The sequence below is a fragment of the Chitinophaga tropicalis genome (assembly GCF_009758205.1).
GTDB lineage: Bacteria > Bacteroidota > Bacteroidia > Chitinophagales > Chitinophagaceae > Chitinophaga > Chitinophaga tropicalis.
The window spans coordinates 173015-288357 of sequence record NZ_WRXN01000002.1 but is presented as its reverse complement, the minus strand read 5'-3'; the positions used below and the strand labels follow the sequence as shown (position 1 = coordinate 288357).

Genomic DNA, 115343 nt, shown 5'->3' with positions numbered 1-115343 from the left:
TGGAAGGCGAAAGCGGTACTTCCGGCTGTATTAAATATCCGCCTGACTATCTGCAGAAAGTGAGGGCGTTGTGTGACAAATACGGTATCCTGCTCATAGCTGATGAAGTGATGAGCGGGTTTGGCCGCACGGGCAAATGGTTTGCCTGCGATCTTCATGGTGTTGTACCTGACATGATAGCCACCGCAAAAGGAATTACTGCCGGCTATATCCCTTTGGGGGCATTGATAGTGAGCGATACTATCGCCCGTTATTTTGATGATAAAGTATTATGGCTGGGGCTTACCTATTCTGCTCATCCTGTTGCATGTGCCGCCGCTGTGGAAGTACTGAAGATCTATGAAGATGAGCACCTGATAGAGAATGCTGCCGCTATGGGTGTTTATATAGAGGAAAGAATAGAGGCCATGAAAGCGCATCATCCCTGTATAGGCGATTTCCGGAACACAGGCCTGCTGGGATGTATAGAGCTGGTGAAGAACAGGGATACCAAAGAGCCGATGGCGCCTTACAATGCTACGGCAGATGAGATGAGCGTAATGAATAAAGTGGCAGGTAAGCTGAGGCAGCTGGGCATGTATGCCTTTATACGCTGGAACTATGTTTTCATTGCGCCGCCGCTGAGCATTACCAGGGAAGAAGCTGACGAGGGGCTGGCCATGATAGATGAGGCGCTGAGTATAGCTGACCAATATGTAATCTGAACATAAACTATGGACACATCAACCAAAACGAGCGCTTTATACAGTGAAGATCTGGCTCCTGTTCCCCCGTCAAAACGGACCTGGAACACCTGGAACTACGCTGCGCTGTGGATCAGCATGAGCCTCTGTATCCCTACCTACATGCTGGCCAGTTCACTGATAGAAGGTGGTATGAACTGGTGGCAGGCTATCCTCACTATTTTTGCCGGCAATACCGTAGTCCTGATCCCCATGCTGCTGAACAGTCACGCGGGCACTAAATACGGCATCCCCTTCCCTGTTTTTGCACGCGCCAGCTTTGGCATTAAAGGCGCTAATATACCGGCTATGCTCAGGGCTATTGTAGCCTGCGGATGGTTTGGCATACAAACATGGATAGGCGGGTTTGCTTTATACCAGATGCTTCACCTGTGGATACCTGCACTCGAAACGCTGCCACCGGTATTCCCCGCGTCTTTCGGGCTGGCCACCGGGCCTGCTATCTGCTTCTTCCTGTTCTGGCTCCTGAATATGTATGTAGTATATCTTGGCATTGAAAGTATCCGTAAACTCCTTGTATTCAAAGCTATCTTCCTTCCCCTGGCAGCGCTGGCATTGCTCTACTGGGCCATCAATGCCGTAAGCGGGGGATTAGGCCCTATCCTGACACAGCCTTCACGTTTTACTTCCAATGCTGAGTTCTGGGCGTTCTTCATTCCCGGGCTGACAGGTATGGTGGGTTTCTGGGCCACACTTTCACTCAATATCCCTGACTTTACAAGATATGCAAAGAGCCAGCGCGCCCAGGCACAGGGACAGGCATTGGGCCTGCCCACTTCTATGACGCTGTTCTCATTTATAGGTGTGGTGGTAACATCTGCTACGACTATCGTATACGGTACTACGATATGGGACCCGGTAGTGCTGGCCGGCAGGTTTGATAACAAGATACTGGTCAGCATAGCCATGATAGCTGTAGCTATCTCGACATTGGCCACTAATATTGCGGCCAACATAGTAAGCCCGGCCAATGATTTTGCCAACCTCTCTCCTTCCCGTATCAACTTCCGCACGGGTGGATATATTACAGGAGTCATCGGCATCCTTATTTTCCCCTGGAAGCTGGTAGCAGATCCTAGTGGCTACATCTTTACCTGGCTGGTGGGTTATTCCAGCCTGCTGGGCCCTGTGGGCGGTATCATGATAGCTGACTATTATCTTGTACGCAAACAGCAGCTGGACGTAGATGAGCTGTATAAGCCGCAAGGCATCTACAGTTTTACCAACGGGTTTAACCGCCATGCCCTCATTGCCTTGCTGCTGGGCATAATACCCAATATTCCCGGCTTTCTCACCACTACAAAGCTGATAGCTGCCGATGCGGTTCCTCAATGGATATCTCACCTGTACAGCTATGCATGGTTTGTGGGATTCTTCATATCTGGCGCCAGTTATTTCATCATTTCCCCCGGAAATTATAAACAACAGGTTAATTATGTCACTACTGATTAAAAACGGCAGGATCATTACGGCTAATGACGATTATATAGCCGATATCTTCATAGAGGGAGAAACAGTGAAGGCTATCGGAAAAGATCTTCCTTTCAATGCGGAGAAGGAAATAGACGCATCCGGCAAGCTGGTATTTCCCGGAGGTATTGATCCGCATGTACACCTGGATATGCCTTTTATGGGCACTTTCTCCAGCGATACCCATGAAACCGGCACCCGTGCCGCATTGCATGGAGGTACCACTACTGTGATAGACTTCGTTTTACAGCAACAGGGGCATTCCCTGCATGAAGCACTGGACGCCTGGAACGGCCGTGCCCGGGGAACAGCGGTGGGCGACTATAGCTTTCACATGGCAGTGACAGACTTCAATGAGCATACCAAAGCAGAGATAAAACAAATGGTGGAAGAAGAAGGTATCACCTCTTTTAAAACCTTTATGGCCTATAAGGGCGCATTGATGATAGATGACCGGCAGATGACGGCCCTTATGCAGGAAGTGAAGAAACAGGGCGGTATGGTGACTGTTCATGCCACCAATGGAGATATGATAGATTATCTCATAGCCCAGAATAAAGCTGCGGGCAATCTTGCTCCTTTATATCATTATCTCTCCCAGCCGGAAGTAACGGAAGCAGAGGCCTCCGGCCGTTTTGCCGATATTGCCAATTATACCGGCTGTCCGGCATATATCGTACATCTTACCTGCGAAGGGGCATTGAACGCAGTGCGTAATGCTACCCGCAGGAACCAGAAGGTGTTTGTGGAGACCTGTATTCAATACCTGTTACTGGACGCTTCCCTGTACGAGCGCAACTTTGAAGGCGCTAAATGGGTGATGAGCCCTCCGTTGCGGCAAAAGAAAGACCAGGACACATTATGGGCAGGCATTAACCAGGGACTTGTCAATATAGTGGCTACAGATCATTGTCCCTTTATGTGGCAGCAGAAGCTGATGGGAAAGGATGATTTCTCGAAGATACCTAACGGCCACCCTGCTATTGAGAACAGGATGGAATTGCTGTATAGTGAGGGCGTGCATAAAGGGCGTATCACGCTGAACAGGTACGTGGAGGTAGCCTGCACTAATCCTGCCAGGATCTTTGGCATGTTTCCCCGCAAGGGCACCATTGCTGTGGGCAGTGACGCTGATATTGTGATCTTCGATCCGCAGGAAAAGCATGTCATCTCTGCCGCTACTCATCATATGAACGTTGACTATTCTGCTTACGAGGGATGGGAGTTAACAGGTAAAGTAAAGACTGTCTTATTAAGAGGACAGATAGCGATAGATGAAGGCGAATGCCTGGTGCCCAGGGGTTATGGGCAATTCATTAAACGTAAAAAGGTAAATGCCTTTATTTAAATCCATTATTATGCCGCGTATTATCAAATCAGGACTAATCCAGATGAGCCTTCCGAAAACTGAAGGCGAAGGCACTATTGAGGAGATCAAAGAGGCCATGATACAGAAACATATTCCTCTTATTGAGGAAGCGGGTCAGAAAGGTGTGCAGATCCTCTGTTTGCAGGAGATATTCAGTACTCCGTACTTCTGTCCCGGCCAGGATACGAAGTGGTACCAGTCGGCCGAGACGGTTCCCGGTCCTACGACCGACCGTATGGCTGCTTACGCGGCAAAGTACAACATGGTGATCATAGTACCTGTGTATGAGAAAGAGCAGGCCGGCGTGTTATATAACACCGCCGCTGTGATTGATGCAGATGGTACTTACCTGGGGAAATACCGCAAGAATCATATACCGCATACTTCAGGGTTCTGGGAGAAATTCTTCTTTAAGCCCGGCAATCTTGGTTACCCGGTGTTCCAGACAAGATATGCGAAGGTGGGCGTTTACATCTGTTATGACCGTCATTTCCCGGATGGTGCGCGGATATTGGGATTGAACGGCGCTGAGATAGTGTATAATCCGTCTGCAACAGTGGCAGGCTTATCTCAATATCTCTGGAAGCTGGAGCAACCAGCACATGCCGCAGCCAACGGATACTTTATGGGATGTATTAACCGTGTTGGTGTTGAAAAGCCCTGGAACCTGGGGAAGTTCTATGGCTCATCGTATTTCACAGATCCCCGCGGACAGATCTTTGCCAGCGCTTCTGAGGATAAGGATGAGTTGCTCATCGCAGAGTTTGATCTTGATATGATAGAGGAAGTGAGAAGTGTGTGGCAGTTTTTCAGGGACAGAAGGCCGGAGACTTACGGCAAGCTGACCGAACTATAAATTACGCTTATGGCAGTACGTAATAACAGATTATCAGCAGAAGAATATGAACGGCAGTTCAGTGATATACACCCTCCGTTCGAAACGCATGATGCCGCACTGGTAGAAGCCAACCGCTGCCTGTATTGCTATGATGCGCCCTGTACTAAAAGTTGTCCCACCAGTATTAATGTACCTAAGTTCATTAAGCAGATCACTACAGAGAACCTGAAAGGTGCGGCACATACTATCCTGACGGCTAACATCATGGGTGGCGGCTGTTCAAAGGTATGCCCGGTAGAAAAGCTCTGCGAAGGCGCCTGTGTATATAACCTGATGGAGGAAGAGCCTATACATATTGCCCGTTTGCAACGCTATGCTACAGAAAGGGCCATAGCAGAGAAATGGCCGCTCTTCACCCGTAAACCCTCTACAGGAAAGAGAGTAGCAGTTGTGGGCGCTGGGCCTTCAGGACTGAGTTGTGCCCATGTATTAGCTGCCGAAGGCATTGATGTGACTGTGTATGAAAAAGAAAGCAAAGGTGGCGGGCTAATGACCTACGGTATTGCTGCGTATAAGGTCACGCCTGAATTCTGTGAGGCGGAAGTTAATTTCATCACTTCTATTGGCGGCATTGATATCCAGTACAATAAAGAGCTGGGAAAGGATATCACCATTGATCAGTTATTGAGCGCTTATGATGCCGTGTACCTGGCGTTTGGTGTAGGTCTTACCCGTCAGCTGGCTATCCCCGGAGAAGAGCTGCATGGCGTTACCGATGCCATCAGTTTCATTTATGACATCCGTAATAGTGGCTATCCCTCTGTTCCTGTGGGTGATAAAGTGGCCGTTATAGGCATGGGGATGACGGCGATAGATGCCGCTACACAGGCCCGGCGGCTCGGAGCCAGCGAAGTTACCCTGGTGTATCGCAGAACGCAGCAGGAGATGCCTTGTACAGAAGCAGAGCTGGATATTGCCAAACTGGATGGGTGTAAGATCATCTGGCTGGCTGCCCCCAAAGAGATAAAGGGGGAGAATGGGCAGGTAACAGCGCTTGTATGTGAGGTGATGAAGCTGGAAGACCCGGGGTATGGCAGGCCGGCGCCAGTGCCTACCGGAGAGACCTTTAGTTTGTATGTTGATATGGTGATCAAAGCTACCGGGCAGATGCCTTATGAGCGGATGGTGAACTGCTATGCGCTGGATAATACTCAGGGGAAACTATCCATCAACAACAGTCACACCAGCAAACCTGGTGTTTTTGCCGGCGGCGATTGTGTGAATGGAGGCAAAGAAGTGGTAGATGCTGTGCAGGCTGGAAAAGATGGCGCTAAAGCAATATTACAGTACCTGTTTAAAGACTAATCTTATGGCAGATATATCAGCCGATTTTCTTGGTATTAAATCCCCCAATCCTTTCTGGCTGGCCAGTGCACCGCCAACAGATAAGAAAGTGAATGTGCTGCGTGCTTTTGAAGCCGGCTGGGGCGGTGTTGTATGGAAGACCCTGGGCAGCCAGATCAAGAACGTTTCTTCCCGTTATTCTTCTGTAGATTATCATGGCAGCAGGATGATGGGGTTTAACAATATTGAGTTGATCAGTGACAGACCTCTGGACCTTAATTTAAAAGAGATCAGGGAGTGTGTACGGCTTTTCCCTGACAGGGCTATGATCGTTTCCCTGATGGCAGATAACAATCGTGAGAGCTGGCATGAGCTGATCAAACAGGTGGAAGACACAGGCGCTCATGGCCTGGAACTGAATTTTGGTTGTCCGCATGGAATGACAGAACGTGGCATGGGCGCTGCCGTTGGACAGGACCCGGAGATAGCGCGAATGGTGGTGGAATGGGTGATGGAGGCAGCTACTATTCCTGTTATTACCAAGCTTACGCCTAATGTTCATTCGGTTGTACCTACAGGCCGTGCGGCCGTGCAGGCGGGCTCTGATGCTTTGTCGCTTATCAATACCATTCAATCTGTTACAGGAGTCAACCTGGATACTTTCGTTCCCAATCCTAATGTGGGCGGGCAATCTACTTTTGGCGGCTATTGCGGGCCTGCGGTAAAGCCTATTGCATTGAAGATGCTGACTACCATCAGCCAGGACCCTGTTACTTCCCGTGTACCCGTTTCAGGTATAGGGGGTATTACAACCTGGAAGGATGCGGTAGAGTTTATGCTGCTGGGCGCTACAACATTACAGGTGTGTACTGCAGCTATGAAATACGGCTTCCGTATTATAGAAGATATGTGCGAAGGGCTGAATAACTGGATGGATGAGAAGGGATTTAAGACCATTAATGACTTTATTGGTAAGTCTGTACCTACACTTACGCATTGGGAGGAACTGGATATCAACTACCATATTGTAGCTAATATTAACCAGGAAAAGTGTATCCACTGCGGGCTTTGCTATATCAGCTGTGAAGACGGCTCTCACCAGGCTATTAACCTCTCCTACGGCAACCCTTATAATACCTATGCCATCAAAGAAGATGAATGCGTAGGGTGTAACCTATGCAAGCTTGTTTGCCCGGTGGACAATTGTATTACCATGGTAGAACAGCGGAAAGGGCCGGAATATCTCAACTGGAAAGAATTTCAGCGGAGAGGCCTGCCGTTGAACGATCATTGACCTACCATACTATATTCTGCTCAATAAAGCTGATCAGGTCTTTAGCCATGGATGCCTGCTCTGCCAGTCGCGGGTGACCGGGAGTATTCTTATATGGGAAGAAATGCGTCAGTATCTTCTTATCGTTTAATCCGCTTACAGCTGTTTGTATATATCCCGGCCAGGGAGCTCCCCCGCGGGTAGCGTCCATGCTGCCGAGTGCGCAGATGATATAAGCGTTAGGGTATTTGTTCCTGACGTTCGCAACAAATTTCGCGTAAGCATTTACGATGAAACTGCTGTCCGGCTTTTGAGTGCCGAAGCGGGATTTAAACTGTTCGTGTTCCGGTTTGTTTACCAGCCAGGAGTCGTTCTGGAAGAGATTAATTACCACCACATCGGGCGTATACTTACTGAAATCCCAGTGTGAGCTGGAATCTGTAGGATTTGTCCTGTCATACATTTCCGGCATGATCAATGGAAACCAGCTTAGCATTATGCCTATGCCACTTTTGGAAGTGCAATGATACTGCGCATCGAAATGCCTGGCGGTTATTGCCGCATAAGTCAGGTAGTTATTCTCGAAATAGCCGTGGCCGGAGTCATTACCTGTGCTGTCTTCTATTCCGTAGCCGCAGGTAATGGAGTTGCCGAAGAACTCTATCTTCCTTTTCTTAGGTGCTGCGGGAGGTAATAACTGAGTACCTGGATTGAGCTTAAAACCGTAACAGTAAGTGTTTCCTTTATCCCATTCTGTTATTTTAAAGAGCTGTACAGTATGTTCTCCTTTGGAGAGGCGGGATGCCAGGGTATATGTTTTCTTTGCGGTATCTGTATGTATTCTCTTTTTGACCTTACCATCTATGATCACATTGTAATAGTTGGCTGTATCTGTATCCTGCAATATAGCACTGATACCGGTTCCTTTAAACCGGATAGTAACGTTGGTTCCCGGCCAGGATAATACCAATGCGCTGTCATTATGGAACCAGGTGCGCCCTTCTACAGCTAATAACGGGTTTCCCGGAGAAATGGTCTTCTGTGCGCTGGTAGCAATGAATATCGTGCAACAAATAATGGCAAGGATCAGTCTTTTCATACCTGGCTAAGTTCTTAAGTTTTGCAATGTACAATGTTTTATTGTTATATCACAATGGCTGGCAGTCGCCGGTATATAACATTTTTGTATATTTACATGTGTTTGAATACTTACGTAGTTATATTAACAGATATTCAGCAGCTCCGCTGACCGACCAGGAGTTTGAGATATTATCTTCAGCCTTTCAGCCCAGGTCTTTAAGGAAAAAGCAGTATTTTCTCCAGGAGGGCGAGGTCTGTAAATATATGGGGTTCATCGTGAAAGGTGCTGTGCGGCAATACAGTGTGGATGATAAAGGGGTTGAACACATTGTTAACCTTTCCATAGAAAACTGGTGGGTAGGCGACCGGGAGAGCTGGGTGATGCTTACTCCTTCCGTATACAACATTGACGCCTGGGAAGACACTGACCTATTGGTTATTACAAGAGCAGATTTCCTGGGATTGTTAGATAGTGTTCCTGCCATGCACGGGATAATAAAATCCCTGGATGAGAAACATGCCATCGCTACGCAAAAAAGGCTTACAGCGTCTATCAGCTTTTCTGCAGAAAAGCGTTATGCTGACCTGGCCAGCCGGTATCCTGAGCTTTTGCAGCGCTTTCCGCAACACCTTATTGCCTCTTATCTTGGTATTACCAAAGAAACACTGAGCCGTGTGCGACAACGCTCAGTGAAAAAATAGTCCTTCTCCCCTCTTTTCCGTTGACATTTGTCAACGTTTTTTTTTATCAAAGGTCATCGTTCCGGGCTTGCTGCCGGATGTAACTTTGGGCTTGTAAATGAATGTTATCATCAACATCAAATAGTTCAGAGCTTTTTAAATAGAAAGACAACTGTTGGCTTCTGTTTAATAAATACAATGCCATGAAAAAAGAAATCAGTTTTTCATCACAAGGTTACAGGGCAGATATTGGAAGAATTCCGATCCACCGTATATTGCCGAACCGCTATGCGGATGCTGTTGGTCCCTTTGTTTTCCTGGACCACCTGGGGCCTTTCAGCAGAATGCCTGGGGAAACCTTGATGCAGAAGGGAACAGGAGCGCATCCTCATCGGGGTATTGCTACACTTACTTATGTTCTCAATGGTGAAGGAGAACATTTTGACAGTCGCGGTAATCATGCAAAAGTCTTTTCCGGTGGTGTTCAGTGGATGAAAGCGGGCAACGGGATCATCCATGATGAAACGATAAATCCGGATTCCCGGACTGATAATCCTTCTATGCACGGTTTTCAGTTCTGGATCAATCTTCCGGCAAAGGTTAAGATAGAAGCTCCGGAATATCTTTCCGTTCATGCTGATGAAGTTCTGAAAATGATGCTGAGTGAAGACAGGGGCTGGTTGAAAGTGATTGCCGGAGCGTATGAGAACCTGGTTTCAAAAATACCTGCGTACAGTAAACAGTATTTGTACCATATTCATCTGAATGAAGGGAAGCAGTTTTCTATGCCAACAGAAAAAGGATTGGAATATGCCGCGTTCCTCCCGTTACATGAGGTAATAATTAATGACACTACATTTGATGCGGGAGAATTTATTGAATTTGACAGGCAGGATGGAACAATAGAGATCGCTAATACTTCCGGCCTTGCAGCAGATATTATCCTGTTTGGCGGAGAACCTTATGCAGAACCGATCACCGCACAGGGGCCGTTCGTCATGAATACAATGCAGGAGATTGCGGAGGCATACAAAGATTTTCACTCGGGAAAATATGGGAAGATCACTTATGTTAAATGATCTTTCGGAAACTGATAAAAGGAGTTAACTAAAATGGAAATTGGAATTGACAGTTTTGCAATGATACAGCCCTTTCAGGCTAATGGTGCTGAATCATTGAATCAATTAATTGATAAGATCGAACATGCAGACCAGGTAGGCCTGGACGTGTTTGGCGTGGGAGAACATCACCGGAAGGAATTCCTGGACTCGGCGCCGCAGATTATCCTGGGGGCAGCTGCAGCAAGGACGAAAAACATCCGGCTAACAAGCGCTGTTACAGTATTAAGCTCAGCCGATCCTGTAAGGGTATTTCAAAGTGCGGCTACAATTGATCTGCTATCTAACGGGCGCTCTGAAATGGTTGTGGGCAGAGGGTCGTTTGTGGACTCTTACCCTCTTTTCGGTTTTGACCTTGATGATTATAATGCACTTTTCACAGAAAAGCTGGAGCTCCTGCTAAAGATCCGTGACAATGAGTTTATAACCTGGCAGGGGAAGTTCCGTCCGGCGTTAACAGGGCAGGGAATTTATCCGCGCCCGGTGCAGAAACAATTGCCGGTCTGGCTGGGCGTGGGTGGTACTCCAGAGTCGTTCATCCGCGCCGGTCTCCTTGGTCTGCCGTTAATGGTAGCTATAATAGGAGGAGAAACACATCGCTTCCGTCCGTTGGTTGATCTTTACAGAGAAGCGGGAATAAAAGCCGGGCATGATCCGTCTTCACTAAAAGTGGGTGTGCATTCCCTTGGTTATGTAGCGGCTACCCGGTATGAAGCTGAGGAAGGATTTTATCCTGGTTATGCTAAAACGTTCACTGAAATTGGTAAAGAGCGTGGCTGGCCGCCAGTGAGCCGCGCTCATTTTGATGCGCAGAATGGCCCAAGAGGAGCTTTATTGGTTGGTGGTCCGGAAGAAGTGGCGGAAAAGATACTGCGGCATAGTGAAGCGCTTGGAGGGATCAGCAGGTTTACATTTCAAATGGATAGTGCACATCTTCCGCATGATAAACTGATGAAATCAATTGAGTTAATTGGGACGAAGGTGGCGCCGATTTTGAGAAAGGAATAGATTATCCTTTAAAGTCCAGTTCAAATATGGGATCTTTTTAGCGAAGAGACTGTCTCTGGTTGGGAGACAGTCTCTTCACAGTTATTTACGTGATGCTCGCCAATTTGAAGTGTAGTGTATAATTTCATTCTATAGGAAGTGCAAGTAACGAAATTTAGTGTAATATTGTCATTGGCAATGCCTTTGACAAAGCCCATTTTTGTCTTTTCATATAGCCACTTTATTAATGCCGGTTACTCCCTTTCTGCTTCCAGGGCTTTTACTTTTTCCTTTAAAACTTGCAGGGATTTATCCATTTCAATAAGCCGGAGGGTCATTTGTTCTACCAGTTCTGTTAATGCCTTGTTGGTACTCAGGACGTCCATTCCATCTCTCTCAATTTCTTTTGCGGATGCAAGACCGGGAAGATGTTTCTCTCTCTTTACATAGCTTTCTATCTCCGATAAAGGGGGAAGCTTATAGTTTTCTTCGAATACATAATCCGGCCAGCTGCCATAGTTTCTGACCACTGCTTTTCCAAATATGGCCGCACCGTTTACGCCTAATTTATATCCCTTTGTGTCAACGGTTCCAACGCCTATATTACCCCCAAAAAAGCCGTTACCACTGATCCGGACATTTCCTATCTGATCGGCACTCGCCTGGTTTCGAATGAGGTCATCGCCGGTACTTGTAACATCAAATACGGATGAAGAAGCCACATGCCATACCAGAGGATTATCTACTGTTGGAGTGGGGCCGCTGAGGTATACATGCCCTCCTGTTCCAGGTGTTCCGGAATTGCCGGTTGAAACGACATAAGCATACTCTTCCCATTTGCCTGTGCCAGCAGTACTGGTGATCCAATAGCGGGAGCCGCCAGTTCCAAATGAATTGCTGTTATTTGTTACCGTATAGCCTATCGGGACCTTTGCCCGAAAGACATGCACATAGGTTTTATTCAGTTTCATATTGAACCCCTGATAATACCCTCCCTGTTGCGGACTAGCAGGACCTGTTCCTTTTATCTCCAAGCAGAAACCTGAAGTGTTGGGTAAATTTGCTAACTGTTTCCTGTTGATAGTCACATTGCCATTGTTTACATTGTTATAGACAATGATACCGTTCAAAGATGTGTCAAACTGTTCATCCCAATGTAAACGTCTGCCAGTTCTTAAGCCGGGAAAGAGCGGATTGAAAAATCCTTTCTCCGGATTGTCGTTTGTGGGCATGGCAAAAACCAGCTGCCGGTTGATAAGCAGATTACTAGTGTTCGTTGTGCCATTCACATCAAGATTGTACTGCGGGGATATGGTATTGATCCCTACATTACCTGTGCCGGGCAATGTGTTTGTCTGAGCGTAAGAAGCCAGGTTAAAGTAAATACACAGGCATAATAATAAATAGTTCCTCATATTAATGGTGATTTTTATGGTTACTATGCTAACAATGGTTACAATATTTGTTTTTAGGGTAATGTTGAAAAAAGCAGCTACAAATAATATTTAAAATAGACATTTAACCGGATAAAAAGCACCGACGTCGGTACTTTTTTCAATCATTAATATTAAATCTGCGCATTATGCAACGTCAATAGTATTTTGTCTTTCCAGATCAGATATGCTTTACTTGTCAGGTGAATACCATCTTTCTGGGCGTAAGGAGCTTCTAATACTTCGTTTGGAGCAATAATTCCATTCAAATCGATAATTGTGTTATTGGGGAATTCAAGTTTCATTCTCTTATTAAGCTCCTTCACTTTATTGTTTACCTCCTCACTATTGGGATAGCTAGCGGCAACATGGATCGTTGAATTAAGGACGACCTTAATATTGTGACACTCCAAAGTATCAGTTAACCGCCGCATATTATACACGATAGTATCAATTGCTATATCTTTAGCAAGATCATTAATACCACCTTCAACAAAGCAGATCTTTGGGTTTACATTAAACACGTACTGTAACCTGGTAAGATAGCCTGCCATAATATCTGATCCTATTCCACGGTTAATAACATCCGACCTTCCAAGCAATTCGTTCCAGTGTACCCGGTATACAAGAGAATTCCCAAGCATCACGATATTACCCTTTATCTCATAAGCAGACTGGAGATCTGTTTGCTCATTATACTGTGGGTTTAATAAATACGTATAGTGCTTATTGACTGTAATGAATTTGTAAGTATAGTAGGAAATACCGGTTATGAAGACAAAGAGAGACAGGCCCAGAAAAGCCTTCTTCAGTTTAAAGGATAAATGGTGCATAGCAAGGACTCTTATTAAGAAATTTCCGGCAACGTTACTTTAACTTATCGACAAATCTGTTAATCAATTGTTAATCCGGAAAAATCTCCCCAGATATAAATTTTTGATATTCATCACGATATGAGCAAAATCAAAATGACTGGTTCTTTGTGTGTGAGCAACGTTTTGTCGTAGATAATCTGATCTGAGGGAAGTCAGGTAAATAAGTATTGTTCAGGTCTAGTTCCTTTGAGCTAGTTTATAAATTGTTACTTTGCAAGTGTTTCTTTGTTATCATATGCATTAGGTTCTATTTTCCTAAAATAGAAAGAGGATGACAATTCAGCTGTATCATTACCGAAGATTTCACTTATAGTAGTCTTAGCCCCTTTATAGCCTAACTCCCTTGATTTTAAAAGATAATATAAAGCCATATTCTTTGTCCTCTCATCGTTACTATATAATTCAACTCCGTTAATAGATGCCTGGTCCGTCATAATAAGAAATAGATGATAAAATGCTTCCGGGCACTTATGCTTGTTTGCCATGAGCAAAGCATAATAATAAAGCTCATCAACCTTGTAAGCTAGCAAATACGCATTTGAGACTTTTTTATAAGATTCGAAATCGCCATTATTAATTGCTTTCGCAAGCAGACGTGAACTCTCCTTTGAATCATTTAGTAGCCTTTCATGGTAGCCTATCTCAATGCTATTGCTATTTTTCTTATTTCTACAAGACAACAATGACTGCTGAAGAAGAAACAGCGATACAACGATGATTATAACTTTCATTTTTAACGTCTACATTAGTCAATAGGTTCCCATAATTCAATCTTGTTTCCTTCAATGTCAAGAATGTGAACGAACTTTCCATAATCATAGGTTTCTATGTTATCTAATACCGTCACTCCTTCCTTTTTTAATTCTTCTACAAGCGCTTCCAGGTTTTCTACCCGGTAATTAATCATAAAGTCCTTTGATGAGGGCTCAAAGTATTTGGTCTTGTCAGAAAAAGGGCTCCATAAAGTATAGCCTTTATTTATTGAGTCCTCCCCTTGCTGCCACTCAAACTTTGCTCCGTACTGGTCCATGTCGAATCCGAGATGGGTTTTATACCATTGTTTAATTTTTTCCGGGTCCTGGCATTTGAAGAAAATGCCACCGATTCCTGTTACTCGTTTCATTTTTGTTTGTTTTAGTTAAATGCGGACTAAAAGTGAATAAGTTATCAATCTATCAGTCATTTTTTATCAGGTATCGAACTCCAAAATATCTCCAGTAGTTATACTCCCTTGCTCAAAAGAAAGGATGCAGGAATAACTGGTATTACCAAACCCTTTAAGTGGATCAGGTTGATTGAATGAGACACCTTTAATACAATATTGGTACAATCCCTTCTTTAATTCCATATTAATGCTGGGAGAAACCCCTATCGGGAAATCCAGAATAGCTATCACACCAATCTCTGTCTGATAAACATTGAGAACTTTTATTTGCATTGGACTTCATTAAGGTTGTTGTCTGGTGATTTTATCTGTTATACTTTGATTCCGGATCGAACCAGTATCCTTTATCAATTACTTTCATTAAGTGATTAATTGTGAATGTCCTTGATGGCAATTTATCTCTTTTAAACAACGAATAAAATAGAGATCGAAAAACATTTGAGAGTTCACTTTCAGAAAGGAAATATTCACTATAATTAAATGATTCCAATGAAAACTCAAATTCAATAGCCAATTCCTCCATCAATGTGGCGGCATCAATACCATTGATTCCCAAATCATCAAAAATAATGCTGTTTTCAGTTAAAGGAATCCCTCCACACTTTGAACTGATATATTGAATTAAGTCATTTATTGATACTTTGCTTCTCATATTTGTCGATTTAGCACATAAAATTTGGATCATGAGGAGAAAAATGAATACTAACTGATTGATAAAATATAAGTCCCAAATGCTCCTCCCCTACTGTGTTCAACACCCTAAACTCATAACCTGGGACAAAAAACTTCGCGTAAATTACCCCAGTCGTGATCGCCATTTTGTTTATGATGCCGCAATTATTTCTTCATAATCTAGACCCATATTCCTAATCCTGTCCTCTAATATCCATCTATTTTTACCTACCCTACAGTTCCCTGCTATAATAAAATGACACAGTCCCTCAGACTGAATCTCAAAAATTTTCAATCCACTAATCTTAGAATACTTATTGAACTTCTCTGGAACGTTTTCAATAATCTCGTGCACCTGTATTGATTTAAATGTGTCCGGAACGTCTAAGTAAGCAACTGCTGAAAATTCAATATCAATATTATAGTTCATTGATTCTGTATAGCCATCTACATCTTCATATAACATCGAGCTTCTGAGTATTAAAAGACTATGGCTCGCTGTATAGCCCCAAATCTTAAAGTGTCTATTTGATTTATATTCCATCATGCTAGAATGGTTTAGGTACAGTTTGATACACTTTTTGTAAACTTATGAATAGTAGTCCGCACCAAAGCGTCTAACGTCTTATAGATTGTATGTTTTATGAACTCAAGTAGTCCTACATAACTCATTAAATGCAAACGGATTACTGTAATCATATTAGCAAATGACTTTTTAGTAGCTGCTTTTTTGCGGATCATCACCATCAACAGCTGAGCAATCAGCACACAGTAAACCTGTATTTTGATAGCGTTGTCACTCTCTCCCCAAAAGTATTGTAGAGGGAAGTTCTGCTTAATCTGCTTGAAGAGTAATTCAATCATCCAACGATCTTTATAAATGGTGGCAATTTTTGACGCTGGCAAGCTAAAATCATTCGTTACATAGACATATCTTTTCCCTTCTCTTGTCTTATAAATAATTCTTCGCAGCATTAGCCGTTCGGTTACAATTCCATTTGTTTTAACGGCGACAGTAATAAATTGCTCCTTTATTACACCGATAGCCTGTTTTTTCTTCGTCTTATCTACCAACACCTTAGTTACATGGAATACTGCGTTATCTTTCATCCGGCTTACAAACCAGATTTTTTGATTAGTCCATTTTGCAAAATGCTGATACGTATTATATGCCTTATCAAATACCAGCCAGCTTCCTGCCGGTAGTTTTAAATGATACAGGAACTTACAGTCATGCTCTTTGGCTGCTGTGATCCGCAAGAACTCGGTAACACCGCTAAATGCATCCATCAGTGCATGTACCTTGATACCGCCTTTCTTTCGGGAACCATCCAAACGATTTCGTCCTACCCCTTGTAATATCTCACTGAATAAAGAGATCGTTGTACTATTAATGATCTTCAGGTTCCGGATACTTAACCTTTTCAGTCGGCTGTCCGAGATAAATGAGTAATACTTTTTTAGTAATCCATAATAAATCGTCTCAAAGACCAGGTAGCTACGGTTGCTATTGGCATCCGATATTGTACTGCGGGCTGGTGCTTTATCAAGCCCTAAATGAGACAATTTGCCTTCGCATGCCAGCATCCCTTCACAGAGTTCCCGAAGCCCATTGCAATAACTGAATACACCATATAACAACGTCACCAGGTGAACACGCAGAGGGAGCCGTTTATAATAACGGTTTGAATTATGCTTCCGATTTGCCAACTGTATTACCGAATTCGGTATTACACCTAATATTTGAGACAAGACCGGCTGTCCGGGAAATTTTCTATCTTTATCCAAGTTTATATTTTAAGGTGTGGTAACCCAAAATTATAAACTACTGGGGCGTAATTGCCCCTTTTTTATTCTTGACTTGACATTTTTCCCGAACAACAGTGAATTTTATTCTTTATGTCAAATCTAAATATTTAGGTAATAATGAATAATATCCTTCCTGGTCTTGATAACATTTTTATCAAGACATATGGACTGTGAAGAGACTCATCCCTATTAATTAATAATAGCACGGTGAATGACTCTGATTCTAGACCAAGCATAACTTTACAAACTAGAACTGAACCTGAAATTACTCTCCTAAATGCTTTACTTTTTCTATATAGTCGTTAATATATTTTTGATGTGGATATGCTGTACCTGTAACATGTACACTACCATCACGTTTATCAACTATATAAGGGGCATTTCCTCCTAAGCCGACTTTAACTCCGTTGATTTCAATGTAATCTGTTGTTTGATAAAAAAAAACCCAACCGTATTCAAATTCTACCGTTTTATCCTCCATGATAAAAAACGAGGCATCCTGATCTATATTAAGATATTTCTTTATTATTCCTAATGCTTCTTGATATGTTACCATTTTGCTTGAATTGGTGTTATTCCCGTTGTATTTTTAAACAATAAATAATCAAAATTATAATTCTGCATCAAGTTAGATGGATTAATTGCTCGTTCTCCTATTCCTAACTGAAAATCAACAAATTGTATTATTCCATTTTGCTTAGTCACATTAAAATAGTGCCCAACTCCTTCAGTTCTTAACCCCATTATAACTCCAGTAGCACCCTCGCTCATCCCTTCCATAGCTTTTATAATTGATTCTGGCGAGGAATGCAATGAAACGTCTCTCATACCACCCCATGCCTCAAAAAAGCGTTTATAATTTACTCCTTTATCTGGTCGTAAAAGAATGTTTGTCGCGGTCGCTGGCGTTCCTTTTAATGTTAAATCTCCCGCAAAAGTACAATTGGCACAATTCATAGTACCTCTTGTAGGATTCAAATCCCGGCTTCCGCCAGTTACCCCACTTTTAGCCGCCTGTAACTCAGACTTGAGAAGTGAACCCGCAATACCCAAATTCGCGACAGCTCCGGCAATTCTAAGTAGTTTTCCGGCCTGCTGTTGCTCTTTTTCAAAATGCTCATACATGAAGTCAACATACTCGGCACTAAAATACCTCACTTGCTGCTTGCCTCCAATATCGGTATACTCATACCTTGCATAATTGGATTGCTTTAACTCTGGGGCGAACACGAAGAAAGAAAATGTCCCACCAGCTGGTAACTTATTTGCTGAAATAAACCCTTGTGCAACTGTCTCTTCCGTTGTCGTTGGTCGTCCTCCCAACATCGCGTAAATATTGGAAGTCCCAGCAGGTTGCTTGTAGTCGTTTGAAATAACTTTGGTAACAGTTTGACCATTAGAAACTCCATAAGCAAGAGTCCGCACATGCTTTTCGGCTCCATCTACATCAATACTTCTAACTATGTCATTCTCAGCAAAAGCATAGGTACTATTCCATGGATATTCAGCATTCAGCGGATCTACACTCAGGAACTTCCCTAATCTTGGATCATACACCCTCATCCCATAATCCTGCTGGTTTCCGGGGCCTTTGACCTCATTATCATTCTCTTTTCCGTTGAACCCGTACTTGAAGATTCCTAATCCCCACTGCCTATCCGGTTGCAACATCCCAAATGGATAATAATCCTGAGCAAGGAACATCTCTGGTTCATAATGATCTACTACACCGCCTATTATAGAATCTTTCGCTTTATCTGTAATAACCGCCAGCACATTCCCCAGGTGGTTGCTCAGCTCAAACTGCTTATTACCTTTCTGTAACCAGCGGCTGCTGATAGTGGCTGCTGAAGATGTGCTTAACAGGTCTGCATTCCAGATACCCAAACGACTGGAACCGTAGAGGTGTTGTTCTTTCCAATAGAGTTGGCTGCCACCGCTCTTGTTTCCGTATACAGTCAGCACGTTACCTTGTGCATCTCTGACATACCAGGTGCGGTCATTGATACCATCATGGTTATGTTGCTTGTAAACACGGTTACCGGAAGGGTCATAACGGTATTCAATGCTACTTCCATTGGAGAACTGGATCAGTTTGATCTTACCATATACAGTCCACTGGATCCGGGTGATATTGGCCTGCTTATCTTCTACAAGATTACCAATCTTATCGTAAATATAATTGTTATCTGCCTGATTATGAAGATCTGATATATATTCCTCTGAAGAAATATTGTCTTTTACCTGTAACAGCTTGTTATTTAGCAGATTTCCGGAAGCATCCTTCTGATAGCCATAGGTCAGCTGGTCCATAGCCGTTTGCTTGCCGTTGATACCACTGCCGTTACGGAGGTAGGTCAGGATATTACCGTTACCATCGTAGGTGACGTCTTCTTTATAAGCAGTACCTGCTGTAGTAGCATTCCAGCCAGTGGCTCCTACCGTCAACGGATGCTGGCGCATGCCCTTCAGGCGGTTTAATTGGTCATAGCGATATGTGTAGCCAACAGGGGTGTCTTCTTTAAGGCGTTTGACAGCCAGGGTACTACGGCTGATGTTACCATTGTACAGATCACGTCCGGGTTCTGTACTCTGTCCCGGTGTCCAGGATAAGGAGAACGCATTTGTGCCGGTGGCTATAGGCTTATAGTCTCCCTTGTAATAGTCCAGCGTATAGCCGTAAGCATCCCGGGCGATAGCGGCACGGAAAGAACCCGTCAGACCGTCTTTACCAATGTCATTGCCCGCAAGCAGGTAGTTGCCGTTAACACCTTTCAGCCAGCCTTGCAGTGTGTAAGCATAGTCCAGACCCTGTACTAATTGAGCATTACCCAATTCTGTTCTTGCCAGCGGACCATGGAGATAGTACTGATACGCCGCATCCGTTTGAGGGTTTTCTATCTCCCAACCATCGGAGGACAGGGCATTGACACCACTGACAGCTTTTATAAGACGGTTCTCTGCATCATACTGATAACCATAGAAGAACTTATCTGTCTGGTTGGGTTGATAACGTACCTTATTCACCTTACCACTCACCAGGTCGTATTGATAATCTACCTGCTTTATGTCCAGCGACTGTATCTGCTGCCATAATGTTTTCACATTGCCTAACTGGTCATAACTATAGTAGGTTGCCTGCTGAAGGCTATCTGTAGCCGCTTCACGATATATTACTGCAGATACACGCTTACGGAGATTCTCCTGCACCAGCGGGATCTTAGACGAAGTTCCTGTAAACGGTGCATCATAGTAAGTATGGGTGATCTGTGTATTTGTACCCCCTGCCAGGAAGCTGTTCACCTCTGTAGAAGACAGGAACGGTACTGTAGCCGGAGATGTTGCCCCGGTCTTCTCTCCCACCTCTGTAATACGTCCCTGCTCATCGTATCTGGTATAACTATACCTGTTAGACGCAAATCCTGCATAATAAGGCGCCAGTTGCTCCGCATTCTGCGAAGTGACCATCCTGCCTGACCTGTCATACCAGAAACGGCTCTTACCTGCATCCGGCGTATTCTGAACAGTTATGCCATTCAGCGACTGGTAAGCATAAGATGTAGCCAGGCCATGTTCTGGATAAATCGGTACTACAGTGGTTTCAGCGGTTGAACCGCTGCCATCCGGAACAGGTGTATTGAAACGGCCCCAATGCTCTAAGGAGCTTTGCAGACCAGTTGCATACACAGGACTGAGCGACATACAGATCTCATCAGCATTTGCAGCGATCTCATCTCCCGTCAGCAGCCTGTTGTAAATACGTAACTGCTTCAGGTAGCTAAGGTTCTCAGGATATACCGGGCTGCCGGACATTGCAGAAATATCCCATCCGCAACCACCGGATACAAAGACTGATGACAATGGCAGTAAAACGCCATTTACATAAACAGCCATATTATCCCTGCTCACACCATTCTTTAATATAGCTACATGCGTCCATTGCTTTAACGGCAACACAGACTGCATATCAGCTGTTGTATGCCAGCTGGTATCTGCCTCTACACCTTTACCATCGGCTGTTGGCACCAGGGAATAGATATCAATATTTACATAATGGCGGGACAGGCATACATTCAGCAGGTATTTCCGGTTAACAGTAGTAGCCAGTACCTGGCTGGCAGTCTTATTAGGATCAGCATTATTGATCCACATCTCCAGCGTACTCTTACCCGGTGGATTCAAGGCAGCTGTAATGTATTTAAAGGCGGTATCTTTTGATGTATTATTTGCAGGACCTGTATATGTACAGGAAGCATTCGCCTCATCACGCGCCAGGCCTACCTGCGGCAGCCAGCTGGTATCCAGCAGATGTACGCCCTCAGGAGGGACTGTCCTTGTCAGATTACCCGCCTGATCATAATAATACAGCGTATAATGATATTTCTGATAAGGTGCCGTGAGTGTAGCTGAAGGCTTATTCGTAGCGCAATAAGCTATGTAATCCTTCCGGAAATTCTTCCTCACCTCTTCTATATACTCGTTATACAGTACATGGCCGGAAGCAACAGCATCATCTACTACTTCCAGCATACAACCATATGGGTCCTGCTTTACAGCAGAGAAGGCAGGACGGTTACATAACATCAGCGATGCCGACGGGTTCTTTGTAATGGTGTCATTGAACGTTGCGTAATCGTCATAAGCAAGTGTAAAGCCCCAGCGATGGTTCAGGTAAGTTTTGAACACTGTTTCATAATTGGCATCTGTAGTATTAAGATTGCCACCCATCTCCTGCTGCAAAGCAGTTACGCCCTGCTGGAACATAGCGGGAGTAACACATCCGTCACCGCCCTGTTGCAGGAAAGATGGTAACTGTATCTCTTTCGCCAACAAATAACGGCAATTTCCACAACCACTTTCCAGCATAGTTAGTTCTGCTTCGGATAGCGTCATAGCATCCTTATACCTGCCTTTCAGGTAATTATAGAATGTAACTCCCTGTGGCATTGCATTACGCTCACGTGTCAGGATATCGCATATTGCTGCGTTAGTAGAAGAGATGAACACGGATGCTGAAAGCGCCGGTTTCCTGTACTCATAGGGTGCATCCAGCAACCAGGGATTGCAGGTCATGGTGAACTGGCTGATACCTAATACCCGTTTGATGACCTGACGGAATGAAGTGTCGCCATCAGCGGTCATTTTCCCGGGAGCGGTGGTACTGGAACCGTTAGGATGAGTCAAATCTCCGCCCAGCTTACAGAGTTCTATCAGTTTAGTTCTTAGTTGGTTCCTGATGGTTGCATTACCATTGATGCAAGGTTCCAGTTGTAATATCCAATTATCTGCCTGTGCTTCACAATTGGAAGCTATTTCTGCAGTTATCTGTGCAGAAGCATAGCTTTTTAATTCCGTAGTATCTGTTGTAACTACCGGTACTGTGTAAGAAATTGTACCGATACGGGACTCCTTGTATCTATATGCCTGATCACAAGTACCTGCAACCATGGCAGTTGTTGTAAAGGTGGGAGTAACCGGACAGTTCAGATCGATAGTCAGTGTTACTTTACTTACATCCGGCACCTCACCCTCGAAAGGAAACTCCTGTGAAAGACTGGACGGATTTATTGCGTCAAAATAAAACTCAAATGGGTCAATCAAACCAGTTGGTTGTGATAAATAAGCTGTACCTGGCCAGCCATTCGCAGGCAATGGCAAAGCTGTATTATTTATATATGTGAGGATGAATTTATAATGTCCCGGTTGACCAGTTGAAGTAATAGTAAAAGAATAATTCTCTCTCCTCTCATAATCCTGGCATGTATAAACAGGTGGCGTTGTAGGTGGTACTTCCTTACAGATCACAGATGATATTCCTAATGCTGCGGTTTGTATAGAAGCGTCCATGCAGATCAGTGTCCTGGTCTGACCTCCAATCAAAGTAACCTGGGTGGTTTTGTTAGCAATAGCATTGTACTCAGCCGGATAATAAATGTTTATTATAACGGTATCTTTTGTTGGTATACCTTCGTATTTCAGAATTACTTGCTTACTGGTGGAAGAACAGGCTACAGTATCTTCAAAGAAAAACTGAGTACGATCAGGACAACCAGACAACTTATAAGATAATGTATCTCCTACCACGCAAGCATTATTGCAGTAGTTGGCAGTCCTCAACTGCTGGTAATACTTTTGCTTCAGCGTCAGGTAGTTATCCCTATACAATTGCCATTCCCGGTCGGGAATACGGCATGCTGCCACCGGGTTACAACTATTCCAGTTACTTGCATTTGCAGCCGTTCTGTTTGTACTATTTGTCGTAGCAGTTTTATCATTGCAATACAATATATAATCCACGTAGCCGGAAAGGCTTTTGGCAGGAAGACTGTCGCCGGTAATACCCAGGAACTGACGGGTATAATTACCCAGGTCTGACAGGAATGCTGATTTATAAGCTGCACCGGAATTACTAAAGAACGGGTCCTTATCCGCCAGCCAGGCTAAAGTAGTCCTGGAATAAACTGCGCCTCCACTAGCTGCCGGTATTTCACTGACAGTTTGTGCCACCTGGCTAAGCCGCTGGTCCCAGCCAAGATAGGCGCTGTTGCCTTGACAGAACTGCAATGCACAATACTCCGGATGATATTTTACAAAACTATCCGCCCATTCCTTCTGCCAGTATTTTACGAGATCGGTAATAGTAAAATCTGCATCATATGGAGATCTTTTAATGCCTTCATGATCTATAAACTGCGCAGCAATATACTCCGGATCAGAAACCTGTTTTACCGGAAATACATTCCGCCAGTTCAGGTACAATACGTTTATGCTCTTCTCAAGGGCAGAGTCCCCGTCGAATAAAGCATACTGTCCTCCCGGACTAACATCCGCCTTTAAAGCATTTTCGAGATCTGCACAGGGAGATCCCAGGCAGGAAGCCCTGAGCTGGGTACAGTTAGCCGCAGCATGATCATAGAGGGAATCAGCAAAAGCAGTGATCGACGTATTATTGGTAACTACATCCACTCCTCTTGTTGCCAGCCGTTCCTTAAAACGGGCGGTGAAATTTGCTTTGGTACCCAAGGCATCCTGGCAGGTAGTACATTCATCAAAACAGGCGGTAAAGTCTTTACCATATAATTCATCCAGCACAAAACGCCATTCTGTTTTCAGATTGGTATTGCGCTGAACGAAATCGTTGGTATAATTCCTGATCGCTTCCTCCGTCAGTCCAAGCTCAACATAAATGTGATACTCCCCTACCTGGGAAAACGTAACGTTTGCCGTAACAGGTGTATACCCGTTATCTCCGCAATTACTGGTGGCACTACCTATAGAAACAGGTGCATCATCTTTAAGCCGGTTGTTACAGTTGTCTGTAATGGTATACTTCAGCTGATAAACACAATTGCTGCAGATAGTAACGTTATTTTCTGTGTATGTCTTTATCAGCTTGCTTACGTTAAATGATAATATGGCAGGGCCGGTTGTTTCCGCCAGGTAAGTGGCTGTTGCCGTGAGCTTCAGCTTTGCAGCATCGAAGGTATAATCTCTTGCCGTAAGTAAATCTAACGCCTGGATTTGAGCTGCCGGTTTGGAAGATAAGCTATCTACGTTAGCCGGCGATGCACCTGCCAGCGCTGTAGCAATGGTTTTGCCGGAGGCATTCTGGTAACTGATACTGATCTGCCCATTACCATCTGCCACCATATTCTTAAGATAATGGTTGGCATATCCTACATCATTTCCAAACATCCGGTCCAGCTCTCTCTGGGTAGGTTTACCATAGAAATAACGGGTAGCTTTGCTGGAATCAGTGCCGGGCTGAAACAAGGAACCAACACCGCCCTGTACCAGGACACGACCGGTATTATCCGGTGTATACCGTGTTACGCTGAAGGGGTAACCTTCTGCATCTGGTATATATTTGTTGTGAGGTTTTGTCTCATCAGTTAAAAATGTATTTGCCGGGGAGTAGTATTTTGATGCACCTGCCGTAGTAGCTAATAGTGAAGGTTTATTAATGCAGTCAGTACCTGTGCCATAAGCATCTGCATATGTGTACAGCTGGCCATTGGCTTTCAAATGCAACCCGCCATAATAAGTAAGTGAAGAAGCCTCCAAAGGCGCCGGTAGTATACTGATTGCAGGCCGGCCAAATTCATCATATAGACTTTCCTGTGTAATGGCTTTATTGTCTGAGTTATTGACAGTCACCATCTGCCTGTTACGCAAGGTTCCATCAAAGTAAGTCACTACCTCTTTCTTCTTGCCATCTTCTGCATATGTAGCACTGTATTGCCAGTTCATTCCCGGCTGATGCCATGTATTGGTCAGTGTGATAACACCGGGGCCCGTTGTTCCGCCCTGGTCTAACTGGTAATCCCATGGTTGTTCTGTACGGAAACCATTACTATCATAATAGACAACGCGCATACGTACCAACAGGTACTTCGATAAATGCACCAGCGAAATGTCATAATATTCCTGTTGCACCGTTACCCGGGTGGAGTTATTACGGAACATTTTCTTCAGCTGCGCTTCCGTAACTGAAGAACCCTGCTGAGCAAGAAGGCGGCCATTATCTGATTCTTCGTCAATGAAAGTCCACTCAAGGTCATACTCTTCCGCACCAGTGATCTTATCCCATGACAGAGATACCTTATTAGCTGTTTGTCCCACAGCGGAAGTACGCATCGTGCTGGCATCATCATCCCCGGTTAAAAACACTTTAGGCGCAAGGTGTTTTTCTGTATCAAATTCATATGAACGTTCCACAACAACCTGCCCTGTGAGACGAAATGCGGCTGGCAAAGATGTTCCCAGCTCTGCACTGGCAATGTCATTTACGGTGATCTTTATCTTATAGCCATTCATAAAACTATAAGAAGCCGCATCCTGGTATGAAACTCCGGCTGCAGGATCATAGGTGATCTTTAGCTTAACATTATCTACAATAACAGGATCTGCCTGGTCAGGTTGAGACCAGTATTCTATCTTAAGCGTCACTTCACAGTTGAATGCCTGTGTAATAACCGCTCCTGAGTCCCTGTAGAGGCCAAACGTGACAATATTGTTCACCGTCTTATTGTGGATCTTTGTCCAGTCAAACGCGTTGTTCAGGAACTTCTCATCCTTTACGATCAGGGTATCTCCTTTTTTTATCTTTCCCTGCAACTGGTTCTGGTAAGATTCGATAGTATTAAAGGCCATTGTGTATGGTATGCCATACAATAATGCCGCGATAACCAATAGTATCTTTAACATTCTGTGCATAGTCCATCAATCTTTTGAGATTAACAATTCATAGCCTTTAAGTGCAGCCGCCGGCTGAGGCGCACCATTTTCCAGGTTTATATACCGCTCAATTTTCAACAGGTCTTCACGCACCTTTCCTTTTTCCCAGCTATGGATGGTTACATCCAGTATCCTGTCACGCTCCTTTATTTCCGGGTTTGAGGGGTCAGTAAGACGTGCGTGAGAATACCGGATCATGCCTGTACTATCAAAGCTGAGTCGATATTCACGACAGGTAGCATGGGTAGGGCTTAAGAGTGATATTTCGGTAAGGGGGCCTTTGGAAGTACGCTGCACCTGGTACCCTTCTTTCCGAATCACCTCAGCTTCTATATCCAATGGCATTTTCATGGGGTTGACCACCTCACGGGGAGCAGAAAGAAAGATCTTCTTTACATCATGGGCGATAGTGATATACGCCTCTTTCAGCGATATCATTTCATTGTCTCCAAACCGGTAGTACCCGATATCATTGCTACGTGTATAACAGAAGTCAGCCTGTAAGGTATTGCTGCTATCGGCAAGATCGCGGGCGCTGATAGTACCGGTAACAGTGCCTGCATACATGCTGTCCATAGCATGTAAAACGGTGGTCAGCTCTTTGAGAATGGCCTGTTGTTTTATATCTGTTGCCGATCCTGTCAGGTTTGGCGCTGTTACAGGTGGTTTACCTGTAAATGCTTCACGTAATGCAGGGATACCTGCAAATGCAGCTACTGTTCCTGCAATAGCCAGTACCGGCAAGATCAACCATATATATTTAGTATTAGCTTTCATCTTTCTTGCTTTTATTGTCTGCGGTAAGCGGAACGGTTTTCTTTAATAGTCATAATACCTCTTTCTGTTTCTTTCTTCACACGTACCAGGGTGCCTTCATCATCATATTCATAGAATGTAGCATAGTTGTTCTCATCCAGCTCTGCCATTAACCTTAACGTCTTATCATCGTATGAATATGTTTTAATCTGTCCGTCGTACGGGAAGATCCTGATATCGTCCAGCTTAGCCGTACCACTGATTTCCAGTTGTAATGAAGCCATATTGACTATACCGGAGAGGTCCAGTGTTCCTTCTACCAGCTTCCAGCCTTCTACCGCTGCTTTTTTCTTCAGTTCTACTGTTGCGCCGTTAGCTTTCAGGGTAATACCGGCAGATGTACCTGCGGGATTATTATCGTTCACCCAGGCAGAGAAAACATATTTCCTGTCCTGTACGGGAGAGAAACCACGTAAGCCTTTCCATTTGTCAGGCGTCAGGAAGAACTCACCCGAAGCATTGTTTGAGAGATAAATACCCGGTTGATGTTCATTACTGAAGACGAATGTCTTCAGCTTGATCGTGCCTTGCAGGTTGAGGCAGTAATTGCCTGTATGCGCTTCGTCAGAATTAATATTGTTCAGATAAGAGCTGCCTAAGGCTGTAGGGATGCTAAAGCTGTCAGTTACACACAAACCTGTGCGCAGGCAGGAGTTTGCATTGTATTGATAGTCTTCAAAGCCTTCAGAGAAGATCTCCCGTTCCCGCATATTTGCACCTACAGCGGCGGCCAGGGCTCCATTAAATCCGTAGCGTGCAGCACTGTAACGGTTAAGGGCGTCCTTATTCTCTACTTCCTGCGACTGACGATCGTACAGGGTAATGGTACGTGACACTACCCAATCGGTATTCGTGGCCATCTGCCATCCGTTGTTGTAGATCCAGTAAGCATGGAAGCTTTCCAGGGAACCGTTGCGGCGGATGTTAGCGCCTGTAGTGTTGTTTACCAGCTCCTGTCCGGAACGGTTGACCAGTAGTGTCATTTCCTGGTAAGGTAACCAGTTGCCTTTATGCCCGGTGACGTAAGGGTTCAGAACAATACCATTAGGAATTATGGCGCAGCTTCCCGCATTACATACGTTATAACCTCCGGGACAGGTGATACTCCTCTTTTGTATTGTGTCAGTGTCATAGTCCCTTACATAGGTATCCTTAGTATCGCTACCTGACAGCAGGTCTTTGGTTGAGAACAGTATAGCAGGCTGGAAACCACTACCTGTGCTTTGAAGTTCTGCAAGCGTATTATTATACACTTCTGCTCCCATTGTATAAGCGGCACCCGCATTACGTCCTTCCACGGTAATTACATGCTGCCCCCTTTGCAGATAAACAGGATGTACGTGCCAATACCGGAATGGAGTCATAGTAGATCCATCCGGGTCTTTTTCTTCCCTGAACAACACGCCGTCAATATAAATGCGGATCTCATTGTCTCCACCAAACCCTACATAATACACTTTGCTTTCCGGCACTGTCAGGCAATTGTTGATACCTACCCATGCGCTCCCCCAGTCTGTTGTAAGCCAGACACCTGCCAGGTTCAGGCGGCTGCAGTAAGAGACCGATGAAAGGTTCTCGGATACCATTGCAGACATGGTTGTGGCGCTATCCTTGGCGGATGTGCGGGCTGCCATAAGGCTTTGGGTCTGGCCGGAGCCGTTACAGCTTACAGCGCCCCAGAAATTGTCTGCTTTGGTAGCGATATGGTTTTGATCTGCATCATAAAAGGCGGCTCCCCAGTCCCCATAAGTAGGGTTATAAACACCTTTGACAATGCCCATTCCATTCGTATCTATTGTTAGCTGGGGAATGCAGGATTGCCCATCAACACTGGAAGTATACCCGGGAGGGCATGTACCCATTGGTCTTGATCCACAGTTAGGAGAGCCGTCACACATATTCAGTGCCGCTCCATTTGTACAATGAAGATTCTGTTCTTTTTTTACTCCGTAGCTGTCTGTATAGAAGATCAGTGCGGAAGGATCGCCTACAAGACTGGCAGACGTAAATATTCTCTGCTGGCGTATCATGGCGGTATCTGTTGCGCTTTCCAGCGTCAGTTCGTCACTTCCGTAAACTTCCAGTGCTGCAGCTTTATGCGCCTCCCTGTTCACGGCATCGAAACGTATGATATGCTTTCCTTTGGTAAGAAATTTCTGGCGTATGCGCCAGGCCTGGAAAAAGCTTGCACTACTGCCTCTGAAACGTTGCAATGGTTGTCCATCAACATATACAGCCATCAGGTTATCAGCAGCATAACCAATAAAATATATCCTGTCTTCAGGTACTTCAATACATTTCTCTACGCCCCACCACTCGCCATCAGGGATATCTTTTAGCCAGACACCTGCTTCTGCCAGGCGACCGCAACCGGAAGGGCATCCCATCCAGTAAGGAGCAGTACTCTGGTTATAATGTCCCTCAATCTGTTTCTCTGTAAAGAAGAATGCTCCGCGGGAAGAATAGTCTTTATACAGATCACCTTTTACCAATTCGAAACTGTTCCGTTCCGGCAGGATAATACAGTTGCCTTTACCATCAGGTACATATCCTGTTGGGCAGCTAACAACGGTATTACAATCTTCCGGTTGTCCCCATTCGTCGGAATAAACTACAGCAGATGCGTTCAATACCTTATAGGCAGAGAGCTCATCACTGCTGATCAACGCCAGCTTATTATTGACTACCGGATATTTCAGACTGGTAAAGGAAGTAGCGGGAGCTGACAGGAGATTCCTGTATCCTGAACGTATTACCTTAGCTGCTCCGTTAAAGGCTACTGTTCTTCCGTTATCGCCGATGAGACGTAACTGTTTAGGCCCATTTGCAGTAGTAGCAGCTCGTACCGCCCACATCCTGCTGCCTGTATTTACGCCTAATACCTCATCTCCTTCAGTAAAGTACTGGTCATAAGGAGATGCCGGTATACCATTACCTGTGGTCCTCAGGTCTGTCATTAACAGTCCCTGTGTCTGTGCGGCAAATCCCATTTGTCCGTACATCCAGTAAGCGGGTATTGTAGTTGTATAAACAGGATCGTCAAATTCATTCTGTGTCTGTGTCAGTACAGGATCTCCTGTGTTTTTATCATACAATAAAGTGCTTTCATGGATGGTGGAACCGTTGATCCTTTTAGTGACTTTGGATACCATTCCATAATACTGGATAGTTTTCACGACTGATGCAGAGCGGAATAAACGGTAGTCATCATTAACCGAGAACGGGAAGTGAGGAATAGGAATGATCCAGAATCCAACGGGAATGACATCTGCACCCAGGTTGACGCTTTTCCCGGTATTATTCAGCTCTGATTCACGCATGTCAGCAAACATTTCTATTTCACGGCCAATTACCTGGTTCTTAGTAATAGTTCCGGTTTCATCTACTACATCTGCTACGTTCTTTAATCTTTGTACGCCGCCTTCCTCACTGGCATTATAGTCATATTCTGTGGCGGCTATTTCCTGCCCGGTTTGATTGAAGGTCCTTTCTGCTTTGGGCTTTCCATGCATATCATTAAGATAGATAGCATAGCCCTGGGACATGGTCAGCTCGTATACAGACTTCCCTCCAAAGAAAGAGGACCAGGACATTGGTTTATGAAGGTTCTTCTGAAGCGGAGTTTGCTTTACAAATACCGGGAATTCTTTCGCGGTATAAAATTCATATACCTGCCATCCTGTTTTATTGTCAGGATCAGCTTGCCCTGATGCACCGAGGTTCCTCACTTTCACTTCCCTGTATCCTACATGGGGAGCGGGATAAAACGATTCTCCCATCGGCTCTTCCAGGTAGAAGTAATTATTCAGCCCCCATTTAACATCCTGTGTATATTTAACCGGTTGTCTTAAGGCGTTCTCATCACCGCCCAGTGATGGCTCAAAAGAGGCTACGCCGCTACTGATAACAGTGTTATTCTCTGTTGTGGTATAGTCATATTCCTGTCCGTAGGTAGCAGATGAAGCACTGTTATCCATCGTACTCCATTCGTCAGACATCTTTATCTTCTTTACGCGCGCTCCGCCGCCTAATTTATGCCCATCCCTTCTTACCACCCGTGCAAAGCTTTTATTCAGTTTTACAAGGTTGGCAAAGCTTTTCTTCTTTGCTCTTTCGTTAAAATTCTGCCAGAGCTCGGACATGTTGCCAATGGAGTTAATGAGCGCTCTTACTGCTGCGGCTACCGGCCTGTCATCACTGATACGGTTTTTATATCCGGGGTATGCGTAGCGTTGGTATTCCAGCCGCATACGCTGCCAGGCAGTGCTGATAAGGGGATTGGCTTCTACTCCGTCTTTGTCGGGTTTAAAAAATATCCGTACCCTGTTGCCGACTGTCTGCGCACTATCTATCTCTGCATAGCAGGGTACAAAATCATATTTGCTGTTGTCTGTCGATTGAACTTCGTCGGTCATATTTACAAACAGCTTTGTATAGAGATATTTTTCTCCATTCAGATATTTTCTGCTGAAGGAGGCGGCATTTGTAACGACTGAATCGCCTGCGATCTCTATTCCTGCCGCATCCTTCAGGTTGCTGGTGGGCGTACCATCCTTTTTGATCAGGTTCTCTATCCTTACCATTTCGGTGGCACGTTTGTCCTGTACGTAGGCATAGTCGTCCGATTCGTAATCCACCAGTATAGTTCCACCTGTAGGTAAAGTGATCTTATTCAGATGCCATGCCGAAGCGTTCAGATCAGCCCTGGTCTTATTTTTTGTGGTATAAGGAAATTCGTCATTCTTCAGGTCAAAGCCGTCATTTGCGTTATCGCCAGGGCTTTTAAAAGTACCCCATCTGTCAGTAGACATCTGGATGTAAGGCTGGTTATTCGCGTATTCAAAAGTATAAGGATGTTTACTTCCTTTTGTTGAGCTGCCATAAGTGAAATAAATACTCTTCAGCCGTAGCTTGCCATTGGCATTCGCTACGTTTGGTACTCCGGGGGTAAATCCGTAGTCATAGTTAAATACCACTGTTTTAATCGGGGTAGTGAGATCGCTCTTGGAATAAAGGCGGATCTCTTTCAAACGTCGCTGGCGTACCGCCATGTCTTTATTGCCATGGAGGTCAGCGCCTATACCGTCTTCCCTCTGTTCTGTCAGGAAGAAGGCCACTTTGGTCTTGGTTTCTATTGTCTGAAGGTACCAGAGCTCTTTCTCTCCATACACAATAGAGCCTTTGTCATCGTCCGGGTCGGCCATTAATGCCGGGTTATACTGGGCGGAATCTTTGCCCCATGGAGAGCGCCATTTATAAGGCGCTTTAATCTTCGAATAGTTGAATTTCACGGCAGTGCCACGATCATCCGGTGTTATTCCGTCTTTTTTAACATCTACATAGTCTGGCGACAGAATAGAGGTTAACAGGAAGGATGATGCATAAGCGGGCTGTGTTTCTTTGTGATAATATTCATCGGTAGTTGATACGCCGGCTGTTTTAGGTTTATGGTCGATCCTGCCTTTCAGTGTATCATACCTGATATGATTCACCTGCTTGTTGGCATTGGCGCCATTTACGGCAAAAGAATATTCTTCCTGTTTCATGTTGTAAACAGGGATACCGTATATGAGGCGTTTACCGTCGGCCTCTGTTACTCTCATTTCTGAGATATGTTTCTTGCTACGGCCGTCTATAGCCCTGCCGCTGGAAGTGAGGCTGCGGGTATAGGGACAGGCAGGCGGTACAAAGCCATTCGGATTGAGGGTGTCATATTGACGAAGCATGTAATCCTGGGCAATGTCATCCTCTCCTACTGTTGTATAAGATATTGCTACGTTTCTTTTTTGTCTCCCGGTTTTCCTGAGAGGGCTATTAACCGGAACGGACACCTGACCTGCAGCCTTCAGGTAGGAAATGGTCCTCTTACCGTCCAGGGGAATATGTACCGGCTGTTCTTCCAGCACACCTCCTGTAAAGGTTGCATCTTCTGCACGTTTTTCACCTACCTGTTTGAAATAGGCTGCTTCTTCCGTTCCATTGGCAGTTGAAGGGAAGTCGCTCTGAGTAAGGAAATTATTACCTCTTGTCCATTTGCCGTTAGAAGTATTTACGTCCTGTTTATATACAGAGGTACCGCCATGGAAATAGCTGCCGGCGCCAAATTCTGTACTGATGGAAGTATTATCTGAATAGTCTCCCGTCTGGTTGTCGAAGAACACGCCTGTACCATTGCGGTACAGCTTAAACTGGCCGCCACCTGTTTGGCTGGAATAGGACCAGATATCCGGCGTTGCTACCGGTAAGGGCAGGTTTCTTAGTTCCGGGATAGCCGGGTTATCTTTTTCCCGCATGAAGTCCATCAGTGCATCTCCTCTTCCTTTTCCCTGTTCCGCATACAGGAAACCGTAGGCAGCATTTTTCTTTACAAGGTCTGCCACTTCCCTCACCGATTTATAACCGGTGCCACCCAGCCCCGCATACGCTGCAAAAGCAGAAGGGCCAACATCCAGGCTGAAGGTGAAGTTCTTTGACTTAAAACCGGTATTGCTTTTAGGATAGAAGGGAGGCGTGTTATAACTGACAGTTGTCCCACCTGCCGACCATGCGGCAGTACCTGAATGGGAACCATCATCGGTACTGCCTGTCTTGGAAAATGAGGAACTCAGCCCGAAGCTTTTTAAGCCTTCGCGGGTATTATAACCCAGGCCAATAGATATGCCTGAGCTGGTAGAGAGATTATCGTCTTTTGCTTTTCTACCCGATAAAGATACATAAGGTGTTACACTCACCCCGTCCTGTGTATTGGAGTTCAGGCCAACGCCTATACCGGGCGTTAATGGCTGAGAGTTGGACAGGGACAAGGATAGCCCGGCATTCAGGCCAACCTCGGCGCCTATTCCGGTATAGTTATCGTTAAAAATGCCTACCGCAATGGACCCGCTTACATTCTTACCGAAGAGCTCTCCTCTTACAGTAGCTTTGCCACCATATGTTATCTTCGGTTTTAAATAAGTTTCTGTTACCACGGTATCGCCGAAGGCATCATCTGCTACGCCACGGAGAGTGCGTGTCATAGCCCCCGGATTCAGGTTCCAGCCCAGGCCCACCCAACTTGATTCATCATCCATACCCACGCCGGATTGGTAACTGATGTTAACGGGATATCCGTCTACATCCAACAGGGGGATATTGTATTTAAAATCTCCCGAGAACAGGTCTACCATATCGCTGGTACCTGCCGGTTCAAATTTCTTTACTTCGGGCTGTACAGGGCCGGTGGTCAATGCCCATGTTACTGATGGTGTAAGGCTCTGTACGGTTAACAACAACAGGAAAAAACATGCAATCCTTTTCCTGGTGCTCATCTTTCTGATCATCATATATTGAGGCTTAAGGAATCAATGTGAAGAATGGCGTTTCCGTTCAAGGGAAACTGCATTAACTGGTTGGTGAAGAGGTGGTCTCTGAAAAGCAGCTTACAATTGACCTGTGACCATACCTGGGGCCGTTCAAAAACAAGCATATATTCAAACCCGCCCAGCGCGCCATTAGCCACCCTGGTAACATCCAGCGGAGCAAGGGTATCTGTCACATTCACGAAAGAGAAGAGTGAATCCACTCCGTAGCTGAAACGGCTATCGTCCGTTTTCTTCAATGGTGTACCATCAGCGCTGGTCACGTTGAGGCGGAAGTATAACAGTGAATTATCTTCCCCTCCTTTGGGTGCAGGCGGCATGTATTGCAGCTTTACGGCAAAGCCGTTCACCTGTTTTTCCTGGATAAGGTTATTCTCTTTCATTGCTTTCATGACAGTTTTTTTGTCGTTGCCGCAGGAAAGAAGCCCCAGGCAAAGAATAAAGCATAGAGATACGCGGAACATCATTTTCACTGGTCTGCTTGTTTATAGATGAATCTTAATTGTTTCTGCTGGCCATCAGGCAGTTTTACATCCATGATGTAGTAGTAGCCGTCTGTGAAGCTGTTGTTTTCAGAAAGGTCTATCACTACCTGGTTCAGTCCGCGGCCTATCTTAACCTTCGGCAGTTTCTTTACCTGCTGGTCGGGTTTAGTGAGGCATCTGATGCTGTAACTGAGCGTGGTTTCGCTGTAAGTATTGTTGAAGGCGAAGAGGAGCTGTTTGCGGGCAATATAGAAATTGCCTCTGGCCAGGTCTTCCAGGCTCCTGAAGGCTTCTGCAGGGAGGGATGTTTCTTCTTTCTCACATTCTACCGTGAAGTCCCATATTTCTGTTTCTGCCAGCAGCAGCTCATTTTTATAGGCCCCTACCTGCCAGGCGTATTTCTTTCCTTCTTCCAGTGGGTTGGCCAGGGAAGGATACAGTAATACAGGCATGGGAATCTGCTTCTGGTTGATGATGGCCAGGTTCATACGCATGGCTTCTGCACGTTGCTGTCCTTCTTTTACCTCTACCAGCACCATACGGTATTGTACGCCTGGAATAGCAGGCAGTAAAGGCTGCCAGGAGAAAGAGGGGCGTTTATCGCATATCTTATCTCCATCATAAGGCTGGATCAGCTGCATGGCACTGAAAGGCTGGAGGTTGTAGCTGAAGCATTGTTCTGCCAGAATATCTCCATTATGGCCGCCACCCTGGTACAGGCGGAAGCAGTAGTCGTAGTCGCCCTCCGGGAAGAAGCCGCTCTGGCGTACGATGGTAGCTACTTTATTGTTCCCGAAAGAGACGGCCGAATTATAAGCGGCCGCCGGCGGAACGGTATTCATACCCGGCATCAGTTCAAATGCGGGAGTATTTATGGTGGTTATAGCGCCGGATTTAGCTTCTGTGACAATAATAGTCATGTTGACCGTTTGCCTGGCGCCGGTATTGCCGATACGTACCTGGTAGAGGTTATCGATAGTCCGGCCCTGTATTTCAGGCATGAACGAAAATGATATCTGCGCCTTCAATGGCGAAAAGAAACATAAAAACAGCCCGGTCAATAGTATAGTATATCCTTTCATTTGCTGTTATTTTATCTGGTAATTCAGGGACATTGCGGTATTGAATCTGCCATAATAGTAGTTGGCAGCGGTGTTCTTCAGGTTCTGGCGGCAGTCGACAGAAATACTCAGGCTCCAGCGTTTAAGCAGTTGCGCTGATACCTGCTGGCGCAGGCCTATCTGCGTTACTACGTCTTTGCTGTCCATATAAATGAGCGAGCTTCCGCAGGAAACAACCTTCCAGAGCATATACTGGTAGCCGGCTTCTGTATTGAGCTGGTTATTATATACAGCAGCATCTTTGAGATCGCGGTTGTACATGGCGTTGAGCACCACCATGCCCGGACCGGCCATGAAGGTGTGCATGGAGCCCGCATTGATAAAGAGGCTGCGCAGCGGTGCATCCGGCATGGTGTAATCCAGTTGCTGTATGCCCAGTGTGGAGCTGTTGCTGAAAGACTTACCTCCTATCCTACCGTTTGCCTGGCTGGTGAAGGAGATCTTCCTGTTCAGGAAAGCCGTGTATTTCAAGCTTTCTGCCGATTCGCGGAGAGTATTCTCTAACACGTTCATGCTAAGAGAAAACCTGCGGGTAAAACGGTAGCGGGCATCGATAGCATATTGAAGGCTTCTTCTTTTATTATCAGAAACGGGAGAAACTGCCAGGTTGCGAATATCTGTGCGCAGGCTTACCATAGCCCTGTTCTTTAACCAGCTTCTTTTCAGCATAAGACCGTATTGCAATGTTCCCCTGCCGGCGAAAGGGGCGCCGGGGTTAGCATATCCAAGGCCGGCGTAGTTGAGGTATACTTTATGGGAAAGTCCCCATTTCTTCACATCGCCGTTATATGCCAGTCCGACGGAGGCGGTAGCCCAGATATCGTCCAGGAAATGTGAGGCGGCCGACCTGGAGACGGATGCCGCCTCCTGATGGCTGTTATTTCCCAGCTGGCCGGAAGATTTGGAAAGCTCAATATCTATAGTACCGAGGTCTCCCAGGCTACACTGTTGAGAAACGGAGCCTACAAATACGTTGCGGCTGATGGCGCGGGTGTTGAAGCCGTTGCTGTTCTGCGGTTTGGCGTTGGCGTTAAGTACGGATATGTGTGATTGTGCTTTACTACCGATATCCCCACGGCCCATACGGATAAATTGCATTCCGTAAGAGCCCGTACCGGTGGCTGATTGCAGGCCTGCATCCTGGACTCCCATTTCATTGCTTTTACCGGCCGCCAGCATGATGAATTTGTTATTCTTCAGGAAAGACCCGGCAGCGCCCGTCATGAAGAGGTCTGACATGGTCCTCTTACTGGCGTCTGCACCTATGCTTCCCATTTTCAGGTCTTTCATATTCAATAGCAGCTTTTGCAGAAAACTCATTTGCAGGAGATCAGCACCCATGCGGGAGGTATTTCCCGGTTGGCTGATCCACCCTTCAATATTTCCATTTACCTGTTTTTGTGCTCCCAGCATGCTGTTCATCTCTTTTACACCACCCATTTCCTTCTTCAGTTCCATGACCTTCTGATAATAAGCAGAAGATGGATCATGATTCCTGAGCAGGGCGGAACTTAACTGGGCGCTGTCCAGGTACATAAGCTGATCAGCCGAAATATTTCTTTCAAGGCTGTCAGCCGGAACGTTGAGCGATGCCAGTTTTTGGCCCGCATATGATTTCAGGCTGCTTTTGATATCCAGATCTTCAAGGAAATATTTATCCAGATCATATTGTTTTTGTAACTGGGTGTTCACTTTTTCAAGATACGCTTCACGATCGAAGGAGAATTTCATGAAATGAGCGTCCCGTAGGCTGGTGTTGCTATAATCGTATCCTGATAAAGTGGAATAATCGAGCTGTATGGGAACAGATGCGATAGTAAGTCTATCCTTTAATACACCTTCATTCCACCAACCGGAGGTCATGGCGGTACTGTCGCTGTAGGCAGATTTCCAGGAAATGCCTTGCAGCTCGTTTTCAGGAGCTGAGGGTAGTGTGAGTCCGCCGGGCAGTTGTTGTTGTCTCAAAGCATAGAAACCTCTGAGTTTATTGTCCAGGTAGCGGTCGCGTTTAGCCGTATCCTTCATGCCTGTCAGCATGGTGTTCATCCTGGATATGCCTGCAGCTGTTTTACCTGTGGACAGGTATTGCGTGAATTCTTTCCTGGCCCCGTTATGTAAGCCGGAGAGGCCAAGCCTGTTGAAGGGAAGTGAGTCTGTACCGGCAACAGGAATGTTCGTTACTTTCCTGTTGATAGCATCTACAACTGCATTTTTCACTGCCGGTTGACTGGTAAGTGGTTGAACAGACCAATCTTGGGGTAAACTGTCGGGTACCGGCTGCTGGATATTCTCCAAGGCTAAAGCGGGAGTATGTAACCATATTAATGGACATAACATAGCCAGCAGCACCCTTTCGCATATATTTCTCATAGAGACAAAAGTTCAGCGTATAGGATACTCTTTAAGCAAGAGCACGATGTAGGGAAGAACTCACATAGGTATATAGAATTGTCCCGCGCATATTGCGTTATGAGTTCTTCAGGAACGGTTGTTGAGCATTAAATTTAAGTGGTAGCAAAGGCACAAACAGGAAAAACGGTTATCACTCCATGCACTCTCAAAAACAGACAGTAATATAAATTCTATTCAGATAACAAACGTTTGACTAGTTCTGATTCACTATAGGTATTCTGCGAACAACATGGGACAAAGAAAAGATATTTTTTTGAACCTGAATACTTTTTTTGCAATGATTAAATTTTATAACACTCACACTATCACAATTAAACCGGAACAATCTTTTCCAGATATGGCACAAACGTAGTATTATGTGATAATACCTGATTCATTAATTTACAACGGTTACAATAATGGTTTGTTGACTAACGATTAAAGACATGTGAAATTAGTTTGTTAACTCAAATGGGGTAATACTTCCCGCATTTCAGTAATACTTTCAGATAACCAGTTAATCCAGACTTATATGAATAAGTGCACCTTCCTGTTCCTGCTATGCAGCAATGTAGCATGGGCACAGGTTGATCTTCCTACGGGCAGGGCTGTAGTAAGTTATCCTTTATTTAATTATGCCGGTGAAGGCAAGCTGACAGTATCAGTTGATCTTGAATATACCGGTGGTAACGGTATTAAAGTGAATGATCTTGCTTCCAATGTTGGCCTGGGCTGGACGTTGCAGGCCGGTGGGGTTATTAGCCGCAGTGCTATCGGGGAACCTGATGACCAGGTTGGCGGTAAGTTAGAAGGCGATCAATATGCTACGGGGAGGGCATTCAGCAGTTACAGTGCTACAGCTATGCCAGCCAAAGGCGGTTGGGTGCCTATGGAAGATTATAGCCAGCCTTTCTTCAGGCACGATGCGTCTGTTACAGATGACCGTGAAATGGATATTTTCACCTATTCCTATAATGGCAGGCAGGGAAGTTTTGTGGTGGGTACAGATGGGAGCATCAAGGTGCTGGATAATTCCAAACTAAGGATCGAGAAGATTACAGAGAATCTCAGCGCCAGCAAAATACTGACCCGCTGGAGTAAATTCATTATCATAGATGAATCGGGCATTCGTTATACTTTCAGTGAGAAAGTCCTTGACAGGATTATATTTTATGAGACCGGCGCTCAAAAGAAATTCTTCCTGGACCCTGCTCCGGCTAACCTGCAGACATATGTTTGCGGACAAAATTATAAGATCACAAACTACTATGCGGTCAATAACTGGTACCTGTCTGAGATCAGTGATCCGCTTACGGGTAAGAAGATCACGTATACCTATGAGGATTATGAGCTGGAGTATATTTCCGGATTACAGGGGTCTTACAATATCAATATACTTGATAACGGGCAGCAGCAGATAGTAGCTCAGAGAATCACTCCGAGGTATAAGGGTATTATGAAGCGGTTGACCGCGATAAATATGCCTGACAATAACCAGGTAGTATTTAGCTATTACACTGCGCAAAGAGCCGATCTTCCGGGTGACAGGGCTTTGCAACAAATATCCATCCACAGGAATGGGCAAACAATTTCGGGGTACCAGTTCGATTACCAGTATTTCTGTCTGACAGATATCCGGGACTTCAACTATGGCTTCACTCCTGCCGAAGCTGAAAGTTCAAGGTTATGTCTGAAAGCCTTCAGGAAGTTGGGGAGGAATGGGGTTGCAGATAACCCTTACCAGTTCACTTATAATACCGGTTCGTCAGGCGTACCGGCCAGGAATACTCCGGCTATTGATCACTATGGATATTTTAACGGAGGAACGTATTATCCTTTCGATACAGACATACATCATTACGCCAATGTTCAAAGGTTATGTATTCCGTCTAACCGGACAGTAATAGGGACGATCAGTATTATGGGAGCAGGAACATTAACCGGCATCAAATATCCCAGTGGAGGGGCTCTTACGTATGAATACGAAGCTAATACAGCTCTCAATGGAACTACGAGTGTCCGGACCGGGGGTATAAGAGTGAAGAAGACCATAGAATCTGACGGAGTTGGAGCCAGTAGCGCTGTAGTGAAAGAATACAGGTATGTGCTGGAGGACGGACAGACATCCGGCTGGGGATATGAAGCTCCCCGGTACCTGGATACGGCATATAGCCGGCTTATTATTCCGGCAACAGGTTCTTACCGGGCCGCCAATATGGCTTATGCTGTTGCAGTACCGGTGACGGAAGCTCTCTTTGCCGCATATTCACATAATGCACTTGCTGGGGTTAGCAGGAATGCGGTAGAGGCCGGGATGGCTTCAACAAAGGTGAGCAGTATTTATTCATCCCTGGTCACATCGCTGGCATTAATAGCTATTACATATGTGGTGCAGGACATTTTCCCTTCAAGCCCGGTGAATGTAGCCAGGACGTCGCAGGTGTATCTGAGCGCGCATCCGGCTAATCAGAATCCGCTGCCGGCGCTTTATTCAAGGGTGGAGGTTTATGAGGGGGATGTTACGGACAATATAGGGAAAACAGTTTATGAGTTTACGTCAGATAAGGATTTTGCGGTCAATTTTCCTGCACAAGGGCAGGTTTATGCGCTTAAACAAAGAAGTGTACCATGGCTGTATGGGCTGATAAAGAGGAAACTGATATTTAATAAGGCCAATGAGCCTGTACATGAAACCTATAATAAGTACAGTGCTAATATTTCCAGCGAAGCTGTCTATACGTATGCATCGACAAGTTACAAACCAGATCTCTATATAATTTGTCCTTCCGGTCAGTTTGCGTCAAATGCCAGCCTTGTCAGGTTCAGGACAGATAAATACTATCCTGTTACCGCCAATATACAGCTTTCGTATACGGTAGAAAAGAGCTTTACCGGACCTGATAGCAAGGTTAGAAAAGTAGATTATGAGTATGACCCGGTGTATTATAATCTCAGAAAGGTTTCGACACTTAACAGTCTTAATGAGAGAGAAGAAAAGCGCATTTATTACCCATATGACTATCCCGGTATTGCTGTTACAAAGCTTATGACAGACAATCATATCTATAATATTCCTGTTTCTTCAGAAAGCTGGTTGTATAAGACAGGTAGTGAGGAAGTGATGACAGGTGCAGAAGTCACTGAATTTATGCAGACAGCCTCCGGATCAATCAAACCCGGAAAAGTCTATCTGCTGGCTACGAGCCAACCATTGTCCAAGGCTGTAACCGGGGAATTCAATCCCTCCGTTCCTGTGAGAAATGCGACATATTTTAAAGAGGCGGTCAGCTATACTTATAACAGTGCCGGTTATTTAGTATCTGCCAACGCCCTAAACAGGCAGACCACTTATATCTATAATGATAATAATGAGAAGATAATAGCACAGGCATATAATGCTGCTGTTGCAGATGTAGGTTATAGCAGTTTTGAGCCTGGTGCTATGGGAACATGGGATGTTCCATCATCCGGCAGTATTCGGGTACCGTCTGTACCCTCCGGCGATTATTGCCTGAATATGGCTATGGGCCAGAGCATCACTAAAACCGGGTTAGATGCAGATAAGAGCTATATTCTTTCCTACTGGAAAAAAGATGGCAGCGTACATATATCCGGTGGTGTCAAAACAAATGAGAAAGAGGTAATGGTAAAGAACGGCTGGATATTGGTATCTCTCAATATCAAGCAGGCAACGGCTATTACTATAAGTGGCAGTGGTATGCTGGATGAATTGAGATTACATCCTGCTGAGACGTTACTTTCATCGACAACTTATGATCAGTACTACAATATTATTTCGCAAACGGGGGCGGATCATATTAGTACCTATTACAGCTATGATGATCTGGGGAGGTTAACCGCTGTTCACGATGCAGATCGCAATCTTATCAATGCCACTGAATACAGGTACTCCGGTAATTAAAGAATCAATATGAGAATAATATACTTATTTGTTGCCTTGCTGGCTTCAAACTTGTCTTATGCCCAATGCAGCCAGATTGGCGCGGTTGACGTTGGAGTTACCAGGAATTATAACATTGCTTCAACGGCTACCAGGATACACTGGAATGTGTCAGCTCATGGCACTGTGATAGGCGAAAATGCCGGCACCATCATCACCATTCAATGGACCCAGGCAGGAGAAGCCACACTGGCAGTGGATTATTACATCAACGGAACGCGTTATACCCAATGCTATAGCGTTCCGGTATTGTCACCATTAAATGGTGGTACTATCGGCAGTAGTATACAGACGTTTGTAACAAACCAGGTGTTGTCCTATACAAGTTTCAGGAATGTGCAGTCCGCTTCGGGTAGCTGGGGGGCTTTTAATAATACTCCATACAATTATCAATGGGAAGAGTCTTATAATGAGAATGACTGGCTGCCTGTTTCAGGCGCCATTAGCAGAGACTGTACAGGCAGTACTTTCTTTGACAGAAAGTTATTTATACGGAGAAAAGTCACCAATAGTACGAGTGTTGCCTATTCAAATATCATCAGCGTGGACCTGGTCAGCCTTTTAAACGGTGGGGAGATCACTGCTCCGCAGATAATACAGCCTGGTTCAATACCTGCTAAGCTGGTGACTTTAACCAACGCCAGCGGCGGCGCAGGAGGTTATACTTTTCAATGGGAAACCAGTGAGGATGAAACCAACTGGAATATCATAACGGGAGCTACCGGCGGTGACTATCAGCCGCCTGCGTTGACGCAGACCACTTACTTCAGAAGGAAGGTATTTTCTTCAGGACAATCGGCTGCCAGCAATAGTGTGCAGATACTGGTTAAATCCCTGGCATCCGTTAATATGCCCGATGCGACAGTGGTACAGGGCAGCGAGCCGGTAATATCCCCGCCCAATTATACCAGTTTGAATACCAGTAACCTGAACAGCATTATATCCTATACGGTTTTAAGACCTGGTATATCGACTCCTGAGCAGGCAAAAGGGTTAACCGGGAAGCGGGATATAATGAAAGGTACTGTTTATGTAGATGGACTAAAACGTGAACTGGAATCTGTAGCGCAAAACATAGGACCTGCCTCCGAAGACCTTGTATCGTTTATGCAGTATGATCAATATGGCAGACAGCTTCTGAGCCATCTGCCTTACCTTGCACATACAGATGCCAATCAAAAAGGAAAATTCCGGACAGATATACAGACGGCACAACCTACCTTTTACAACAACTTTACACAGAACAAAGAAAATTTCTTTTACGGCAGGTCAGTTCCGGAAGCATCGCCGGCAAGTGGTACGGTAAAAGATTTCATACCGGGTAAAAGTTATAGTGGTAGTAATACCGGCACTACAGAATCCGTAAGAATAAATAATGCAAGTGAACATGTGCGGATATGGCGGATAAAAGATGACGATGTACCTGTTAGCCATGCGGAGTACCAGCCCGGTACGCTGACTGTCCGGGTTATCACAGACGTGGAGAATACCAGGTCCTGTCAGTATTCAGACCAAAACGGGAAAATTGTAATGTGTTCCCGACAGGGAATTACGCCTGCCTGCCAGGATGAACTCAGGACATACTATGTATATGATGATATGGACAATCTGCGCTATATCCTCCCTCCGATGGCTATAAAATCGTTTGGAGATTCTCCCAGCTGGGATTTTGGAGGCAATAACGCGCTTAAGAACCTCTGTTATAAATACTATTATGATGCTAAGGGAAGGGTAGTTTCCATGGAAAAAGCAGGAATAGATGCACGATCTGATATTGTATACGATAACCGTAACAGGCCGGTGCTTTTACGGGATGCAGGTCTGATCAGCAGGAACAAAGGAGAATGGTTATTATATTTTTATGATGGGCTGGACCGCGTAGTAATGGTGGCTCTGTACACGAATACCGCTGCCAGCCGGGAAAGCCTGCAGGCATTGATGGATCAGGCATCTGGCAGTACGGGGATAACCGTCCGGACACCTCTATCTCCGGACCTTTTCATTTATAATAATGAAAATAAGCCTCAATATGTGGCGTCCAAAAGCGTTAATTTTCTTGGCAATTTTGACAGCGGGGATAATGCGGGCTTCGACGCTTATACTGATATCAGCGCTACTGAAACAACAGAAAGGTTTACTGTAAACAATCCATTACCTGGGTTAAGCAATTATACTCCCCTGATCATCTATTACTACGACAACTATGCCTGGGAGGGCGCCCTGTCATTCGACAGGCATTTTAGTCTTGATGCTGGTGGCAATCCCTATGCGGAGATTGCGTATTCACCATCTGCCAACACCGCTGGGAAGCTTACCGGTTATAAAACCAGTATTCCCGGTAAAACAGGCTGGACCAGGAGTACGCTCTATTATGATGATAAGGGCCGTATCCTCCAGCAGTTGGCGACGAATGTTACAGGGGGGACGGATGTCACTTCCTATCTTTATGATTATAATGGTAAACTACTTTCTTCTTTTAGCAGGATAAGTAATCCTCTTAGTGTTAAGGACCCTCTTATCTATGTAAGGCAGCGTATAGAATATGATGATAACGGGAACATAAAGCAGAAATATCATTATGCCGGCAATAACAGCACTCCTACAGATAAGTTAGTAGCGGAATATGCTTATGATGAGCTAAACAGGGTAAAGACTGTGATATTGTCACAGGGATTGGAAACACTCCATTACGACTATGACCTTCAGGGGCGTGTGAAAGGGGTAAACTCATCCTATGCAACGGGTAGAACGGGTGGCAATTATTTTGGAATGGAATTATCTTATGATAATGGCTTTTCAAGTAGAAAGCTGGATGGGAATATTTCCGGCGTTATATGGCGAAGGAAGGGAGATGGAGACGCCGCTCATGCGTACGGATATATCTATGATACCCATAACAGGTTGACTAAAGCAGCATATTCCCAGAATTCTTCCGGGAACTGGAATAGTAGTGAGGAAGATTATTCCGTTGACATACCGAAATATGACGACAACGGCAATATTCTTAAAATGAAAGAAGATGGTATGTTGCCAGGAAAGGTAAAAACGACGATTGATGACCTGACCTATCATTATACTCCGTCCAGTAACCGTTTAAGCGGGGTGACTGATACCCAGGGGAATAAAGAGCAGAATGATTTCAGGAATTACAGCGGACGTAATGATACGACAGATTACACATATGATGTAGCTGGTAATCTGCTTACTGATAAGAACAGGGGTATCAGGTTGACATATAACTATTTACTTGGTAAACCAGAGAGACTTGAAGTTAGCAATGATGCGGGCAAGTACATCTCTTATGTAAGAGATATAAAAGGCAACCTGCTGCAACGCATCGTTAACAATGGCTCCGTCCAAAATACATATACTTATCTGGGTGGTGCTGTTTATAAAAACAATGAACTACAATTTATCTTATCTGATGAAGGGCGGATCAGAAAGAATGCAGCGGGGGATTTTATTTACGATTACTTCCTTACAGATCATTTAGGGAATACACGTACAGTTATTACAGAAGAAACAAATCAATATTATTACAAAGCATCTCATGAGGATAATCCCAACCCGGCGCCTGTATTGCCGGAAAGAGAGTTGTTTGGTTTTCCTGCCGTGGTTGATGATATACCTTCAAATCATAAGTTCTATGATTATAATGGAAACCAGAACAGGAAGTTCATCAGGCTTAATTATAACGACGTAAACAGGAGAATAGGTACGGGAAAAGTATTAAGAGTAATGGCTGATGATCAACTGGAATTGGGAGTACTCTCCTATTACCAGACAAACTCCCCCGACAATAACACTCCTGATAAGCCTGTAAATGAAATTGTAAATCAGCTGGTTAATGTATTGCTTGGTCCTTCAAGTGTTGTTTCCAATGGTAAAGGCAATCTTCTTGAAGGCGTCAATGGAATAATTCTGAATCAACAGGATTTCAGCACTTTTGTTCGGAATAATCAAAACGATAATCCCGCTTCCACAGTGCCTAAGGCATATCTGAATTATACACTGTTCGATGATCATTTCCAGTTTGTAAATGGTGGGGCCATCAGGGTTAGTCAGCCGGGAGAAGTAGCTGCTTTAGCGAGTCAGTTGAGAGTATCGAAAAACGGGTACCTGTATGTATACACGAGTAATGAGAGCGGTACTGATGTTTATTTTGATGATCTGGTTGTAAAGCATAACACAGGGCATCTTTTACAGGAAAATAGTTATTACCCCTTCGGGTTACAGATAAAAGGGCTTAGCAGTGCGGCTATGAACAGGCCTCAGAATAACTACCTTTATAATGGTATAGAAAAAGTATCTGAATTTGACCTGGAGTTATATGATGCTTTCTATCGTACATTGGATCCCCAGATCGGCAGGTGGTTGCAGATAGATCCGGTCTCGGCTAAATATGCTTCCATCTCGGGATATAATAGTAACTTTAATAACCCGGTTAACTTTGCAGATCCTTTAGGTGATGATCCTCCCGGATGGCTTAAGTCTCTTAAGAGACTGGTTGGTAAGTTTACTGATTGGGTTGGTGGTGGTAGTGAAGTAAATGACGTCATAAACCTGGGGCATCCTGTTCAACTTAATGGTATCACTGTTAGCCCGGATGCTTCGCTAAGCATAGAATCTGCTCTTGTGACAAATTCCGGTATATTTGAAGGTCCGCGGACGTTTACTACAAGTAGTTATCTTGCTTTGGATGCCGCTATCAAACGGAAGGAGCTGTTACAGCAAGCTGCAGCTTTACGTAGTTTGTCGACCACATTGCATAAGTTATATGGTAATAATATTCCGGCGGCGCCTTCTGCTAATATTGGTACGGTAAAGGAATATATACCTGATTGGAAGGATAACTGGGCTGCGAGTGATAATTTTTTCGCTAAAGTAACATATGAGCCTGTTGACGGTGCATGGACCACGTTTCAGAGCTTGAATCCTTTTCTTGACCGTTCTGCGATAAGTCATATTGATGGGAGAATGGTTACGGAAGTAGAGCGAGTGAGAGGGTTTGTGAATGTGACGAGTACTTTTGCTACTGATTATGCAGGAGGTCAGGCATTTAAGGCTGTTGTTCCTTTACTTGCAAGTTTGCCAGCGAAAGTGATAACTGCTGGTAGATTTCCAAGGCTTGATTATAAATTTGGCAGACATGCAGACGAATGGTCTCAGTGGGGATCAATATCCAAAGCCGCATATTATAGTAGAGCAATACGATTAGCGGAAAGTGAAGTAGGTGGGAATATTATGGGATTTACGTCTAAAAAAGGTTGGATATTTAGATTTAATAGTGCAACAGAAGAATTTTTAACCGTACATCCAAGTGGATATATCGAAACATTTTTTCGTCCAGAAGAAGGACTGAAATATTTTTTGAACCAAATAAGAAAATATGGAAATTAACCGCTTTAATAAATATCAATGTCCCTGTTGTGGATATTACACTTTAGAAACTCAACCCGATAATACATTCCAACTTTGCCCGGTTTGCTATTGGGAAGATGATGGCATTCAACTTCATGATCTTGATTATACAGGCGGAGCTAATAGAGTAAGTTTAAATCAAGCACGGGAAAACTTCAAAAACTTTGGGGCGATTGAAGAACAATTTAAGGCTCTTGTAAGGGCCCCGAATGAAGATGAGTTATGAACTATGCAGTGCAATGGAGGGCAGCCATTTCATTCAATAGGTATGTTTTGTTCAGTTTATTCAGTGCTTAAAAATGTGTTGGGGAGATGAGAAAAACCGGATGGTTGTGTGTACCTTCGGTATGTTAGCTTTTAAGTAGAGATTTGTTAATTACACCAAAAATATCGAATATGATCCAGTTAAAAGAAATCAAGTTAGACCTGCAGAATGAAAAATTGTTGACTCCACAAGCGTATATCAAATTACTTAAAAAGAACAGGCCTGCTATTCAAAATGCTACCTTCATACCTCCTGTTTTAGGAAGTAATGATATCTGTGGTTGTGTGCGGGTAAAGTTAAAACCCGGATATAAATATGTCACAAGATAGCAAGCCAAGGTATACCCATGGTTCGAACTCAAACAAATTAAGTAGTGATACCGTAGTCAATGAAGCAATCCTTTATGAGCTTGTAACTAATCATAAAGAGGAAATAAAGTATAAGCAACTGGAATTACAGGTACGTGGTAAGGAGTTGGAACAGGCTCACGAACTTGCGTTGAAAAATATAAAACTCCAGGAAGAATATCTTCGAAATGTGCCAAGACATATATTCAAAACCAGATTATTACTTTATGCTTCATTGATTTCTGTAGTCCTGATTATAGCTGGAGTTTTTATCTATTGCATATATAGCGGTAATCAGGAAATTGCAATGAGAATTATAGAATTAACCGCAACTACGGTTATAAGTGGCGGTGGCGGTTATGCACTGGGTAGCCATAAAAAGGAGAAATCGAAAGAGCCATCTGTAGAAATTATTTGAAACTAATAATAATACCTTAGATCTTCATACCATAATACCAGTATCCATATACAAAAATGTAGTCATTCTCTTCTCAACCTTGGTTTTGTTAATCCTCTTCGCCCGGCAATAACCAATATTTGCATATAAAAATATCAATATATATCTATCTTTGAAAGATTGTTAAAAACAAACCAGATGGATAACGCAACCAGGGAAGTTAAAAGTTTTTTCAAGAGTCTTTTACCCTTTATTGCTTTAGGTATTATTTTTTTTGCAGGCACGATCTTTCTCTCTATCAGTGAAGACAGATATAAGGAAAAGCTAAAAGAAGCAGGCGTTTATGTAGTAGGAACTATTACAGAAGTAAGCAGTTCTAATAGAGGTCTTTCATTTCACGGTATATATTACTTTAAGAATAAAAAATATGAAATGAGGCAGAGCGCTTTCCGATCCTCCGTCCATTATGCAGGCAGGAAACTTTTTGTTGTAATATTACCGGAGGATCCCGAGAACTATGTAGTTTTATTTGATGAATATTTTCCTGATTGTCTGAAAAGCGAGGAGAACATGTACAAATGCTGGAAAGATAAGCCTGTATGCGATTAAATCCCAAAAGAGCTATCCTCTTTAAAAAGGACAGCTCTTTTTGAAAACTTAGCAATCAGTTATTTCTTCTGCAACTCATTCTTTACGGTCTTTATTACTAATCTTGTAAAATTCCCGGCCCTGGGTTTCATATCATCCTTTACAGAAGAAGAAACCAGCAATCCTGTTTTAGTATCTACAGTGATAGTTCCTTTCCTGGAATAAGATACCTGGATGTCATTATTGATAGCAGAAGCTGAGGACACCGCAATTTCCATATTATTCCCTTCCTCCGACTTCACTGTGTAATCTACTTTTAAAGGACCGATCTGGTGATTCTCATCCTTACTCCACTTGTCTCCCACTCCTACCGCCTCTTCGGGAATATAAGCAAGAGCAGCATCAAAGACCTTCCTGATCTCTTCATTATTAACCGTACCTTTCATGCTCTTTCCGAATCCCTGCATAAAAGCAGGATCTTCCTCTCCCATACCGGCAAGAACATTATTTATCAGTGTATCCACCCCGGTTACCTCATCTACCCGCCAATCAGAATTGATGTAAACGGTAAATGATTTTCCCAGCATACCCTCACCCATTTTACGCAGCCGCTCATTCTGCACACGAATTTCATCAGTAGCGCTCTTCATTACAAACTCTTTGAAGTCGTCCGAGTTAAAGCCGGTAAGATCATGCGTAAACAGGTGCTCCGTTCTCTGGTTAAGCTTCAGGTAAGTGGCTTTGAGCATTAACTTACCTTCCGGCGTCTTTCCTATTACACGCAGGAACCAGCTGGTTGAAAAATTCTGATTAATAGTACGCACCGCGTCTTCGTGAATGTCGGAAATAGCGGTGTTCCTGAAAATGTATTGTTCCCCTGGATTCAATGCCGGGATAATTGTCCTCTTAACCTGCCCGGACGAGATTGCGGAAATGAAGATAAGGCTCGTCAACAGGACAGTACTCTTAGTGGTCATAGGTATACGCTATTGGTTTATAAAGAACAAATATATCAAAATGATTATATAAAGTAAAAGGGGCCTTGTGGCCCCCTTCAATTTAATATAGTAATAATATTCCTGCCGGTTACAAGTCTGTCATTATCAGAACTTCAGCGCAAGGCTAACCAGGAAATTGGAGAGTTTCTGCGGACGTGCATAGAAGCCATCGCTCACCCAGTACTTCTCCCCTGTCAGGTTGTTACCTTTTACGGAAATGCGGTATTTAGGTGTATTGTAGAAGATAGTAGCGTCTACAGTTGTGTAGGATGGTAAAGTGAATGAGTTAGCGGCGTCGTAGAAGGCATCGCCTACGTACATAGCTCCACCGCCGAAGCCCAGGCCTTTTACAGAACCTTTGAGGATGGTGTAGCTCAGCCAGATATTACCTACATTTTCAGGAGCGCCTACAGTTCTTTTACCTACCAGGGCAGCTGCTGCTTTCTTGTATTTGTTCTCATTATAACCGTAACCGGTGATAACGTTCAGACCAGGAAGCGGGTTTGCAATGATCTCCACTTCAAGACCTTTGCTTTCCTGGGTACCATCCTGTACGGTGAATACCAGGTTATCTCTTGTTTCTGCCCTGGTGCTGTTTTTGATCTGCATATCATAGTAGCTGATAGTAGCTGCCAGTTTATTGTCAAACAGGTCCAGTTTCACACCACCTTCCAGCTGGTTGGCCTGCTGAGGCTTGAAGGAGCTCACAGAACCGTCTGGTTGAACAGTATTGGCCACATTCTTAAAGCCATTCATATAGTTGGCGAAGATGGATATCTTATTCAGCACTGGTTGGTATATAACCCCGAATTTAGGAGAGAAAGCTGTCTGGTCATATTTTCCGGTCACTACCTGGGTCAGGTTATTCTTAGTGCCTTTATTATCGAAATAATCAACACGCAGGCTTGCCATAACCAGCAGTTTCCGGGTGATATTCAGTACGTCAGAGAAATAAGCGCCGTAGCTGTACTGACGGCTCAGGGTCTCTGCAGTGTTCAGGGAGGCCAGGCGGTCATCTACATTCTGTACACGTACGTCTTTAGCTGTACCCAGGGTATTCACCGTATCCAGCTGTAACATATTGTATTTCAGGTTGCGGTACTGGTCCATGAAGTCAAATCCAACCACGAGGCGGTTGCGCATTTCGCCTATTTTGAAATCGCCGGTGAAGTTCTGTTGAATATGTTTACGACCCAGCCTATCCGGCGAGTGCACACCGATGCTTCTTGCGATAGTGGTATCGGAGAGCCATGTCAGGTTGAAGTAATACATATTATTGTAACCGCCGGTGGCCCATGCGTAATTGGTAGTGGAAGTCCAGTTCTTAGAGAGTTTATACTCAGCCTGTACGAAGATGTTGTTGGAATACATTTTCGAAACAAAGGAGTTATCTATCAGGGAACGTTTGTAGTCGAGTCTGAGTTTGTCGTAAGACTTGACATTGACTGCCGGGGATACTATCCAGGCGGAGCTGGAAGTACCGCTGTAGTTCTGGATATCGGCATCTACGCGGAGGGTGAAACGGTCGTTCACTTTGTACAGTATGCCTGGAGCTATTACTGAGGTGGTACCATGACCCTGATCCTGGAAAGAGTTCTCTTTCTGATAGGCTACGTTCATGCGGAACAGCAGGGTCTGATCACTATTTACAGGCGTATTGAAATCGGCCGTGATACGGCTCAGGTCATAGCTGCCCTGGGTATAGGAAACCTCGCCTGCCATGTATTCAAACGGCTTTTTGGTGATGTAGTTCACCAATCCGCCGAAAGACACCATTGAAGCGCCGAACAGTGTGGAAGAAGGGCCTTTGATGGCTTCTACCCTTTCAACTGTGGCAAGGTCTATAGTGGTACGGGTAAAGGTGGCCATACCGTTACGGAGGTTATCGTTGGTTACAAAGCCGCGGGAGAAGAAGGCAGGAATACCTGCGCCGGTTTTGGCCGGAGCGGCGCCCGGAACGTTACGGAAAGATTCGTCCAGGGTAACGGACATCTGTTCTCTGATCAGTTCTTTATCTACCACGCTATATACCTGTGTATTTTCCAGGTAGCCTAACGGCAGGCGGGCAACGCTGTTACTCTGTTTTTTAGAGGTGATGGTATATTTATCGCCTACGATCAATACTTCATTCAGGGCCTTTGAGTTGGCGTTCAGCGCAAAGTCGACACTGGTGGTCTCCCCTTCTTTCAGCACTACGGTCTTTTCCTGGGGATCCTGGCCTATAAACGAAATGGTCAGTTTATAGGTGCCTGCCTGCAGGTTCTCAAACCTGAAGGAACCATCTTTACCTACCTGTACACCTTTTTTACCATTTAATATAACGGTGGCAAATTCCGCAGGTTGTCCATCGCTGGTGGTCACCTTTCCTTTAATGCCTCCATCGTCCTGAAAATCAGCAACTGTTACGTTGTGATTGCCGGCCGGAGCAGCCATTGAAGCCTGGGAACTGGTGTGGATCAGGAAGAGCCCTAAAGCTGCAACTATCTTGCAGTGGCAGGGCCGAAATAAAGTTGTTGTCATAATTTGGCTGGTTAGCTTTTTTTCGCTGCGAAGATAGATACAGCCAGACTTAACCATTTACGCAATGCGGAATTTTTTTAATGATTATACATTTCCCGATTGCGTCATAACAGGGAGCTAACTCCAAACTGAGAATCTTTAATTGTTTAGTCCACCGTCATGCAAAATCAATCGTTTAACAGTTTATGGATTAACGTGAAAATCTATTTCCCGTTTCGACTTGGGACACACACTTCTCCTCGATAACTTTGCTTTCATCAAAAAAACGATACCACCTCTGCAGGAAGACACACCTGCACCGTGAACAGGAAATTAACCAGTTAAAAAACACATTTACCAGGAAACCCAAATCCAAACCGTCCAAATCTTCCATCATGGAGACACAAATTTTAGTTCAGGAGAGCATCCTGAAACAAGAAACCAATGTCCGTATCACACCTCCTCTGGCGCCTGCCATTGTGAACATTACGGCTATTGAAAGACTGGAACTGACCCGAATCGGAAAAAGCCTCAGGAAACAGTATGGCACATACGAAAACCCGGAGTACATTGAAACGCTGCATCTTAATGCGTACAAGATCCTGCCGGAACGTATAGCAAGGCAGCTGATGCGGATGGGCTCAGACTTTTCAGCCGCCCAGTATGGCGCTGTTGTATTCAAAGGCCTGGTAGATGTAGACCAGGATGCCCTTGGTCCCACGCCTCCCAGCTGGCGGGAGTTGAACCCGGAAAAGGTGATAGAGTACGGATTCATCTCTTCACTGATGCATGGTGCAGTACCGTCAAAACCGGTGGAGTATTTTGCTCAGAGAAAGGGCGGTGGACTGATGCACGCTATCATTCCCGACATGAACATGGCTTATTCACAAACAGGCTCCGGCTCAAGGACAGAGTTGTTTGTGCATACAGAAGACGCCTTCCTGTTCAATGCTGCCGACTTCCTTTCCTTCCTCTACCTGCGCAATGAGGAAGAGGTGCCCTCGATGCTGTATTCCATCCGATCGCACGGGAGGCCGGGAGACATGCTGAAGCCCCTGTTTGAGCCTATCTACAAATGTCCGAAGGACGCGAACTACAGTCATGAGGAAGCCGTTGGTGAAGGAATCAATACCAGTATCCTCTATGGTAATCCCGAAGCTCCGTTTATCCGCTTTGACGCCGCGGAGCAGATCTACAACCAGGAAGCCGGCCAGAGCCCTGAAGCGCTGGAAAACCTGAAGACGTTCTGGAATGAAGCCCGTGGGCTTATCTATGACAGCTTCATACCCGAAGCAGGTGATCTTATTTTTGTGAACAACCATCTCTGTGCCCACGGACGTAACGCTTTCGTTGCCGGGTTCAGGAACGAGAATGGTACGATGGTACCCTGTGAACGCAGACTAATGCTGCGTATGATGAGCAAAACAAGTCTTATCCATATCCAGTCCGTTGCACACCCCGAAAATCCTTACATGGTAATGGAAGAACATTACGGTAAAGTATACCCGCCCGTTACAACTACGTCCTCCATCCAGGAATAGAAAATAGTTTGTCCGCAGCTGCGGGACAGACTGAGACAATAAGGAATAAAAATTACACATGTCTGATCTTAGATTGACACAGGTTGACAACAGCCTGTTCTCCCTGCGCGCATTGCAGATGGAGCAGGATATTCCCGTTATACATGACTGGGTGAACAGGGAATATGCCCGTTACTGGCAGATGCAGAATACTACCCCGGAAGATGTTAAAGCGGCATATACCGCTATTACCCAGGCAAAAGATACAAAGGTGCTGATGGGTTTCTATAACGGGAAACCGGCCTTTCTCCTGGAATGTTACTGGGTGAAGAACGATCCGCTGGGCAGCTATTATGACGCCAGGCCGGGAGATTTCGGATTTCATATACTGGTGGCGCCGGCAGATAAGCCTATTCATAACTTCACCTGGAACGTATTTACTACCATTATTGATCACATGCTTTCTGATCCGGCTGTAGAGCGGCTGGTGGTGGAGCCGGATGTACGGAATGAAAAGATACATATCCTTAACAAGCGGGCCGGGTTTGAATACAGGAAGATCATTTCCCTGCCACAGAAGCAGGCCTACCTGGCATTCTGTACACGTGAACAGTATGCCGCCGCTAAAAGTGCGGGCAGCTGTACGGTGCCTTATATCTATACACAGCAGGCGCCTAAGCTGGGCAACTTCTCTTTCCGGCCGCTACAGCTGGAGAACGATATCCCCCTTATTCACAACTGGGTGAACAGGGAATATGCTCAGTACTGGCAGATGCAGCGTACTACGGCAGAACAGGTAAGAACGGCCTATACCGCCATCACCCAGGCAAAACATGCACAGGCATTCATGGGGTTCTATAACGATGTTCCTGCATTCCTGTGGGAAAGTTACTGGGCTATGAATGATCCGATCGGGAAATATTATGATGTGCAGGAGGGTGATTATGGCCTGCATCTGCTGGTTGCTCCGCCGGACAGGCCTATTCACGGGTTCACCCTGCATATACTGGAAACCATCATGGACTATATGCTGACAGACAATGCGGTAGAGAGGATCATTGTGGAACCGGATACCCGGAATGAGAAGATGCATGTGCTGACCCGGCGGGTAGGTTTTGAATATGTACAAGAGCTCTCCCTGCCACATAAAAAAGCATTTCTGGCTTTCTGCACCCGCCAGCAGTATGCCAGTCACAGACAAAAAGAATCATTCGTTACTCAACTTATTCAATAGACAATGGATTACATTACGCTCCCGCAGACAGCAACGGCTTTTAAAGATATCTTCCATGAAGGTGCTGCAGAAGAATATAACAATGCTGTAAACTCCGCCAAACAACTGGTCAACTCATTCCTGGAAAATAACCGTACTCCTTTCAGCGGTATTACCCCAGATCAACTCAGGGCTTTGTTCAGCCAGGTGGATTTTGATACTCCCCTCCCTGATTATGAAAGCCTTTTCCGCGAAGTGGAGGAACTGTACGTTAACCATGCTACAGCCTTCCATCTGCCTAATTATATAGCACATCTTAACTGCCCTATTGTTATACCGGCACTGGCGGCAGAGGTAGTGATAGCCGCGATCAACTCTTCACAGGATACGTGGGACCAAAGCGCAGGCGGCACCCTTATGGAACAGAAACTGGTTTCCTGGACCTGTAATGAAATAGGCTTCGGCGCCCAGGCGGACGGTGTATTCACCGCCGGAGGCTCACAGAGTAACCTGATGGGGCTACTCCTGGCGAGGGATTATTTTGCGAAAGAGAAACTGGGACATGACACCAGGAAGAACGGTTTGCCGGCAGAAGCTTCCCGCTTCAGGATCTTTGTTTCTGAAATGACGCACTTCAGTGTGCAGAATACGGTGTCTTTAATGGGGCTGGGAGAAAAATCGCTCGTTAAAGTGAAGACCGATAACGGTTTCCGTTTATCGCCTGCTGACCTGGAGCAGGCCATCAAAAAAGAACTGGAGCAGGGTAACCTGCCTGTAGCCGTGATTGCTACTGCGGGTACTACAGATTTCGGAAATATTGATCCGCTGGTCCCTATCGGAGAAATAGCCGCCAGGTATGGCATCTGGTTCCATGTGGATGCGGCTTATGGCTGCGGACTGTTACTTACAGAAAAATACCGCCATCTGCTGAATGGCATTGAGCGGGCTAATTCTGTTACTACTGATTATCATAAGGCATTCTTTCAGCCTATCAGCAGCAGTGCATTCCTGGTGAGGGATAACCGTTACCTGGAGCTGATCACACATCATGCTGATTATCTGAATCCGCAGGAGAATGTTTTTGAAGGGCTGAACCAGATCAACAAAACCATTACCCAGAGCACACGCCGGTTTGATGCGCTGAAGCTCTGGTGTACCCTGCGCCTGATGGGTAAGGAAAAGCTGGGCACATATATAGAGACTATCATTGAAACTACGGAGAAGACAGCCAATATACTGGAGAAAGACGGCGATTTCCAGTTGCTGACACACTCTGACATCAGTGCCCTGGTATTCCGCTACTACCCTGCCGGCGTACAGGATGATGTTTTCTCTGATAAACTTAACCAGTACATCAAGAAGGAAATGTTCCAGGAAGGTAAGGCGATAGTGGCAGGAACGAGAGTGAATGATGCGTTCTATCTTAAGTTCACGCTGCTTAATCCGCTTACTACGCTCAACGATATCCGGAACATAGTGTCCATCATCAAAAAGCATGGCGCTGCTTTCATGAAACAACATCTTTCACCTGCCCTGTAAAACATACTACAATGAATAAACCTCCTATCAATATAACGCCGGAGCAAGCGGCGGCACATCTGAACCCGACTGTATGGAACAAGGTGAACAGGCTGCATGTGCGTAAGATCATCAGTGAGTTTGCGCATGAACTGCTTATTGAGCCACAGCTGCAATACACAGAGAATGGCTGGGGATATTATGTGCTGCATACGGACGATCCTTCTATAGAGTACCGGTTCCGCGCCAAGGTGTTAAGTCTTGACCACTGGTATATAGATACAGATTCTATCTGGAAATACGTGAATAATAACTGTGTGGCTGTAGATTCTATCCGCTTTATCATTGAGTTCAAAAAGACCATTGGTATCAGTGAAGCTGTTCTTCCGGTATACCTGGAAGAGATCAGCAGTACACTTTGTGGCAGCGCCTACATGCATACTTACAATACAATGACCGCTAAGGAGCTGGCAGTCTCTGACTACCAGGTTATTGAGCAGGCCATGATGGCGGGGCATCCCTGCTTCGTTGCCAACAACGGGCGTATAGGTTTTGATGCTACTGATTATCGTCAGTTTGCGCCGGAGGCGGCAGATCCTTTTGCCCTGATCTGGCTGGCTGCCCATAAGGACAGAACGGGTTATGCGGGTGTGACTGACCTTCCATATGAAGAACTGATCAGTGATGAGCTGGATGCAGATACGCGGGCGCAGTTTATTAAGATACTGGAAGACCTGCAGCTGGATGCAGTATCTTATTATTTCATACCGGTACATCCCTGGCAGTGGTTTAATAAGCTGGCAACGATCTTTGCTGCTGATCTTTCCAGTCACCAGTTAGTATACCTCGGAGCTGCGAAGGATAAATATATTCCCCAGCAGTCTATCCGTACTTTTTATAATGTTACGTCTCCGCATCGCCGTTATACGAAGACCTCTCTTTCTATCCTGAATATGGGTTTTATGAGAGGGTTGCATGCCAGCTTTGTGTTGACGGCCCCGCCTATCAGCGAATGGGTGAATCATGTGGTAGAGAGCGATGCGTTTCTCCGCGAGAAAGGTTTTGTGTTGTTGCAGGAAGTAGCGGCCGTAGGTTATACCAATCCTCATTATGCCAGCATTATCAAAGATGATAATTCTTCCTATAATGGTATGCTATCTGCGTTGTGGCGTGAAAGTCCGCAAAAGCGCCTGAAACCTGGTCAGCGGTTAATGACCATGGCTGCTCTCCTGCACGTAGACAGTTATGGCAATGCTTTGCTGCCGGAGCTGATAAAAGCTTCCGGTCTCAGTGTGACCGCCTGGCTGAAGCGTTACCTGGATTGTTACCTTACCCCGTTGCTGCATTGCTATTACTATCATGATATGCGTTTTATGCCACATGGGGAGAACCTGATACTCATTATTGAGAATAACATTCCTGCAGGCGCCATTATGAAGGATATAGCAGAAGAGATAGCGGTGCTGAACCCGGAACTTCCTATGCCGGACAATGTAAAACAAATCTATATGAAGGTAGCAGATCACCTGAGGATACTGTCCATCTTCACGCAGGCATTTGACTGCTTTTTCCGTTTTCTGTCCCATATCCTGGTGGAACATGCAAACTACCCGGAAGAGCAGTTCTGGAAGCTGGTAGCAGATTGTATTACAGAATACCAGCAGCTGCATCCGGAGTTAAGTGAGAAGTTTGCGAAGATAGACCTGTTTGCCCCCGAGATCATCAAGACATGTCTTAACCGGTTGCAGATACGCAATAACAGGAAGATGGTAGATCATATGTATGATCCATTTAAGAGTCAGCAGTTTGCAGGTGTATTGAAGAACCCGATGACTATCCACCGAACTCAGCCAGTGTTAACGCTCAATTAAAGAAAATGCAAGTAACTCAAACAATAACCCGGCAACCGGAGGTATTTCAGAAAGTGATCCGGTTGTTTATCAGTAAAATAATAGCAGAGCTATCTCATGAAGCTATTCTGCAACCGGAAGAGCAGTCCGGCGTTTATGTGCTGCGCGCTGAAAGTGCAGGTACGCTATACAGGTTTTCCGCCAGGGTGTACAGCCTGAATCATTGGTATGTGAACCCTGATTCTATTGAGAAAATAGTTGATGGCGATACGGCTCCGTTAGAAGCTATCAGTTTTATTACGGATCTGAATTACCAGATAGGGATAGCCCCGGCTGCATTGCCTGATTATATGGAAGAAGTAGCGGGTACGTTGTATGGTAGTGCTTACCTTCATGGCCAGGGCGGACCGGGCGCCGCCTACCTGGCCTATGCCGGTTACCAGGAGGTAGAGCAGGCTATGACAGGTCATCCCCGTTTTATTACTAATAATGGCCGTGTAGGATTTGATGTAACAGACTATCATAAATATGCGCCTGAAGCGGCGCAGCCACTTCCGCTTATATGGCTGGCCGGGCATAAAAGCAGGGCAGAATTTACGGGGATAGAAAACCTGGAATATGAGCAGCTTATACACCAGGAGCTGAGTGTAGACGACATTGCCAGGTTCAATGCCGTATTGAAAGGCAGAGGGTTGAGTACGGATGACTATTATTTCATTCCCGTACACCCGTGGCAGTGGTATAATAAGCTGACGAATCTTTTTGCGCCGGACATTGCCACCAACATGCTGGTATGCCTGGGTCACAGCGCAGATACATACCAGCCGCAGCAATCTATCCGAACTTTCTTTAACCGTAGCAATGGTGAAAAGAGTTATGTAAAAACGGCGCTGGGTATACTTAACATGGGGTATGTGAGGATACTCTCTCCCTATTTCATGCGTACTACGCCTGCTATTAATGAGTGGGTATATTCTGTAGTAGAAGCAGACGGATATTTACAGGAGAATGGCTTCTGTGTGTTGCGGGAGATAGCAGCTACAGGCTATACCAATCAGCATTTTGAAGATGCGTTGCAGGAAGACAGTCCGTATAAAAAGATGCTGGCCTCTCTGTGGAGGGAAAGCCCTGTATCGAAGCTGCAACCCGGGCAGAAGCTTATGACCATGGCGGCATTGCTGCATATTGATCCGCAGGGGAATGCGTTGCTGCCGGAGCTGATCAGTACGTCCGGGCTTACGGCGCCTGAGTGGGTGAAAGCCTACCTGGACCGTTATATGAAGCCGTTACTGCATTGTTTTTACCGCTATGATATGGTGTTCATGCCACATGGAGAGAACATTGTCCTGGTATTGGAGAACAACGTGCCGGTGAGGGCTATTATGAAAGATATAGGCGAAGAGGTGACACTGATGGATATGGACGTTGTGTTGCCTGAAAAGGCCAGGCGCATACAGGTGAGCATACCGGAATCTTTCAGGACAAGGCCCATCTTCACACAGTTGTTTGATGGCATCTTCCGTTTTATTGCAGCGATACTGGCAGAACAGGGCGGGTTACCGGAGCAGGAATTCTGGCAACTGGTAGCAGCCTGTATACTGGAATACCAGCAGCAGTTCCCTGAAATGGCCGGAAAATTTGACCAGTATGACCTGTTCACACCGGTAATAGCTCCTGATGCGTTGAACAGGATGCAGATCCTGAACAGCCGTAAACTGAGGGACCGTGCCAATCCATTTGACGTACCCGGCATAGGTGAAGTAAAGAACCCTGTTGCTGTTTATAAACCACAGGTATGATGAGAGTTCTTTTGATCATATTACTGGCTGCTTTGAACGCCCAGGCCCAGCCAATGTTTAAGGATACGGTAAAGGATAACTATTCCGGCACCATTATTCCTGATCCGTACCGCTGGCTGGAGAATGATACGCTGGCCAGAACGAGGGAGTGGATAACAGCAGAAAATAAGCTTACCAACAGTTACCTGGATGCTATTCCATTCAGGAAAGCACTTACGGAACATCTTTCCTCTACCTGGAACTACGCCAGGGAAACACCCCCTGTAAAGGCCGGAGAATATTATTTCTTTACGAGGAATAATGGATTGCAACCACAGAATGTATGGTTTCTCCGTAAGGGGCTGAATGGTGCCGAAGAAGAGTTGCTGGACCCGAATAAGCTTTCGGCCAATGGTACTACAGCTGTTACCATGCTTGGGTTTTCGACGGATAACCGTTACCTGGCATATGCGGTGGCATATGCAGGATCTGACTGGAACACCCTTCATGTGATGGACATTATCTCCCGTAAGGAACTGAATGATGAGCTGAAATGGGTGAAGTTCCCGCGGGCGGCATGGAAGGGCAATGGTTTTTATTACAGCCGTTATCCTGCCCCGGAAAAAGGTATGGAGCTTTCTGCCAGGAATACGCTGAACCAGGTGTACTTCCACAGGCTGGGCACTTTGCAGGAGGCTGACAGCCTTGTTTTCGAAGCCCGGTTAAGTGTAGCGGCATTTGTAACGGAAGATCAACGCTTCCTGATCATATCTTCACTGCCGGGCTCTTTCCTGGGTTTTAAGCTGACCAGTTCTACCGGCAATGCGTTGCATTACCAGGACCTGTCAGTTCCAGGGAGCCGTATTCAGCCGCTTATCAAAGGATACGACAATCACAACATTGTTGTAGACAATAAAGGCGGGAAGTTATTATTGCAGACAGATACTGATGCCCCTAATAACAAAGTAGTGTTGCTGGACCCGGCGCATCCGGAGAAGGAACACTGGCAGACGGTTATACCTGAACAAAGGTCCTCACTGGAGAATATAGACCTGGCAGGAGGTTATATGTGGGCATGCTACCTGAAAGATGCCCGTACGCTGGTAAGCCAGTATGATTACAGCGGCAGGAAGGTCCGGGATGTGCAGCTTCCGGGCATAGGTACTGCCCGTAACTTCTCTGCCAGGAAAGCAGATAAGGATATCTTCTACACGTATACGGACTTTACTACCCCGGAAACTGTGTACAGGCTGGATGTTGTTTCAGGGAAATCAGTGCTCTACAGGAAACCGGATTTTAAAGGTATCACGACGGGGTATGAAACCAGGCAGGTATTTGTAACATCAAAAGATGGCACCCGGCTACCTATGTTCATTGTCTGTAAGAAAGGTACAAGGCTGGATGGCAATAATCCTGTTTTTATGCAGGGGCATGGTGGTTTTAAGCGTAACCTCACTCCTGCTTTCAATGTAGCGAGGATGATATTCCTGGAGAGAGGCGGTATCTATGCCCAGCCTAACCTGCGCGGAGGGAATGAGTATGGTGAGGCATGGCACAGGGGTGGTATGCGTGGTAATAAGCAGAATGTGTTTGATGATTTCATTGCCGCCACGGAATACCTGATCCGGGAAAAGTATACGCAACCTGCACGTATTGCCATCACCGGAGTCTCTACCGGTGCGGTTATGGTAGGCGCCTGTATTAACCAGCGGCCGGAGCTTTTTAAAGCGGCCATTCCTGTAGTAGGCGCTATGGATATGCTACGTTATCATAAGTTCACTATTGGCAGTACCTGGGCGGAAGAATATGGTACGAGCGATAATAAAGAGCAGTTTGAATACCTGGTGAAATATTCGCCGCTGCATAACATCAAAGCTGGTGTTCGTTACCCGGCAACACTGGTGCTTACAGCAGATCATGATGACACCGTTGTGCCTGCGCATTCCTATAAATATGTGGCTACCCTGCAGGAAAAACAGGCAGGAGATAATCCTGTGCTGATCCGTATAGATAGTAATGCAGGACATGGGCCTGGCAAGCCTACTACAAAGCTCATTGCGGAAGCAGCAGATGCCTGGAGCTTTATTTTCAGTCAACTGAATGTGAAGTGGTAAGTATCAACTCAACATTAAAAATCTTTTATAAAAATGCAAACAGACAAGACAGTTTATTCAATTATCGGCATAGGGATAGGTCCGTTTAACCTGGGGCTGGCGGCTTTGCTGGAACCTGTGAAAGAAGTCTCTGCCCTGTTCTTTGACCAGACAGATGCTTTTGACTGGCACCCGGGCCTGATGTTGAATAATACAACCTTACAGGACCCGTTCATGGGTACAGACCTGGTAAGCATGGCTGATCCGACCAGTAAATACAGCTTCCTGAACTTCCTGAAGCAGACAGGCCGTTTATACCGTTTCTTTATCCGCCATGAGTTTTATATGCTGCGCCGTGAGTATAATGTGTACTGTAAATGGGTGGTAGAACAACTGAGCAATTGCAAGTTCTCACATAAAGTGGTCAATACCGGGTATGAAAACGGGTTATATGAGATAACTGTGCAGCATACACGTACCGGAGAAACAACTGTGTATTTCAGTGAAAGACTGGTATTGGGCACGGGTACGCAGCCTTACACACCCTCTTTTATTGATAAGGACAACCTGCCGGATGTGGTGCATACTTCGGAGTACCTGGCGTACAGGGAAGATATCCTGAAAAAGGGTACACTGACCATCATCGGTTCCGGGCAGAGTGCAGCGGAAGTGTTCTATGACCTGTTGCCTGCTACCAGGGAAGGTTTCCGGCTGAACTGGTTTACCCGTTCTGACCGTTTCTTTCCGATGGAGCATTCCAAACTGACGCTGGAGCTGAGCTCTCACAACTATATTGAGTATTTCTACAGCCTGTCTGCCGAACAGCGGGGCCGGATACTATCCACACAGAATTCTCTTTCAAAGGGGATCAATGGCAGCCTGATAGACCAGATCTATGATGCCATGTATGAGATGACCGTGGGAGGAGAAACGATCGATGTACAGCTGAGGGCTAACTGTGAGCTGACAGAGATCTCCCCTGCTTTACGGGAAGGTTATTATACGCTGCAGTTCACGCAGGTGGACCAGCAGCAGCAGTTCTCCCACCAGGCAGGATTTGTGGTGCTTGCAACAGGTTACAGGTATAACAGGCCCGCTTGCCTGGAAGGGATCAGTGACCGCATCCGCTTTAACCGTAATGGTTCTTTTAATGCGCAACGTAACTATACTGTTGACATTAATGAGCAGGAGATCTTTGTGCAGAATGCAGAGACACAGACACATGGCTTCGTAGCGCCGGACCTCAGCCTGGGCGCCTACCGTAATTCCTGGATCATCAATAAGATAACAGGCAGGGAGGTATATAAGCTGGAGGAGCAGATCGCATTCCAGGATTTTGGCGTGCAGCATCTTGAAAAGGCTGTCAGCGTCAGATAAAAACATTCTATAGATCAGGAGGCCTGCGAAGGGCGGGCTTCCTAAAAACAGATTAGTAATGCAATCACTGGTTGTCAGGACCCGTTCTATTTTCAGTTTATTTAAGATAGCCATGCTGGGCAAGGAAAAGAATTTTACTACCAGCAGTGTGGCACGTGCGGCTTTTCTTTTATCGCTTCCGGCTATGGTGGAGCTGATGATAGAGTCTTTGTTCGTTGTGGTGGACCTGCTGTATGTGAGTCGCCTGGGAGACAATGCCATCAACCTGGCAGGTATGATAGGTTCTGTTATACTGGTCATCTATGCTATTCCCGTTGGGTTGAACATTGCGGCCAGTTCCCTTATAGCGAGGCGTATAGGAGAAAAGAAGCCGCAAACAGCTGGTCTGACGGCTGTTCAGTCTATCTATACAGGTATTGCGGTAGCGTTGTTATTCAGTGTTATCACTATTACGTTCAGTAAGCAGATACTTTATGCCATAGGAGCATCGGAGGCTTTGGCGCAGGAAGGTGATGCCTATGCCAAGGTGCGTTTTGGCTGTATTATTTTCCTGATGCTGAGGGTGTTGATGAATGGTATTTTTCGTGGTTCAGGAGATGCCGCTATGGCTATGCGTACTTTTTTGCTCGCTTTTATAATGAACACTGCGCTGGGAGGTATCCTCATTTTCGGATATGGTCCTATACCGGCATTGGGTTTATTGGGAGCTGCTATTGGCAATGGCCTGGGTAATCTTATAGCTGTATGTTACCAGTTCTTTTACCTGGGAAAGAAAAAGACGGTACTGGTAATAGGCAGGCAGCAGCTGATCGTTGTGCCTTCTGTTATGAAGAAGCTCTGGAAGATCGGTTCTGCCGGTACTTTACAATACCTGATCCCGGCTTCCAGCTGGCTGCTAATGATCATTATTGTAGCGCAGCTTGGAGAGGCGGCGCTGACCGGGTATATTATAGCAGACAGGATCATTGTATGTGCAACATTGCCCGCATGGGGTATTGCCAATGCTGCCGGGGTGCTGACCGGGCAGAACCTGGGCGCCGGTAAACCGGAAAGAGCTGAACAGTCTGTATGGAAAACGGGGATGTTCAATATGTGTTTCCTGGGGCTGATCTCCTGTATACTGTTACTGTTTACCGGGAATATAGTCAGCGTATTTGCCAGTGAGCCGGCGATACAGGAGAATGCTGTGCTATACCTGCGTTGTATGGCTATTGCGTTTTTCTTCTTTGGGTATACGATGGTTATTTCACGATCGCTCAATGCGGCGGGGTATGTGAATATTGTAACGCTGATGTATATACTGATGTTCTATATTATACAGCTGCCCCTGGCTTATCTGACCGGAATTTATTTCAACATGGGCTCTAAGGGTATATTTGGAGCCATTCTGCTTTCTGAGGTAGTGCTGGCAGCTGTTTGCATTATTATTTTCAGGAAGGGAAAATGGAAAAGTATCCGTATTTAAAACTTAATATCATGTCAGACATTGTGTTGTTATTTAAGAAGATAATACTCGGCCTCCTGCTGATAGTTGTGCCGTTCCTGGTTTTCTTTGCCGGGTTCTGGCTGATCACTCATTTTGGATAATAAATTGTTCGTGTATGAAAATAGAAAAAGATGTTGCGAAGAAGCTGGTGAGAGACGGGGTTATTTCCCTGTTTCTCTATGCCCTTCCGGTGGCATTGATGTTCCTTTGGTTTTATATTAAAGGAGAGCGGCCCTGGAAGGAGCAGAAGCAAGCGACTGAGCTTACTGTTAACAAGTGAAAAAATTTTTATGCTTAAATATGTAGAAGCTTTATTTCAACACATCAACGGCTGGGGATTGCCAGTTCTGTTGCTGATAGTAGGGTGTATAGAATTTCTTTTTGGGTTATATAACAGGAAAGCGGACAGGAATGAGTTTATACTTGACCTGTTGAGCTTTGCTATTCCGAAGATACTCTTCCGTCCGATACTGGCTTATTTCAGTTTGCAGTTATTACCTGTATTATTACCAGGTCTGCAGGGCTCACTTTCGTGGGTACCGTTCTTCTGGGGAGCGGTGATCATAGCTGTAGCGGATGATCTTACACAATACTGGAACCACCGGCTGCATCACCAGGTACCGGTATTATGGCGGTTTCACCGTACCCATCATTCAGCGCCTTATATGGGAGTGGCAGTTTATTTCAGGAATAACCTGATCCATGTGCTGTTGTTCTCACAGGTATATCTTGTGGTAACGCTGGTATACCTGGGGCTTGGTTACCCGGCGCTTTTTGTGGCTGGTATGAAGTCGATCATTGTAGCAGCGGCACATTCCAGCATTCCGTGGGACAAGCCTTTTTACCGTATTAAATGGCTGCATCCTGTAGCCTGGGTAATGGAAAGGTTTATTTCCACTCCTGCTACGCATCATGCTCATCATGCCGTTACATCGGACGATGGGGTTGGTTATTACAAGGGGAATTTCGGGAATATGTTCTTTATCTGGGACATCATCTTTGGTACGGGGCTTATTACCCGTAAGTATCCGTCTGCTTATGGTATTTCTCATTATGAAAGGGATGAGTGGTATGCACAGTTCCTGTGGCCGGTGTTAAAATCGCGTGTGCGTGACAGTGAGTTATCGGCTAATGGACCAGTGGTAAGGATGGATGATGAGGAATAAATAGTTGCTCAAAAAAACAGGTTTTGCCTTCGGCAAAACCTGTTTTTTTGAGCGGGAGCCTGCTGCTCTCTTCCAGATGGGAATAGTTTATGGGCACAGTTTTTTGAAAGTATGGACAGAAGGTTTAGAAATATCGAAGAGAACATTTCTTTACTTTTGTTACAAATCCACCAGATTATGAAAAAGACCTGTTTATTAATCCTGCTCACTGTGCTGAGTCTCTTTAACCTGTATGCGCAATCGCCCGCAATCGGGGCATGGAAAACCACCTCCGGCGATAATACGTCCTTAATGCTGATCACTCCTGGCTATTTCAGCATCGCTACTTATAATAAAGAAGGTTTTGTTTCTACGACCGGCGGTACCTGGGAAGGTACTTCGGATGATGGCGCTACTACCAACATTGAATTTAATTCAAAAGATTCCTCCCAGGTAGGGAAGCATCCGGAGGCCATTGCCAAATTTGAGGGAGACCAGTTAGTGCTGACACTGGGAAATGAAACGAATACCTGGACAAGAGTAGATGATGGTAACAGTGTAATGGCCGGTGTATGGCAGATCACCGGCAGGGAAGCCAATGGTAAGATGAACCAGATGAAACCCGGCGCCAGGAAAACCATTAAGATCCTGACAGGGACCAAATTCCAGTGGGTAGCTATCAACACTGAAACCGGCGGGTTCTTCGGTACCGGTGGAGGTACCTATACATTTGATAATGGTGTATACACAGAAAAGATAGAGTTCTTTTCAAGGGATAACAGCCGGGTAGGCGCCAGTTTAACATTTAAGGGGGTACTGAATGGCGACACCTGGGACCATAGCGGCAAGAGCTCTAAAGGAGATCCTATTCACGAGGAGTGGACAAGGAAATGAGCCGAAGATGACCTTAAACGATAGTCACTTCCACGCCTATGTTTTCCAGGTCCTGTACCATACTGCTACTGATACCGTCATCCGTGATGATCTGATCTATTTCGTTGAGCATGCAGATCTTTCCGAAGCCTCTGCGGCCAAATTTAGATGAATCTGTCAGGATGATGGTTTTCTGTGCTGTGCGGATCATGGCTTTATTCAGGGTAGCCTCCATCATATTGGACGTGGTGCATCCCTGTTCCGGATCGATCCCGTCAACGCCGAGGAACAGTTTGCTGCAGGTGAAGTTATCGAGAATGCTTTCGGCATAGTTGCCGGTTACCGAGGTGGAGGTTTTACGTACTATTCCTCCCAGCTGTACTATCTCTACGTTGGGCTTATCCAGCAGCGCCATGGAGATATTCATGGCGGAAGTAAGGACTGTGAGCCGCATTTCTTTGGGGATAGCGCGTGCCAGTTGCAATACGGTAGTTCCGGACGCAATAATGATGGCATCGTCTGGTTCTATCAGTTCTGCGGCTTTCAGGCCTATCCTGGTTTTCTGATCTGCCAGGATATTCTCTTTTTCATTTACATCGCGATCTTTGGTGTAAGGGTTGGCCAGGCTGACGTTGCCATGTGTACGGAAGAGCAGTTTCTTTTCTTCGAGGAGTGCCAGATCTTTCCTGATGGTAACGGCGGAGACGTCCAGGGCTGCCAGCAGATCGGCTACACGGACATTCCCTTCTTTCTTAACGCGGTCCAGTATGTAAGCATGGCGTTGCGCCATTGAATCAACTTTCATAATTACTTTTTGGTAAAATAGTAACACTATTATAATACAATAGTAACCCTTTTCTTAAAAAAACCTTAAAAGCCAAGAAAAATTTGGAAATAATAACAAAACGAAACACCTTTATGAAAGAAAAGAAACTATAAGAAACTTTCGATTGGTTCAAAATACTTACCATTATGGACAGATTGCAGTTATTACAAACATTATCCGATGTACCTGAATGGGATGTGATCATTATCGGAGGCGGCGCTACAGGGCTGGGAATAGCCATGGATGCCGCTACCCGCAATTATAAAACCCTGCTGGTAGAACAGGCTGACTTTGCCAAAGGTACTTCCAGCAAAGCTACGAAACTGGTGCATGGCGGCGTGCGTTATATGGCCCAGGGTGATATTGGCCTGGTAAGGGAAGCCTGTCATGAAAGGGGGCTGCTGCTTAAGAATGCCCCTCATCTCACAAAGAACGAAACTTTTGTCATACCTAATTACTCGTGGTTCAATAATATAAAATACACAATTGGTCTGAAATTCTACGATATGCTGGCCGGCCGTCTCAGCCTGGGCCCTTCCCGTTATATTAACCGGCAGAAAACCATAGCGGCCCTGCCGACTATTAAGCAGGAAGGCCTGAAAGGCGGAGTGGTATATCATGACGGGCAATTTGATGATTCACGCCTGGCGCTGAATATTGCCCAGACGGCTATAGAATATGGTGCTACCGTGCTGAACTACATGAAAGTAGAAGCCCTGATAAAAGATAATAATAAGAAAGTTTGCGGGATTATTTCGAAAGACATCGAAACCGGCAAAACATATAAAGCTACCGGTAAGGTAGTGATCAATGCGACGGGAGTATATGTAGATAATGTGCTGCAGATGGACAGGCCGGATGCGCCTCATATGGTAAAACCCAGCCAGGGTGTGCATATTACGCTGGACCGTTCTTTCCTTCCGGGAGAAAATGCGTTGATGATACCGGAAACGGATGATGGCAGGGTACTTTTTGCTGTTCCCTGGCATAATAAACTGATCGTTGGCACTACAGATACCTTGCGGGACCATCCTGAGCTGGAGCCGCATGCACTGGAACAGGAGATCAGCTTTATACTTTCGACCGCAGGTAAATACCTGGTAAGAAAGCCACAGCGTAGCGATGTGCTGGCGGTATTTGCCGGCCTGCGGCCGCTGGCCGCTCCCAAACAGGATGGCGCTAAAACAAAAGAGATTTCCCGGAGCCATAAGATCATTGTATCTGAATCCGGGCTGATCACCATTACCGGCGGCAAGTGGACCACCTTCCGCCGCATGGCGCAGGACACCCTGCAGAAAGCCATAGAAACAGGCCGCCTTCCCAATAAGGCCTGTGTTACGGAACAACTCCATATCCACGGTTATACAACAGGCAGCAACCTTATGGACCCGCTGCGCTTTTACGGAACAGATATTGACGGTATCAAAGCCCTCACAGAGGCCTCTCCTACCCTGGCGGCTCCTATTGCTACAGGCTATCCATACACCAAAGCCATGGTAGTATGGGCTGTAAGAAACGAGTATGCCAGACGTGTGGAGGATGTGCTGGGCCGCCGCCTGCGGCTGCTGTTCCTCGATGTGCATGCGGCACTGGAAGCCGCCCCTGTTGTAGCCGGTATCGTTGCAGAGGAGACTGGCCGCCCTGCCAGCTGGGTACAGGAGGAATTAAATGACTTCACCATTCTAGCCAAAGGATATACGCTGAACTGATAAGCATCAGTGCATCTAACTTCCCGGTGGCGCCTCATTGCTGCGCAGGGCGCCGCCACCGGTTTTTTTCAGACTTTTAAAGCTTGGTTTATGAACACAAAAGAAAAGTTCATCCTTGCCCTTGATCAGGGCACTACCTCTTCGCGTGCTATTATATTCAATCACCAGGGAGAAATGATAGCCGTATCGCAAAAACCATTTGAACAGATCTTCCCCCAGCCGGGATGGGTAGAACATGACGCTAATGAGATCTGGTATACGCAGTCGTCCGTTGCCGCCGAAGTAATAGCCAAAGCCGATCTTAACGGTACCAACATTGCCGCTATAGGCATCACTAACCAGCGGGAAACAACAGTGGTATGGGACAGGGAAACGGGTATTCCGCTATATAACGCTATTGTGTGGCAGGACAGGCGTACTGCGAAGTATTGTGATGAACTGAAAGAAAAAGGCCTGTCAGAGAAGATCAGAGAGAAAACAGGGCTTGTAATAGACGCCTACTTTTCAGGCACAAAAGTGAAGTGGATACTGGATAATGTGAAAGGCGCCAGAGAGCGGGCGGAAAAAGGCGAATTATGCTTTGGTACTATTGACAGCTGGCTGGTATGGAAATTCACCCGGGGCGCTATGCACATCACCGATGTTACGAACGCTTCCCGTACACTGCTGTTCAATATTCATACTATGGAATGGGACAAGGAGCTGCTTGAACTCTTTACCATCCCTGAAAGCATGCTGCCACAGGTAAAACAGAGCAGTGAGGTATATGGTGAAACAGCCACTACCCTGTTTGCTTCCAAGATCCCTATTGCAGGTATAGCAGGCGATCAGCAGGCGGCGCTCTTCGGGCAGATGTGCGTAGACGAGGGTATGGCAAAGAATACCTATGGTACCGGATGCTTCCTGTTGATGAATACCGGTAATAAGCCTGTATTGTCTAAGAACAACCTGGTATCTACCGTGGCCTGGAAGATTGATGGTAAAGTAACGTATGCCCTGGAGGGTAGTGTGTTTGTTGGCGGCGCCGCTATACAATGGCTGCGTGATGGGCTGGGCATTATAAAGACTTCTGCTGAAAGTGAAACGCTGTCAGCTTCTGTAGAGGATAATGGCGGCGTATACTTTGTACCTGCACTGACGGGATTAGGCGCTCCGTATTGGGACCAGTATGCCCGCGGTACAATAGTTGGCATTACCCGTGGTACGACAGCGGCTCATATTGCCCGTGCAGCGCTGGAGGGTATTGCGTTCCAGGTGTATGACCTGTTGAGCGCGATGGAATCTGATTCCGGTAAAAAGTCAACCGAACTAAGAGTAGATGGCGGCGCTGTTGCCAACAATGCGCTGATGCAGTTCCAGGCGGATATTTTTGGTAGTGCGGTTGTTCGTCCGAAGGTACTGGAAACCACCGCCCTGGGAGCGGCCTATCTTGCCGGTCTGGCTGTGGGGTACTGGAAGAGCATTGATGAAGTGAAACAGCAATGGGCGGTTGATAAAAAGTTTGAGCCTGCAATGGAAGGTGCTAAAGCAGGAAAGCTGCTCCATTACTGGAAAAAGGCGCTTGACAGGTCAAGGGGATGGGCAGAGGAATAACCTGCCCTCTCCATATACAGCTATGAAATAATCTATTCCACTTAAAGAAATCCTGGTAGTGTCTCAGCTTATCCCGGCGGGCCAAACTGAGACAGTATCTAAAATCTTAAAATTATGACACCGTTTATTGCAGAACTTCTTGGCACTATGGTCCTCATCCTCCTGGGTAATGGCGTGGTTGCCAATGTAGTCTTAAAAGATACAAAAGGAAATGGAGGCGGCTGGATAGTGATCACCACAGGATGGGCGCTGGCGGTATTTGTGGGTGTGATCATTGCCGGCCCTGTAAGCGGAGCGCATCTGAACCCTGCTGTTACCATAGGCCTGGCCGTTGCCGGCAAGTTTGCGTGGGCAGCCGTTCCCGGTTATATCCTGGCGCAGCTCATTGGCGCTATGGCCGGGGCTTTCCTGGTATGGCTGATGCATAAAGATCATTTTGATGACACAGCAGATGCAGGTCTGAAAGCTGCTGCTTTCTGTACTGCTCCTGCTAAACGCAACCTGCCTATTAATTTTATCTGTGAACTGATTGCCACGTTTGTACTGATCTTCTCCATCTTCTACATAACCGGAGCAGAGATCACTTCCAGTCATGATCCCATAGGGCTTGGCTCAGTCGGCGCATTGCCTGTGGCTTTCGTGGTATGGGTGATAGGGCTCTCCCTGGGCGGTACCACAGGATATGCCATTAACCCGGCAAGAGACCTTGGCCCCCGCCTGGTACATGCAGCGCTGCCTATCCGTAATAAAGCCGGTAATGACTGGGGATATGCCTGGATACCGGTGCTTGCTCCTATCTCCGGCGCTATCGTGGCTGCTTTCCTTTATATGCTTCTAAACTGACCGTTTTATGAAAAAGATGATGTTTGCAGGGCTGTTTACAGCCTGCCTGGCAGTGCTATGCCTTCATGTGAATGCCCAGACGCTCAATACACAGGATTCTACTGTTCAAAAGAAAGAAACTCCCGCTAAACCATACAAACCATTCAATGTCAACTTACAGGTAAGGAATATATACATCTGGCGCGGGTTCAGGGTATCCAATGCTCCCATATCAGATATTGATGTACACTATCTTTCCAAAGATGGTAGTTTTCAGGCAGGGTTCTGGGGAGGCGCAGGGTTTGATGGTACGTATAAGGAGTTTGACTATTACCTGAAATATACAAAAGGAGGATTCAGTGCCGCTATCTGGGATATCAATAACTTTACGGATTTTCCCAATGCCAGCCTGTTTGACTATAAACGGAGCACTACTTCACATTTTGTAGATGTTGGTGTAGCTTATAGCTTCAATATGAAACTACCGCTGACAGTAAGCTGGAATACCATTGTAGCAGGAAGGGACACTTATGTAAAAGAGAATGGAGACAGGGCCAATGCTTATTCCAACTATGTGCAGCTGGACCAGGTGCTCTGGAAGCAGGCTGATTATAACCTGCATGTATTTGTGGGCGGTGGGTTTGCTTTTGGAAGAGAGCAGAATTTTTACGGGAATAAGCCCAATATTGTGAATGCAGGAATTACCCTGAATAAAGATCTTGTTATATTCAGCTATCATATGCCGGTGTCAGCCACAGTCATGTTCAATCCTGAGAAAAAGATCGGGGGATTACAGCTTGTCGCTAACCTGTTTTAGCGCTATCCGGGTTATCCGGGCATATATCACGCAGTTCTCTGATGATGATCATATGCCCGGAAGCCCGGATAAACTACTTTCGGGCAACTTTAAGAAAAGGACCTGTTACACATAATGCTTGCGGGGTAACCAAACGGGACGGCGGGAACCAGGATAGGGTAATCGCCGTTGCCCTTGCGGCGAAAAACCGGATAGTGCCTGGTTTGAATTTCTTTAATTGTTCAAAAACCGGGTTTCGCCTTCGGCAAAACCCGGTTTTTGAGTTTTTTTTTGCGCTGCGCGCGGCTGATCTTTTTTAATGATGGGAATTGGGCCTGTAGCCGCTAAAAGTATTAGAAAAGTTATGTAACTTAGTAATATATCAGATCGCTTATCTAACCCCAGTAAGCCGATGGACAGGCACAAAGTATATATCTCGTCTACCTACAGGGACCTGGCCGACTATAGGGCCAGAGTTATTAATTTCTTTCTTTCCGGCAAAATGCCTGATAGTTTCAGCCTGATAAGCATGGAAGGATATGTTGCTGATGATATACAACCTTCAGACAAATGTGTGGAGGATGTGGCGAAGTGCGACATTTACATTCTTATTGTAGCTAAACGCTATGGCTTTATTCCGCCGGATACCACTAAAAACCCAGGGAGGTTCTCCATTACGGAAATGGAATATGAAACAGCCGTGAGCCATAATAAGATCATCCTTACTTTCCTGGCGGATGAAAAACAGGTATTTGAAGAAGACAGTGACCCAGACGCGGCGTTACTGGCGGAAAAGAAACAAAAGCTGCTGGCTTTTAAAGAAAAAGTACGACTGGCAAAGCTCACTCATCCGGATGGCTTCACAGATGCTTATCACCTCTGTTTCCAGGTACAACAAGCCATTTTTAATAAGTTCTTTACAGAAATATACGCTTCCAGGGAAGAGAACCTGGATAAGATCTATTTCTGTGACAGGAGATCACAGAACTATACGTTCCAGAAAGGCCGTCAGATCAATAAAGCCATACAGTTCTTCCTGATTAACAGTCATGAAAAAGATATGGCCCACTTCTTTGTAAAAAGGATAGGGCTGGAATGCATAGAAAGCGACATCCGTACACTTGACCTCTTCATCTACCCAACTATATTGGATAACAGTGATTTTGACGACCTGGAATTCTCAATGAGATGCGCTATTAAAGAAGAGTGGAACAGGAATGCTGAACTGAAGAAGTTCAAGCTGAAAGACCCGTTGGATGTCAGCGTGGAAAAAGTACTATCTGTCATGGATGAGCTTAATTACGACTGTCTCATCATTTCCTGGGAGATCAAGAGCTTTTACTGGAAAAATGACAAGCTCAACGAAAATATATCAGCATTTTATGAGAAATATGACCAGGTAAATGCCACACTTAAAACATCGAAGAAGATCTTCTTCATAGGGACAGTAAGTTATAGTGAATGTGCTGATATGACCTTTGCACAATTTGAAGACAAGATCAAAAGCATCAGGTACGGCGCCACTCCCATTAAATTAACGCGGATCAACAGGAATGAGATCAAAGACTGGATGACCGATTTTGAGATAGAGGACAACCCCAATGTCCAGGAAAAATTACTGCATGATCTGCTGCCGGGGCCTGATCCGGACTTCTACCTGAGCGACCTGGAGCTTCCTCTCCGGAATATACTGATGAAACTATAATCTTCATTTTAAAATAACCCCATATGACCAGGGAATTTGACCTGAAAAGCATTAAGAGCAATGCTGACAAGTCACCAAAGAATTATATCCTCCATAATGAGGGACTGGAAACAGCTATCCAGATGGCTATCTGGCTGGGTAAGCCATTGCTGCTTACCGGCGCGCCAGGAACAGGGAAGACACAGCTGGCTTATAAGATCGCTGATATGCTGTATGAAACGACGAAAGGCGGGAATGCGGAATGTGCTCCTTTCCTGGGAAAGCCTTTTATCTTCAATACCAAAACCACGAGCTCTGCCACAGACCTCTTCTATTCATATGATGCTGTCCGTCATTTCCAGAAGAAATATATAGATGAACTGGATAAACAGAAGCAGGGCGCTACAGCTCATGCATATCTGAAAATGAATGCCCTGGGCAGCGCTATTTTACAATCTATCGGCAGCGCACAGATCATAGCAGATCCTAATCTTTCCGACCTGCAGCTGCTGGCCGATTTTCAGAAACAGGTATTGCCTGAGCCACGCAGCTCTGTAGTGCTGATAGATGAAATAGATAAAGCTCCACGGGATTTTCCGAACGATCTGCTGAATGAAATTGAGCACATGGAGTTCTACATCAGTGAACTGATGAACAAGTACGTTAAAATGCAGGAGAGCAGCAACGCGCGGGTGCTGATAATAATGACCAGTAACTTTGAAAAGGCGTTGCCGGATGCTTTTCTACGCAGATGTCTCTTCTATCATATTCCCTACCCTGAGCCGCCGGAGCTGATAAAGATCGTGGAATCCAGGATAACGCCATACCTGGAGGAAACATATAACAGGAATGATCCTGGTCATAAGGAATTATACCAGCATGCTGAAAAGAACATGACCTCACTGGTGGAAGAGTTCAGGAGGCTTAAAGACCTGATAAAAGACAAACCTCCCGCCACGGCTGAGCTGCTGGAGTGGATCAAGACACTGGTGGCCAGGGGACTGCTGAAGAAAGAGCTTAATTTCAGTAAGCTGGAGGAAGATGAAAGAAGGACATTGCATTTCTCTCTTCCGGCGCTGGCTAAAAGCGAGAATGACCTCTACCGGCTGAAACAGGAATATCCCCTTTAATCTGTTCTTACTTTGGAAAAAGCAGCCCCGGATCAGCATATTATGAACAGCGTCAGGACGCTGATTGCGCTTCTTGAAGGCGAAGGTATCCGTGTAAATGCGGCTGCTGCAATAGATCTGTATAAAGTATTGAGCAGGGCTGACCTGCAGAAATATGATTCCTTTTACAAACTGCGCTTTCTGATAGCTCCCGTTATCTGCAGAAATAAAGAAGAGCAGGAAGAGGTTTATTCCATTCTTGAAAATGCAGGGACAGATATTATCAGAGCAGGCGTTATTCCCCCCACAGGACCCGGGCCTGAAAAACCCATCGTACCCCCTCCGCGAAAACCATTTCTGCGGCGTATTAAGGCAGAAGGTATATTGCTTGCGGTATTAATACTGGCAGGTATATACTACCTGTCTATGTCCCGCCCAATAGTCCGTTTTTCCGGCAAATTCTTTGCCCCTAATCCTACTGTTATTCATCGCCCTGTCACCATTGCATGGCAAGTAAATGATACTGTTCTACCTCAATATAAAGTGACCTGGCAATTGCTGGACACCACTATTGCCGGTCCGTGGAAAATCACTCCAACCTTTGATACGACAGGTATTTATCCGGTTTTTGTAACGCTTACAAATGGTGATGGGAAAGAGCTGCTGTCTGATACATTGCTGATGAACGTGCTTTGCGATACCTTACCAGGGGTCTATATACGATCTGTCTCTTCCGCACCCGCCGGCACGTTATCCGCAGCTTCTCCCTCCAAAGGGAATAATGCTTCCGGTAAGCCGGCAAAAGCCTCCCGTACTGTTAGTACGAATAGCCGGAAGATATTGAAACATTACATACCGGAGCTTCGTAATCCCACCGCAGACAGCCAGCAATACAGGTATAGCTGGTATGTTAATGACAGCCTGGTTTCTTCTTCGAAAGAGCTGGTATACAATACCCCGGCAGAGAAGTATAATGCCATCCGGCTTACAGTTAGCCGTGCGGGGCCTCACTGCGGGCCGGACGCTTTTTCCGCCACGCTACAGGAGGTGCCACCGGTAACGGCAGCTATGCTTCCGGGAGAACCGCTGATCATTCCTGATCCGCCCCCTTATTCCGGTATATGGGCCTTGTTCCTGATCCCCCTGTTATTTTCGGTAATAGTATATTCCTGGTACAGTAAAAGGACATCGGCCCCCAAGCCGTCACCAGGAGGTAAAGAGGAACCCCATTCCATCGTCTTTAATGAGCAGGAGCATCTTATTAATCCCGAACAGGGGCTGAATAAACTGGCAGATGTGCTGCGCAAGAGACAGATAAGCGACAATTATAAGCTCAACATCCGTAAAACCGTCTATTCCACAATTGCCTATGGCGGACTGCCACAGCTGAGCTTTACACCGGTAGCTCAGCCGTCTGATTATCTTATCCTTCTGGATAAGGAATATCATAACAGTCATATAACCAGGCTCTATGAGTACTTTCTTCGTAAGCTGCAACGGGAACAGGTAAACGTGACGGTATATGAATATTATAAGGAGCCGCTGTTCCTGAGCAATGAAAAACTTAATCACAGGAATATACCAATAGACAGGCTGGCGACTTTGTACGGGCAGGCGGCGCTCTTTATTTTCGGGGATGCCCGGCATTTTATGTATCCTATCAAAGGGAAGCTGAAAAGCCGGGTAATGGAAAAGCTGTCTCCATGGAAAAAGAAGATTTTTGTGACAGGGCATGCGCCTGAAGACTGGGATAAAAAAGAAAAGTTGCTAATATCAGCCGGTTTTACGGTGATCCCAGCGGATATTTCTGCTCAACTGGTGCTGGATAAGCTGCTTTTCACGCAGGTGGAAGCACATGGACAGCCGCGGCTGCCGTCTTTTTATCCCTCCCGTTTCCTGCATCTTAATGAGCCAGAGAATATCCGGCAATACCTGAATGATCCTGAGCTGTTCCGCTGGGTCTGCGCCCTGGCTATTTATCCCTATATGGACTGGAATCTGACCATAGCTATAGGGCATGCCCTGAATGATGAGATGGTCACTTACAGTAACCTGCTTAAACTGGGCAGGATCAGCTGGATGCATGATGTAAAGATCTCGGACACGCTGCGTATCAAACTGTTAGGCCTGCTGGACAAGCCGACAGAGATAATAGCACGTGGCGTACTCCTGGAGCAGTTATCGGCTATAAAGGACGTTAAGCCTTCGTCACTTATCAAGTCAGAATATGACACGCACAGGAAACTGAATGCCTTTCTGAAGAAGCTGTATAACAATGAAAAGATCTCTGCAAAGGAGAAGGCGATTATTCATGATCTGCTAAAGAGAAACTATATTGACGAAGGGAACAGGATTTATCTGAATGATAATGATACAAGTATAGGCATTGATGATTATTTTAGGAGATGGAAACTGGGAGTGAGACTGATGGCACTGTATCTTTCCCTGGGCGCCTTTGTGCTGTTACTAACCTCAATGTATGTGGCGGTGTGGAACAGGAATAAGAACACTGCCGGGAGGGCTGTTATTACGCAGACACTGGATATAAGGAATAACCTTTCTGCCAGCGTGCCACTGTTCCTGCAGGTAAGTATAGGTGATTCTGCAAAGATTTTCCAGGTACTGAAAGACACCTCATTTATCATTAACCACCTCAGGATGGAAGATAGTCTTTCCTTTGGCAGTGTGATATTATCTGTGAATGAGGGAGAACTGCTGATCAGGGATTCTTTCCAGCTCAACAGGACGAATTACCGGTTGGTCATTGACAAGGCAGATCCCGTACGTGTTAACCTGTATTATGATATTTCTGCTGAAGAAACTGCCCGTACCATTGAAGGGTTGCTGCCTGCCAACTTCCAGGTGAATTTAGTGCAGACCGAAGACCAGGATACAGGGTTTAAGGTGATCTGTTATGATACCAGTTTTATGGCCCAGGCCTGGCAGAGTGCAGAGATCATTAACCGTACCTTTAACAGGAACATTACTGCGGAGAAGGACCCCGCAGCAAATAACAACAGGCGGAACTGGGCTATCACGATCAGGGTACCGGTCAGTGCAGCCAGCCCTGTAATTGCAAAGGACATCATCGTGAAAGAAAGGTTCAAAAAACGGGATAGCGTCCGCCGTGTGCCACCTACAGCAGTGCTTCCTGCTACAGATACTATAGCGACGGAAAAGCCGGATACCCAGTATAAAGCGCCGGAACGGCCACCAGAGAAATCTCCGGTGCAGCAAGAACCGTCTAAAGACCCGGGGAATAGTACATACACGAAATATATACTTTGGGTGGACGATCACCCGGAGAATAATACAAAACTGATCAACAGTTTCAGGGAAGCCGGCTGGCAGGTAGCGCTTGCTACGAGTAACGAGGAAGCCTACAGTTTATTTGCGCAAAGTTACAGAGAAGACAGGCCTTACCTGGTTATCTCTGATATAGGAAGGGATAAGGAAGGGCCTGATGCGGGTATGGAACTGATGAAGAAGCTAAAGTCAATGAACCGCTATTTATCCTTTATCTTCTATACTTCAGGGACGCAGCTGAACAGAAACAAAAAGGAAGCAATGGGATATAATGTGCAAGTCCTTAATGGTGCTTCGGCACTGGAAAGTGCGGTACTAAAATTTTCAAACGCTCAAAAAAAATACTAAAGCATAGCAATGGTAAATAACATTACAGTGATCGGGGAAGATCAGCCTCTTGTAAGTACGCTCCAGTCGCCGGGAGACGCGCTCATTCCTCAACGCTCCTTCCTGATAGGCAACAGCATTCGCGGTACTGTGGAAAGTCATACAGTAACGCTCGATGAAGATAATGTGATAGAGCTGGTGTTTGAAGATGATACTACCTGGCTCTGTAATACAGATACCCTTGCGGAGCTTTTCCCTGAAGCCCCTACCCTTACCCGTTCCGGGAAAGAGACCTTCGTAATTCCCTTCACTATCAAAAGTGAAACAGCGGAAAGGGGCATTGTCAGTGATATTGCCCTGAAGCTGCTGAATGTCTTTACCAGGAAGGAAGTGGGTAATAAGATAAAGAGCCTGGCGGAAGATCTGGAGAATAAACAGCTGGAAACTGCTACGGGGTTGTTCCGTATTGATCAGAATTTCCAGCTGCAGAAGTTTGCGCCCGAACAGACGGATAAGCCCTGGCTGCTTTTCCTTCATGGCACCGCTTCTTCCACTAAAGGTTCTTTCAGCAAACTTGCGGAAGACAGTAAGTCCGGTGTATGGGGTTTTATCAAACAAAACTATGGCAGCAATATCATTGCCTATCAGCACCGTACGTTGACGGAATCTCCGTTAAAGAATGTGCTGGAACTGGTAAAGGCCATTCCCCAGCATGCTACGCTTGATCTGATCAGTCATTCGAGAGGCGGCTTGATAGGTGAGATACTCTCCCGTTTCTGTAACTGTGATGAAAGGAACAGTGGTTTTACAGAGGCAGAGATAACCCTGCTGAAGAAGGAAAACAGGACTGAGGAAGTAGCGTTGATAGCAGATATTACTACTGAGCTGCGTAATAAAAAGATCCTCATCCGTAAATTCATACGGGTGGCATGTCCTGCCGGTGGTACTACCCTGGCTTCCGGGCGGCTGGATAATTTCTTTAATGTTGCTTTCAATCTTGTGGGGATAGGTGCTGGTGTCATTGCCAATCCTGTATATGTGGCATTCCGTAACCTCTTATCTGCTATTATCAGCACCAAGGATGATACAGAGGTGTTGCCGGGAATTGAGGCCATGAACCCGGAATCTCCGTTCATCAAGGTGCTGAACAACCCGAATAATACGATAGATGCAGATCATCCGCTGATCATTATTTCCGGGAATTGTAAGGCGAAGGTGAATCTACGCGGGCTTGTGGTCCTGGCCAGCAAGCTTTTCTATACACGTAATAATGACCTGATAGTAGATACCAGTTCCATGTACAGAGGCACCAGGAGAAAGGCCGCACAACCTGATGCGGGCATGGTACCTGTGCAATATTTCTTTTATGAGGGAACTGATGTAGATCACTTTGAATATTTCAGGAATGCCAGCACCAGTGGCGCTTTGCTACTGGCATTACAGTCAGAGAACGGGAAGCTGGTGCAAGGATTCCAGCCATGGACCAGTGCTTCTGCCAAAGAGCTGGAAAGGAATGCCCTGCTGAACCTGGACGGCGGGCAGGTATTCCAGGACACCGTTACCGGCTCCAGGCCCATTGCAGTGCTGCTACCAGGTATTATGGGCTCTAACCTGGAAGATGACAGCGGCAGGATATGGATTGAATACTACAGAATGATTTCCGGTCAGCTGGAACGTATAGGAATAAACGAAAGCGGTGTAAAGGCCACTTCGCTTGTTGCTACCTCTTATGCAAAGATAGTCAGGTTCCTTTCTGCCAGGTATGATGTGGTAACATTTTCGTTTGACTGGAGGGTAAGCCTGCACGCATCTGCAAAGGACTTCAGCGATAAGATAGATAAACTGCTGGAATACAAGCAGCCTGTCAAAGTCATTGCGCATTCTATGGGAGGTGTGCTGTTCAGGGATTTTATGCTGACGCAGACTTCTACCTGGGACCGTCTTAATGAGTCAACCGGTTTCCAGGCCGTGTTCCTGGGCAGTCCCCTTGGCGGGTCGTTCCGAATACCGGCCGTGTTGATGGGAATAGACCCGATCATCAGAAAACTGAGCATGATCGACATTGTTCATACGAAGCCGGAGCTGGTGGGGATCTTTTCACGTTTCCCGGGGCTGCTGAACCTGTTGCCGCTTACTAATGATGCAGATAATGATTTTGCCCAAACTTCCACCTGGGAAAAGATGCGGGATGCTCTTGGCGATAAGGGCTGGCCGGTACCGGATAAAAGTGACCTGGATACATTCGGCAAATACCGGGACAATATCCTCAGTAAGCTTGATAACCTGGATTACAGCCGTATCTCCTATGTTGCAGGAAGGGATAAGGCTACTTTCTGCGGATACCGTATAGAGCAGAAACGTGACGGAAAGGAGCTTGTATTTCTCAGCACGGCTGAGGGAGACCAGAGTGTTACCTGGGATTCCGGCATTCCACGGAAAATGAGTGGTACCAATGCCGTTTATTTCACCAATGTATCTCATGGTTCTCTTGCCAATGATGACAGCCTGTTCAAAGGTATTACGGAGATACTGGAACAGGGCAGTACCAACCTGCTGGGCAGGAACAGGCCTGCAGAACGTGGGGAAGTCCGGTCATTTATCCTTTCCAAAGAAGAGACATTTGACCTCTCTCCTTCAGGTATTGAAATGACATTACTGGGCATAGATGGTTCAGAAAAACTTAAGACAGGAGAACTGCCTATCAACGTCACCGTATCGCAAGGGGACCTCAAATACGCCACTTATCCTGTACTGGCAGGACACTTTGCCGGAGACGGGATACTATATGCAGAAAGGGCTATCAATGGCCTGCTGAATGATGCACTGGAACAAAGGTTGCAACTGGGATTTTATCCCGGGGAGATCGGTACATCTGAAGGGTTCATCTCTTCCGAGCCCGGTGGGTTTAAAGGCGCTATTATAGTGGGGTTAGGCACTCCGGGTACGCTTACGGCCTTTATGCTTACCCGTACGGTGGAACAGGGCGTATCCAGGTTCCTGCTCAACCTGAACAGCAAGCATTCTTCAAAGCATTACGCTTCACAGACGCAGCTGAATGGCATCACTTCCCTGGCTATAGCATCCGGGTATGGCGGGTTAACTATTGCCAGTTCTATCCGGGCCATTATACAGGGGGTAAGCAATGCCAATGATAAGATACGTACGCTGTTCTCTGATAAGGCCAGGCTGATGGAGAACATTGAGTTCATAGAACAGTATGAGGATCGTGCACTGAGTTGTTATCATGTGCTGAACAGGATACAGAATGAAGACAACAGGCCTTTGAATATACTTGTCACTAAAAGGATCAATAAGCTGCTGGGCTCGAAGCAGCGGCTGGCATCGGAAACGGGGGAAGAATGGTGGAACCGTATTACAGTCCGTTTTACGCCTAAAGATCCGGATGCGGCAGACAGTATGGATACGCTTCATTTCAGCTCTTCTACCGGAGGGGCCCGTGAAGAGCAAAGGGACCTCTACACCAGTATTCCTGTTATTGAGGGATTACTGAAACAGATATCTTCGAGCAACAGGTGGACGTCTGCGCTGGCCAGGACTGTCTTTGAGCTGCTGATCCCGAACGATTTCAAAGACCAGGTAAAGAGACAGAACAATATTAACTGGATACTGGATAAGCGGTCTGCCGCTTATCCGTGGGAGCTTCTGCAGGACAGCGCTGTCAATGCAAGGCCTCTTTGCGTGAATGCCGGCATGATACGTCAGCTCACCACCCAGAACTACCGGCTGAAGATCAATGCTGTTGTTAAGGATACTGCACTGGTAATAGCAGATCCTGATCTGCAGGGCTTTGCGCCACAGTTATCCGGCGCTGAACAGGAAGGTGTGCTGGTAAATCAGCAATTACGCGATCATGCCTATGATACCACCTATCTTCCCGGGGCCACGGCGCCGGAAATAGTGGAGGCGCTTTTCAAGGATGATTATAAGATCATACACCTGGCAGGACATGGCATATTTAAGGAAGATGCACCGGGGCAATCAGGTATGGCAATAGGTAAGCATATCTTTCTTACTCCGTTTGAGATCTGCCAGATGAGCACTACGCCGGAGCTGGTATTTGTGAACTGCTGTTACCTGGGACAGATGAACGGAGTAGCGGAGGAGTATTATCAGAGCAGGTATAAACTGGCTGCCAACATTGGTACACAGCTGATTGAAAATGGTGTGAAGGCGGTAGTGGTGGCAGGATGGGCGGTGGATGACAATGCAGCGCTGGACTTTACCCGGGAATTCTATCAAGGCATGTTTGCCGGAGATACCTTTGGTGAAGCCATTCATCATGCCAGGGAGGTCATTTACCAGAAGTATCAAACAAGGAATAATACCTGGGGCGCTTACCAATGTTATGGTGATCCTTTCTATACTTTGCGACCCAGGGCAGATGGCGCTAAAACCACTACTTATAGTTTCATCATTGCAGAAGAAGCTGAGATAGAATTATACAATCTGCGTAATGAGCTGGATATGGGGAATTACTCCCATCTTGACCTGCTGAACCGTGTAGCTGCTATTTCAAAAGCAGTAGATGATGCCGGGATCAGAAATGCTGCTATTACGGAACTGGAGGCCCTGATCTATGCTGATATGTATGAATTTGACCTGGCTATTCTGAAGTTCGAAAACCTTACCCAGATTGAAAATGCTTCCTTTACATTTTCTGCGATGGAGAAGTACTGTAATGTAAGGGCTAAAAAATGTATCATCGATTTCAAGGCTAATAATGCCAGACGTAAAGAGCTGCAGGAAAGAATGGAAGAAGTGATACGTGACCTGGAAGCGCTTATACAGCTGGGCAGCACGGCAGAACGCTATACCATGCTGGGCAGCACCTACAAGCGGAAGGCGCTACTATCTACTACCTCTCAGAAGATGAAAGCATACCAGCAGGCCGCTGCGTATTTTTATATGGCGGACGGTTTGAAGAATAATACCTATAAAGCATACACGCTGACCAACTGGCTGGTGCTGACCAGCCTGATGGTGCTGCTGAACGATAAGAAATGGGGGGATACTGTTACATCGGGTAATGCTTCTTATATCCTGCCGGATAGCGCATTAACAGGTATTAATAAATTGCTGGACCTGAAAACAACGCTGATGACCGGGACTACTGCCAACATGGATTACTGGCAGCTGCTTGAAATTGCAACAATAGAGCTGGGATTGATCATACTGAAATATGTGGCAGGTACACCAGCTGCTTCCTGGGATGATCTGCTGAATGCTTATAAGAACACATGGAATAAGGCAGGGTCGAAAGGTAAGAGAATGGGAGAAATAGAATACTATGACTTTTTGATGGATGCTGTTAGTCCGTTGCAGGATACGACCCTTAAAGAGATGCTTGAAAAGATAAAAATACAATTGGAGAAGATGATCTGAACTTTTATAGCCTGCAGGGAGTGTATCTGTTTAAACTTTATGCAGCGAGAAAAATTACCAAAAAAGCTCTCTTTCGCCTTGGGCGAAAGAGAGCTTTTTTGGCCTGCGGCCAGCTGGAAACTTTATCAGGCGCCCATCAGGTCATCCTGTTTTTCTGCTACTGCTTTTTGTTTCAATACAATTTCATTGAATCTGGCTTCATCGAGCACGGCGTCGTCCTGTCCGAAATGACGTAACAGGTAATACCTGTCAGTCTTCTTGTTACCGGTATACAGCCATAATGCTTCCAGGTTCAGTGCCGGGAATTTAAGCAGGCGCATCTCTCCTTCCACTTCTTTATCCCGCAGGCTGGTTTTGATCTTTTCCATACCATTTTCTATGCGGTTCAGGTAGTCATCGTCAGTACTTACCTGGAGCAGTTGCGGTGCTTCAGCTGCTGTAGAAAGATCATAAAGCGCTACAGGATTCTTTTCTTCCATTTCTATAATGCGCAGGGAACTTGGTTCTGCGGGTATTTTTATGCTTTTGTCAATATCCTTGAGAGATACGACATATGTGTGATGAGGGAAACTCAGTTCCATTTCTGCCGGGCTTTTCTCCAGCTTCAGGTTAGGACGCTGCATGCGTAATAAAGGCCTGATCTCAGGGATGGGTTTGAGTAGTTCCGGCTTGAATACGAGGTCTTTGAGCCACATGAAATAAGAATGTTTTTTGGTGATGTAACTGTGTGTCCAGCTACCGCTTCCCTGGTAGTTGGTTGAATACTGGCTGACGGTCAGCACGCTTTTACCATAGATAGGATCATCAATGTGGAAGTACTTGGTGTTAAGGATCTTTGATACACCATAGATGCACATGAAATGTCCGCCGCCACCTGACCAGCCAATGCGTGTTCCTACTACCAGTCCTTTGTCTATTTCATCTTTTACATCTTCCCAGCTCATTGTTCCTTTCAAAGCTACGAAGTTGTTGGTCCTTTTAAGCGCCCTGTCCAGGTACCAGGGTACATTACAGGGGCCGGGCACCGGGGAGGTGCAGCAGGTCTGGCTCAGCTCAGCGGAAGCGATCTTACACTGAGACCATGGATTCAGCAGGCTGGCGTAAAAATAGGATACGCTTTTTGAGGTAGCTGCCCAGCACCAGTTGGTCTGTGTCTGATGTTCCATGTTGAAGGGAAGAACAGTGCTCTGGTAAAAGTTGTTCAGGAAGTTCAATTCCTGTACTACAGGCTTGAGGATAACCTGTTCCTTCAGATTGGTGAAGCTCATAATCTATATAGTTTGGGGTTGAGAAAAACGGTATTCCAGTCTTTCGCTTAATGGTTCGTGGAGGACAAATGTAAGGGATTTCCGGCTTTCAAGAACAATATAAACAAGTTTTTACATATTATTAAAATAACCTTCATGAGGATGACTGCAACATAGAAAAAGAACCCTGTAAACCAATTACAGGATTTAAAGCAACAATTGCAAACCTCAAACAGGATTATCTAACAGAAGTGTAAACCTATATCAGGATTATACCGGGGGTGCAGAATAGCTACCGCAATACATACATTAAACATGCTTAAGACATGCTTAAGACATGCTTAAGACATGCCTGAAAGGTGCCTGAAAGGTGGAGTTGAAGTAAAAAAAAGAGGTCTCACCTTGGGTGAAACCTCTTTTTAAGAGAAGGAGAATGCTTTTGAAAAAGGGCTAAAGTGTGGCCATATCTATTACAAACCTGTAGCGCACGTCGCCTTTCAGCATTCTTTCGTATGCTGCTGTAATATTCTTTATATCGATGATCTCAATGTCTGAAACGATATTGTGTTCAGCACAGAAATCCAGCATTTCCTGAGTTTCCTTTATGCCACCGATACCGGAACCGGCAACGCTTCTACGCCCCAGGAGCAGGGAGAACGTATGAATAGACATTGGTTCTGAAGGAGCACCTACACAGATATGTGTTCCGTTGGTTTTCAGCAATGAGAGATACAGGTTCATGTCATGCTCTGCCGAAACGGTATCCAGTATAAAGTCAAACGAACCTTTTACTGCTTCCAGTTGTGCGGGATCGGAAGTAACTACAAAATGATGAGCTCCCAGTGCTTTGGCAGCTGCTTCTTTTGATGGAGATGTGCTCAGTACTGTAACGTCAGCACCGAAGGCGACACCGAATTTAACACCCATGTGCCCGAGTCCGCCGAGGCCGAGAATAGCCAGTTTATGTCCTTTTCCTACTTTCCAGTGGCGTAAAGGGGAATACGTGGTAATACCGGCGCAAAGCAATGGTGCGGTAGCTGCCAGGGATAATTTGTCTGAGATATGAAGTACAAATTCCTCACGCACAACGATAGTGTTTGAATAACCGCCGTAAGTGGGCACTCCGCTCCTGTCCAGGTTATTATACGTCTGGGTATTTCCTTCCAGGCAATACTGTTCCAGTCCTTCCTTACAGTTTTCACACACCTGGCAGGAATCTACCATACAGCCAACACCGGCCAGATCGTCTACTTTAAAATTTTTAACATGGTCACCAACTTTGATCACCCTGCCTACTATTTCATGTCCCGGTACCATGGGGAATAATCCCGGGAACCAGTCATTCTTAATCTGGTGAAGGTCTGAATGACATACTCCACAGTATAATATCTCTAACTGAACATCGTGAGGTCCAACTTCCCTGCGTTCAAATCCCCAGGGGGCTAAATCGGTCTCTGCATTCTGCGCTGCATATCCTTTGGCTTGTATCATAATTTACAGATTTACCCGGCAAAGGTATAACATGTGGAATTTAAAGGAGTTAACTGATTCAAAGTAAAAATTATAAAATTCAAACATCCTTGCGGGCTGAGGAAATCAATGTACGGGACTTTTAATCAGAAATTAAGGTGTTTAGCAGGATCTCAGGCATACGCTTTGCTATCATATATGTTTAGTAACAGTGAACATGCCATTCCTTCTTATTTGCGCGGCTTTATAGTTTTCAAACACTAAACCGTAAGTCTATGAAAAAAGTATTATTCGTTTTGTTATGCCCACTTTTTGCGTTTACAGCTATGGGTAATCCACCGGCAGATACGACCGGTATGATATCACTCAAGAACTCTTTTTATGGCTATAGCAGGACTCTTCCTGTTCTTACAGCAACAAGCCGGGACGCCATGCCTGGCAGAATGTACCTGTACCCTGTTCCTTCTACCGGTACAGTCTATGTGGAAACAACGGGCACGGGGGAAGAAGACAGGATCATCGGTGTATTTGATATGACGGGAAAAGCCATATTGATACAGAAGTATGGTATAACGAGGGGATATAACCGGCTGGAAGTTCCATTGCCTTCCAATCTTGCGAACGGAACGTATATTATTTCAGACGGGACTGTATCAAAGAAAGTAGTGCTTGCACGATAGCCGTTCCTCTTTAGTTTTTTTCCCGGAATGAATACTATCTTTAGGCTAATGAAAACCATATACAAGAAAGCGCAACTGCTGATCTGCCTCTCTGTTTTGCCTCTACTGATGGCTGCGCAGGATAAGGGAAGGAATGTAATAGCCGATCTGGGAAAAATTGTCAATCCTAAAGGTATACAGGAAACCTACCAGGCTACCATTGGTGGTATTCCTCAATGGGTATATGTTCGCGGGCAGGACAGGGATAATCCTGTTATACTGTTTGTGCATGGAGGCCCTGCTTCTCCAATGTCGCCCGTGATGTGGATGTTCCAGCGTCCTATAGAGGAATACTTCACGGTTGTAAACTGGGACCAGCGTGGCGCCGGCAGGACCTATCTTACTGTTAATCCTGATTCTATAGCTAATACCATTAAGATCGATTCATATGTTAATGATGCCATTGAAATAGCTGCCTATGTCCGGGAACGGTATCATAAGAAGAAAGTATTGCTGGTGGGACATAGCTGGGGTACCATTATTGCCATGAAAGCGGCCTTGAAACGTCCGGACCTTTTCTATGCCTATGCGGGTATAGGTCAGGTGATAAACGTAAGGGACAATGAGCGTGTAAGTGTTGAATATGCCATTGAACAGGCGAAGAAATTCAAAAATGATACGGCACTGGCGGAGTTGAAATCCATATCCCCTTATCCGGGTAATCAGGCTATTACGAGGGAGCGGATCATTACAGCGAGAAAATGGGCGCAGTATTATGGCGGGTTGAGTGCGTACAGGCATGAGTCGATGTATTTCTTTAATGGCCCGCTGTTGTCTCCTGAATACGATAAAAAAGATGTCGATGCTATAGATCAGGGCAACGTGTTTACTTTATGGCGTGTACTGCCGGAATTTCTTGAGGTAGATTTTAAGCCGGTTAAAGAGTTTCCTATTCCTGTATTCATGTTTATGGGCCGGCATGATTATACGACGCCTTCCGAGCCGACAGAAGCATGGTTAAATAAGTTGAAAGCACCTGTGAAAAAAGGTATCTGGTTCGAAAATTCTTCGCATCTTCTGCCCTTTGAGGAGCCGGGGAAGTTACTGGTAACATTACTGGAATATCTGAGGCCACTGGCAGTGAAAGAATTGTAGTAGAAATTGCTCAAAGAATCGCTTTTGTCTTCGGCAAAAGCGATTCTTTGAGGGTGTTTTTTGAGCCTGCGGCCGGCTAGAAATCAGACTGATAAATAGACATGAAGAAGAACTAAACTTCCGGGTTATCCAGTTCTGTGTGGTTTCTTTTTATAAACTCTTCTATTTTATCCTGATCAGTGCCAACATTTTCGATAGCGTTCTGTACTTCCATTGAGGTAACGCCGAGTCTTACAGCGATCTCTTCCACAGAAAAGGTGTCATGGTGTTCAGATTTTCTTTCACTGTTATTTCCGGGATAATTATTCATAAACAGGTTTTATATTAAAACCCGCATAAAACATGCCATGCGGTTATAAGAAAAAAGAGGTCGCTTAGCGACCTCTTTTTTCTTATTTGAGTACATTTTCCAATACTTTACCGGTATTGCTGAAGGTCACTTCTCTTTCTTCAGGCTTTTTCTTCAGCTCTACCTTATAAGAAAACACTCCTTTTTCGTCAATCTTATCGGTATCGTGGATGGTATAACCGGCAAACTGTTGCTGTATAGCCTGTTTTACCGCAGCTGGCAGTTCATCTTTAGAAATATCCACTTTCTGCTTTACCAGGTTTCCGCTGGCGTCAAACCAGGCATCATGACCTTTTTTGGTTGTGCCGGACTTAAATTCCACTTTATACAGCTTCGCTTTGTTCTCTTTCCATTTTACATCTGTTGCCTGGGGGAACTGCTGCTGGAATTTCTGTGTAACAGGGGCAGGTACGCTGACTGCCGGTGTATTTTTCTGTCCGTAAACAGTTATACCGGTGGTAAGAAAGCATAACAGGATTAAATTTTTCATCGATAGTTGTTTGGTTAAGACTATTGCAAAGTTAGGTAAAGCCGGAGACAGTAATATTTAAACAATAAAAAAGGCCTGTAGTTGAACCACAAGCCTTTTTATCCAGAAATAGCGTTTCCGCCGCGGACGGAATGCTTTTAGAAGTGTACTTTAAATTCCATGATCATACCTGGTCCGGTTTTTCTGTCCTTGATCTCGGTGCCGGGCACTTTATCACCATTATTGGTATAAATATTAGTAGTCTGCTGTAAAGCTGAGAAGAGCAGGTGTGCACCGAAGCTAGCCCTGCCGGGGATCACTTCGAAAAAGGGCCCTATACCTACAATTTCACAAACTGCATGACCTTTTACTTTCACATACTGTTCCGGTTCTCCTGCGCCTGAGGTCATAGATTTTATGTTGATAGGACCATAAGTAACTGCTGCTGTAGGCGCGAGGTAGAAGTTCCCGGAAATGGGTATCATATATTGTAACAGCGGGCCTGCCAGCAGGCTTATACCACGGGTATATACTCCTGCCTCTTTTTTACTTGAAATACTCATGGCGCCTGTTATAGTAAGGCCCACAGAAAATTTATCTATGACATGATAACCGCCTTTGATCTCCAGGTTAGCGGCAGTACCGATGTATTGGCCGAGGGGCGCGACGGAGCCTTTTATTCCCAATCCACCACCCAGCCAGTAGGTCCCTTTGTTGATCCTTAATGTATAAGGCTTTTTCTTTTTGGGGTGCTGAGACGCATCTTCTGACTGCGCGGAGCAAATGGCGATTGAGCCGAAAACAAAAAAAGGTATGAGCAAAGCGGTCAACCTGATTTTGCGCGGAACATGTGTACAAGTGCTTTTCATAGCTAAGATTTGATGGTTGAAAAAATGGTCATTAAGCTTGCAATGTCAGGCAGGGAAACACACGACTATAAAAGCGATAGCACAGTTACAGGAATAAGTCAGGAGCTTGACACCAACATTCTTATGCCAATCTCCTAAAATTTAAGGAACCTGCAAAATAAAGGTTGTCAGTTTAGCTTTTTTTGTGATGTAGAATAAGAGGAATTCCCAATGAAATCGATTTCACCGGGGAATAGAACGTATATCCGTGATATATATAATTTAAAAAGTCATTTCAATACTTTTTTCCAGGAAGCCGTAACCGTAAGCCACTTTGATCCTGTCTCCTTTTTTAAAGGCTGCTGGAATAACTGTTTCAAATTCCTGGCTGTTTTTACCTGCTTCGGGTGCTGGTATTATTCCCTTCCTGGTCCCGTTAACGTACAATGTTAGCGGTAATGTGTCCTGCCGGTTATAGTCATAGTTAACGGGCGCCTGCCAGCGGACCTTCAGGCCATTTTTGCTGCGCGTAAGTGATAAAGGACGGTTATCGTACCAGTTTAATACCGCCAGGCTTACATTCCATGCAGTATTATGGGCTATCCAGCCTTCCAGGTGCCTGTCCTTTCCATTGGGATCAAAAGGATACATTTCTGTTCCCGGCAAACAGCTGATGGAGCCGCGGCATAATTCCAGTCTTGCGCACACACTATCATGGTAGCCTTTGGGGTATCCTTTGGATATGTCGCTAAAGCCCTTTTCGGGGTGATGTGCGGCGTGTACATTCAATGGATTACGTCCGTAGAGATTATCAAAATGGGCAAACGCTATCTGTTCCAGCCGTTGCCGCTTCTCTTCATTTTTCATACAGGCAGCTGCCAGCAAAGCTGAGGCGGGGAAACCGGCTACATTGCCGACCTCATTATATTCCGGTACTGTCCAGTTGGCCTGCATATCATACCGTCTGAAATCCCAGGCATTACCAGACAGGGCAATAACAATATCCGCCCACTGATCAATTTTCCGTTGTAATGCAGCAGGAACAGCTCCTTTGTTATGCTGGTAATACATGGCCAGTCCTGTCATCAGCATATGTTCACTCATTCGTTGTCCTTTGGTGACAACGGGATCTTCCAGCTGTAACGAATCTATGATCCAGTTTACCTGCCGGCTGGCGGCTTGCAGATACGTATTGGCTTCGGGCAGCTTCTCCCGTTGTGCCACTTCATACATCAGGAGGTTTGGAAGAACGGAAAAGCCGGGAGCATGGCGTCCTTTAGAGTCGCCAATTTCACGGCGTATTTCCAGCAATCCTCTGGGTTGCCATTGCTGCCGGGTGAATGTCAGTACTTTTTCATAGAAGTCATGCGAGAACCAGCGGCTCAACCACGGGTATGCATGAAGGAAAAAGGCGAATTGTGCCAATGTTTGCGGATGCAGCTGCCGGGGCAACGTCTCTCCTTTACTGGGGTCTTTCGTTTCCGGGTTTACCATGTAATACCCGATCCCCCAATGAAGGTCCATGATAATATCGGGTATATGATCTCCTTTGGGTTTTTCAATGGTTGTAAAATACTTCCTGGCAGCGGCTAGCGCCGTTTCATCGTTAGGCTCTTTTGTCATTCTGAAGCCTGTGTCCAGCACCATTCTCTTCAGACTGTCGTAAGATATGGTGGAAGGCATGGCTTCATACACTGTTGGGTTTGAAAGATACATCCAGATAACAGATGGTATTTCGTAGGAGTAATAAGTGCCATCCCTCCAGGGGCATCCGCCATAGGCGGAATGATGTGTTCCTGTAATGCTCCTGGAATCGTTCATAAACCATACGGATGGTTTCAATCCTTCTTTTTCCAACAGGTAAGGGCCTACGCTGAAGGGGTAAGAGATACCGGGCTGGAGTTTACCGCCCTTTACATGAATGGTATAACGTTCTGTGTTGTTTGCGGGTTTAAAAGCGGTAAAGTCGCCTGTACCATTCTTCACCACTCCCCTGTACAACAAGTTCTCTTTCCCGGCTTCTGTGATATAAAATTCCAGGTCTCCGGTCATAGCTGTAGGTACTGTAAAGCGTTTGGGTGCATTGAGGTTATATCCTGCCTGGTTTACACATACCCAATGCTGGTCCTGGGCATAGAGCTGCAGGCCTGTTAAAAGTAAAAGGGAAAGGATAACTGATCTTAATAATTCTGTGCGCATATGATCAATAAATTTTAAAGCGTTATTCATAGCATCTGATGGCGAACAACCCTGCCGGTGTGCCTCCGTGTGTTCCTTCCAGGTGTACGGTGATGCTGCTGGTTTCCACGGGCTGATCGAATGTGATATGCCGGGCAGACTGGTGGTTGTCTGCAGACCGGAATACCGGTTCTTTCCTGTCATTGCATATAATGAATGATCTTACGCAGAAGGGCATGACCCTTTCCGGGTGATGGTAGATGACATTCTCCATCGGGTGATCAAAATCTGTATCAAACGAAAGATATACTTTACTGATACGCCGTTTTTCCGGCCATGATATGGTGATGCGGGGATCAGCATCATCTGTTGCTGCCAGCCAGATGTTGGGCTGACTGGTGGGCCTGTCGATCCCGTTACGCAGGTTTTCAACTCCAAACAGGGCGATGCCTTCAGCGATCTCCAATGCCAGGTTCCTGCCTCCCGGCCGGCGTTCCGGGCACCAGAACTCAAACGTCTCTACGCCGATATCTTCAGGTGGTATCTGTGCGCCGTAGTTGGATACGGCGGGATTGGTCTTGTTGAATACGGTGATAATGCCGCTAACTCTTTCCCCACTGCTGTGCAGGCTGATTAAATCATTGCGCAGGAAACTGAGGAAGATATAATTATCGGAGGGCAATATTGCTGTGAACTGTAAAGGTATTTTCTGAGTGCCCTTTTTTAACGGGATGAACAATTCTTCCAGTACCAGGTCCGGGGTATGGTGTACAGGCTTGCTGCCTGTGCGTAACGATACCTGTAACAGAGTATCTTCTGCGGCATCTGCATATATGCTGATAACCGGTATTTTGCCGGCTTTCAGGGGCAGCATCTGTGCCATGGCGGCAGACAGGGATATGCGATGCCCGTCAGGATGCAGGTTATAGAGAACATATTCACTACTGGCTGTTATTACGGCCCCGTTCACAATGTTTTCTTTATCTGCTGTAAGCAGCTGGGGGATATATTGTCCTTTTCTGACCAGTAATGCCTGGAGCTCCTTCATCCTGTCTTCCTGTAAGAGGTCCCGTGGCGATATTCCGTAACGGGTGCACAGCGCTGCTGCCATTGCCACCGCCTGGGCGCCACAGGCGCCTGTACCCATGACGCGGCTGGAACCAAAGGCCACGTGGGAAGCGCTGATGATACGGCCCGCCAGGAACAGGTTGCTGATATTATGACTGTAAAGACAGCGGTAAGGTATCTGGTATACGCCTTTACTATGCCATTGATTGCAGGCTGGTTTTTCGCTGAATATACCGTCTGCAGGATGCAGGTCTATAGACCAGCCTCCAAAAGCCACGGCATCGTCATGTACGCGTTGTTCTACTATATCCTGCTGCCGCAGCATGTAATCTCCTTCAAAACGGCGGCTCTCTCTTTTGCCGGGTATCTGTCCTACCCATTCCAGGGTGAGCGTTTCTGCTTCGGGGAACAGTCCGGAATTCTTAATGTAGTTCCAAACACCATAAACCACTTTCCATAGTTCCCATTTGATGGTCTCTGTTTCGTGAACAGTGTCCAGTCGCCCGCCATACTCAATCCACCAGAGCTGACAGCCATGATCATTGCTATTGATATTTTTGTAACGGGGAATAGCGGTGATATCTTTCAGTGCATATGCGGGGGGGACAAAAGTGACTGGCTGTCCTGTATCTCTTGTGTAAAAATAAATGGAGTGGCCTAATAGTTCCCCATACTCGGCTGTAGGTGCAAATTTTTCCCCGAATTCTTCTTTGCTCTCCGCTCCCATCCTGAAGGCGGCTCCTGCCTGGAATGCCACGATACCGTCTCCGGAGGCATCGCAGAAAAGCGGCGCTTCCAGTTCGTATAAGGTACTGTTCTGGCTGCAGAATGCTTTGACTTTTTCTATGGTACCGGCTGACCGTTTGCTCACTTCAAATACTGCTGTGTTCAGCAACAGCCTGATATTTTCTTCGTTTGTCACTTTTTCGAGCAGGATGGTATCGAATATCAGCGGGTTGCCTTCGGGGTTACGCCAGGTATTTTCTACCATGATCTCGTCGATGACTCCGCCTTCACGTGCCCAACGGTTATTATTACCCATATGGGAAGTGGCGCCGAGTACCCACAGTCTTATTTCGCTGGAGGAGTTTCCTCCCAGTACAGGCCTGTCCTGTACCAGTACAACGCTGATACCTTCTCTTGCCGCTGTGATAGCGCAACATACACCGGCCAGTCCGCCGCCGGTAACTACCAGGTCCGATTTATAGTGTAATGTTCTTAACTGTCTGCCTTCACTGGCATGTTCTTTAATCATAAGCATCCTTTTTATGGTAGTGTATCAGTTTGATTCTGCGAGGTAAACTGAGACATTATATTTTTTGTGACGATAGAGCTTCATAAGGTCTGGTGGTCTGCTTCCTGCATTTTCCTTCCGGGAGCCGGTATGTTGACAGACCGTTTTAATTTGCGTGCAGCGCGCAGAGGGATAATGGCTGTAAGCAGTACAGCTGTGGCAATCAGCGCTACCAGTATTTTCCCGGTAGCGGCCAGTATGCAGAGTATGTACAGTAACAGCCCGGTAAAGGCCAGTGCAAAGGCGATAACGCGCAAGCCGAACAGGTTCTGTGAACGGACCGCCATGGCTTCTTCTTCCTGTACCTGCAATTCCTTTTGTTGCTGCCGGAATGCGTGATAGCGCAGGTAATCTTCTGATGGGCCTTTCCGGGCGGCTATGATAAATTCATAGATCAGCAGCATGATAAAAGGCAGGCCTACACCCAATAGCATTTCCTGTGAACGGGTCAATTTCAGGGTTGAAATGAGGGGTACAACAAACTTGAACAGCAGGTTCACTCCCAGGCTGACACCTGAAATAATATAGGCTGTTTTTCCATCCAGTTTCCGGGAGAATAATGCCCATATGGAAGGCAGTAGTGAGGGGCCGCCTGTAATAGCGGCGATGCTTAGCACAACTTCTATCATTCCTCCTGCGGCGGGCACCAGTAGTGCAATGCCTATCATGGCAGAGCCCAGCAGCAGGCCTGATAGTCTTGCTACCTGTATCAGTTTTTTGTCTGAAGCATGGGGGTTAATGATCCCTTTGTAAATATCATTTGTGATAACGGCCGATGTTACGTTCAGTGTTGTATTTGCGGTGGCTGAGGTGGAGAAATACATGCCGGTGAGCATGAGTCCCATTAATCCCGGCGGCAGTACCAGCCGGCATACTTCCAGGTAGGCGTTCTCTGTGTTCAGGCCTGTCAGTGAGGGATTGATGCTTTTGTAGATCATGGGCGGCAGCATCCAGATAACGGGGCTGATGAGGTAAAGTACGGCAAAAAGCAGTGCTACTTTTTTTGCAGAGGAGGGAGATTCAACGCTGGTATACCGTTGTACGAACGTCCAGTTGCCGCCAATGTAACTGATATGGTACAGGGCAAAGGCCATGATGAACCCGATGGTATATTCCCCGTTGTGCAGGGAGAAGAAGCCGGCAGGAACATTAGCGGTGAAGTTAGCCCATCCTCCTACTGCTGTCAGGGAAAGTGGCAGTACGGTCAGTACGGCTGCGGTCAGTATTACAAACTGGAGGATATCTGTTACCATAACGGCCCATAGTCCGCCGATGGCGGTGTAGGCGATCATCATCAGTCCCAGGACAATGGTACAACCGGTAAGCGGGAAACCGAGGGACACGCTGACCAGCTTTGCTACCGGGTAGAGGATGGCGCCTTTGTTGAACAGAGATACCAGCAGGAAAATGTATACGTAAAATTTCTGTACGGGGGCGCCCAGCCGCTGCCTGATAAATTCTGCTGCGGTAAGCGCTCCTGTTCTCTTCCATCGTGGCGCCAGCAGGAATGCGGTGATCAATCCGCCGAGGCACATTGTCCACTGGATGGCAACGGATACCATGCCGTATTTATAGGCGATACTACCCCAGGCGACGAAGGTGCCGGCGGAGAAGAAGCTCATGAAAAGTGACAGTCCACCAATAAACCAGGGGACTGCTTCTCCACCGGCAAAAAAGGATTTCATATTCCGTCCTGTGCGGGCAAAGAGGAAACCTATGACCAGTACAAAGGCGGAGAAGACAAATATAACAGCGGTGTCTATCGGTGACGTCATACTTTCAGATTTGGTATCTATAAGACAATCTCAACAACTTTAAGTCCGTAGGGAGGTAATATTATCTCCCAGCTATTACCTTTCAATGCAGCATTTTCAATCCTGCCATCAGCATTGAGCAGGCGGCTGCTTTTAATAACAGGTTTCCGGCCGGGCAGGATACGTGAAGGATCTACTTCTACAACAGCGGTCTGGGTATCGTCATCGTCATTCAGCAGTATTACATAGAGTTTATCTTTGGCTGGTGACAGTGCGCCCATGTAATCTACCCTTGGGTTTCCTGTAGTCAGCATGCTATCCCTCAGGTGCATCTTTGCTTTGTTACCGAAGACGGCGCCGGGAGCGAACCCGTAACAGGTATGCGGGCCTACCTTGGGTGTTATAAATCCTTTAGGGAAAGAGATCTTTCCTTCGCTGCGGAGGTTTATCTCAGACATGAGATAATCTGTCAGCAATCCTATCTGCCACCATGCGTGATGGGGATAAGGGCCTGCGCCGGCATTCATGGTATACCAGTAATAAGATGCCACACTGGTTTTCTGATCAATAAAGGCATCGCGCCCCCATATGCCAATGCGGGCCATGTCGAGGAAGAGGGAATCTTTTGTCAGGGAAAAGAGGCGGATAAACATTCCTGCGTGACTGGCCAGCAGTATGGGGCCGTGCTGGTTTGCGGAGCCGAGGCTGCCTCCGTGTTCAAAGCTTAGTCCTGCCTGGCTGATCTCCCAATCTTCGCGGGGCAGGTTATTTACCATCTTTATGTTCATAGAGGGAGCGGGATGGGTGTAAACGGATGCTGTATAGATCCGTGCTGTGCTGATAGCGGCGGTTTTATATTTTTCGTCGCCACACTGGTCATAAAGGTCCAGCAAGGCCTGTACTGTCTGTCCTGTAGCAAAGTCGGGCACAAAACGGGCGTCTCCGCATACGCCGAGGAAAGAGCCTTTATTCACGCCTTCACGGATCAGCCAGTCAGCTCCTTTACGGGCAGCCTGCAGGTACCTGTCATCTTTCAGTATACGGTAAGCTACCAGCAGGCCATAAAATGTTGGTCGCAGGTCAGGTATATCTGTGAACACAGGTTGAGTGGAAGTGTGATCGTACCCTACTTCCCAGTGCCCGTCTGCATGTTGCCATTGCAGGAGTTTTTCTGCGCCCAGTTTAAGGCGTTCTTTCAGCAGTTTGTTTTCCGGTTCGAAGAGCAGTATGTTTCCCATGTCAAGCATGGTATAGTAAGTCAGTGCAATGGGTTCTACATAATTTCCCCATTCTTCTGTGAAACGTTGCCTGTTCTTCAGGTAATACTGGCCTACTGCTGCCCCCTGAAAGAAGCCGGGGTCTGCGTCCTGCTGTACCAGTTTGAAGTTAAGCGCTGCGGGTAATCTCTGGCGGTATAAAACGCTATCTGCCGTTACAGTGGCCAGCATCCACATAGCGCCATAATCAGAATTTTTCATAGCGTCTTTGCTGGCGCCTACCACGCCCCCCGGGTAGGATTGTGCTCCTATCTGCAGGCCTTTGTGAAAGGCGGTCTGCCATAAGGAGGTACTGTCTGCGTCAACATAATGCTGCATATTCAGGATCCTGTCTGTCAGGGACCTATATGTGTGTTTAAATCTGAGGTAATCTGCAAAATGGTATACGTCATAAATGGCGTGTTTATATACGGTATACCATTCTGCCGGTTTTACTGAGTATCTGAATGAAAAAATACGTTTCTGTCCTGGTTTCATGCGGGACTCTATCTCTCCTAATACGGGATGATAAGCAACGGGGGTATACTCTCCGTCCCTGTTCATGACTGAGAGGCCCAGCTTCCAGTCTTTATGGGAGTTAAAGTCCGTATCCCAGGGATCCCTTCCTGTACCGGGAGCCGGTATTACTGCCAGGGTAATGCCTTTGCCTGTGACGAGAGGGCTTAGTGTGCTGGCTGTTCTTTCGCGGAATATGATGGGTTTATCGGGTATTCCCTGTCCGTAGGCATAGCTCAGTACAAGGTCGGGCTGAATGGTATTACCCTGGAAATACCCTGGTACCATTGCCCATTCCAGTTGCTTCTTGCTGACCGTTGCCAGGGTTGGAGTGGCAATGGAATAGTAACCGGCTTTTTTCGCAGTAAGGGTGATCTCTACCAGTATGTCGTTATGATAGAGGGAGTCCAGTTTCCAGGCAGATTGCAGGGACCAGTCGTTATTATCCTGTGAAAATATGAGCGTCTTTCCTTCCTGCTGCGCGTTGGCAGGCAGGAAGCTGGACAGTTCTCCGGCGGTGTTCATATTAACGGGCCCCAGGTTTTCGTTCCACTGGCGTGTCAGGTATTTATAATCTTCCAGGGAAAAGCCTCCGGGGTGACTGTTCACATATGTTGTATCTCCTTTTTTCCCTGGCTTTTCTGCTGTATATAACAGGTTGTACTGGCCGGAGGGATGGTCCAGTGTAACGTATTGTCCTTTATCTTTTACTTTAATCTCTGACAGCCTGTACCCGTCTGGCGATCTCTCCCATTTAAGTACAAGCCGGTCATTCTGTAATACCGGTTGTTGCTGCGCCATTGCCGGTTGCAGACCAACCACCGGTATTCCGATGAGCCATAGTGCCTGTATGTACTTTCTGAATTGCATATCTCGTCCTTTTTGACTGGTAATATAGTATACGGTACCTGTTATTTCCAGTCCGGGTTTTGTTCCAGTTTATTATTAGCGTTGATCTCATCCTGAGGTATTGGAAAATACCTGTTCCTGGCCTGTGGGCGTCTTGCCGGGAAGACATCGTTTACAGCTGTTGGAATGACTGTGAGGAACGTGTTGGTACGTGTGAGGTCGTACCAGCGGTCTCCTTCCGCAAACAGTTCCCAGCTGCGTTCCTGCAGGACGGCGGCGATGAAAGGGTCCTGTGCCAGGCCTGGTTGCAGATCATCGAGCCCTGCGCGTTTTCTTACGGTGTTGATATACATATAGGCATCTGCCGTAGCTCCATTCAGCCGGGCCTCTGCTTCGGCAGCCACCAGGTATATATCTGCCACTCTTAACAGCTGGATATTGGTAGCGTGCCTGCCTGCTATAGAGTTCGGGTCCATATACTTTTTTACCAGTACTCCCTGACGGGTAATGGGCGTGATGTCTGCCTGATGTACCAGTTTTCCCTGCCGGTCAATATAAGTAGTGTCCAGCAGCTGGCGGCGTTTATCTTTCGGATCAAAAGAGTTATAGAATGCTTGATAAGCAAACATGGAGCCATAGGAAGTGGTGGCATATGCCGGGCCATTGCTGTTACGGGGGCCGTAAAGACTGGTTATCTGGGAGGCACGGCCATTTATGACAGACTCTGCTTCAAATGCCCAGAGGTTCTCCTTCCTGGCGTTGTCTTCCTTTGCCGGGTTGTAGACGTCCAGTACATTATCCATCAGTCCTATCCCGGTACCGCTGTTCAATGCTGCTTTTGCCTGGGCAAGTGCCAGCGTCCAGTTTTCGCCGTAGAGAGCTGCCTTGGCATAGAGCGCTTGCGCCGCCTGTTTAGATGGCCTTCCTTTTATAAGAGCCGGGCTGTAATCGGGCAGCGAGGCTATAGCAGAATCCAGGTCCAGGTAGATCTGTTTATATACATCAGCTTTACTGCTCTTTTCTGTATAGGCGTCTTCCAGTGTATGACTGGCCTTTGTCCTGATCACGATGTCGCCAAAGTTCTTTGTCAGGAACCAGTGGAAGTAGGCCCTCAGGAAGAATGCTTCACCCAGGATCTCCTTTTTGCGTTTGGTATTGCTCATGTTGGTATTGGGTACTTTGGTCAGTATCCAGTTGGCGTTTTCTATACCAGTGTAACAGTTGTTCCATATATCAATGGGCGATTCAAAGGAGCGACCATAGCTTACGGCTACGCTATAGGCCGCATCGTAGCTGAAGAGGGTATATACGTCCCTTCCCACAACGGGGCGGGGATATACCTGGTCTGCGCTGAAATCGGGTACCAGGAGAGCGGCGGGGCCGCCGTAAAGGTCGGCCAGCTCGCTATAAACTGCTGCCAGTGCGGCTTCTGCATCTTCAGCAGTTGAATAGAAGTTATCAGTATAAATGGAGGAATATACTGTTTCATCCAGCCGGCAGGAGAAGCAGCCGAGCATGAGCAGACATCCTAAATATTTAATATAGTTCTTCATGTAATAACGTTTGAAAGTGACAGCATAGCGTATATCAGAAACCAGCCTGTATGCCCAGCAGGAAAGAGCGTGCCGTGGGATATACGAGGTTATCTACCCCTATCTGTGTATTGGAATTGCCGAATGTATTGACTTCCGGGTCATAACCGGTATAGTTCGTAATAGTGAAAAGGTTGTTAGCACTTACATAGATCCTGGCTGAAGAGATGCCTTTGATAGCAGGCAAGCGGTATCCCAGTGTGATGTTCTTACAGCGCAGGAAGGAGCCGTTTTCCATAAAGCGGTCTGTCAACGGGATCCTTCCGCCCTGGTACCCGCTTACATATTCGTTGCCGGGGTTCGTTTCAGACCAGCGGTTGACCAATGCTTTGAACATATTCCTGCTACCGAGCGGGTTTTCAAATGTGTAACGGATAAGGTTATACACTTTGTTGCCCTGTATGCCGGAGAAGAAGGCGCTGAAATCGAAATTCCTGTAACTGAGGTTGGTGGCAAACCCATAGGTGAATGAGGGAGTAGCATTGCCAATGATCTTCTGATCGTCTGCGCTGATAATGCCGTCTTTGTTCAGGTCTTTTACTTTTACTCCGCCGATACGGCTGCCGGAGCCATCCATCACGGTTTCCCCCTGCTGATAGATGCCGTCAAAAACATAGGTTTTGAACAGGCCCAGGGGCTCTCCTATTTTCAGTACCTGGTAATTGCTTACAGTATATTCATTGACGTTGTCTGCCAGTCCGAGGAGTTTGTTCCTGTTCACCGAAATATTTCCGGCAACAGACCACTTTACCTTGCTGTCCAGCACTACGGCATCGACAGAGAGCTCTACTCCCCTGTTCTCCAGGCTTGCAAAATTGCCCGTCACCTCATTGTAGCCGGAGGAACCGGGCAATTTCTTAACAAACAACAGATCGTTTGTTTTCTTATGATAAATATCGCCGGTGATGTTTACTCTGTCTTTCCACAATCCCAGTTCAAAGCCCAGGTCTGCCTGGACGGAACGTTCCCATTTCAATCCGTTATTTGCGATACCGCTGACCTTTATGCCGGTAACGGGGGCATGTTCGAAGTAATACAAGCCTGAAGTACCCTGCAGGGAGAGCGATTTATATGGATCTATGGCCCCTGCATTCCCGGTAAGGCCGTAGCTGAAGCGGAATTTCAGGTTGCTGATAGCGCTGATGCTTCTGACGAATGGTTCTTCAGAAGCTCTCCAGGCAATGGCTGCCGCCGGGAAGAAACCGTATTTATTATTGGCGCCAAACTTAGAGGAACCGTCTACACGTGCTATCAGGTCCAGCAGGTATTTATCCCGGAAACCATAGTTGATGCGTCCCATGTAGGAATCCAGCCGGTCTTTGGAGCGACTGCTGGTCACTGTATGATCTGTAGCCAGTTGCATGGCTTCATTGAGTGTAGCGTCGTTCGGGAAATTGCTGGCTTCTATCTTGTTGGAATTATTGTTGTTGGTCTGAGTGGCAAATACGCCGGTGAATTTCAGTGCATGTTTTTTGATGCGGGTCTCGTAGGTGAGTACGCTTTCATGCAGGAGTACGATGGTGTTGGAATTGATCTTCCTGGCGGTACCGCCACCGGATGCCAGATCGCCGGAGTTCATGATATAGCGCGGTGAGTAATAGTCGTTCAGTGTGCCGGAGATAACGGGGTTGAAGCTGGCCCTGTATGACAGTCCTTTTACAGGAGTAAACTCTGCATAAAGGCTTCCCAATGTTCTGCTGGTCTTATCCCTATCCAGTATACTGGCGAGGCCAAGCGGATTCACAACTTCCCGGTAACGGCCGTCCATCTGATCTCCAAAGGGCCATATGGAGCCATCGTCCTTATATGGTTTCAGTGTAGGCGGGGCGCCCATTGCAGCCCCCAGTACGCTGGCATTTACTGCACCTGCGTCGATGCTGGTGGAGGCAGAGGGGATCCTGTGATTGATCACATAGCTGGTGAACAGGCTGGCGCCTGCTTTCAGCATATTGCTGATGCGGTGATCGAAATTCAGGCGGAAGGAATACCGTGTAAAATCCGAGCTGACAATGATACCCTCTTGTTTGAAATAGTTGCCTGACATTGCAAACTGTGTCCGTTCATTCCCGCCGGATACACCTACCTGGTGGCTTTGTATGGGAGCATCCCTGAAGATGAGGTCCTGCCAGTTGATGCCTTCTCCCAATGCAGCGGGATCCGGATAAACGTTTGTTTTGTAGACTTCATTTTCCAGTGCGGCAAATTCTGCCGCGTTCATCATGGCCATCTGGCGGGTATTCTTTTGTATGCCGTAATAACCATCGTATGTTACCAGGGTCTTTCCTGCCTTACCTCTTTTTGTGGTGATCAGTACAACGCCGTTGGCGCCACGTGCGCCATAGATGGCCGTAGCGGAGGCATCTTTGAGCACAGCGACAGATTCAATATCGTTCGGGTTGATGAGTGAAAGAGAGCTGATATCATTTACTCCGCCGGAGTTGGAGAGTTGTACGCCGTCAATCACATACAGTGGTTCTGAGGTACCATTGATGGAATTGACGCCGCGGATGCGCATGCTGATGTTGCCACCCGGAGCCGCTGAGTTCTGGGTTACCTGTACACCGGCTACGCGGCCCTGTAATCCCTGTACAACGTTGGAGACAGGCGTCTGTTTTAATTCCGCTGTTTTGACCGAGGCGATAGAGCCTGCAATATTTGCTTTCTGCTGTGTACCATAACCGACCACTACTACTTCTCCTAATTCTTTTTGTCCCGGCTGCAAAGCCATATCCAGTATTGGTTTTCCTCCAAGTGGCGTTTCTGCCGTAGTATAACCGGTGAAGGTGAAGACCAGTACAGCATCTGTCTGGTTTACCGGCAGGGAATATGTACCGTCCGTCCTGGTGACGGTACCTGTGGAAGTGTTCTTTACCCTGACGGTAACTCCTACAAGCGGTTCATTATTTTCGGCCGCTGTCACCCTCCCCTTGACAATCTGTTGCTGGGATAATGCAATAACGGGAGTCAGCAGGATTGGGAAAATTCCCAATAGAGAGAATATAAGTTTCATCATAACTGTGGATATTTATAAACCCGGCATGATCATACAATGTCTATGTACCGGCTATAACAACTGACCTGGAACTGGTTCAAAGGTTGACAAACAAACTTAGATGTCAAAATATTTTGAGCTCTTTTTCTCGTGGGAACGTTCCCATTTTATTGGGATTGTTCCCAATTTGTTACTTTTATGAAACCTCAGTCTTAACCGCGTATGAAAGCAAAGTATATTACGATCATCGACATTGCCCGTCAGCTGAATATATCCAAGTCAACTGTTTCCCGTGCGCTTACGGGGCATCCCAATGTAAATGAGCAGACACGGAAAGCCGTACTGGAGCTGGCTGCCAGCCAGGAGTACCAGCGTAACTCGCTTGCGTTAGGCTTTAGCAGGCATAAAACGCATACTGTTGGGATACTGGTGCCGGAGTTTATGTCTACCTACTTCCCTTCTGTTATTGTGGGTGCGCAGACGGTGTTGCAGGAAGCGGGTTATAATGTGGTGATATGTCAGCAGAACGAATCATATGAAACAGAAGTGGCCAACATCAAGTTATTGCTTTCATACCGTGTAGATGGCATCATTGTTTCACATACAAAGGAGACGAGGAATTTTGATCATTTCACACTGGCGCAGCGGATAGGTATTCCGCTGGTATTCTTTAACAGGATACCGGAAGATATGAATGTACCTGGTGTTGTGGTGAATGACTATGAAGCGGCGTTTCAGGCCGTGGAGCACCTGATCAAAATAGGCCGTAAATGTATTGCTCACCTGGCAGGGCCTGAATCGCTTGTCAACAGCAGGTTACGCAGGCAAGGATATATAGATGCCCTGAAGAAATATAATATTCCTTACAATCCTGACCTGGTACTTTCTTATGATCTTACCATGGAGAAAGTGAAGATCTATATGAAACATTTCCTGGACCTGGCTACGCCTCCGGATGCATTATTTGCCATCAACGATCCTACTGCCATAGCTGCAATGGAGGTTGTGAAAGCGGCGGGGTTACGTATCCCGGAAGATATTGCCATAGTAGGTTTCAGCAATGATTTCTCTGCAGAGCTGGTGTACCCGGGGCTTACAACGATGGCGCAACCTACTTCAGATATTGGCCGTACAGCAGCAAATATGCTGTTACAGGAAATGCATGCAAAGGTGATGAATGATTATAGTATTAAGAAAGCCCCAACGGTAACATTACCTACCAAGCTTATTATCAGGGATTCTACTGTAAAGAAAGAACAGCCAAGCCTGGTAAAGAAACGAAAGGGAAGGATATAAAACTTTAGTGCAGAAGGGAACTTTTTGGAGGCTTGCGGCCCGCTAATCATTTAAACTTTATCTATGGTTGTTTGTTAGTATTTACAAAGTGTATTTCTATGCCCAAATATGTAATTGAAAGGGAAATACCCGGAGCGGGGAAGCTGACTCCGGAGCAGTTAAAAGGTGTATCCCAGACCTCATGTGGCGTGCTGAGTGATATGGGCCCGCAGATCCAGTGGCAGCAAAGTTATGTGACGGGAGACAAGATCTATTGTGTTTACATTGCGCCGAATGAAGAAATGGTGCGGGAACATGCGAGGAAAGGCGGTTTTCCTGCAAATGCGGTTAATGAGGTGGTTACAATTATTGATCCTACAACTGCGGAATAAGTCTTTTATTTGGAGTGTTTAATAGCGGATGGATTGCTCAAAGATCGATTTCGTTGCGGCGAAATCGATCTTTGAGTAATCTCTTTATGGCTAAATAAGAGGTTTATTTAATCACTCTCAGCATTGTACGACGGTTCTTCCTGTGATCTGTATCATCGCATGGTACACCGTTCCCACAGGGCGTTATCAGATCTTTTTCACCCAGATTTTCATAATATAATCTGCCCGGAGCCACGCCTTTCTTTATAAGATATTCGATAACGGCAAAACAGCGCATGGCAGAAAGGTTCATGTTATAGTTATCTGACCCCCGGCTGTCTGTATAAGACCGTATCATCAGTTTCCATCCGGGATACTGACTAAGTACAACAGCCAATCTATCCAGCAGCTCTCTTGATTCTGTCAGCAATATGGTACTGTTATAGTCATAATAGAAACTCATTCTCTCCAGCTTGTCTATTACCATACTATCAATATTTTCTTTATGCACCGGCGCCGGAGGCAGAACTTTCGGGACCTCTTCGATAACCACCGGCGGCTTTCCTGCATCCGGATCTTTCAGTTTCTCAGTGAAATGGTTATCCAGGAAATGATATATATCGTCTCCTTCACTGCTGGCGGGGCGATTGGAAGAAAAATAGCCTTCATACATATTGCTTTTCATGATGAAACCCAGGTCGTCGCCGCCTGAGTTAAAAGGGCTTCTCATATTACGTATATCTGTCCAGTTATTTCCTTTTCCTTCTGCCCGAAAAATGTCGAACCCTCCCATTCCTGCATGGCCTTTACTTGAAAAGTAAAGGGTATTGGCTTCGTTTACAGTAGGGAAAGATTCTTCGTAAGGTGTATTGATGACCGGTCCGCAATTCACGGGAGTGCTCCAGTGTCCGCCCCTTTGTCTTTCACTGTACCAGATATCTTTACCTCCCAGTCCGCCGGGGCGGTCAGATACAAAATACATAATGGAACCTGTTTCATTTAACACTGCATTGCCGGTATAACTTCCGGGAGCGTTCAATTCGGTGACCGGTTCAGGTACAGACCATTTATCTTCTTTCTTTACAGAGCGGGATAATGAGATAAGCCGGCGGCCATTTACCGGGCCTCTTTTTTTTCTGTCTGTGAGATTTTTATTCGGGACATTCAGTGTTATGTACATGGTATCCTCACGGCTGTTAAAACATACTGGTCCCACATGATAAGGCAGTTTGCCCAGTATGTCAGGTACTATCTCTTCCATGTAAGTATTGGCTCTGCTACCCTTTTCATATTGTTTGAACAGGTATGCCTTTGAATAAGGCATATTCACCCTGGGGTCTATTGCAGGATTGCGTTCTGCACCGCTGGTAAGGCTCATTTTCCGGTATCCGTTTGACACCAGCAGCAATCCGTCTTTCCTGACCCCGCTTATCCAATCATCACCATCTGAGCTTAGTTCCTTCATATTCTCTACTGCCAGTGTAAGAAGTCCTGTCTTCCAGAGTAAAGCGCTGTCACAGCCGGCAATGAGCATATTTTTCAGTTTCATACTATCTGCATTGCTGCTGGTAAAACGTTGCAGATAGATCTTGGCAGAATCGTAGGTTTCTATATTCTTCATCAGCTCTCCATAAACCATGTTGACAGATGCGGGGCAATCCGGCCGCAACAACATCTGTTTATACCAATAACCCGCCATGTTAAAGCGGGTCATTTCACGGTAACTCCGTGCTATTTTTTCCATAAGTTTTAACGAAGCTCTTTCTCCTCTTTTCTCAGCTACCCTGGTATATAACCTTGCAGCTACAGCATATTCTTCTCTGAGAAATGCTTCGTCACCTAATTCTGTAAGACTTTTTTCTTCCTGTCCATATAATTTCATCTGACAGAAAAGTAAACCGAAAACTAAAACAATGCGTAGATGCGACATAAGCTTCACCTTTTAAAAGTAGCGGGGGCTCGATGTTGTGAATTTTTTTGACGGGAAGAGCACCCCCACTGATATTTCATGCGATCCCCCCTGTTTCCCCGCCATTTCGTTAATATTAAGATCATAGGCGTATCCTATGCGCCATTTATCTGCTATATAATATTCCACTATTGCACTGGCTGCGTTGACAGATTGCAGATTGGACGGCAATTTCCTCTTCCATAGAGGAACGGCTGTGCGAAAAGACCCTCCTATCCAGAATATCCTGTCTATCAGCAGCATGGTAGTTACATCCAGGTTGGTAGGCCCTTTGAAATCATCTTTGATGAGGATGGATGGTTTCAGCTGTACATGCTCAGATAATGGCACCATTATACCTGTGGCCAGGTATAAATGCCGGGACCTGCGGATATTCTGGTAATTGAACCCTTTCCAGTGATATTGGCTGCTGAGGTACCTGCTGAACAGGTCCAGCACGGAAACGCCAATATAGAAGGACGGGGCATGATAATAAACACCAAACCTGGCATCCGGCGTATAGGCGTTTACAGTACCTCCGGGAAAAACGGGGTCTTCACTGTCAAAATATTCCAGTGTATTGCCTTGCAGGTGATATTGTGTCACGCCGGCTGCTAATCCGAAGCAAAGCCGGCGTGTCTGATCTTCATCAATAGGAATGCGGTATGAATAAGAGGCATAGAAGGAATTGGACTGTTGCGGCCCCAGCCTGTCCGTCATGAGCTGCAGGCCCAGCCCTATCCCAGCTCCTGTTTTAAGCGGCCGGATGGGGCCATCTATAGAAACACTGCCAGTTCTTGGTCCGCCGGGAAAACCGGTCCACTGGTACCGGTATACGCTGTTCAGGTACCAGGCATCTTTATAGCCGGCGTATGCGGGGTTTACGCTTAACCCGTTAAAGACATACTGGCTGAATTGTACGTTCTGCTGTGTTTTTCCTTCAATACATGCAGCTATCAACAGTATTAAACTAAACAGTACTTTTCGTGCGCACATAAACGTTTATTTAATAGTGATATAGTTTTATCAGTCTCTTTTAATTATTACCCATCCTTTATAGACTTTAGTTCCTTCAGGCCGTTTCAGTTCCAGGACGTAGTAATAGGTCCCGTCGCTTAACCCGGTAGCGGCCCAGTCGTTGTTATAGGACCTGGATTGATAGACCATATTTCCCCATCTGTTATAAACATATAAGGCAGATCCCGGGTATTTGTCCAGGCCTTTTATGGCGAAATAGTCATTCTTACCATCTCCGTTAGGGCTCATGGCATTGGCGAATTTCAGTCCGCCGTTAGCCTCTTCGGTTTCTATCACAGTGGTTCCCGGTGTGCCTGAGCATCCTGTAGCCGAGGGATCGCAGGTGCCTGTTGGTATTGTGTCGGTACCATTTGTTACTGAAGCGATGTTTGTGATCACGATCCCGGAATCCAGGTTATTGTCAACCTTTACCCTGAATGTTACAGGAGTCATATCGCCAACAGGTATATCTCTGATGGTCCAGGTTACCCTGTTGGTCTCTCTGTCATATATGCCACTTTCTCCGGCGCTTTCATAGGTAGTATGTGCAGGTACAGAGTCAATGACGGTGATGGCGGGAAGCGTTACATTCCCGGTGTTCCGTACAAATACAGTGTATAGAAGGATCTCGCCTGGTTTGGCTTTAAGTCCGCCGCTGGCGGTAGCTACTGTTTTCCAGGCTGCGAATGCCTGCTTAGCGTCTACTTTTATTGAAGTAGATGGTCCTGGTGTTGGATTCGGATTGGGATTGGCAGGATCATTGGGATCTGAAGAGTTAGTAGGTTCATTCCCGTTACCATTGCCGTTATTTACCCAGGCTGTGTTGTAAATATTTGTAGCCCCTGTAAGGTCTTCCACTACCCTTACTGTGAAGGAACGGGTAATATCAGCGCTTCCTACAGGTATCTCAGAGATGGTCCAGGTCAGTTTTTTACCGGCATCCGGTACTATTCCTCCTTCTGCACTTACAAAGGTTGTGAAGGCAGGAATGGTATCTGTCAGCAGGACATTGGTAAGCCGGGTATTGCCAGTGTTGCGTATATGAACAGTATAGGTTATTTCATCGCCGGTCCTGACCGCGCCGTCTGTGCCTGTACCGGTATAGGCGGCGCTCTTCCAGTTCGTTGAGCTTTTACCGTTATCTACTGGTATATCGGTGGATGGTGTATTGGGGTTGGGATTTGGATGAGGATTATTAGGATTGTCAGGATCTGGTGGTGTGGTAGGGTGACCGCCAGTGCCGTCTCCGTTATCTACATCGGCTGTGTTGACGATGTTGGTTACATCGCTGAGATCATTAGCTACCCTGACGCGGAAGCTGCGTAACACATCTGCGGCACCTACAGCTATATTCGGAATTGTCCAGGTCAGCTTACCACTGGCGTCCGGTACAATACCTTCATCTGCGCTTACAAAACTTGTAGGCGCCGGCAGCTGGTCACCAGTTTGTACATTGGTTAATTCTACGTGACCTGTGTTACGGATATGGATGGTATAAGTTATTTCATCGCCGGCCTTCACTTTACCGTTAGCACCTGTGCCGGTGTAAGCAGCTGTTTTCCAGCTGACTGACTTCTTCATGTTATCTACAGGGATATCTGTAGATGGTGTGTTGGGAGTAGGATTGGGATGAGGATTATTCGGATTGTTTGGATCCGGTGGTGTGGTGGGATGTCCACCGGTACCGTCTCCGTTATCTACGTCTGCAGTGTTGGTGATGCTGGTGGCACCTGTGAGGTTAGCTGCTACCCTTACTACGAAGCTGCGGGTTACATCTGCTGATCCTACCGGGATGTCAGTGATAGTCCAGGTGAGTTTGCCCGTGCCGTCAGGAACGATGCCACCGTCTGCGCTTACGAATACGGTATAAGCGGGTAGCTGGTCTGAGATGATGACGTTTGTCAGCCGTACGTTGCCGGTGTTGCGAATGTGGATGGTATAGGAGATCTGGTCGCCCGGTTTTACTCTGCCTCCTGTGCCTGTAGCGGTATAGCTGGCGCTCTTCCAGTTGAGCGAGTGTTTACCACCGTTATCTACAGGGATGTCAGTAGATGGTGTGTTGGGAACGGGATTCGGATGAGGATCATTTGGGTTGTTGGGATCAGGTGGTGTGGTGGGATGGCCACCGGTGCCGTCTCCGTTATCGACATCAGCTGTGTTAACGATATTGGTAACACCTGTCAGGTCATTAATCACTCTTACACGGAAGCTGCGTACTACATCTGCACTGCCTACCGGTATGCTGGCGATAGTCCAGGTCAGTTTGCCAGTGGCGTCAGGAACGATGCCTCCGTCGGCGCTGATGAAACTTGTAGCCACAGGGAGCTGGTCTCCGATCTGTACGTTTGTCAGTTCAACGGGGCCGGTATTACGAATATGGATGGTATAGATGATCTCATCTCCTGCTTTCAGTCTGCCACCGGTGCCCGTACCTGTATAAGCTGCGCTTTTCCAGTTCAGGGACTGTTTGGCATTATCTACAGGGATATCGGTAGATGGTGTGTTGGGAGTAGGATTGGGATGAGGATTGTTCGGGTTGCCCGGATCTGGTGGCGTGGTAGGATGACCTCCTGTGCCATTTCCATTATCTACATCTGCTGTATTGACGATGCTGGTAGCTCCTGTCAGGTTAGATGCAACGGTCACAACAAAGCTTCGGGTAACATCTGCAGATCCTACTGGAATGTCAGTGATAGTCCAGGTCAGTTTACCGGTTGCGTCAGGCACGATGCCTCCGTCAGCGCTTACGAATACGGTATAGGCAGGCAGCTGGTCTGAGATGATGACGTTTGTCAGTCTGACGTTGCCGGTGTTGCGAATGTGGATGGTATAGGTGATCTGGTCGCCCGGTTTTACTCTGCCACTTGTACCTGAGCCGGTATAGCTAGCGCTTTTCCAGTTGGCTGACTGCTTTCCTCCGTTATCTACAGGAATATCGGTAGATGGTGTGTTGGGCGTAGGATTTGGATGAGGATCGTTCGGGTTGTTAGGGTCTGGCGGTGTGGTGGGATGGCCGCCCGTGCCGTCTCCGTTATCGACATCTGCTGTGTTAACGATATTGGTAACACCTGTCAGGTCGGTTACTACACGAACGCGGAAGCTGCGTACTACATCTGCACTGCCTACTGGTATACTGGCGATAGTCCAGGTCAGTTTACCGCTGGCATCAGGTGTTATGCCTCCGTCTGCGCTGATGAAACTTGTGGCTGCAGGAAGCTGATCTCCTATCTGCACATTGGTCAGTTCTACCGGGCCGGTGTTGCGGATATGGATTGTATAAGTGATCTCATCTCCTGCTTTTAGTCTGCCACCGGTGCCTGTACCGGTATAAGCTGCACTTTTCCAGTTCAGGGAGTGCTTTGTATTATCTACAGGGATATCTGTAGATGGTGTATTGGGAGTAGGATTTGGATGAGGATTATTCGGATTGTTTGGATCCGGTGGTGTGGTGGGATGACCACCGGTGCCGTCTCCGTTATCTACATCGGCTGTGTTGGTGATACTGGTGGCACCTGTCAGGTTAGCTGCTACCCTTACTACGAAGCTGCGGGTTACATCTGCTGATCCTACCGGGATGTCAGTGATAGTCCAGGTCAGTTTGCCCGTGCCGTCAGGAACGATGCCACCGTCTGCACTTACGAATACGGTATAGGCAGGTAACTGATCTGAGATGATGACGTTTGTCAGCCGGACGTTGCCGGTATTGCGGACGTGAATGGTATAGCTGATCTGATCTCCGGGTTTCAGTTTACCTCCTGTTCCTGTAGCGGTATAGCTGGCGCTCTTCCAGTTGAGCGAGTGTTTACCACCGTTATCTACAGGGATGTCAGTAGATGGTGTGTTGGGAACAGGATTGGGATGAGGATCATTTGGATTGTTAGGGTCCGGCGGTGTGGTGGGATGGCCACCGGTGCCGTCTCCGTTATCGACATCGGCTGTGTTGACGATACTGGTAACACCTGTCAGGTCGGTTACTACGCGAACGCGGAAGCTGCGTAGTACATCTGCACTGCCTACAGGTATGCTGGCGATAGTCCAGGTCAGTTTGCCAGTGGCGTCAGGAACGATGCCTCCGTCGGCACTGATGAAACTTGTGGCTGCTGGCAGCTGGTCTCCGATCTGCACGTTTGTCAGTTCAACAGGGCCGGTATTACGAATATGGATGGTATAGATGATCTCGTCTCCTGCTTTCAGCTTACCACCTGTTCCCGTACCTGTATAAGCTGCGCTTTTCCAGTTCAGGGACTGTTTGGCATTATCTACAGGGATATCGGTAGATGGTGTGTTGGGAGTAGGATTGGGATGAGGATTATTAGGATTGTTCGGATCTGGTGGTGTGGTAGGATGACCACCGGTGCCATCTCCGTTATCTACGTCTGCAGTGTTGGTGATGCTGGTGGCACCTGTCAGGTTAGATGCCACTCTCACAACAAAGCTGCGGGTTACATCTGCTGATCCTACTGGTATGTCGGTGATAGTCCAGGTTAGTTTGCCGGTACCGTCAGGCACGATGCCGCCGTCGGCGCTTACGAATACAGTATAGGCAGGTAGTTGATCTGATATAGTAACGTTTGTCAGCCGGACATTGCCGGTATTGCGAACGTGGATGGTATAGGTGATCTGGTCGCCCGGTTTTACTCTGCCTCCTGTGCCTGTAGCGGTATAGCTTGCGCTTTTCCAGTTGGCTGACTTCTTTCCTCCGTTATCTACAGGAATATCGGTAGATGGTGTGTTGGGAGTAGGATTTGGATGAGGATCATTTGGATTGTTGGGATCTGGTGGTGTGGTGGGATGACCACCGGTGCCGTCTCCGTTATCTACATCTGCTGTGTTGATGATATTGGTGACACCTGTCAGGTCTGTTACTACACGAACGCGGAAACTGCGTGTTACGTCTGCAGCACCTACCCCTATTGTAGAGATAGTCCAGGTGAGTTTGCCCGTGCCGTCAGGTACTATACCTCCGTCTGCGCTGATGAAACTTGTGGCTGCCGGAAGCTGGTCGCTGATCTGTACGTTAGCCAGCTCTACGTGACCGGTGTTGCGGATATGAATGGTGTAAACTATTTCATCTCCTGCTTTCAGTTTACCGTTTGCACCTGTGCCGGTGTAGCTGGCGCTTTTCCAGTTTACGGAACGTTTGGCATTATCTATAGGGATATCTGTAGATGGTGTATTGGGAGTAGGATTGGGATGGGGATTGTTTGGATTGTTAGGATCGGGTGATGTGGTGGGATGACCACCGGTGCCATCTCCGTTATCTACATCGGCAGTGTTGGTGATGCTGGTGGCACCTGTCAGGTTAGCTGCTACTCTTACAACAAAGTTGCGGGTTACATCTGCTGATCCTACCGGGATGTCAGTGATAGTCCAGGTCAGTTTACCGCTGGCGTCAGGAGTAATTCCTCCGTCAGCACTTACGAATACGGTATAAGCGGGTAGCTGGTCTGAGATGATGACGTTTGTCAGCCGTACGTTGCCGGTATTGCGAACGTGAACAGTGTAGGTGATCTGGTCACCCGGTTTTAGCTTCCCTCCTGTTCCTGTGCCGGTATAGCTGGCACTTTTCCAGTTGGCGGAATGTTTGCCGCCGTTATCTACAGGAATATCTGTGGACGGTGTATTGGGAACAGGATTGGGATGAGGATCATTTGGATTGTTAGGGTCCGGCGGTGTGGTGGGATGATCACCGGTACCATCTCCGTTATCTACATCAGCTGTGTTAGTGATATTACTTACGGTAGTCAGATCATTTACAACGCGAACGGTAAAACTGCGCATTTCATTATTTGCGTTCACGGCTATGCTGGGAATTGTCCAGGTCAGCCGGCCGCCGGCATCCGGCACTATACCTCCATCGGCACTTA

Annotated in this window: 69 protein-coding genes (2 of these 69 running past the window's edge); 37 read left to right on the top strand and 32 right to left on the bottom strand. The window is 46.2% G+C overall.

The annotated features are described in order from the left end of the window. The 6 genes in view from GO493_RS06935 to preA are tightly spaced (at most 10 nt apart) and all read left to right on the top strand, a layout consistent with a single transcriptional unit that may run on beyond the window. Positions 1–704, top strand: partial view of an aminotransferase class III-fold pyridoxal phosphate-dependent enzyme gene (locus GO493_RS06935; protein ID WP_157305411.1) — the 3' portion only. It extends 649 nt beyond the left edge of the window; only the last 704 of its 1353 coding nucleotides appear in the window; its start codon lies beyond the left edge, outside the window; the stop codon is at positions 702–704. A 9-nt stretch (positions 705–713) separates the two neighbouring features. Then, positions 714–2195 (top strand): NCS1 family nucleobase:cation symporter-1, encoded by a 1482-nt coding sequence (locus GO493_RS06930; RefSeq protein ID WP_157305410.1) that lies wholly within the window; start codon positions 714–716, stop codon positions 2193–2195. Then, the gene (gene hydA / locus GO493_RS06925; protein ID WP_157305409.1) at positions 2179–3561 is read left to right on the top strand and encodes a dihydropyrimidinase; all 1383 of its coding nucleotides are present in this window, start codon (positions 2179–2181) and stop codon (positions 3559–3561) included. The genes GO493_RS06930 and hydA overlap by 17 nt, the downstream gene beginning before the upstream one ends. 10 nt (positions 3562–3571) lie before the next feature. Then, entirely contained in the window at positions 3572–4438 is an 867-nt protein-coding gene (locus GO493_RS06920) for a nitrilase-related carbon-nitrogen hydrolase (protein ID WP_198315561.1), read from the top strand. A 9-nt stretch (positions 4439–4447) separates the two neighbouring features. Then, positions 4448–5785, top strand: a complete 1338-nt coding sequence (locus tag GO493_RS06915; RefSeq protein WP_157305408.1) for an NAD(P)-dependent oxidoreductase — start codon at positions 4448–4450, stop codon at positions 5783–5785. Between the two features lie 4 nt (positions 5786–5789). After that, the gene (preA, locus tag GO493_RS06910) at positions 5790–7058 is read left to right on the top strand and encodes an NAD-dependent dihydropyrimidine dehydrogenase subunit PreA (protein ID WP_157305407.1); all 1269 of its coding nucleotides are present in this window, start codon (positions 5790–5792) and stop codon (positions 7056–7058) included. 1 nt (position 7059) lies between these two features. On the opposite strand, the gene GO493_RS06905 is transcribed toward preA, so the two are convergent. After that, positions 7060–8136 carry an SGNH/GDSL hydrolase family protein gene (locus GO493_RS06905; protein WP_157305406.1) on the bottom strand — a complete coding sequence of 359 codons (1077 nt, stop codon included), beginning with the start codon at positions 8134–8136 and terminating at the stop codon, positions 7060–7062. Between the two features lie 26 nt (positions 8137–8162). Here GO493_RS06905 and GO493_RS06900 point away from each other — a divergent pair, with 26 nt between their 5' ends. From GO493_RS06900 to GO493_RS06890, 3 genes are all read left to right on the top strand, one after another. Then, positions 8163–8819, top strand: a complete 657-nt coding sequence (locus GO493_RS06900; RefSeq protein ID WP_157305405.1) for a Crp/Fnr family transcriptional regulator — start codon at positions 8163–8165, stop codon at positions 8817–8819. Between the two features lie 182 nt (positions 8820–9001). Continuing rightward, the gene (locus tag GO493_RS06895) at positions 9002–9877 is read left to right on the top strand and encodes a pirin family protein (protein WP_157305404.1); all 876 of its coding nucleotides are present in this window, start codon (positions 9002–9004) and stop codon (positions 9875–9877) included. A 33-nt stretch (positions 9878–9910) separates the two neighbouring features. Further along, positions 9911–10924, top strand: a complete 1014-nt coding sequence (locus tag GO493_RS06890; RefSeq protein ID WP_157305403.1) for an LLM class flavin-dependent oxidoreductase — start codon at positions 9911–9913, stop codon at positions 10922–10924. 233 nt (positions 10925–11157) lie between these two features. Here GO493_RS06890 and GO493_RS06885 read toward each other — a convergent pair whose 3' ends face one another. The 14 genes from GO493_RS06885 to GO493_RS06820 all read right to left on the bottom strand — a co-directional run bounded on the left by GO493_RS06885 (position 11158) and on the right by GO493_RS06820 (position 38244). Continuing rightward, entirely contained in the window at positions 11158–12318 is a 1161-nt protein-coding gene (locus GO493_RS06885) for a hypothetical protein (RefSeq protein ID WP_157305402.1), read from the bottom strand. Between the two features lie 152 nt (positions 12319–12470). Beyond that, positions 12471–13169: a GDSL-type esterase/lipase family protein gene (locus GO493_RS06880; RefSeq protein ID WP_157305401.1), complete on the bottom strand. Its 699-nt coding sequence runs from the start codon at positions 13167–13169 to the stop codon at positions 12471–12473. 248 nt (positions 13170–13417) lie between these two features. Then, a complete protein-coding gene (locus GO493_RS06875) occupies positions 13418–13942 on the bottom strand; it encodes a hypothetical protein (RefSeq protein ID WP_157305400.1) in 525 nt (174 codons plus the stop codon). A gap of 14 nt (positions 13943–13956) precedes the next feature. Further along, positions 13957–14334, bottom strand: coding sequence for a VOC family protein (locus GO493_RS06870; RefSeq protein WP_157305399.1), 378 nt, complete (start codon positions 14332–14334; stop codon positions 13957–13959). 346 nt (positions 14335–14680) lie between these two features. Next, positions 14681–15028 (bottom strand): DUF1493 family protein, encoded by a 348-nt coding sequence (locus tag GO493_RS06865; RefSeq protein WP_157305398.1) that lies wholly within the window; start codon positions 15026–15028, stop codon positions 14681–14683. A gap of 171 nt (positions 15029–15199) precedes the next feature. After that, entirely contained in the window at positions 15200–15595 is a 396-nt protein-coding gene (locus tag GO493_RS06860) for a hypothetical protein (RefSeq protein ID WP_157305397.1), read from the bottom strand. Positions 15596–15606: 11 nt separating this feature from the next. Next, the gene (locus tag GO493_RS06855) at positions 15607–16836 is read right to left on the bottom strand and encodes an IS4 family transposase (protein WP_157305396.1); all 1230 of its coding nucleotides are present in this window, start codon (positions 16834–16836) and stop codon (positions 15607–15609) included. 286 nt (positions 16837–17122) lie between these two features. Continuing rightward, positions 17123–17413, bottom strand: a complete 291-nt coding sequence (locus GO493_RS06850) for a YrhB domain-containing protein (protein ID WP_157305395.1) — start codon at positions 17411–17413, stop codon at positions 17123–17125. After that, entirely contained in the window at positions 17407–26073 is an 8667-nt protein-coding gene (locus GO493_RS06845) for an RHS repeat-associated core domain-containing protein (RefSeq protein ID WP_157305394.1), read from the bottom strand. Before GO493_RS06845 ends, GO493_RS06850 begins: the two co-directional genes overlap by 7 nt. A 6-nt stretch (positions 26074–26079) precedes the next feature. Next, a complete protein-coding gene (locus GO493_RS06840; protein WP_157305393.1) occupies positions 26080–26871 on the bottom strand; it encodes a hypothetical protein in 792 nt (263 codons plus the stop codon). A gap of 11 nt (positions 26872–26882) precedes the next feature. Beyond that, positions 26883–34232 (bottom strand): carbohydrate-binding protein, encoded by a 7350-nt coding sequence (locus GO493_RS06835; protein ID WP_157305392.1) that lies wholly within the window; start codon positions 34230–34232, stop codon positions 26883–26885. After that, positions 34229–34660 (bottom strand): hypothetical protein, encoded by a 432-nt coding sequence (locus GO493_RS06830; protein ID WP_157305391.1) that lies wholly within the window; start codon positions 34658–34660, stop codon positions 34229–34231. The genes GO493_RS06835 and GO493_RS06830 overlap by 4 nt, the downstream gene beginning before the upstream one ends. 77 nt (positions 34661–34737) lie before the next feature. Continuing rightward, positions 34738–35835 (bottom strand): DUF928 domain-containing protein, encoded by a 1098-nt coding sequence (locus GO493_RS06825; RefSeq protein WP_157305390.1) that lies wholly within the window; start codon positions 35833–35835, stop codon positions 34738–34740. A 6-nt stretch (positions 35836–35841) separates the two neighbouring features. Further along, positions 35842–38244, bottom strand: a complete 2403-nt coding sequence (locus GO493_RS06820; RefSeq protein ID WP_157305389.1) for a hypothetical protein — start codon at positions 38242–38244, stop codon at positions 35842–35844. A gap of 553 nt (positions 38245–38797) precedes the next feature. On the opposite strand from GO493_RS06820, the gene GO493_RS06815 reads away from it, so the two are divergent. The 5 genes from GO493_RS06815 to GO493_RS06795 all read left to right on the top strand — a co-directional run bounded on the left by GO493_RS06815 (position 38798) and on the right by GO493_RS06795 (position 49265). Continuing rightward, positions 38798–42187: an RHS repeat protein gene (locus GO493_RS06815; RefSeq protein WP_157305388.1), complete on the top strand. Its 3390-nt coding sequence runs from the start codon at positions 38798–38800 to the stop codon at positions 42185–42187. 9 nt (positions 42188–42196) lie between these two features. Further along, positions 42197–47626, top strand: a complete 5430-nt coding sequence (locus GO493_RS06810; RefSeq protein ID WP_157305387.1) for a DUF6443 domain-containing protein — start codon at positions 42197–42199, stop codon at positions 47624–47626. After that, on the top strand, positions 47616–47873 hold the full coding sequence (locus GO493_RS06805; RefSeq protein ID WP_157305386.1) for a CPCC family cysteine-rich protein: 258 nt from the start codon (positions 47616–47618) through the stop codon (positions 47871–47873). Before GO493_RS06810 ends, GO493_RS06805 begins: the two co-directional genes overlap by 11 nt. Before the next feature lie 354 nt (positions 47874–48227). Then, positions 48228–48677 carry a hypothetical protein gene (locus tag GO493_RS06800; protein ID WP_157305385.1) on the top strand — a complete coding sequence of 150 codons (450 nt, stop codon included), beginning with the start codon at positions 48228–48230 and terminating at the stop codon, positions 48675–48677. Between the two features lie 177 nt (positions 48678–48854). Continuing rightward, on the top strand, positions 48855–49265 hold the full coding sequence (locus tag GO493_RS06795) for a hypothetical protein (protein ID WP_157305384.1): 411 nt from the start codon (positions 48855–48857) through the stop codon (positions 49263–49265). 59 nt (positions 49266–49324) lie between these two features. Here the strand turns inward: GO493_RS06795 and GO493_RS06790 are convergent, their stop codons facing one another. Both GO493_RS06790 and GO493_RS06785 read right to left on the bottom strand, forming a co-directional pair. After that, entirely contained in the window at positions 49325–50221 is an 897-nt protein-coding gene (locus GO493_RS06790; protein WP_157305383.1) for a DUF6263 family protein, read from the bottom strand. Positions 50222–50347: 126 nt separating this feature from the next. Then, entirely contained in the window at positions 50348–52762 is a 2415-nt protein-coding gene (locus GO493_RS06785) for a TonB-dependent receptor (protein ID WP_198315559.1), read from the bottom strand. 374 nt (positions 52763–53136) lie between these two features. Between GO493_RS06785 and GO493_RS06780 the strand changes: the two genes are divergently transcribed. The 11 genes from GO493_RS06780 to GO493_RS06730 all read left to right on the top strand — a co-directional run bounded on the left by GO493_RS06780 (position 53137) and on the right by GO493_RS06730 (position 67615). Then, positions 53137–54282, top strand: a complete 1146-nt coding sequence (locus tag GO493_RS06780) for a Fe(II)-2OG oxygenase family protein (protein ID WP_157305381.1) — start codon at positions 53137–53139, stop codon at positions 54280–54282. A gap of 58 nt (positions 54283–54340) precedes the next feature. After that, the gene (locus tag GO493_RS06775) at positions 54341–55495 is read left to right on the top strand and encodes a GNAT family N-acetyltransferase (RefSeq protein WP_157305380.1); all 1155 of its coding nucleotides are present in this window, start codon (positions 54341–54343) and stop codon (positions 55493–55495) included. 3 nt (positions 55496–55498) lie between these two features. Beyond that, entirely contained in the window at positions 55499–57013 is a 1515-nt protein-coding gene (locus tag GO493_RS06770) for a pyridoxal phosphate-dependent decarboxylase family protein (protein WP_157305379.1), read from the top strand. A gap of 11 nt (positions 57014–57024) precedes the next feature. Next, positions 57025–58863 (top strand): IucA/IucC family protein, encoded by a 1839-nt coding sequence (locus tag GO493_RS06765; protein ID WP_157305378.1) that lies wholly within the window; start codon positions 57025–57027, stop codon positions 58861–58863. A gap of 5 nt (positions 58864–58868) precedes the next feature. Then, positions 58869–60641, top strand: coding sequence for an IucA/IucC family protein (locus GO493_RS06760; RefSeq protein ID WP_157305377.1), 1773 nt, complete (start codon positions 58869–58871; stop codon positions 60639–60641). Next, the gene (locus tag GO493_RS06755; protein WP_157305376.1) at positions 60638–62734 is read left to right on the top strand and encodes a prolyl oligopeptidase family serine peptidase; all 2097 of its coding nucleotides are present in this window, start codon (positions 60638–60640) and stop codon (positions 62732–62734) included. The genes GO493_RS06760 and GO493_RS06755 overlap by 4 nt, the downstream gene beginning before the upstream one ends. 33 nt (positions 62735–62767) lie before the next feature. Continuing rightward, positions 62768–64090 (top strand): lysine N(6)-hydroxylase/L-ornithine N(5)-oxygenase family protein, encoded by a 1323-nt coding sequence (locus GO493_RS06750; protein ID WP_157305375.1) that lies wholly within the window; start codon positions 62768–62770, stop codon positions 64088–64090. Between the two features lie 58 nt (positions 64091–64148). Next, the gene (locus tag GO493_RS06745) at positions 64149–65555 is read left to right on the top strand and encodes an MATE family efflux transporter (protein ID WP_157305374.1); all 1407 of its coding nucleotides are present in this window, start codon (positions 64149–64151) and stop codon (positions 65553–65555) included. A gap of 136 nt (positions 65556–65691) precedes the next feature. Further along, positions 65692–65856, top strand: a complete 165-nt coding sequence (locus GO493_RS06740; RefSeq protein WP_157305373.1) for a hypothetical protein — start codon at positions 65692–65694, stop codon at positions 65854–65856. 10 nt (positions 65857–65866) lie between these two features. After that, a complete protein-coding gene (locus GO493_RS06735) occupies positions 65867–66742 on the top strand; it encodes a sterol desaturase family protein (RefSeq protein WP_157305372.1) in 876 nt (291 codons plus the stop codon). Between the two features lie 177 nt (positions 66743–66919). Then, complete coding sequence (locus GO493_RS06730; protein WP_157305371.1) at positions 66920–67615, top strand: membrane or secreted protein; 696 nt, start codon at positions 66920–66922, stop codon at positions 67613–67615. A 13-nt stretch (positions 67616–67628) separates the two neighbouring features. On the opposite strand, the gene GO493_RS06725 is transcribed toward GO493_RS06730, so the two are convergent. Further along, a complete protein-coding gene (locus GO493_RS06725; protein WP_198315557.1) occupies positions 67629–68399 on the bottom strand; it encodes a DeoR/GlpR family DNA-binding transcription regulator in 771 nt (256 codons plus the stop codon). 167 nt (positions 68400–68566) lie between these two features. Between GO493_RS06725 and GO493_RS06720 the strand changes: the two genes are divergently transcribed. From GO493_RS06720 to GO493_RS06685, 8 genes are all read left to right on the top strand, one after another. Then, positions 68567–70129, top strand: coding sequence for a glycerol-3-phosphate dehydrogenase/oxidase (locus GO493_RS06720; protein WP_157305370.1), 1563 nt, complete (start codon positions 68567–68569; stop codon positions 70127–70129). 90 nt (positions 70130–70219) lie between these two features. Then, positions 70220–71722: a glycerol kinase GlpK gene (gene glpK, locus GO493_RS06715; RefSeq protein ID WP_157305369.1), complete on the top strand. Its 1503-nt coding sequence runs from the start codon at positions 70220–70222 to the stop codon at positions 71720–71722. A 114-nt stretch (positions 71723–71836) separates the two neighbouring features. After that, positions 71837–72565: an MIP/aquaporin family protein gene (locus GO493_RS06710; RefSeq protein WP_157305368.1), complete on the top strand. Its 729-nt coding sequence runs from the start codon at positions 71837–71839 to the stop codon at positions 72563–72565. A gap of 7 nt (positions 72566–72572) precedes the next feature. After that, positions 72573–73361 carry a hypothetical protein gene (locus tag GO493_RS06705; RefSeq protein WP_157305367.1) on the top strand — a complete coding sequence of 263 codons (789 nt, stop codon included), beginning with the start codon at positions 72573–72575 and terminating at the stop codon, positions 73359–73361. A gap of 391 nt (positions 73362–73752) precedes the next feature. Continuing rightward, positions 73753–75045 carry a DUF4062 domain-containing protein gene (locus tag GO493_RS06700; protein ID WP_157305366.1) on the top strand — a complete coding sequence of 431 codons (1293 nt, stop codon included), beginning with the start codon at positions 73753–73755 and terminating at the stop codon, positions 75043–75045. Positions 75046–75068: 23 nt separating this feature from the next. Next, complete coding sequence (locus GO493_RS06695) at positions 75069–76154, top strand: AAA family ATPase (protein ID WP_157305365.1); 1086 nt, start codon at positions 75069–75071, stop codon at positions 76152–76154. A gap of 12 nt (positions 76155–76166) precedes the next feature. Then, positions 76167–79787, top strand: coding sequence for a response regulator (locus GO493_RS06690; protein WP_157305364.1), 3621 nt, complete (start codon positions 76167–76169; stop codon positions 79785–79787). Between the two features lie 9 nt (positions 79788–79796). Continuing rightward, entirely contained in the window at positions 79797–85169 is a 5373-nt protein-coding gene (locus tag GO493_RS06685) for a CHAT domain-containing protein (RefSeq protein WP_157305363.1), read from the top strand. A 125-nt stretch (positions 85170–85294) separates the two neighbouring features. On the opposite strand, the gene GO493_RS06680 is transcribed toward GO493_RS06685, so the two are convergent. After that, the gene (locus tag GO493_RS06680; protein WP_157305362.1) at positions 85295–86437 is read right to left on the bottom strand and encodes a papain-like cysteine protease family protein; all 1143 of its coding nucleotides are present in this window, start codon (positions 86435–86437) and stop codon (positions 85295–85297) included. 429 nt (positions 86438–86866) lie between these two features. Next, positions 86867–87907: an NAD(P)-dependent alcohol dehydrogenase gene (locus GO493_RS06675; protein ID WP_157305361.1), complete on the bottom strand. Its 1041-nt coding sequence runs from the start codon at positions 87905–87907 to the stop codon at positions 86867–86869. Between the two features lie 254 nt (positions 87908–88161). On the opposite strand from GO493_RS06675, the gene GO493_RS06670 reads away from it, so the two are divergent. Further along, positions 88162–88566, top strand: coding sequence for a T9SS type A sorting domain-containing protein (locus GO493_RS06670; protein ID WP_157305360.1), 405 nt, complete (start codon positions 88162–88164; stop codon positions 88564–88566). A 48-nt stretch (positions 88567–88614) separates the two neighbouring features. Continuing rightward, on the top strand, positions 88615–89700 hold the full coding sequence (locus GO493_RS06665) for an alpha/beta fold hydrolase (protein WP_157305359.1): 1086 nt from the start codon (positions 88615–88617) through the stop codon (positions 89698–89700). A 112-nt stretch (positions 89701–89812) separates the two neighbouring features. Here the strand turns inward: GO493_RS06665 and GO493_RS06660 are convergent, their stop codons facing one another. The 9 genes from GO493_RS06660 to GO493_RS06620 form a co-directional block, all read right to left on the bottom strand. After that, positions 89813–90010: a hypothetical protein gene (locus GO493_RS06660; protein ID WP_157305358.1), complete on the bottom strand. Its 198-nt coding sequence runs from the start codon at positions 90008–90010 to the stop codon at positions 89813–89815. Between the two features lie 82 nt (positions 90011–90092). Then, on the bottom strand, positions 90093–90539 hold the full coding sequence (locus GO493_RS06655; protein ID WP_157305357.1) for a PepSY-like domain-containing protein: 447 nt from the start codon (positions 90537–90539) through the stop codon (positions 90093–90095). A gap of 137 nt (positions 90540–90676) precedes the next feature. Next, positions 90677–91387: a hypothetical protein gene (locus tag GO493_RS06650; RefSeq protein WP_157305356.1), complete on the bottom strand. Its 711-nt coding sequence runs from the start codon at positions 91385–91387 to the stop codon at positions 90677–90679. A gap of 261 nt (positions 91388–91648) precedes the next feature. After that, positions 91649–93565 (bottom strand): hypothetical protein, encoded by a 1917-nt coding sequence (locus tag GO493_RS06645; RefSeq protein WP_157305355.1) that lies wholly within the window; start codon positions 93563–93565, stop codon positions 91649–91651. Between the two features lie 22 nt (positions 93566–93587). Next, entirely contained in the window at positions 93588–95867 is a 2280-nt protein-coding gene (locus tag GO493_RS06640) for an FAD-dependent oxidoreductase (RefSeq protein ID WP_157305354.1), read from the bottom strand. Between the two features lie 80 nt (positions 95868–95947). Continuing rightward, positions 95948–97681 carry a sodium:solute symporter family protein gene (locus tag GO493_RS06635; RefSeq protein ID WP_157305353.1) on the bottom strand — a complete coding sequence of 578 codons (1734 nt, stop codon included), beginning with the start codon at positions 97679–97681 and terminating at the stop codon, positions 95948–95950. 17 nt (positions 97682–97698) lie between these two features. Continuing rightward, positions 97699–100302, bottom strand: a complete 2604-nt coding sequence (locus tag GO493_RS06630) for a glycerophosphoryl diester phosphodiesterase (protein ID WP_157305352.1) — start codon at positions 100300–100302, stop codon at positions 97699–97701. A 41-nt stretch (positions 100303–100343) separates the two neighbouring features. Then, positions 100344–101834, bottom strand: coding sequence for a RagB/SusD family nutrient uptake outer membrane protein (locus tag GO493_RS06625; RefSeq protein ID WP_157305351.1), 1491 nt, complete (start codon positions 101832–101834; stop codon positions 100344–100346). Positions 101835–101868: 34 nt separating this feature from the next. Beyond that, positions 101869–104886, bottom strand: a complete 3018-nt coding sequence (locus tag GO493_RS06620) for a SusC/RagA family TonB-linked outer membrane protein (protein WP_157305350.1) — start codon at positions 104884–104886, stop codon at positions 101869–101871. A 201-nt stretch (positions 104887–105087) separates the two neighbouring features. On the opposite strand from GO493_RS06620, the gene GO493_RS06615 reads away from it, so the two are divergent. Both GO493_RS06615 and GO493_RS06610 read left to right on the top strand, forming a co-directional pair. Next, the gene (locus tag GO493_RS06615; RefSeq protein WP_157305349.1) at positions 105088–106161 is read left to right on the top strand and encodes a LacI family DNA-binding transcriptional regulator; all 1074 of its coding nucleotides are present in this window, start codon (positions 105088–105090) and stop codon (positions 106159–106161) included. 98 nt (positions 106162–106259) lie between these two features. Continuing rightward, entirely contained in the window at positions 106260–106532 is a 273-nt protein-coding gene (locus GO493_RS06610; RefSeq protein ID WP_157305348.1) for a DUF4242 domain-containing protein, read from the top strand. A 103-nt stretch (positions 106533–106635) separates the two neighbouring features. Here GO493_RS06610 and GO493_RS06605 read toward each other — a convergent pair whose 3' ends face one another. The 3 genes in view from GO493_RS06605 to GO493_RS06595 are tightly spaced (at most 60 nt apart) and all read right to left on the bottom strand, a layout consistent with a single transcriptional unit that may run on beyond the window. Continuing rightward, positions 106636–108393, bottom strand: a complete 1758-nt coding sequence (locus tag GO493_RS06605; protein ID WP_198315555.1) for an OmpA family protein — start codon at positions 108391–108393, stop codon at positions 106636–106638. A 60-nt stretch (positions 108394–108453) separates the two neighbouring features. Continuing rightward, the gene (locus tag GO493_RS06600) at positions 108454–109455 is read right to left on the bottom strand and encodes a PorP/SprF family type IX secretion system membrane protein (protein WP_157305346.1); all 1002 of its coding nucleotides are present in this window, start codon (positions 109453–109455) and stop codon (positions 108454–108456) included. A 30-nt stretch (positions 109456–109485) separates the two neighbouring features. Continuing rightward, positions 109486–115343 carry the 3' portion of a DUF7507 domain-containing protein gene (locus GO493_RS06595; RefSeq protein WP_157305345.1) on the bottom strand. Its footprint extends 1417 nt past the window's final position, so only the last 5858 of its 7275 coding nucleotides appear in the window; its start codon lies beyond the right edge, outside the window; its stop codon occupies positions 109486–109488.

Coding starts and splice junctions, on each gene's coding strand:
- GO493_RS06680 (WP_157305362.1), bottom strand. CDS start 86,437: ATGAGCTTCACCAATCTGAAGGAACAGGTTATCCTCAAGCCTGTAGTA.
- GO493_RS06620 (WP_157305350.1), bottom strand. CDS start 104,886: ATGATGAAACTTATATTCTCTCTATTGGGAATTTTCCCAATCCTGCTG.
- preA (WP_157305407.1), top strand. CDS start 5,790: ATGGCAGATATATCAGCCGATTTTCTTGGTATTAAATCCCCCAATCCT.
- GO493_RS06790 (WP_157305383.1), bottom strand. CDS start 50,221: ATGACCACTAAGAGTACTGTCCTGTTGACGAGCCTTATCTTCATTTCC.
- GO493_RS06725 (WP_198315557.1), bottom strand. CDS start 68,399: ATGAAAGTTGATTCAATGGCGCAACGCCATGCTTACATACTGGACCGC.
- GO493_RS06930 (WP_157305410.1), top strand. CDS start 714: ATGGACACATCAACCAAAACGAGCGCTTTATACAGTGAAGATCTGGCT.
- GO493_RS06635 (WP_157305353.1), bottom strand. CDS start 97,681: ATGACGTCACCGATAGACACCGCTGTTATATTTGTCTTCTCCGCCTTT.
- GO493_RS06665 (WP_157305359.1), top strand. CDS start 88,615: ATGAAAACCATATACAAGAAAGCGCAACTGCTGATCTGCCTCTCTGTT.
- GO493_RS06820 (WP_157305389.1), bottom strand. CDS start 38,244: ATGAGAAATATATGCGAAAGGGTGCTGCTGGCTATGTTATGTCCATTA.
- GO493_RS06755 (WP_157305376.1), top strand. CDS start 60,638: ATGATGAGAGTTCTTTTGATCATATTACTGGCTGCTTTGAACGCCCAG.
- glpK (WP_157305369.1), top strand. CDS start 70,220: ATGAACACAAAAGAAAAGTTCATCCTTGCCCTTGATCAGGGCACTACC.
- GO493_RS06705 (WP_157305367.1), top strand. CDS start 72,573: ATGAAAAAGATGATGTTTGCAGGGCTGTTTACAGCCTGCCTGGCAGTG.
- GO493_RS06765 (WP_157305378.1), top strand. CDS start 57,025: ATGAATAAACCTCCTATCAATATAACGCCGGAGCAAGCGGCGGCACAT.
- GO493_RS06675 (WP_157305361.1), bottom strand. CDS start 87,907: ATGATACAAGCCAAAGGATATGCAGCGCAGAATGCAGAGACCGATTTA.
- GO493_RS06670 (WP_157305360.1), top strand. CDS start 88,162: ATGAAAAAAGTATTATTCGTTTTGTTATGCCCACTTTTTGCGTTTACA.
- GO493_RS06900 (WP_157305405.1), top strand. CDS start 8,163: ATGTACAATGTTTTATTGTTATATCACAATGGCTGGCAGTCGCCGGTA.
- GO493_RS06775 (WP_157305380.1), top strand. CDS start 54,341: ATGTCTGATCTTAGATTGACACAGGTTGACAACAGCCTGTTCTCCCTG.
- GO493_RS06795 (WP_157305384.1), top strand. CDS start 48,855: ATGGATAACGCAACCAGGGAAGTTAAAAGTTTTTTCAAGAGTCTTTTA.
- GO493_RS06655 (WP_157305357.1), bottom strand. CDS start 90,539: ATGAAAAATTTAATCCTGTTATGCTTTCTTACCACCGGTATAACTGTT.
- GO493_RS06865 (WP_157305398.1), bottom strand. CDS start 15,028: ATGAGAAGCAAAGTATCAATAAATGACTTAATTCAATATATCAGTTCA.
- GO493_RS06600 (WP_157305346.1), bottom strand. CDS start 109,455: ATGTGCGCACGAAAAGTACTGTTTAGTTTAATACTGTTGATAGCTGCA.
- GO493_RS06650 (WP_157305356.1), bottom strand. CDS start 91,387: ATGAAAAGCACTTGTACACATGTTCCGCGCAAAATCAGGTTGACCGCT.
- GO493_RS06835 (WP_157305392.1), bottom strand. CDS start 34,232: ATGATGATCAGAAAGATGAGCACCAGGAAAAGGATTGCATGTTTTTTC.
- GO493_RS06875 (WP_157305400.1), bottom strand. CDS start 13,942: ATGAAAGTTATAATCATCGTTGTATCGCTGTTTCTTCTTCAGCAGTCA.
- GO493_RS06625 (WP_157305351.1), bottom strand. CDS start 101,834: ATGAAGAACTATATTAAATATTTAGGATGTCTGCTCATGCTCGGCTGC.
- GO493_RS06695 (WP_157305365.1), top strand. CDS start 75,069: ATGACCAGGGAATTTGACCTGAAAAGCATTAAGAGCAATGCTGACAAG.
- GO493_RS06885 (WP_157305402.1), bottom strand. CDS start 12,318: ATGAGGAACTATTTATTATTATGCCTGTGTATTTACTTTAACCTGGCT.
- GO493_RS06615 (WP_157305349.1), top strand. CDS start 105,088: ATGAAAGCAAAGTATATTACGATCATCGACATTGCCCGTCAGCTGAAT.
- GO493_RS06785 (WP_198315559.1), bottom strand. CDS start 52,762: ATGACAACAACTTTATTTCGGCCCTGCCACTGCAAGATAGTTGCAGCT.
- GO493_RS06750 (WP_157305375.1), top strand. CDS start 62,768: ATGCAAACAGACAAGACAGTTTATTCAATTATCGGCATAGGGATAGGT.
- GO493_RS06720 (WP_157305370.1), top strand. CDS start 68,567: ATGGACAGATTGCAGTTATTACAAACATTATCCGATGTACCTGAATGG.
- GO493_RS06770 (WP_157305379.1), top strand. CDS start 55,499: ATGGATTACATTACGCTCCCGCAGACAGCAACGGCTTTTAAAGATATC.
- GO493_RS06845 (WP_157305394.1), bottom strand. CDS start 26,073: ATGCACAGAATGTTAAAGATACTATTGGTTATCGCGGCATTATTGTAT.
- GO493_RS06730 (WP_157305371.1), top strand. CDS start 66,920: ATGAAAAAGACCTGTTTATTAATCCTGCTCACTGTGCTGAGTCTCTTT.
- GO493_RS06745 (WP_157305374.1), top strand. CDS start 64,149: ATGCAATCACTGGTTGTCAGGACCCGTTCTATTTTCAGTTTATTTAAG.
- GO493_RS06645 (WP_157305355.1), bottom strand. CDS start 93,565: ATGCGCACAGAATTATTAAGATCAGTTATCCTTTCCCTTTTACTTTTA.
- GO493_RS06700 (WP_157305366.1), top strand. CDS start 73,753: ATGGACAGGCACAAAGTATATATCTCGTCTACCTACAGGGACCTGGCC.
- GO493_RS06830 (WP_157305391.1), bottom strand. CDS start 34,660: ATGAAAGCAATGAAAGAGAATAACCTTATCCAGGAAAAACAGGTGAAC.
- GO493_RS06880 (WP_157305401.1), bottom strand. CDS start 13,169: ATGCACCATTTATCCTTTAAACTGAAGAAGGCTTTTCTGGGCCTGTCT.
- GO493_RS06735 (WP_157305372.1), top strand. CDS start 65,867: ATGCTTAAATATGTAGAAGCTTTATTTCAACACATCAACGGCTGGGGA.
- GO493_RS06610 (WP_157305348.1), top strand. CDS start 106,260: ATGCCCAAATATGTAATTGAAAGGGAAATACCCGGAGCGGGGAAGCTG.
- GO493_RS06915 (WP_157305408.1), top strand. CDS start 4,448: ATGGCAGTACGTAATAACAGATTATCAGCAGAAGAATATGAACGGCAG.
- GO493_RS06920 (WP_198315561.1), top strand. CDS start 3,572: ATGCCGCGTATTATCAAATCAGGACTAATCCAGATGAGCCTTCCGAAA.
- GO493_RS06870 (WP_157305399.1), bottom strand. CDS start 14,334: ATGAAACGAGTAACAGGAATCGGTGGCATTTTCTTCAAATGCCAGGAC.
- GO493_RS06890 (WP_157305403.1), top strand. CDS start 9,911: ATGGAAATTGGAATTGACAGTTTTGCAATGATACAGCCCTTTCAGGCT.
- GO493_RS06895 (WP_157305404.1), top strand. CDS start 9,002: ATGAAAAAAGAAATCAGTTTTTCATCACAAGGTTACAGGGCAGATATT.
- GO493_RS06780 (WP_157305381.1), top strand. CDS start 53,137: ATGGAGACACAAATTTTAGTTCAGGAGAGCATCCTGAAACAAGAAACC.
- GO493_RS06605 (WP_198315555.1), bottom strand. CDS start 108,393: ATGAAATTATATGGACAGGAAGAAAAAAGTCTTACAGAATTAGGTGAC.
- GO493_RS06825 (WP_157305390.1), bottom strand. CDS start 35,835: ATGAAAGGATATACTATACTATTGACCGGGCTGTTTTTATGTTTCTTT.
- GO493_RS06760 (WP_157305377.1), top strand. CDS start 58,869: ATGCAAGTAACTCAAACAATAACCCGGCAACCGGAGGTATTTCAGAAA.
- GO493_RS06810 (WP_157305387.1), top strand. CDS start 42,197: ATGAGAATAATATACTTATTTGTTGCCTTGCTGGCTTCAAACTTGTCT.
- GO493_RS06630 (WP_157305352.1), bottom strand. CDS start 100,302: ATGCAATTCAGAAAGTACATACAGGCACTATGGCTCATCGGAATACCG.
- GO493_RS06850 (WP_157305395.1), bottom strand. CDS start 17,413: ATGGTAACATATCAAGAAGCATTAGGAATAATAAAGAAATATCTTAAT.
- GO493_RS06800 (WP_157305385.1), top strand. CDS start 48,228: ATGTCACAAGATAGCAAGCCAAGGTATACCCATGGTTCGAACTCAAAC.
- GO493_RS06640 (WP_157305354.1), bottom strand. CDS start 95,867: ATGATTAAAGAACATGCCAGTGAAGGCAGACAGTTAAGAACATTACAC.
- GO493_RS06805 (WP_157305386.1), top strand. CDS start 47,616: ATGGAAATTAACCGCTTTAATAAATATCAATGTCCCTGTTGTGGATAT.
- GO493_RS06740 (WP_157305373.1), top strand. CDS start 65,692: ATGAAAATAGAAAAAGATGTTGCGAAGAAGCTGGTGAGAGACGGGGTT.
- hydA (WP_157305409.1), top strand. CDS start 2,179: ATGTCACTACTGATTAAAAACGGCAGGATCATTACGGCTAATGACGAT.
- GO493_RS06860 (WP_157305397.1), bottom strand. CDS start 15,595: ATGATGGAATATAAATCAAATAGACACTTTAAGATTTGGGGCTATACA.
- GO493_RS06685 (WP_157305363.1), top strand. CDS start 79,797: ATGGTAAATAACATTACAGTGATCGGGGAAGATCAGCCTCTTGTAAGT.
- GO493_RS06905 (WP_157305406.1), bottom strand. CDS start 8,136: ATGAAAAGACTGATCCTTGCCATTATTTGTTGCACGATATTCATTGCT.
- GO493_RS06815 (WP_157305388.1), top strand. CDS start 38,798: ATGAATAAGTGCACCTTCCTGTTCCTGCTATGCAGCAATGTAGCATGG.
- GO493_RS06710 (WP_157305368.1), top strand. CDS start 71,837: ATGACACCGTTTATTGCAGAACTTCTTGGCACTATGGTCCTCATCCTC.
- GO493_RS06840 (WP_157305393.1), bottom strand. CDS start 26,871: ATGAAAGCTAATACTAAATATATATGGTTGATCTTGCCGGTACTGGCT.
- GO493_RS06660 (WP_157305358.1), bottom strand. CDS start 90,010: ATGAATAATTATCCCGGAAATAACAGTGAAAGAAAATCTGAACACCAT.